The 87,920-nt window shown below is 47.7% G+C and carries 79 protein-coding genes and 6 tRNA genes (1 of these 85 cut by a window edge); 44 read left to right on the top strand and 41 right to left on the bottom strand.

Features of this window, described 5'->3' with window-relative positions; translation table 11 throughout:
- Positions 1–67, bottom strand: a tRNA-Tyr gene (locus tag CLC91_RS14990).
- A gap of 249 nt (positions 68–316) precedes the next feature.
- On the opposite strand from CLC91_RS14990, the gene rluF reads away from it, so the two are divergent.
- Together rluF and CLC91_RS10840 are read left to right on the top strand one after the other, a co-directional pair.
- Positions 317–1,222 (top strand): 23S rRNA pseudouridine(2604) synthase RluF, encoded by a 906-nt coding sequence (rluF, locus tag CLC91_RS10845; protein ID WP_095500434.1) that lies wholly within the window; start codon positions 317–319, stop codon positions 1,220–1,222.
- Between the two features lie 119 nt (positions 1,223–1,341).
- On the top strand, positions 1,342–1,617 hold the full coding sequence (locus CLC91_RS10840; protein ID WP_158220729.1) for a DUF406 family protein: 276 nt from the start codon (positions 1,342–1,344) through the stop codon (positions 1,615–1,617).
- Positions 1,618–1,630: 13 nt separating this feature from the next.
- On the opposite strand, the gene CLC91_RS10835 is transcribed toward CLC91_RS10840, so the two are convergent.
- Entirely contained in the window at positions 1,631–2,092 is a 462-nt protein-coding gene (locus CLC91_RS10835; RefSeq protein ID WP_095499247.1) for a YchJ family protein, read from the bottom strand.
- A 6-nt stretch (positions 2,093–2,098) separates the two neighbouring features.
- A complete protein-coding gene (locus tag CLC91_RS10830; RefSeq protein ID WP_143812009.1) occupies positions 2,099–2,671 on the bottom strand; it encodes a YybH family protein in 573 nt (190 codons plus the stop codon).
- 106 nt (positions 2,672–2,777) lie between these two features.
- On the opposite strand from CLC91_RS10830, the gene smrA reads away from it, so the two are divergent.
- A complete protein-coding gene (smrA, locus tag CLC91_RS10825; protein WP_095500431.1) occupies positions 2,778–3,356 on the top strand; it encodes a DNA endonuclease SmrA in 579 nt (192 codons plus the stop codon).
- Positions 3,357–3,410: 54 nt separating this feature from the next.
- On the opposite strand, the gene acs is transcribed toward smrA, so the two are convergent.
- Entirely contained in the window at positions 3,411–5,363 is a 1,953-nt protein-coding gene (acs, locus tag CLC91_RS10820) for an acetate--CoA ligase (RefSeq protein ID WP_095499250.1), read from the bottom strand.
- A gap of 222 nt (positions 5,364–5,585) precedes the next feature.
- Here acs and CLC91_RS10815 point away from each other — a divergent pair, with 222 nt between their 5' ends.
- Positions 5,586–9,011 carry a PAS domain-containing hybrid sensor histidine kinase/response regulator gene (locus tag CLC91_RS10815; RefSeq protein WP_095500430.1) on the top strand — a complete coding sequence of 1,142 codons (3,426 nt, stop codon included), beginning with the start codon at positions 5,586–5,588 and terminating at the stop codon, positions 9,009–9,011.
- Between the two features lie 11 nt (positions 9,012–9,022).
- Here the strand turns inward: CLC91_RS10815 and CLC91_RS10810 are convergent, their stop codons facing one another.
- From CLC91_RS10810 to ppsR, 3 genes are all read right to left on the bottom strand, one after another.
- Positions 9,023–9,685 carry a response regulator transcription factor gene (locus CLC91_RS10810; protein WP_095499252.1) on the bottom strand — a complete coding sequence of 221 codons (663 nt, stop codon included), beginning with the start codon at positions 9,683–9,685 and terminating at the stop codon, positions 9,023–9,025.
- A gap of 115 nt (positions 9,686–9,800) precedes the next feature.
- Complete coding sequence (locus CLC91_RS10805) at positions 9,801–10,871, bottom strand: 3-deoxy-7-phosphoheptulonate synthase (RefSeq protein WP_095500429.1); 1,071 nt, start codon at positions 10,869–10,871, stop codon at positions 9,801–9,803.
- An 87-nt stretch (positions 10,872–10,958) separates the two neighbouring features.
- Positions 10,959–11,771 (bottom strand): posphoenolpyruvate synthetase regulatory kinase/phosphorylase PpsR, encoded by an 813-nt coding sequence (gene ppsR, locus CLC91_RS10800; protein ID WP_095499254.1) that lies wholly within the window; start codon positions 11,769–11,771, stop codon positions 10,959–10,961.
- A 126-nt stretch (positions 11,772–11,897) separates the two neighbouring features.
- On the opposite strand from ppsR, the gene ppsA reads away from it, so the two are divergent.
- The gene (ppsA, locus tag CLC91_RS10795; RefSeq protein WP_095499343.1) at positions 11,898–14,264 is read left to right on the top strand and encodes a phosphoenolpyruvate synthase; all 2,367 of its coding nucleotides are present in this window, start codon (positions 11,898–11,900) and stop codon (positions 14,262–14,264) included.
- Positions 14,265–14,346: 82 nt separating this feature from the next.
- Here the strand turns inward: ppsA and CLC91_RS10790 are convergent, their stop codons facing one another.
- The gene (locus CLC91_RS10790) at positions 14,347–15,204 is read right to left on the bottom strand and encodes an SDR family oxidoreductase (RefSeq protein WP_095500428.1); all 858 of its coding nucleotides are present in this window, start codon (positions 15,202–15,204) and stop codon (positions 14,347–14,349) included.
- 135 nt (positions 15,205–15,339) lie between these two features.
- Between CLC91_RS10790 and CLC91_RS10785 the strand changes: the two genes are divergently transcribed.
- Positions 15,340–16,245, top strand: coding sequence for a LysR family transcriptional regulator (locus CLC91_RS10785; RefSeq protein ID WP_095500427.1), 906 nt, complete (start codon positions 15,340–15,342; stop codon positions 16,243–16,245).
- Between the two features lie 14 nt (positions 16,246–16,259).
- On the opposite strand, the gene CLC91_RS10780 is transcribed toward CLC91_RS10785, so the two are convergent.
- The 8 genes from CLC91_RS10780 to CLC91_RS10745 form a co-directional block, all read right to left on the bottom strand.
- Positions 16,260–16,478, bottom strand: a complete 219-nt coding sequence (locus CLC91_RS10780; protein ID WP_095500426.1) for a hypothetical protein — start codon at positions 16,476–16,478, stop codon at positions 16,260–16,262.
- 152 nt (positions 16,479–16,630) lie between these two features.
- On the bottom strand, positions 16,631–17,218 hold the full coding sequence (yfbR, locus tag CLC91_RS10775; RefSeq protein WP_095499258.1) for a 5'-deoxynucleotidase: 588 nt from the start codon (positions 17,216–17,218) through the stop codon (positions 16,631–16,633).
- 9 nt (positions 17,219–17,227) lie between these two features.
- Positions 17,228–18,514: a metal-dependent hydrolase family protein gene (locus CLC91_RS10770; protein WP_095500425.1), complete on the bottom strand. Its 1,287-nt coding sequence runs from the start codon at positions 18,512–18,514 to the stop codon at positions 17,228–17,230.
- A gap of 40 nt (positions 18,515–18,554) precedes the next feature.
- Positions 18,555–19,769, bottom strand: coding sequence for a pyridoxal phosphate-dependent aminotransferase (locus CLC91_RS10765; RefSeq protein WP_095500424.1), 1,215 nt, complete (start codon positions 19,767–19,769; stop codon positions 18,555–18,557).
- Between the two features lie 135 nt (positions 19,770–19,904).
- A complete protein-coding gene (fldA, locus tag CLC91_RS10760; RefSeq protein ID WP_095499261.1) occupies positions 19,905–20,432 on the bottom strand; it encodes a flavodoxin FldA in 528 nt (175 codons plus the stop codon).
- 8 nt (positions 20,433–20,440) lie between these two features.
- The gene (ybfE, locus tag CLC91_RS10755) at positions 20,441–20,758 is read right to left on the bottom strand and encodes a LexA regulated protein (RefSeq protein ID WP_095500423.1); all 318 of its coding nucleotides are present in this window, start codon (positions 20,756–20,758) and stop codon (positions 20,441–20,443) included.
- Positions 20,759–20,760: 2 nt separating this feature from the next.
- Positions 20,761–20,982 (bottom strand): DUF2788 domain-containing protein, encoded by a 222-nt coding sequence (locus tag CLC91_RS10750; RefSeq protein WP_095499263.1) that lies wholly within the window; start codon positions 20,980–20,982, stop codon positions 20,761–20,763.
- A gap of 65 nt (positions 20,983–21,047) precedes the next feature.
- Entirely contained in the window at positions 21,048–21,815 is a 768-nt protein-coding gene (locus CLC91_RS10745) for an alpha/beta fold hydrolase (protein WP_095499344.1), read from the bottom strand.
- A 148-nt stretch (positions 21,816–21,963) separates the two neighbouring features.
- Here CLC91_RS10745 and seqA point away from each other — a divergent pair, with 148 nt between their 5' ends.
- Positions 21,964–22,650: a replication initiation negative regulator SeqA gene (gene seqA, locus CLC91_RS10740; protein ID WP_095500422.1), complete on the top strand. Its 687-nt coding sequence runs from the start codon at positions 21,964–21,966 to the stop codon at positions 22,648–22,650.
- A gap of 25 nt (positions 22,651–22,675) precedes the next feature.
- Complete coding sequence (gene pgm / locus CLC91_RS10735) at positions 22,676–24,316, top strand: phosphoglucomutase (alpha-D-glucose-1,6-bisphosphate-dependent) (RefSeq protein ID WP_095500421.1); 1,641 nt, start codon at positions 22,676–22,678, stop codon at positions 24,314–24,316.
- Positions 24,317–24,410: 94 nt separating this feature from the next.
- Here the strand turns inward: pgm and msrA are convergent, their stop codons facing one another.
- Positions 24,411–24,911 carry a peptide-methionine (S)-S-oxide reductase MsrA gene (gene msrA, locus CLC91_RS10730; protein ID WP_095500420.1) on the bottom strand — a complete coding sequence of 167 codons (501 nt, stop codon included), beginning with the start codon at positions 24,909–24,911 and terminating at the stop codon, positions 24,411–24,413.
- 177 nt (positions 24,912–25,088) lie between these two features.
- Here msrA and astE point away from each other — a divergent pair, with 177 nt between their 5' ends.
- The 6 genes from astE to CLC91_RS10700 all read left to right on the top strand — a co-directional run bounded on the left by astE (position 25,089) and on the right by CLC91_RS10700 (position 31,762).
- On the top strand, positions 25,089–26,183 hold the full coding sequence (gene astE / locus CLC91_RS10725) for a succinylglutamate desuccinylase (RefSeq protein WP_095499267.1): 1,095 nt from the start codon (positions 25,089–25,091) through the stop codon (positions 26,181–26,183).
- A gap of 149 nt (positions 26,184–26,332) precedes the next feature.
- Positions 26,333–27,514 (top strand): thiamine pyrophosphate-dependent dehydrogenase E1 component subunit alpha, encoded by a 1,182-nt coding sequence (locus tag CLC91_RS10720; RefSeq protein ID WP_095499268.1) that lies wholly within the window; start codon positions 26,333–26,335, stop codon positions 27,512–27,514.
- Entirely contained in the window at positions 27,515–28,492 is a 978-nt protein-coding gene (locus tag CLC91_RS10715) for an alpha-ketoacid dehydrogenase subunit beta (protein ID WP_095500419.1), read from the top strand. It begins immediately after the preceding gene.
- A 10-nt stretch (positions 28,493–28,502) separates the two neighbouring features.
- The gene (locus CLC91_RS10710; RefSeq protein WP_095500418.1) at positions 28,503–30,107 is read left to right on the top strand and encodes a dihydrolipoyllysine-residue acetyltransferase; all 1,605 of its coding nucleotides are present in this window, start codon (positions 28,503–28,505) and stop codon (positions 30,105–30,107) included.
- Positions 30,108–30,224: 117 nt separating this feature from the next.
- Complete coding sequence (nadA, locus tag CLC91_RS10705) at positions 30,225–31,289, top strand: quinolinate synthase NadA (RefSeq protein ID WP_095499271.1); 1,065 nt, start codon at positions 30,225–30,227, stop codon at positions 31,287–31,289.
- A gap of 385 nt (positions 31,290–31,674) precedes the next feature.
- A tRNA-Ser gene (locus CLC91_RS10700) sits at positions 31,675–31,762 on the top strand.
- Between the two features lie 233 nt (positions 31,763–31,995).
- Here the strand turns inward: CLC91_RS10700 and CLC91_RS10695 are convergent.
- Together CLC91_RS10695 and CLC91_RS10690 are read right to left on the bottom strand one after the other, a co-directional pair.
- On the bottom strand, positions 31,996–33,732 hold the full coding sequence (locus CLC91_RS10695) for an amidohydrolase (RefSeq protein ID WP_158220728.1): 1,737 nt from the start codon (positions 33,730–33,732) through the stop codon (positions 31,996–31,998).
- A 156-nt stretch (positions 33,733–33,888) separates the two neighbouring features.
- Positions 33,889–34,323 (bottom strand): autonomous glycyl radical cofactor GrcA, encoded by a 435-nt coding sequence (locus CLC91_RS10690; RefSeq protein WP_095500416.1) that lies wholly within the window; start codon positions 34,321–34,323, stop codon positions 33,889–33,891.
- A gap of 188 nt (positions 34,324–34,511) precedes the next feature.
- Here CLC91_RS10690 and CLC91_RS10685 point away from each other — a divergent pair, with 188 nt between their 5' ends.
- The 4 genes from CLC91_RS10685 (at position 34,512) to CLC91_RS10670 (ending at position 36,558) form a co-directional block, all read left to right on the top strand.
- Complete coding sequence (locus CLC91_RS10685; protein WP_095499274.1) at positions 34,512–35,627, top strand: alkene reductase; 1,116 nt, start codon at positions 34,512–34,514, stop codon at positions 35,625–35,627.
- A 10-nt stretch (positions 35,628–35,637) separates the two neighbouring features.
- Positions 35,638–35,922: a DUF3861 domain-containing protein gene (locus tag CLC91_RS10680; RefSeq protein ID WP_095499275.1), complete on the top strand. Its 285-nt coding sequence runs from the start codon at positions 35,638–35,640 to the stop codon at positions 35,920–35,922.
- A 130-nt stretch (positions 35,923–36,052) separates the two neighbouring features.
- Positions 36,053–36,286: a hypothetical protein gene (locus CLC91_RS10675; protein ID WP_095499276.1), complete on the top strand. Its 234-nt coding sequence runs from the start codon at positions 36,053–36,055 to the stop codon at positions 36,284–36,286.
- A gap of 38 nt (positions 36,287–36,324) precedes the next feature.
- A complete protein-coding gene (locus tag CLC91_RS10670) occupies positions 36,325–36,558 on the top strand; it encodes a hypothetical protein (RefSeq protein ID WP_095499277.1) in 234 nt (77 codons plus the stop codon).
- Between the two features lie 59 nt (positions 36,559–36,617).
- Here CLC91_RS10670 and CLC91_RS10665 read toward each other — a convergent pair whose 3' ends face one another.
- A complete protein-coding gene (locus tag CLC91_RS10665) occupies positions 36,618–38,645 on the bottom strand; it encodes a S9 family peptidase (protein ID WP_095500415.1) in 2,028 nt (675 codons plus the stop codon).
- A gap of 266 nt (positions 38,646–38,911) precedes the next feature.
- Here CLC91_RS10665 and CLC91_RS10655 point away from each other — a divergent pair, with 266 nt between their 5' ends.
- From CLC91_RS10655 to CLC91_RS10635, 5 genes are read left to right on the top strand one after another with little or no spacing between them, the layout of a single operon-like run.
- A complete protein-coding gene (locus CLC91_RS10655) occupies positions 38,912–39,673 on the top strand; it encodes a TerC family protein (protein ID WP_095499280.1) in 762 nt (253 codons plus the stop codon).
- Positions 39,674–39,675: 2 nt separating this feature from the next.
- A complete protein-coding gene (locus tag CLC91_RS10650) occupies positions 39,676–40,290 on the top strand; it encodes a glutathione S-transferase family protein (RefSeq protein WP_179287579.1) in 615 nt (204 codons plus the stop codon).
- Positions 40,283–41,455 carry a YcbX family protein gene (locus CLC91_RS10645; protein ID WP_095499281.1) on the top strand — a complete coding sequence of 391 codons (1,173 nt, stop codon included), beginning with the start codon at positions 40,283–40,285 and terminating at the stop codon, positions 41,453–41,455. Before CLC91_RS10650 ends, CLC91_RS10645 begins: the two co-directional genes overlap by 8 nt.
- Positions 41,452–42,462: a Vgb family protein gene (locus tag CLC91_RS10640; protein WP_095499282.1), complete on the top strand. Its 1,011-nt coding sequence runs from the start codon at positions 41,452–41,454 to the stop codon at positions 42,460–42,462. The genes CLC91_RS10645 and CLC91_RS10640 overlap by 4 nt, the downstream gene beginning before the upstream one ends.
- 9 nt (positions 42,463–42,471) lie before the next feature.
- Complete coding sequence (locus CLC91_RS10635) at positions 42,472–43,227, top strand: SDR family oxidoreductase (protein WP_095499283.1); 756 nt, start codon at positions 42,472–42,474, stop codon at positions 43,225–43,227.
- Here CLC91_RS10635 and CLC91_RS10630 read toward each other — a convergent pair.
- Entirely contained in the window at positions 43,224–45,167 is a 1,944-nt protein-coding gene (locus tag CLC91_RS10630; protein ID WP_158220727.1) for an EAL domain-containing protein, read from the bottom strand. The genes CLC91_RS10635 and CLC91_RS10630 overlap by 4 nt on opposite strands.
- 209 nt (positions 45,168–45,376) lie before the next feature.
- Here CLC91_RS10630 and CLC91_RS10625 point away from each other — a divergent pair, with 209 nt between their 5' ends.
- On the top strand, positions 45,377–46,570 hold the full coding sequence (locus tag CLC91_RS10625) for a lytic murein transglycosylase (protein ID WP_095499285.1): 1,194 nt from the start codon (positions 45,377–45,379) through the stop codon (positions 46,568–46,570).
- Positions 46,571–46,626: 56 nt separating this feature from the next.
- On the opposite strand, the gene CLC91_RS10620 is transcribed toward CLC91_RS10625, so the two are convergent.
- The 3 genes from CLC91_RS10620 to CLC91_RS10610 all read right to left on the bottom strand — a co-directional run bounded on the left by CLC91_RS10620 (position 46,627) and on the right by CLC91_RS10610 (position 47,879).
- Positions 46,627–46,884, bottom strand: coding sequence for a helix-turn-helix domain-containing protein (locus CLC91_RS10620; RefSeq protein ID WP_095499286.1), 258 nt, complete (start codon positions 46,882–46,884; stop codon positions 46,627–46,629).
- A 370-nt stretch (positions 46,885–47,254) separates the two neighbouring features.
- Positions 47,255–47,533 carry a peptidylprolyl isomerase gene (locus CLC91_RS10615; protein WP_095499287.1) on the bottom strand — a complete coding sequence of 93 codons (279 nt, stop codon included), beginning with the start codon at positions 47,531–47,533 and terminating at the stop codon, positions 47,255–47,257.
- 16 nt (positions 47,534–47,549) lie between these two features.
- Complete coding sequence (locus tag CLC91_RS10610) at positions 47,550–47,879, bottom strand: hypothetical protein (protein ID WP_095499288.1); 330 nt, start codon at positions 47,877–47,879, stop codon at positions 47,550–47,552.
- A 150-nt stretch (positions 47,880–48,029) separates the two neighbouring features.
- Here CLC91_RS10610 and CLC91_RS10605 point away from each other — a divergent pair, with 150 nt between their 5' ends.
- Together CLC91_RS10605 and CLC91_RS10600 are read left to right on the top strand one after the other, a co-directional pair.
- Complete coding sequence (locus tag CLC91_RS10605) at positions 48,030–48,515, top strand: putative 4-hydroxy-4-methyl-2-oxoglutarate aldolase (protein ID WP_095499289.1); 486 nt, start codon at positions 48,030–48,032, stop codon at positions 48,513–48,515.
- 46 nt (positions 48,516–48,561) lie between these two features.
- Positions 48,562–50,388, top strand: coding sequence for an AsmA family protein (locus CLC91_RS10600; RefSeq protein WP_095499290.1), 1,827 nt, complete (start codon positions 48,562–48,564; stop codon positions 50,386–50,388).
- A gap of 75 nt (positions 50,389–50,463) precedes the next feature.
- On the opposite strand, the gene CLC91_RS10595 is transcribed toward CLC91_RS10600, so the two are convergent.
- Both CLC91_RS10595 and gloB read right to left on the bottom strand, forming a co-directional pair.
- A complete protein-coding gene (locus CLC91_RS10595) occupies positions 50,464–52,032 on the bottom strand; it encodes a lytic transglycosylase (RefSeq protein WP_095499291.1) in 1,569 nt (522 codons plus the stop codon).
- Positions 52,033–52,090: 58 nt separating this feature from the next.
- Positions 52,091–52,867 (bottom strand): hydroxyacylglutathione hydrolase, encoded by a 777-nt coding sequence (gene gloB / locus CLC91_RS10590; protein ID WP_095500414.1) that lies wholly within the window; start codon positions 52,865–52,867, stop codon positions 52,091–52,093.
- Positions 52,868–52,977: 110 nt separating this feature from the next.
- Between gloB and CLC91_RS10585 the strand changes: the two genes are divergently transcribed.
- Entirely contained in the window at positions 52,978–53,688 is a 711-nt protein-coding gene (locus CLC91_RS10585; RefSeq protein WP_095500413.1) for a class I SAM-dependent methyltransferase, read from the top strand.
- A gap of 38 nt (positions 53,689–53,726) precedes the next feature.
- On the opposite strand, the gene rnhA is transcribed toward CLC91_RS10585, so the two are convergent.
- Positions 53,727–54,203 carry a ribonuclease HI gene (gene rnhA, locus CLC91_RS10580; protein WP_095499294.1) on the bottom strand — a complete coding sequence of 159 codons (477 nt, stop codon included), beginning with the start codon at positions 54,201–54,203 and terminating at the stop codon, positions 53,727–53,729.
- Positions 54,204–54,266: 63 nt separating this feature from the next.
- Here rnhA and dnaQ point away from each other — a divergent pair, with 63 nt between their 5' ends.
- The 5 genes from dnaQ to CLC91_RS10555 all read left to right on the top strand — a co-directional run bounded on the left by dnaQ (position 54,267) and on the right by CLC91_RS10555 (position 55,521).
- Positions 54,267–54,995, top strand: a complete 729-nt coding sequence (dnaQ, locus tag CLC91_RS10575) for a DNA polymerase III subunit epsilon (RefSeq protein WP_095499295.1) — start codon at positions 54,267–54,269, stop codon at positions 54,993–54,995.
- A gap of 141 nt (positions 54,996–55,136) precedes the next feature.
- Positions 55,137–55,213 (top strand) — tRNA-Asp (locus CLC91_RS10570).
- A 26-nt stretch (positions 55,214–55,239) separates the two neighbouring features.
- Positions 55,240–55,316 (top strand) — tRNA-Asp (locus CLC91_RS10565).
- Between the two features lie 26 nt (positions 55,317–55,342).
- Positions 55,343–55,419, top strand: a tRNA-Asp gene (locus CLC91_RS10560).
- 25 nt (positions 55,420–55,444) lie between these two features.
- Positions 55,445–55,521, top strand: a tRNA-Asp gene (locus CLC91_RS10555).
- Between the two features lie 126 nt (positions 55,522–55,647).
- On the opposite strand, the gene fadE is transcribed toward CLC91_RS10555, so the two are convergent.
- Positions 55,648–58,095 carry an acyl-CoA dehydrogenase FadE gene (gene fadE / locus CLC91_RS10550; protein WP_095500412.1) on the bottom strand — a complete coding sequence of 816 codons (2,448 nt, stop codon included), beginning with the start codon at positions 58,093–58,095 and terminating at the stop codon, positions 55,648–55,650.
- Positions 58,096–58,333: 238 nt separating this feature from the next.
- On the opposite strand from fadE, the gene CLC91_RS10545 reads away from it, so the two are divergent.
- Positions 58,334–59,113, top strand: coding sequence for a class II glutamine amidotransferase (locus tag CLC91_RS10545; RefSeq protein WP_095500411.1), 780 nt, complete (start codon positions 58,334–58,336; stop codon positions 59,111–59,113).
- A 12-nt stretch (positions 59,114–59,125) separates the two neighbouring features.
- Here the strand turns inward: CLC91_RS10545 and CLC91_RS10540 are convergent, their stop codons facing one another.
- The 5 genes from CLC91_RS10540 to CLC91_RS10520 form a co-directional block, all read right to left on the bottom strand.
- The gene (locus CLC91_RS10540; protein ID WP_095500410.1) at positions 59,126–59,860 is read right to left on the bottom strand and encodes a response regulator transcription factor; all 735 of its coding nucleotides are present in this window, start codon (positions 59,858–59,860) and stop codon (positions 59,126–59,128) included.
- A gap of 69 nt (positions 59,861–59,929) precedes the next feature.
- Positions 59,930–60,655 carry a spondin domain-containing protein gene (locus CLC91_RS10535; protein WP_095500409.1) on the bottom strand — a complete coding sequence of 242 codons (726 nt, stop codon included), beginning with the start codon at positions 60,653–60,655 and terminating at the stop codon, positions 59,930–59,932.
- A gap of 10 nt (positions 60,656–60,665) precedes the next feature.
- Complete coding sequence (locus CLC91_RS10530; RefSeq protein ID WP_095499300.1) at positions 60,666–61,370, bottom strand: spondin domain-containing protein; 705 nt, start codon at positions 61,368–61,370, stop codon at positions 60,666–60,668.
- Positions 61,371–61,478: 108 nt separating this feature from the next.
- Complete coding sequence (locus tag CLC91_RS10525; RefSeq protein WP_095499301.1) at positions 61,479–62,237, bottom strand: DUF3108 domain-containing protein; 759 nt, start codon at positions 62,235–62,237, stop codon at positions 61,479–61,481.
- A 30-nt stretch (positions 62,238–62,267) separates the two neighbouring features.
- The gene (locus tag CLC91_RS10520; protein ID WP_095500408.1) at positions 62,268–62,603 is read right to left on the bottom strand and encodes an MGMT family protein; all 336 of its coding nucleotides are present in this window, start codon (positions 62,601–62,603) and stop codon (positions 62,268–62,270) included.
- A gap of 138 nt (positions 62,604–62,741) precedes the next feature.
- Between CLC91_RS10520 and imuA the strand changes: the two genes are divergently transcribed.
- Genes imuA through CLC91_RS10505 form a run of 3 tightly spaced genes read left to right on the top strand, consistent with a single transcriptional unit; the run spans position 62,742 to position 67,959 of the window.
- A complete protein-coding gene (gene imuA / locus CLC91_RS10515) occupies positions 62,742–63,416 on the top strand; it encodes a translesion DNA synthesis-associated protein ImuA (RefSeq protein WP_095500407.1) in 675 nt (224 codons plus the stop codon).
- Complete coding sequence (locus CLC91_RS10510) at positions 63,416–64,849, top strand: Y-family DNA polymerase (protein ID WP_095500406.1); 1,434 nt, start codon at positions 63,416–63,418, stop codon at positions 64,847–64,849. Before imuA ends, CLC91_RS10510 begins: the two co-directional genes overlap by 1 nt.
- A complete protein-coding gene (locus tag CLC91_RS10505; protein ID WP_095500405.1) occupies positions 64,849–67,959 on the top strand; it encodes an error-prone DNA polymerase in 3,111 nt (1,036 codons plus the stop codon). The genes CLC91_RS10510 and CLC91_RS10505 overlap by 1 nt, the downstream gene beginning before the upstream one ends.
- On the opposite strand, the gene CLC91_RS10500 is transcribed toward CLC91_RS10505, so the two are convergent.
- From CLC91_RS10500 to cmoA, 8 genes are all read right to left on the bottom strand, one after another.
- Entirely contained in the window at positions 67,953–68,885 is a 933-nt protein-coding gene (locus CLC91_RS10500; protein ID WP_095500404.1) for a LysR family transcriptional regulator, read from the bottom strand. The genes CLC91_RS10505 and CLC91_RS10500 overlap by 7 nt on opposite strands.
- 119 nt (positions 68,886–69,004) lie before the next feature.
- Positions 69,005–70,075: a DUF3541 domain-containing protein gene (locus tag CLC91_RS10495; RefSeq protein WP_095500403.1), complete on the bottom strand. Its 1,071-nt coding sequence runs from the start codon at positions 70,073–70,075 to the stop codon at positions 69,005–69,007.
- Positions 70,029–71,684, bottom strand: coding sequence for a hypothetical protein (locus tag CLC91_RS10490; protein ID WP_095500402.1), 1,656 nt, complete (start codon positions 71,682–71,684; stop codon positions 70,029–70,031). Before CLC91_RS10490 ends, CLC91_RS10495 begins: the two co-directional genes overlap by 47 nt.
- Positions 71,647–72,600: an alpha-L-glutamate ligase-like protein gene (locus CLC91_RS10485; protein ID WP_095500401.1), complete on the bottom strand. Its 954-nt coding sequence runs from the start codon at positions 72,598–72,600 to the stop codon at positions 71,647–71,649. Before CLC91_RS10485 ends, CLC91_RS10490 begins: the two co-directional genes overlap by 38 nt.
- Positions 72,600–74,105 (bottom strand): inactive transglutaminase family protein, encoded by a 1,506-nt coding sequence (locus tag CLC91_RS10480; protein WP_095500400.1) that lies wholly within the window; start codon positions 74,103–74,105, stop codon positions 72,600–72,602. Before CLC91_RS10480 ends, CLC91_RS10485 begins: the two co-directional genes overlap by 1 nt.
- Positions 74,106–74,114: 9 nt before the next feature.
- Positions 74,115–74,861 carry an ATP-dependent zinc protease family protein gene (locus tag CLC91_RS10475; RefSeq protein ID WP_408634225.1) on the bottom strand — a complete coding sequence of 249 codons (747 nt, stop codon included), beginning with the start codon at positions 74,859–74,861 and terminating at the stop codon, positions 74,115–74,117.
- Between the two features lie 9 nt (positions 74,862–74,870).
- The gene (cmoB, locus tag CLC91_RS10470; protein WP_095500398.1) at positions 74,871–75,857 is read right to left on the bottom strand and encodes a tRNA 5-methoxyuridine(34)/uridine 5-oxyacetic acid(34) synthase CmoB; all 987 of its coding nucleotides are present in this window, start codon (positions 75,855–75,857) and stop codon (positions 74,871–74,873) included.
- On the bottom strand, positions 75,854–76,585 hold the full coding sequence (gene cmoA, locus CLC91_RS10465; protein ID WP_095500397.1) for a carboxy-S-adenosyl-L-methionine synthase CmoA: 732 nt from the start codon (positions 76,583–76,585) through the stop codon (positions 75,854–75,856). Before cmoA ends, cmoB begins: the two co-directional genes overlap by 4 nt.
- A 152-nt stretch (positions 76,586–76,737) precedes the next feature.
- Here cmoA and CLC91_RS10460 point away from each other — a divergent pair, with 152 nt between their 5' ends.
- From CLC91_RS10460 to CLC91_RS10425, 8 genes are all read left to right on the top strand, one after another.
- Positions 76,738–79,548, top strand: coding sequence for a diguanylate cyclase domain-containing protein (locus CLC91_RS10460; RefSeq protein WP_095499314.1), 2,811 nt, complete (start codon positions 76,738–76,740; stop codon positions 79,546–79,548).
- Between the two features lie 126 nt (positions 79,549–79,674).
- Positions 79,675–81,459, top strand: a complete 1,785-nt coding sequence (aspS, locus tag CLC91_RS10455) for an aspartate--tRNA ligase (protein WP_095500396.1) — start codon at positions 79,675–79,677, stop codon at positions 81,457–81,459.
- Between the two features lie 3 nt (positions 81,460–81,462).
- Positions 81,463–82,212: a YebC/PmpR family DNA-binding transcriptional regulator gene (locus CLC91_RS10450; protein ID WP_095500395.1), complete on the top strand. Its 750-nt coding sequence runs from the start codon at positions 81,463–81,465 to the stop codon at positions 82,210–82,212.
- A gap of 3 nt (positions 82,213–82,215) precedes the next feature.
- A complete protein-coding gene (gene ruvC, locus CLC91_RS10445) occupies positions 82,216–82,737 on the top strand; it encodes a crossover junction endodeoxyribonuclease RuvC (protein WP_095500394.1) in 522 nt (173 codons plus the stop codon).
- A gap of 19 nt (positions 82,738–82,756) precedes the next feature.
- The gene (gene ruvA, locus CLC91_RS10440) at positions 82,757–83,365 is read left to right on the top strand and encodes a Holliday junction branch migration protein RuvA (protein ID WP_095499318.1); all 609 of its coding nucleotides are present in this window, start codon (positions 82,757–82,759) and stop codon (positions 83,363–83,365) included.
- 15 nt (positions 83,366–83,380) lie between these two features.
- A complete protein-coding gene (gene ruvB / locus CLC91_RS10435; RefSeq protein WP_095499319.1) occupies positions 83,381–84,385 on the top strand; it encodes a Holliday junction branch migration DNA helicase RuvB in 1,005 nt (334 codons plus the stop codon).
- A 468-nt stretch (positions 84,386–84,853) separates the two neighbouring features.
- The gene (locus tag CLC91_RS10430; protein WP_095500393.1) at positions 84,854–87,478 is read left to right on the top strand and encodes a TonB-dependent receptor; all 2,625 of its coding nucleotides are present in this window, start codon (positions 84,854–84,856) and stop codon (positions 87,476–87,478) included.
- Between the two features lie 352 nt (positions 87,479–87,830).
- On the top strand, positions 87,831–87,920 hold the 5' portion of the coding sequence (locus CLC91_RS10425) for a TonB-dependent receptor plug domain-containing protein (RefSeq protein ID WP_095500392.1). 2,511 nt of this gene lie beyond the right edge of the window; the window shows 90 of its 2,601 coding nt (coding positions 1–90); it begins with the start codon at positions 87,831–87,833; the stop codon falls past the right edge of the window.

Here is an 87,920-nt window from a genome sequence, read left to right as displayed (position 1 = left end):
GGAAGGATTCGAACCTTCGAAGGCTGAGCCGTCAGATTTACAGTCTGATCCCTTTGGCCACTCGGGAACCCCTCCACGAGTGCGGTGCATAATATTCAATGTTGGCATGCATGTAAAGTGCTAGCGTTCAATCAATGCAATAAACTTGATTAACTGCCCAGATTTTCGTCAAGATGGGGGCTAAGTGAGCACTGTTAGTGTGTTCAACGCAGTTTGAGTGATGTGAGCGAAACCTATGTTGTTACTCCAGCTTTGCTTTATAATCTAGCCAATTCTGTTTCTACGATGGTGTTGTGTCATTAAGGCAAGGAAATTAATGTTCGATTTATCTTCTACACGGTTAAATAAATACATCAGTGAAAGCGGTGTCTGCTCTCGTCGAGATGCGGATCGTTACATTGAACAAGGCAATGTGTTTATTAACGGCAAACGGGCGCAAGTAGGGGATCAAGTATTTCCTGGCGACCTGGTTAAAGTAAACGGCCAAGCCATTGAACCGCGTGACGCTGACGATTTGGTGATCATCGCGTTAAACAAGCCGGTAGGTATTGTCAGCACCACTGAAGCAACAGAGCGCAATAACATTACCGACTTTGTCAATCACAGTGATCGAATTTTCCCCATAGGCCGGCTAGATAAAGACTCGCAAGGGTTGATCTTCCTTACCAACAACGGCGACTTAGTGAACAAAATTTTACGAGCCGGCAATAATCACGAGAAAGAATATCTGGTCACCGTCAATAAGCCTGTAACCGATGATTTTGTTAACGGCATGGCGGCCGGTGTCCCTATCCTTGGGCTAAAGACCAAACGCTGTAAGGTATCCAAAGCCTCTAATTTTGTTTTTAGAATCACCTTAGTACAGGGCTTAAACCGACAAATTCGGCGAATGGCTGAGCACTTTGGTTATGAGGTGACCAAATTAGAACGCACCCGGATTATGAATGTGAGTCTTAAAGGTTTACCGGTGGGCGAATGGCGCGATTTAACCGAGTCGGAACTAAAAAAATTGCTGAGCATGATCAAAGACTCATCCTCAGAAGCTAAGCCTAAAGCCAATCAGGCTAAGCCGAAACGCAAACCGTTAATCCCAGGCCCTATCGATAACACCCCCAAGGGACGTCGCTCTAAGTCGAATAAACCGGGCGCTGGTAAAAAGCACAAACCACCAACGTCAAAAGGCAAAGCGGGTGGGGGACGTAAACCAAAACGTTCCCGTTAGAATGTGTGAAGAATGGCAAGAGTATTGGTTCGATCACAGACTCTCGAACAATTATCAGTACTATATCGCTGTTTGTTGTGTGGCTAACACTAGCCGTTTTAATGGATTGGAGAATTCTTTTGAGTAATGATAACCCGTTAACCCAAGTAGCTGATTGCTGTGGAAACTTCGTTGAAATCGGTACCGTAATTAGCGAGACGGATACCGAAATGACCCTCAATTTTGGCGACATCAACGAGGCTTCTCTTGCTCAATTGGAGCTACAACGTCAAGCCATCGTTGCACGTTTTGATAATGCTCAAGTTAAGCAGGTTGAAGCGAATGGCCAATTACAGCTGCAGGTGATTTTTGAGGTGGCGGCCGAGAAATTAATTTATCAGATGTCATTGCGATAAATGGCTGAGCAGGTCAGCGACCGCAGCATTTTTTAAACTTCTTACCACTGTTACAAACGCAGCTGTCATTGCGACCCGGCGGTTGCGGGGTTCTTTGTTGACCACTGGTGTAATACCAAAGTCCTTCGTGACGTACGAAATCGGAACGTTCTCTTAAACCATCCAGCTTGTTTGATGGTTTATCTTTAAACCACGCACAAAACTCGACTTGTGCGTGGTTTGCATCGATTGAATTAGCTTGATAAATGGTTAAACCAAGCCAATGGGTATTGTCAAAAATGGTTTGCAACTCTTCTCGAGTAGGTACTTTGTCGGCTTTGTGGGTACTAATGATAAAGGCATCATTAGCAATACAGTAAGCACTATATCGAGCGCGCATTAATTGCTCTGCGGTTTCAGCCTGTTGATGTTGCTGATGGACGGGTTGGCAACAGTCAATGTAGCGCTTACCGGAACCACAATAACAATCAGTCACACTGGATTACTCCCAAGTAGAATTAATTTTTCCCGCTGGTGTCATTCCGTAATACAGTCCGGGTTGCGAAAGTGCATCCAAATAATGATTGGCGTCGGTATGGCTGGCGGAATCAAGGGCGACCATCCATTGTTTACCATTGCGCTCAAATTGCCATACAAACTTACCAGCGAAATGGGTTATGGGTTGCTCGGTATTTTTTGCCGGTCGAAATTCAACAATATAATAACCCACATCCGTCACTTGATTATTGCCTACTAAGCGCTTTACGACTCTAAAGTCGATATCAACGGTTGCGTTCTTTTTTTGAACCTTCTTAAAAAAGGTGTCGTAAGATTTCTTAATGGCTTGAGTACCGGTGATGATGGTGGCTTTGGAGCTGCCGGGTACGTATACCGCATCGGCTTCATATAAGCTTTCAACAAAACTGGCATCGAGTTGTTTAAAGCCATCGCGCATAATTTGATAGCGCTCGTTAATGTACTGTTGATCCTGGGCATTAAACTTATTGTCATTGATACTTGCCATGGTATCGGTGACGAAAAACAAGGCTAAACTGCAAAGGAGTAGTCGTTTCATATTTTTATTATCGTTAGAATAGCGAGTATTATGGACTATAAACCAGAGCCTTAAGGGCCGATAGCATTAGATCTTTACAATTTGTGTATGAAAGAGAATTTTTGCCGTGCAAACCGATGATTTAGATGCCTTTAAGGCAGAAATGGGTGACGTAAAACCCCTTAAATCTGACAATCGAATGGTCAGTCAGGTACAAACGGGTCCAACGGAAGCGCAATTAGCCAGACGCGCAGCCGCTGTGGCTCGCAATGAAGTGCACGCCTTGAGTGCCGAGCCGACTTTTATTACCCCAGTCGATCCGGACGATTATTTAGAATACAAGAAATCCGGGGTTCAGGACGGGGTTTTTAAGAACCTGCGTTTGGGTAAATACCAAGTGGAAACCCGTCTCGACCTGTTTGCTATGAGCCCAGAGAAAGGTCGCGATGCCTTAGTTACCTTTATCAAAGATTGCCAAACGCGCAACATGCGCTGTGTGCTTATCAACCATGGCGAAGGTTTGCGCTCCAAACCCTTCAAGGGACTAATGAAAAGTTTTGTCGCCCATTGGTTGGTGCAAATTGATGACGTGTTAGCGTTTCACAGTGCTCAACGTCATCATGGCGGCGTTGGCGCTGTGTACGTTATGTTGCGAAAAAGCGCTGAGAAAAAAGCGGAAACTCGCGAACAAAACCGTAAAGGCTAACAGGCAATCAAAAAGGCCACCGCGAGGGTGGCCTTTTATCTGAGCATCGACGACTTAAACGGTTTTGTTGAGTCTCGATTCAATCAGTACATCAATCACGCTTGGATCGGCTAGGGTGGTTGCATCGCCAAGGTTAGTGACTTCGTTAGCGGCAATCTTACGCAAGAATCGTCGCATAATTTTACCGCTTCGGGTTTTAGGCAAGCCGCTGGCCCATTGAATTAAGTCTGGGGTTGCTAGGGCGCCGATTTCTTTACGCACCCATTGACGCAACTCCTGACGCAACTCTTCGGTTTCTTCTAGGTCATGATTTAGGGTGACGTAGGCATAAATACCTTGGCCCTTGATGTCGTGAGGGTAACCCACTACGGCCGCTTCGGCGACGTCATGATGCGCCACTAAGGCACTTTCAATTTCAGCGGTTCCCAGACGGTGACCAGAAACGTTAATCACGTCATCGACACGACCGGTAATCCAGTAATAACCGTCTTCGTCTCGTTTCGCGCCATCCCCGGTAAAGTACATGCCTCTGAAGGTTTTAAAGTAGGTCAGTACGAACCGGTCATGGTCGTTGTAGACTGAGCGCATTTGCCCTGGCCATGAATCCAGTAGCACCAAATTGCCTTCACCTGGGCCTTCAATAAGGTTGCCAAGGTTGTCCACCAAGGCCGGCTGTACGCCAAAGAACGGACGAGTTGCAGAGCCGGGCTTAGCGTCCGTCGCACCCGGCAGCGGTGAAATCAAAATACCGCCGGTTTCCGTTTGCCACCAGGTATCGACAATCGGGCAGTTATCTTTACCAATAACGTCGTTATACCAGCGCCACGCTTCTGGGTTAATGGGCTCACCCACCGAGCCCATTATTCGTAATGAGCTGCCGTCAAAGTTGTCAAACTGCTCTTCACCTTCTGCCATTAGCGCGCGAATCAAGGTTGGGGCGGTATACAAAATATTAACTTTATGACGGTCCACCATTTCGCCTAAGCGAGCCGGAGTCGGATAATTAGGCACACCTTCGTGCATTAAAATGGTGGCGCCATTGGCAAGCGGCCCATAAACCATATAGGAATGACCGGTAATCCAGCCTACATCGGCGGTACACCAATAAATTTCACCGGGTTTGTAGTCGAACACGTATTCGTGGGTCATGGATGCATACACCATGTATCCGCCGGTGGTATGCAGCACGCCTTTGGGGTTACCGGTAGAGCCTGAGGTGTACAACAAAAACAGTGGATCTTCGGCGTTCATCTCTTCCGCAACACAGTATTCAGAGGATACCGCCATTAAGTCGTGCCACCATACGTCGGTACCGTCGTTCCAGTTGATGTCGCCACCGGTGCGATTTAGCACAATCACTTTTTCAATGGTGTTTACATCTGGGTTCTTAAGAGCTTCATCGATGTTGGCTTTCAATGGGATTTTACGACCGGCGCGAATGCCTTCATCGGCGGTCACGATTACTTTAGAGCGTCCATCAATGCAACGAGCTGCAATGGAGTCTGGCGAGAAACCGCCAAAGATTACCGAGTGAATTGCACCGATTCGAGCGCAGGCAAGCATAGCAACCGCAGCCTCCGGCACCATAGGCATGTAGATGGTGACAACGTCACCGCGGCGCACGCCTTGACTGCGCAGCGCATTGGCAAAGCGACACACATCCGAATGCAGTTCGGCATAACTGATTTTACGCTGCTCATTGGCGTCATCGCCTTCCCAAATGATGGCGGTTTGATCGCCTTTGCCTTGTAGGTGGCGGTCCAGACAATTTTGCGAGGCGTTTAAGGTGCCGTCATAAAACCACTTAATAAACAGGTTGGAGTCGTCAAAAGATACTTTGCGCACTTTGTTAAAGGGCTTGATCCAATCGATACGCTGGCCATGCTCGCGCCAAAAGCCTTCTGGGTTAACAATCGACTCTTGATACATTTTGCGATATTGCTCTTCATTCACTAGAGCGTTTTGCGCGATGCTCTCTGGCACCGGATATAGAGACGGCGTGGTCATGATAGGTTCCTTGCTACTTATTAGGATATGGTGAGTATCTTGTTTTTTAGGTGGATAACTCCATTAGACCATAGTCTAGTTCGCTTGCAACGCTAGAAAAAATAAGGATGTTAACCTTTGGTTTTAGTAGCCAAAGCAGCGTTTTTTTTGGTTCAATGGGGGCTACTTATGTATGAGTTCGCTCATTACGCAACTAATTGTTAGCAAAGGCCAATAATAATAATGAATCTATCGGTAGTGGCGGCGGGCATTGCACTGGTTTACGTTAGCGTGCTGTTCATTTTAGCCTGGGGTGCTGAACGGTATTTAAAAGGCGTTAGAAAGAAAACACGCTCTGCCATTTATGTGTTGTCGCTGGCGGTGTATTGTTCGTCTTGGAGTTTTCTTGGCACCGTAGGCTCAGCGGCTGACAACATGTGGTCGTTCGTTCCCATCTATTTAGGCCCGATTGTTATCTTCCTGCTAGCGTTTCCGATTTTACGCAAGATGGCGCAGGTTTCTAAGGCCCAAAACACCACATCAGTGGCGGACTTTATTGCCGCTCGCTACGGTAAGTCGCAAACCTTAGCGGCGGTCATTACCTTAATTGCATTGCTCGGCATCATGCCCTATATCGCTTTGCAAATTAAAGCCATGGTTTTTAGTTTTGGGTTATTTCAAACATCAGGTCAGACGTTTGAAGGAAACCGCTTAGCGTTTATCGTGAGCGTGATATTGGCCATTTTCGCCATTTTATTTGGTACTCGAAAACTCGACGCTACTGAGCACAATCCGGGTATGATATTGGCTATTGGCGTGGAGTCCATTGTTAAGTTGGTGGCTTTTGTCGCCGTGGGGCTGATCATTTGCTTTACGGTGTTTAGCGATGGCCAACAACTGATTGATGCCGCCCTTGCAGAGCCTCATTGGTCACAGATTCAATTGAACCGCTTTCTGCCAGAACTGCTCATGGCCAGTGCTGCCTTTTTATGCATGCCCCGAATGTTTCACGTAATGATGGTGGAATGCGAATCCGAGCAAGACATTCAACGGGCTCGTTGGCTATTTCCCTTATACCTAATCGTTTTTGCAGCTCTGATTGCGCCGTTAGCATTGGCGGGAAAACAAGTGTTTGGGGTGTCGGTTGATGCCGATACTTATGTGATTAATCTGCCGCTGCACTTTGGTTATGACTGGTTGGCGCTAATTGCATTGCTTGGTACTATTTCAGCGGCGACGGGTATGGTGATTGTGGCGGTGGTTACCATTAGCGTAATGGTGTCCAATGAATGGGTGCTGCCATTATTGCTGCGAAGCGGTTCGCTTAGAACACGCAATTACAATCAATTTGCGCAGCTTTTGTTGAACAGTCGTCGCATTGCAATCGCGGTGATCTTGTTAATGGGCTATGCCGCCTATATTAATTTGAACGACACCGGCTCCTTGGCGAAATTGGGAATGCTGTCGTTTGGTGCCTTTGCTCAGTTAGCACCGGCCTTAATTGGCGGTATGATTTGGAAGCAGGGCAACCATATTGGCGTGTTTTCAGGACTAATCGTCGGCTTTGGCCTGTGGCTCATGATTCTGCTGCAACCGCTGACTCAGCAGCCGTTAACCGCCGATTACGATTTGCCACTGCTGGCCCAAATAACACCGGACGTACGAGATGTGGTATTAGCCTTGTTTGCCAATATCGTTTGTTATGTGCTGGGCTCCATATGGTTTCGCTCCAGCGTGCTTGAGCGCATTCAAGCATCCAGTTTTGTTAACCCTGAGCGTTTTAACAAAAGCGCCCCTAGAAAAATCATTGTCAGCCAACAAGATTTGTTGATTTTAGCCAGTCGCTTTATTGGTGCAGAGCGAGCTTATCAGAAATTCGCCGACTTTGACGCAGACGCGGTAAGTAACGAAAATTGGAACAAATCCGCCAGTCCTGAGCTCATTAGCTACACTGAGCATTTGTTATCCGCCGTATTGGGTGCATCTAGCACCTCTTTGGTGATGCAGTCGGTATTAGATGGTCGCGACTTGGGCCTAGATGAAGTGTTCTCTTTAGTGGATGAAGCGTCCACTAAAATCATTTTAAGTCAAGACATGCTCAGAGGCGCTATTGAACATGCCTACGAGGGCATGAGCGTGGTCGACAAAGACTTAAGGCTGGTGGCTTGGAATTATCGCTATCAAAGCCTATTTCACTACCCAGATGGCTTTTTACAAGCGGGCATGCCGGTGGAAGACATCATTCGCTTTAATGCCGAGCGGGGCTATTGCGGGCCGGGTGAAGTTGAGGAGCATGTTCGCCGTCGAGTGCAGCACATGCGAAATGGCACCGCCCACAGCTCTGAGCGGCAACGCTTAGACGGTATGGTAATCAAAATCCAAGGCAACCCCATGCCTGATGGCGGATTTGTTATGACCTTCACCGACATTACCCAATATCGACAGCAAGCTCAGGCATTGCAAGAAGCTAACGATAATCTAGAGGCGCGGGTTAACGAACGTACCCATGAATTGGCCATGCTTAATGCGCAATTGCTGGAAACCAAGCACAAAGAAGAGCGAGCCAACGCCTCTAAGTCTAAATTCTTAGCGGCGGTTGGGCACGATCTCATGCAACCGCTGAACGCCGCTCGTTTGTTCACCGCTTCACTGTCACAGCAGCATAATCTGGACAATGACGTGGCGGCCACCGTTGGTCATATCGACAGTTCGCTCAGAGCGGCGGGGGAGCTATTAACGGATCTATTGGACATCAGCCGCTTTGACTCAGGCAAAGTAGAAATCAACCGTAACCAGTTTGCCATTGACGATTTGCTGCAAGAATTAGCGGTGGAGTTTGCTGCAATGGGGGCAGACCAAGGTACCGGCTTTAGCTGGCATAAATCCGGCGTAACCATTGACTCTGATCTCAACTTATTAAGACGGATTTTACAGAACTTCTTAACCAATGCCTTTCGTTATGCGAAAGGGCGGCGGGTGGTACTTGGCTGTCGTCGTCGCAACAACATGCTTGAAATTCAAGTATGGGATACCGGCTGTGGCATTGAGCCGGATAAATGCGATCAGATATTTGAAGAATTTTACCGTTCCGATGTGGGCAAGAAAACCAGCGAAAATGGCTTGGGGCTCGGATTAGCCATTGCGCAGCGTATCGCTAACACCATGGAGCATAAGTTAACGGTGCGCTCTTGGTATGGCCAAGGCTCTATGTTTGGTGTCAGCGTACCTATGGTGGCAGGGGATCATCGACCCGTACCGCAAAGCATTCCGTCTATGTTGCAACCCTTGGCGGGGGTTGTGGTGCTGTGCATCGATAACGAAGAAGCCATTTTAGCGGGTTACGAAAGTCTGTTAACTCGTTGGAAATGCGAGGTCATTTGCGCCACCGACTTAGCGGATGCCCGCATTAAGCTGGGTCTTAAGGGAGTAGCGCCACAAATCATACTGGCGGATTATCAGCTGGACGATGGGCTTAATGGTTTAGACGCAATGGTGGATATTCGCGCGCGTTATGGGGCAGAGATCCCGGGGGTTCTAATTACCGCCAACACCAACAAGCGCTTAGTAGAGAAGGTGGAATCGCTTGGGTTTAGGTACATGGCGAAAATGGTAAGGCCAGCGGCATTGCGGGCCTTGATGTCGAGCTTATTAAGCCACAAGCATTCGTAAAGACGACGATATTAGAGTGCGGTTTTTTCCATTTCAAGCCGTTGCAGCTCGATGACGGCTTGGGTGCGATTACGCACCCCAAGCTTGCGAAAAATAGCGGTGGCGTGGGCTTTAATAGTGGCTTCGGATACGCCAAGATCATAAGCAATTTGCTTGTTTAACAGCCCCTCTGCGAACATATGCAGTACTTTATGTTGCTGCGGGGTGAGCTCAGACAAGCGATCCGCAACCATATCCACATCATCTGCTTGCAGGGGTTCAAGGTTCATGCCGCTTGGCAGCCAAATTTCGCCATCAAGTACGGTTTGCAGGGCTTGGGCTAATGTGTCCATATCCGCCGATTTAGGAATAAAGCCCATGCTGCCGTATTGCAACGCACGCCGAACGGTGGTGGCATCTTCGTGCGCCGACACCACGACTACCGGAATATCAGCATGGTGGCTGCGCAGATGAACTAAGCTGGAATAGCCATGACTGCCGGGCATTTGTAAATCTAACAACACCAAATCAAAGACGGTATCGCCTTGTTCAAGTTTCGCTCTCAGGGCGTCACCACTGTCTGCTTCAAACCACTGAGCTTTTGGAAATTGCGACGCTAGCGCTTGTCGCAAGGCGTTGCGAAACAAGGGGTGATCGTCGGCGATCAAAATGCTCAGTGATGATTGTTCAAACATGTCGGCTCTTTTCCTTTAAGCTCTTGTTAGTTAATGGTGCGTGGCAACCTCTAATGTAGCAAAGTTTGCTTATAAATGAATCGCTTTCCACCCAATTAAGTTGCAGCGCTCTCGGTTAATTGGACCCATTTAATAGCGCTAACCGCTGTCTTGAAGCACTGGCTAGTTCGCGAATTAAGGTTTCGGAGTCTTGCCAATGCAAACAAGCATCGGTGATGGATTTTCCGTACTCAAGCGGCGCATCCGGCGACAAGCTTTGGTTGCCTTCTTTCAAGAAGCTTTCCGCCATGATGCCGGCAATGTGGGTCGAGCCATCGCGCATTTGCTGCATAATGTCGTTAGCCACGTCTAACTGCCGCTTGTGTTGTTTGAGGCTGTTGCCGTGACTGAAATCCACCACCAAGCGTTGTGGCAATCCGGCTTTCTCTAAAGCAAGGCAACAGCTGTCGATGTCTTGCTTTTGATAATTCGGTGCTTTGCCGCCGCGCAAAATAATGTGTCCCCAGGGATTACCGTGGGTCCGGTAGACTGCCATTTGGCCATCTTTATCGGGGGAATAAAAAATGTGGGGTGCGCGGGAAGCTCGCACCGCATCTACGGCAATTTTTACGTTGCCATCGGTGCCGTTTTTAAAGCCAACAGGGCAGGACAGAGCCGACGCCATTTCACGGTGGATCTGACTTTCAGTGGTGCGGGCACCAATGGCGCCCCAAGTAATCAAATCGGCGATGTACTGACCGTTCACCATGTCTAAAAACTCAGTAGCAATGGGCAGTTTTAGCTCGGTGATTTGTTGCAACAATTGGCGAGCCATGCGCAGGCCTTTGTTGGGGCTAAAGCTGCCGTCTAAATCGGGATCAGATATCAAGCCTTTCCAACCTACTATGGTGCGTGGCTTTTCAAAGTAGACGCGCATCAAAATGCAAATGTCGTCTTTAAGCTCATGATGCAAGGCCGCCAGTTTTTCAGCGTATTCTATTGCGGCTTTGGTATCGTGAATGGAGCAAGGACCGATGATCACCAGTAAGCGGTTATCATCGCCATTGATGATGTTTTGCACTTGCTTGCGGGCATCTACCAAATAGTTCGCAGCGTCTTCAGATAATGGAAACTCGCTTTCAAGCTGTGCAGGAGAAATCACATTGCACAATAAACTGGTGCGAAGTTCGTCTGTTTTAATGGTCATTTAACAACCTAAATCGTTCGTAAGAGCGTGTAATTGCGCCAAAGTATACCCAATGGCGCGCGGTTACACACCAAGATTTAGTATCTTTTAGAACATATGACGCTCTAAACCGGTTTCCGCTAAAATTTTAGTGGCAATCTCTTCGACCGATTTATTGGTGGTGTCGACGTAAGGAATGCGTAACTTTTTATACATCATCTCCACTTCTTGAACTTCGGTACGGCATTGACGCATGGAGCTGTAGCGCGAGTTGTTCATGCGATTTTGGCGAATTTCATGCAACCGAGCTGGGTTAATCGTTAGCCCAAACAGCTTGTGCTTTTGCGCTTGTAAAGCCGGTGGCAGTTTTAAATTGTCCATGTCGTCTTCAACGAACGGATAATTCGCCACTTTAATGCCAAACTGCATGGATAAATAAAGCGATGACGGAGTTTTGCCACAGCGAGAAACCCCCAGCAGAATCAAGTCGGCTTTATCAAAGTTCTTCAGGGTTTGGCCATCGTCATTATCTAAGGCGTAATGAATGGCTTCGATGCGGCCGTCGTAGGTTTCATTGGCAATACTGTGTGTGCGGTGCATCACAGGTTTGGCAGAAACTCCCAGTTGTTGCTCCAAGGGCGCCACAAAAGTGTTCAAAAAATCGTGATCTAACCCCTCGGATCCATAAATAACATCCCTAATTTCCGGCGAAACGATGGAATGAAACACTAATGGACGTTCGCCTGTTGTAATAAAACTTTCATTGATGTCGGCGACCACCTCGTGAGCTTTTTCCACAGTCTCTACAAACGGTATGGTTAGCGCGTTGAATTCTAAAGGGAATTGCGAAAGTACGGCGTGACCAAATACCTCAGCTGTAATTGCTGTGCCGTCAGAAATGTAAAAAACTTGTCTTGCCATTTTGGCCTCGTGTAGTAATAAAATTACATTATAAAATAGGGTTTTACGTCACTCTGTAGCCAGTGTAAAATGCCGCTGCCCGTAAAAAAAGGGGCTAATCAATTTAATTTTTCGGAGAAAAATAAAGTGCAGCAATACGTACTCTGGTATGAAGAACTCGGTATGCACGATGTGAATTCCGTTGGCGGAAAAAACGCATCACTTGGAGAGATGATCAGCAACCTGGCAAACGCCGGTGTTCAAGTTCCTGGTGGCTTCGCGACCACTTCTTACGCATTTAACGAGTTTCTAGAACAAAGCGGTTTGAACCAGAAGATTTACGATGTGTTGGACAAGCTTGACGTTGATGACGTTAATGCCTTGGCCGAAGCTGGTGCAAACATTCGTCAATGGATTATCGACACTCCTTTCCAACCGGAATTAGAACAAGCCGTATCCGACGCTTACGCGAAATTGGAAGACGGTATGGATGGTGTTTCATTCGCGGTTCGCTCCTCGGCCACCGCTGAAGACATGCCAGACGCTTCGTTTGCCGGTCAGCAAGAAACCTTCTTGAACGTTCGCGGTTACGATGCGGTTATCGTAGCGGTTAAACACGTATTTGCTTCTTTATTTAACGACCGTGCCATTTCTTACCGTGTGCACCAAGGCTATGACCACCGTGGTGTGGCCTTGTCTGCAGGCATTCAGCGCATGGTACGTTCAGACATTGCCTCATCCGGCGTAATGTTTACCATTGATACCGAATCCGGTCATGACGATGTGGTGTTTATTACCTCATCATACGGTCTGGGTGAAATGGTGGTACAGGGTGCAGTAAACCCTGATGAATTTTACGTTCACAAGCCAATTTTAAGCCAAGGCAACAAAGCCGTTGTGCGTCGCAATATTGGCAGCAAGCTGGTGGAAATGGTTTACTCCGAAGACCAAGGCCACGGCAAACAAGTTAAGATCCAAGACGTTGCTGCAGAAAAGAGCAACAGCTTCTCTATCTCTGACGCTGAAGTGGAAGAGTTGGCTAAGCAAGCGGTTATCATTGAAAAGCACTACGGTCGTCCAATGGACATCGAGTGGGCTAAAGATGGCCTAGATGGCAAGCTGTACATTGTACAAGCGCGCCCAGAAACGGTTCGCTCTCGTGAAGATGTGCAACTGATTGAGCGCTACCACTTAAAGCAAAGCGGTAACGCCATTGTTGAAGGCCGTGCCATTGGCCACAAAATTGGCAGCGGTACTGCCAAGGTTCTAAGCTCCATTGCCGAAATGGACAAAATCCAGCCAGGTGACGTATTGGTTACCGACATGACTGACCCAGATTGGGAACCTATCATGAAGCGCGCCAGTGCTATTGTCACCAACCGTGGTGGCCGTACTTGTCATGCTGCCATTATTGCGCGTGAGCTAGGCGTGCCTGCGGTTGTGGGTTGTGCCGATGCGACCGACAACATTACCAACGGCGAGAAAGTCACGGTTTCTTGTGCCGAAGGCGATACCGGCTACATCTACCAAGGTGAGTTAGAGTTTGAAGTAACGTCATCTCGTGTTGATTCCATGCCTGAGCTACCGCTGAAAATTATGCAAAACGTGGGTAACCCAGATCGTGCCTTTGATTTTGCTCGTCTTCCAAGTGCCGGTGTTGGTCTTGCTCGTCTTGAGTTCATCATCAACCGCATGATTGGTGTGCACCCGAAAGCTTTGCTTGAGTTTGATCAGCAAGACGAAGCCACCAAAGTAGAAATTCGTGAAATGATGGCGGGTTACGACAATCCTGTTGAATTCTACATTGCTCGTTTGGCGGAAGGCATCTCCACCATTGGCTCTGCGTTCTACCCGCAAAAAGTGATTGTTCGTATGTCGGACTTTAAGTCGAACGAATACGCCAACTTAGTGGGCGGTAATCGCTATGAGCCGGAAGAAGAAAACCCAATGTTGGGCTTCCGTGGCGCTAGCCGTTACATCTCTGAGTCGTTCCGCGACTGTTTTGCACTTGAGTGTGAAGCCATTAAGCGAGTTCGTAACGACATGGGCTTAACCAACGTGACCATCATGATCCCGTTTGTGCGCACCTTAGAAGAAGGCCGTAAAGTGATTCAGTTACTTGAAGAGCAAGGCTTGAAGCGCGGTGAAGACGGTCTCGAAGTCATCATGATGTGCGAACTACCGTCAAACTGCCTAATGGCGGATGAGTTCTTGGAAATCTTTGATGGTTTCTCCATTGGCTCAAACGACTTAACTCAGCTTACTCTTGGTTTGGATCGCGACTCAGGCATTATTAGCCACCTATTCGATGAGCGTGACCCAGCGGTTAAGAAAATGCTGGCAATGGCAATTAAAGCTGCTAAAGCCAAAGGCAAGTACGTGGGTATCTGTGGACAAGGTCCATCGGATCACGCCGACTTCGCTGCATGGTTGGTAGAGCAGGGCATTGATAGTGTATCGCTTAACCCTGATACCGTGGTTGATACCTGGTTATACCTTGGTAAAAACGCCTAACTTGTAAGTAAGCCATTAAACCGAAAAGACCTAAGCATTGCTTAGGTCTTTTTTTTGGCTAAGTGCTTACGCGGGCTCAGGCTTATTGAACCGCGTGGGCAAACTCTTCAGCAAACGCGCTAAAGGTTCGGGCCGGTTTACTGGTTACTCGCTCAACCGTGTCGGTTACGGTTGCGTAATGGCCTTCGCCAAACCAGGCTAAAATTTCCGCCAGCTTTTCGGCGGTCCAATCATCCATGCCCGCTTGTTTCATGGCTTGCTCAGCATCGTCTTGGGATACCGCTACATACTCAATGGGTTTACCAGCGGCTTGGCTTAGCATTTGAGCTTGCTCTGAAAAGGTAAGCGCCTGTGGGCCCGACAGCAAATAGGTTTCACCGGTATGGCCGTCTTGGGTAAGGGCGGTTAGGGCCACCGCTGCAACGTCGCGAATATCAACAACACTTTGCTTGGCATTGGCTAGGGGTAAAAAGAATTTGCCCATGGCATTAATGGTACCCAAACTTCCGTACAAGTTTTGAAAGAAGGAGTTAGGCTGCACTATGGTGTAACCAAGGCCACTGTTTTTTAGAAGATCATCTGTGACAACGTGGGTGCGAATGATCTCTGAATTGGCGTCTTTTGCGGCGCCCATACCCGACAGTTTTACCACCTGTTCAACGCTAGCGGTTTTCGCCGCATTAATGATGTTGACCATCCAGTCTTCGTTACTAGGGTGCGCTGGCATGGCCACATAGATTTTGCGGATGCCTTGCATGGCCTGAGTCAGCTTGTCGCTGTCATCGAAGGTGGCGATACGAACTTGATCGACGTTTAGGTTCAGTTTGTCAGCGGCCGTGTCACTGCGCGCCATTACGTAAAACTCGTGATTGTTGGCTTGCAGTTGACGCACCAATTCAGCGCCTGTATTACCCGTTGCTCCAAGAATTAAAATGCTCATATCGTGCCTCTAAAGAATGGTTGTTGATTCATTGATAAACACTATAGCTCACACCAAAATGATTGACTAGGCAGTAAAAGTGACGTTTACTATCCCATATTTGGGATAATTGATGCGCGTATGGCAGGAACCTCTATGAACGATCTCAATGGCTTGGTGATTTTTGCTAAGGTCGCCACGTTCAAAAGCTTTGCAAAAGCGGCCCGGGCCATGAATGTACCCACCACCACAGTCAGCCGCAAAGTGCAGGCGTTGGAGCAGCAGCTTGGGGCTAAGCTGTTAAATCGTTCCACCAGAACCTTATCGCTCACGGAAGTTGGCGAGCAAATTCTTCCTAAAGCTCAGCTGATTACCGATACCCTAACCGAAGTCGAGTTAGACGCCGAGCAAGCAGGTACTAAACCCATCGGCACCTTGGTTGTGAGCGCGCCGCCGGCATTAAGTCGAGATCTGTTGGGCGGATTACTCGCGCAGTTTCACCGTCGTTACCCCAGCATTGATGTCAATCTAATATCCTCCAATCGTTTTCAAGATCTCACCAAGCAAAACATTGACTTTGCATTACGACTAGGGCCATTAACGGACTCCAACTTAATCGCACTGCCGTTATCGAAAGTGCACTACTGTCTAGTGGCCAGTGCCGACTACTTGGCCGAACATCCGACACCGCAACACCCAAACGAGCTAGAGCAGCACAGCCTTATTCGAAACCATGTGGATGGTTTTTATTTGCCGTGGAAGTTTCAAGACGAACAAAGCACCTTTGAAGTCAACCACACCGGCAAGCTGATTTGCGATGACTTGCAGGTGGCTAAAGAAATGGCAGTTAATGGCGCAGGCATTGCCTATTTACCCTATTCCATAGTCGGTGGCAGTATTGACAATGGCGAGCTTAGTCCGTTACTGGCGGAGTATATTAATCAAGATAAGCGCATGCTGCTTGTGTATAAAGAGCGCCAATATCTGCCGCTAAAAAGCCAGTTGTTTTTGCAGTTTATAAGGGAAAGAAAAGGAGAGTTTGAGGTGTTGTTGGCGCCTTAGCCGAGTAAACTAGATTACCAATTCCCGTCGCACATATCGTCGAAATTGGTGTCGAGTGTTGATTCTATTTTGGCAAATTCGTCCATGGCGAGCTTAAACATTTTTTCATTTCCGTAAATAAGATAAAAGTATTCATCAGTGTTTCTTATTAAGCAGTAATCGCCTGCGTATACCATTGACAGTACGGATAGGTGTTTTGCAGGTAGCCCGCCATCGTAAATCAACTCAAACATAGTCGCTTTGCTATAAGCGAGCTCTATGTAACCTCGAGCAAAAAGATTATATTATTGCAGCTTTAATAGACCGGCGCTAATTAATAGAACAGCGACAATTATTATGTTTTTCAGCATCATTCTTCCTTGAATTAGTCATCTTATTGCCAGTCTTACAAGTCTTGATTGATTTCATCCAGTGACAAGCTAAAGCTTTCAATAAAATGCGCTCGAAAATACTTAACCGCTGGATCTGGGTTGTCGTTTAATACCGCTTCTAAGCGTTGTTTGGCCAAGGTAAATTCTTGGTTACCAAACTTAAGCTCATCAAGGCACTTAATGTAGGCACACAGGGTATCGGCGGATTTCACCAATTGCTTGTAGCGCTCATCCATTTTGCTGCTGTCAATCAGTGCTTGATAATCGCTTCTAAAGTCAGCGGGGATCATCTCTAACAGCTTTTGCTCGGCAATGGCTTCAATCTTTTTATATTCGGTTTCAATGTCTTTATTAAAGTATTTCACCGGGGTGGGTAGATCGCCGGTTAATATTTCTGAGGCGTCGTGAAATATTGCCATAGTCGCCAATTGATTAGCGTCAAAACTGCCTTGGTAAAACTTATTGTGAATCAGCCCTAATGCATGAGCCACCATGGCCACCTGTAAGCTGTGTTCCTGCACATTTTCCGGTTTGTGATTGTGCATCAGCGGCCAACGCATGATCAATTTCATGCGGGCAAGGTGGGCGAAAAAGTGGCTCATATTGCGTCCTTATTGGTTTTTATAAACGGTGCCGCCTTTCATAACAAAAGGCACATCCAGTAGCGTGGAAAGATCGTCAAGGGGCGAGCGCTCTAGGGCAATAACGTCGGCGTATTTGCCGGACTCTAAGGTGCCCAGTTGCTCACTCATATCAATTAAATCTGCGCCATTAATGGTGGCGGAGACCAAAATGTCCATGGGCTTCATGCCGGCTTTTTGCATTAGCAGTGCCTCTTGAGCATTTAAGCCGTGTTGGCTTACGCCCGAGTCGGTACCAAAGGCGATTTTAACCCCGCCTTTGTGCGCTTTTTCGAAGTTTGCCAGCATATCGCCACCTACACGAATGGCTTTTGATTTAATGGCCGGACTCATAAATTCTGAGTGAGTCGCCATGTGCTTTACGGTGTCGCCAGCGAGCAAGGTGGGCACTAAATAGGCGCCGGTTTGCTTGAACAGCTTTATGGCTTTGTCGTTGGTGTAGCTGCCGTGCTCAATGGAGTGTACACCAGCCTCAAGGGCGGCAATAATGCCATCTTGGTGGTGGGCGTGGCTGGCCACTTTACGGCCCATGCGCTTGGCGGCGCGAACCACTTCTTTTAGCTCATCCATTTCCATTTGTTGGCCGGTGCCGGTGGCGCGATCGGTAAGCACGCCACCTGTGGATGTGATTTTTATGAGATCGGCACCGTACTTGATGGTGTTACGGGTGGCGCGGCGACAATCAAATGGGCCATCGCAGACATTAGGAGAGGTCATCATCTCCATCAGTTTAGGCTTAACACCGCTGACGTCAGCGTGGCCTCCGGTGATGCCAACACCGCCGGCGGCGATAATGCGCGGACCGTCAATCCAGCCTTCGTTAATGGCGTCACGCTGAGCGTACATGGCTTGTGGCGACGAGCCCACATCGCGCACTGTGGTAAAACCGGCCATAAGCGTGGTTTTGCCGTTTTTAACGCTTTGCATTTGCATCAGTTCATCGGACATTTTAAGCGCGTCGGAGTCATTACTTGGCCCAAGCTCGAATTGCAAATGAACGTGCATATCCATCAACCCAGGCATAACAAACTTGTCTTTTAGGTCCACTACCTCAACCTGGCCTTGAAACTGGTTGGCCGCTATATAACCGCTGCGTACCTCAACAATTTTGCCGTCTTCAATGACTAAGGTTTGTTGCTTGGTTGGGGCTTTACCGGGAATGGCAAGCAGCTCTCCGGCGTGAATTAGGGTGGTGGCATGTACAGGGCTTGCAGCAAGCAAACCCGTTAAGGTCATGGCAATGGTTAAGGCTTTCATGGCGACTCCTGTCGGTTAATTGGCTTCCTGCGCGCACTCCTTACTGCCGGTAATTGCTCAGGAATTGTTCCAGCTTCTCTATCCCTTGAATCAAATCTTCGCGGTGGGGTAAAAACACCAAACGAACGTGATCCGGCTCTGGCCAATTAAATCCGGTGCCGTGGACGAGAAGAATTTTTTGTTGTTGTAGTAAATCTAACACCAAACGCTCGTCATCGATCAAGTTGAATTTGCTTTTATCTAATTTAGGAAAGCAATACATAGCGCCTTTAGGCTTAACGCAGCTCACGCCGTCGATGGCATTAAGCGCCTCGTAGGCGGCGTCTCGTTGGCGGGTTAAACGGCCACTTGGCAACACCAAATCGTTAATGGACTGATAGCCCCCGAGCGCGGTTTGAATGGCGTGCTGGCAAGGCACATTACCGCAAAGTCGCATACTGGCGAGCATGTCTAGGCCTTCAACGTAGCCGTTGGCAATGCCTAAATTACCGCTGAGCATCATCCAGCCTACCCGAAAACCGGCGGCGCGATAGGCCTTAGACAAGCCATTAAAGGTGACGGTGAGAATGTCATCGGACAAACTGGCGGCGGGTATGTGCTTGGCCTCGTCGTAAATGACTTTGTCGTAAATCTCATCGCTGAACAAAACTAAATTGTGCTGGCGACACAGTTCAATAACTTCAAGAATCAGCTCTTTTGAATAGACAGCGCCGGTGGGGTTGTTGGGGTTAATCAGCAAAATGCCCCGAGTGCGGGGGGTAATCTTGGCGCGCATGTCGTCTAAATCTGGAAACCAACCGGCTTGCTCATCGCATCGATAATGCACCGCAGTGCCGCCGGCTAAGTGGGTTGCCGCGGTCCACAAGGGGTAATCCGGGGCAGGTATCAGCATTTCATCGCAGTTGTTTAGCAGTCCCTGCATGGCCATCACAATAAGCTCTGATACGCCGTTGCCAATGTAAACGTCTTCCACATCCACCCCAACAATGCCTTGGGTTTGATAATGCTGCACTACCGCTTTACGGGCGCTAAATAAGCCTTTCGCTTCGCAATAGCCTTGGGATTGAGCGGTGTTGGCAATAACGTCGCGAATCACTTCTTCTGGTGCTTCAAAACCAAACGGGGCAGGGTTACCAATATTGAGCTTTAACACCCGGTGGCCTTCGTCTTCAAGGCGCTTGGCTTCTTTAGCCACCGGTCCGCGAATTTCATAACAAACGGAATCGAGTTTGGTGGACTTAAATATTGGATGCATGCTTGGTCTCAGGTGGTTGGGTCGGCAGTTGTTATACTGGCACAATAGCGAAAATAGTGAATGATAGATAGCACTTAGGACACAAAAAAAGCGGCGTATGAGCCGCTTTCATGTGTTGTTGCTGCGAGCTTAAGCTTATTCAGCCAGCTCCGCTAAACACATTTCGTCGTAAATTTGCTTAACCCAAGCATCTACACGCTCATCGGTCAGCTCAGGTTGGCGATCTTCGTCGATGCCTAATCCTACGAAGTGGTTGTCGTCAACCAAGGCTTTCGAAGCTTCAAATTCGTAGCCTTCAGTTGGCCAGTGGCCAATGACGATGCCGCCTTTATCGGTAACAATGTCGCCCACCATGCCCATGGCGTCGAGGAAGTATTCCGCGTAGTCTTCTTGGTCGCCACAGCCGAAAATGGCCACTAGCTTGTCGGTAAAGTCGATTTGCTCGAGCTCAGGGAAAAAGTCATCCCAATCGCACTGAGCTTCGCCGTAATACCAGGTTGGAATACCGAACAATAATAAATCAAATTCTGCGATCTCTTCTTTGCTGCTCTTGGCGATGTCTTTTACATCCACCATTTGCTTGCCAAGACGCTTTTGAATCATTTTAGCTACGGCTTCGGTGTTGCCTGTGTCGCTTCCGAAAAAAAGACCTACTGTTGCCATGATTTACCTTACTCTTGAGTATCTTGTAGCGACGACGCCAATAATTCGGCATCATCAGGTAACAATTCGTTAGTGAGAATTGTTTCGATTAATTGACTGCGGCTGATATTACTCGCCAAGGCTGCATTGTTCAAGGCATCTATCAGTCGTTGTGAGACTTTCACCTCAATACGCTTAAGACCGTTAGCGCGATCACGTAATATTTGGTTGCGCTTATTGATCTTAACTTGTTCTGCCCGGTTAAGCGGGTTCGTTCTGGGGCGACCTCGGCGTTTCTCGTTTTCGAACAAGTCGATGGTGGTTCTGTCGTTATATTCTTTTGCCATGATTAGCCGATACCAGAGCCTTCCCAAGAAATTTGGATCAAGCCTTTAGCAATGAATCCTGCGCAGCCTAAAAACAACACCAACCACACAATGTATCGCCCAAACTTCGGCACATTGCCTTGTTTTAATACGTCGTGTATTGCCATGCCGATAAAGAAGAAAATGCCGGCAAATAGCAAGTTCATGCCAATGGCCTCAAAGTTTTTCAGATTCTCTGCAAGCATGTTAACTAACCCGTTATGGTTGGCGATAATTTGGTGACGCGGGATAATAGCATAAGCAGGTTCGCTCAGTCATGGTTTGTGGCGTTTAAAAAATCCGCAACCAGTTTGTTAAATGCTGCTGGTTTTTCGGCGTGCAGCCAATGGCCGGTACCGTTAATGATTTTGGCTTTAGCGTTGGGGAATTGGCGAACAATGTCGGCCTGATGCTCGGCGGTGATGTAGTCGGAGTTAGCCCCTTTTATAAAGAGTGTAGGGCCGGTGTAGCTCAGTTGGTGTTTGGGCCAGCCAATGATTTCATGGTAATGACTTTTCAGCGCTTGTAAGTTCAGTCCCCACTGGAATTGCCCTTGTTCTCGCTTTAGATTTTTTAACAAGAAGGCAGCGGTGCCGGCATCGATTCCGGCGGAGGTTAAGTGGCTCATGGCTTGTTGGCGATTGTCGATTGCCTGCAAGTCGAGGCTTAACATGGCGTCAAATATCACACCGTGGTGATGGTTATAGGCCACCGGCGCTATGTCGGCAGCCACCACAGAGCGAATGCGCTTGGGTGCCAGCAAAGCGGTATAAAGTGCAATTTTTCCACCCATGGAGTGGCCCACTAGCTGACAGGTTTCTATTTTAAGCCAATCCAAAAGGGCAATAATGTCTTTGGCAAGGCTTGGGTAGTTCATGTCATCTACCCAAGGGCTTTGGCCGTGATTTCTTACGTCAACGCTTATCACTTGGTAATCTTTTTCCAGCTCAAGTGCTAGATTTCTGAGGTTTTGGTGATTGCCAAAAAGACCGTGAATCAATACGACACATGATCCTTCTCCGCTGCGTTGGTAATGCATTTTTTGGCGCCCTTGTAAAAATGAGATGGAGATTTTGCCTAGCTGAAGATTATTTGACAAGCCTAGTAGTCGCAAAAGGTTTGCCTATGTATAATTCTGTTCCAATAAAACTTAAAAATCGCTGTCTAGGTACAAGGGAAATTGGTTGATGAAATACATAGAAGTAGATGAACAACTTTATCGTTACATTGCAAGCCGCACTATTACTATTGGCGAAAGTGCCTCGGATATCTTACGCCGAGAACTTAATTTACCGCTGAAAAAAGAAATCGAACAAGAAACGCCAGCAACCATCAGTCAACCGGGTTTGGAAGTGGCTGATAGCGCTGTGGCCGAAACGGCGGCGGATAGCGTTGAGGCCGTGACGAGTGTAGCTGATTCTTCGGATTCGGTTGCTCCTGTAACTCCTGCGGATTCGGTAGCTTCGGTAGAGAGTGAGCACAGCGATGAAACTGCGACCGGTGAGTTACAAAGTTCGGGCGCGGCACCGCGCTCTGTGGCGGATTATAACCACCTGACTTCAGATTCTAACGTTGAACAAATGAAAGGGGCGGTGGGCCGCTTTTTGTATTTGCTTGAACAAGTTCACAACAGCGATAGCGAGTTATTTAGCAAGGTGTTGGACGTTCAAGGTAAAGGACGTTTGTATTTTGCCACCAGCAAAGAGGCGTTGTTGGCGTCCAGTAAAACCGCCAATCCAAAGCAAATCGGCAGCAGCGGCTATTGGGTTACCACCAATAATAATACCGCCCGCAAACAAGCAATTTTGCGCGATGTTTTGCAGCACCTAAATTGTGAAGAGACGTTAGCGAAAAGCATAGCTCAGCGTATTTAGTACAACTGTTACAAAGGATTTGTTGATGGCCATTCATCCACGCGCCGGAACGTTAGCGCAGGCTCAAGATTTGATCGATGTGCCTGCATTGTTGTGCGATTACTACAATCTGATTCCGCATCCTGATAAACCGGGACAAGCGGTAAGCTTTGGAACATCGGGCCATCGAGGTTGCGCTCAGCTTATAAGCTTCAACGAGACGCATATTTTGGCGGTTGTGCAGGCGGTAGTGGATTATCGCCTTGCTAATGGTATTAACGGCCCCATGTTTGTGGGAATCGATACCCACGCTTTGTCTCGACCAGCCTTGTTCAGTGCGTTACAAGTGCTGAGTGCCAATCAAATTCAAGTTATTTGTCAGTCCGATAATGGCTTTACGCCAACGCCTGTGGTGTCTGAGGCGGTTGTGCGCTATAACCGCGAGCACTCGCACCAAGCCGATGGTCTTATATTAACGCCGTCCCACAATCCGCCCACCGATGGTGGCATTAAATACAATCCTCCCCATGGCGGTCCTGCGGATGGCGCGGTGACTAAGGCGATTGAGGATGCGGCAAATCGCTACATTCGTGCCGGGCTTGAGGGCGTTAAACGCTGTAATTTGCAACTGGCTAAGGCCAGCGGCTTGATTTCGTATCGTGATCTCATGGGAGAGTACGTTGCGCAATTAGGCAAAGTGATTGATCTCGATGCGATAAAGGCGGCTGATATAAAGCTTGCGGCGGATCCGTTAGGAGGGTCGGGCGTTGCCTTTTGGGACGCGATTGCTGCTCAGTACGAGCTTGATATCACCACCTTAAACTACCGTGTTGATCCGAGTTTTGGTTTCATGAGCTTAGATAAAGACGGCAAAATTCGCATGGATTGCTCATCGAAATACGCCATGGCCAGCTTGTTAGAGCGACCGCTCGACTATGACATTGCCATTGCTAATGATCCCGACTTTGATCGACATGGTATCGTTTGTCGCGACGGCGGTTTGATGAATCCGAACCACTTCTTGGCTGTGTGTATCGATTACCTAGCGGATCATCGTCCGCAGTGGGGTAAACAAATCCACATAGGTAAAACCTTAGTGTCGAGCGCTATGATTGACCGCGTATGCGCTTATCACGGGCTCACCATGGTGGAAACGCCGGTGGGCTTTAAGTGGTTTGTGGATGGCCTAAGCACCGGTGAGGTTGGATTTTGCGGCGAAGAAAGCGCCGGCGCCTGCATGTTAACCCTAGCGGGCGATACTTGGTGTACCGATAAAGATGGCATTGTCTTAGGGTTACTGGCTGCTGAAATACTAGCCGTAACCGGACAAACGCCGGCACAACGCTACCGAGAGCTTGAGCGCAAGCACGGGCGCGCTTTTTATCAGCGCAACGACGCTCCCATAAAAGCCAAAGCCAAGCAAGCCTTGCTCGCGGTGACACCAGAGCAGATCCAAGCTGATGAGCTGGCGGGTGAAGCCATTGTCGCCAAGCTCACCAAAGCCCCAGGCAACCAAGCGGCCATTGGTGGCATTAAGGTCTGCACCCAAAACGCCTGGTTTGCGATTCGTCCATCCGGCACCGAGCCCCTATACAAAATCTACGCAGAAAGCTTCGTTTCAGCCGAGCACTTAGCGCAAGTCATTGCAGAAGCCGAGCAAATCATGACCCAAGCCATCAAAGCTTAACAGCAGGGGGGACGTACCCCTCTCAAAAACTGTGTCAAAATGTCACAATTTGCGGGGAGGGTACGTCCCCCCCAGTTGAAAGGGTACGTCCCCTTTAGAAGTCGCCGAAGGCGACGTGGCAGCTGGGTAGCTGATTTTTGGCGAAATAGCTTTGGTGGTACTCTTCTGCTTTATAGAACTCAACGGCGTCACTGATCTCGGTTACAATGGGGCGCTCTCCCCATTTTTTGGATTGCGCAAGTTGCGCTTTTATCTCTGAGGCAACCTGGCGTTGCTGTTCGTCGTGAACAAAGATTACGCTGCGATACTGGCTACCTTCATCTTCGCCTTGACGATTTACGGTAGTAGGGTTGTGATTGGCGAAAAACGCTCGCACCAAGTTCTCGTAATCAATGATGCTGGGATCAAAGCTGACTTCTACCACTTCTGCATGATCTGTGGTGCCGGTTTTTACTTGTTTATAACTAGGGTTTACCAGTGAGCCGCCCATATAGCCGCAAACTGCATCGTTGACACCCTCTATGGCTCTAAAGACATGCTCTACGCCCCAAAAACATCCGGCGCCGAAGGTTGCTTTGATTAAGTGATTACTCATGAAGACTCCTAATTATCAATCTGGACGTTTGGACGGCTAAACGTCTAGAGGGATTATTTGGCAGCTGCAAGAAAAATGCAAGCCAATAATCGCCTTTATGAATAAAATGCGTAAAATGTTGGGCAATTATTAGTAGTCGATCGCCAACAATAGGCGGCATAAGCGAAGGAAAGCAGCATGAGCCTTGCACTCAGCAATCAAGATTTTTTGCAATGGTCATTAACCCAAGCCAAAAACCGAGATTTCTCCCCAACTCACTACGAAATCAGCAAAGGCTGGCAAACCGCCACCGAAACGCTGCAGGTTCGAGTTCTAGACAAGGGGGTGTTGGAATTTCAAAACCTAAGAACGAATGCCACTCACGCTAAAGCCATTGTTTTATCGTGCGGTATCCACGGCAATGAAACAGCGCCCATTGAAATTTGCAACGATATCGTCAATCAGCTTTTAAAGGGCGAATTGCACTGTGCCCATCGACTAATGGTTCAATTTGGCAATTTAGAAGCCATGTTAATTGGCCAGCGTTTTGTTGAGGAGAACCTTAATCGATTATTCTCCGGCGCTCATGGCATTAGGCCTGATGACAAGTCCAATCTATCAGAACCGCTCAACCCAGAACGTCGCCGAGCGTTCGCGCTTGAACAACACACACGGCAATTTTTCCAACAAGAAACCGATACTAAAGCGCACAGAATCCACTACGATTTGCATACCGCAATACGGGACTCAGCGCATGAGAGGTTCGCGATTTACCCATTTCGTCATGGTAAGCCCTACCGTAAAAGCCAGTTAGCGTTTCTAGACAAATGCGGCGTAGATACGGTGCTTATTAGTGAACAACCGACCACGACCTACAGTTATTTTTCGTCTAACGAGTTTGGCGCAGACGCCTTTACAGTAGAGCTTGGCAAGGTTAAACCGTTCGGTGAAAACCACCATGATGACTTTGCTAAAGCCAGAAATGCATTAATTGAGTTGGTTTCAAAACCACAGCCTACAATTAATATGGATGCTTGGCAGCACATGAATTTGTATCAAATCAATCAAGTCATTGAAAAGCAAAGTCAATCGTTTCGTTTAGCGTTCGATGACCAAACCGCTAATTTCACGCCATTTGCGAAAGGGCAAGCCATCGCATACGAGGATGAGCAAGCGCTAACAGCTACGCAAGACGACGAGCGCATTGTGTTTCCTAATGCTAACGTACCCGTTGGGCAAAGGGCGCTGCTTACTGTGATCCCGGCGGATTTATCGCAGCAGTTAATGGATTAAACTAGTGGATCACAGGTGACGACTGTAAAGATTAGGTTACACTGACTGCCGCCAACAAGTGCCATGGCGAATCGTCGCAAGTTGCGGCACTGAAACCCGATAGGTAACCTTAGGTTTTGGTGCAATACACATAACAAAAGAAGATAAGTATGGGCCAGACAAAAGCCAAAAATAACATTACTCATCGTGTCAGTTTTATAGAGAAAGACGCGCTCGATATCCCTTTGCTCAAAATTCTACAGGCCGACGGAACCGTCTATGACGACGCCGTTCTGCCAAACATTGACCAAGAATTGGCCATGCGCATGTACGACACTTGCGTATACATTCGCGTACTGGACGAGCGTATGATCGCCGCCCAACGTCAAGGCCGAGTAAGCTTTTACATGACCTGCATTGGCGAAGAAGCTTCGATTGTTGGCAGTGTTGCGGCGTTGAATGACAAAGACGTTATTCTGGCGCAATATCGTGAGCACGCTGCAATTCGCTACCGTGGCTTTAGCACCGAACAGTTTATGAACCAACTGTTCAGCAACGCCAAGGATTTAGGCAAAGGCCGACAAATGCCGATTCACTACGGCAGTGCCGAATTGCATTATCAAACCATTTCCAGCCCGCTGGGAACGCAGATTCCTCAAGCAACTGGTGTTGCTTACAGCCAAAAACTCGCTGGCGAAGGCTTATCCACCATTTGCTACTTTGGTGAAGGTGCCGCCTCCGAAGGCGATTTCCACGCTGGTTTGAACATGGCAGCGGTACTCAAGGCTCCGGCGCTGTTCTTGTGCCGTAACAACGGTTACGCCATCTCTACGCCAACCGAGGAACAATACGCCGGTGATGGCATCGCTTCTCGCGGTGTGGGCTATGGCATTCGCACCATTCGCGTTGACGGCAACGATATGCTGGCGGTGTTAGCCGCCACTCAACAAGCGCGCTCATATGCGGTTGAACAAAACCAACCAGTGTTAATTGAAGCCATGAGTTACCGCTTAGGGCCGCACTCAACTTCCGACGACCCATCCGGTTATCGCTCCAAAGAAGAAGAAGCCAAATGGCGCGAGCACGATCCCGTGCTGCGCTTTAAGTTGTGGATGATCAACAAAGGCTGGCTTACTGAAGCCCAATCGGAAGCGCTTTACGAGCAGTATCGCGAAGAGGTACTTGCGCAACTTAAAGTATCGGAAAAAGTGGAAGCACCGGCACTTCGAGAAATCATTGAAGACGTTTATGACAAGCCAACACCGGATTTGGAAAAGCAATACGACGAGCTAAAAGCGCACATTGCCAACTATCCGCAGCATTATCCAAAGACGGCGAAGGGAGTAAAATAAGTGGCTAAGATCAATATGCTACAGGCGATCAATCAAGCACTTGAGATCGCCATGAAAGAGGATTCTAAAGCGCTCATCTTTGGTGAAGATGTGGGCCATTTCGGCGGAGTATTCAGAGCCACTTCAGGCTTACAAGAGAAGTTTGGTAAAGACCGCTGCTTTAATACGCCGCTTACGGAACAGGGTATTCTAGGATTTGCCAACGGTTTGGCATCTAATGGTTTTAAAGCCATTGCTGAGATTCAGTTTGCTGACTACATTTTCCCAGCCTTTGACCAAATCGTAAATGAGTCGGCCAAGTTTCGTTATCGCAGTGGCAACGAATTTAACGTTGGCGGACTCACGGTGCGCACGCCTTATGGTGGCGGCATTGCCGGTGGTCATTACCACAGCCAATCGCCGGAGGCGTACTTTACCCAAACTCCCGGCCTAAAAGTCGTAGTACCGCGCAACCCGTATCAGGCCAAAGGCTTGTTGCTGGCCAGTATTCGTGACGACAACCCGGTGATTTTCTTTGAGCCTAAGCGTCTGTATCGCGCCAGTGTTGGTGAAGTGCCTGAGGGCGATTATCACATCGATTTGGGTAAGGCCGAAGTCATGAGCCACGGTGATGACATCACCTTGTTAGGCTGGGGCGCACAACTGGAAATTATTGAAAAAGCCGCTGCTATGGCCGAGGAGAAAGGCATTAGCTGCGAAATCATTGATCTGCGCAGTTTAACGCCTTGGGATGTTGACACCGTTGCCGAATCGGTTCGAAAAACAGGCCGTTTGCTCATTTCCCATGAAGCGCCGCTTACCGGTGGCTTTGCGGGTGAAATCGCCGCGCGCATTCAGCAGGAATGCTTTTTAAGCCTAGAGTCGCCTATTTCAAGGGTTTGCGGCCTAGATACTCCCTATCCGCTGATTCATGAAAAAGAATACATGGCGGATCAATATAAAATTTATGAGGCCATTGTAGCCTCCGTGAATTATTAAGGAGTCTGGCGTGGCTAAAGATTTTATATTACCCGATATTGGCGAAGGCATCGTTGAATGCGAGCTGATGGAGTGGATGGTCGCAGAAGGCGACAGAGTTGAAGAAGACCAAGCAATTGCCGACGTTATGACAGACAAGGCGTTAGTGAGTATTCCAAGCCCTCATGCGGGCGTTATTACCAAACTTTATTACGATAAAGGCGACATTGCCGCGGTGCATAAACCGCTTTTTCAAATCGAAGTGGATGGAGAGCAAACAGGCGATGATGGTCACAGTGTTGCAGAAAGCTCTGATAAAAGCTCTGATAAAAGCTCTGACCAAGCGGCTTCTGTAACTGCACCGAGCGCAGCAAGTGGCGCTACCCAGATCCACGACTTCTTGCTACCCGACATTGGTGAAGGCATTGTTGAATGTGAGCTAATGGAATGGTTGGCGGAAGAAGGCGAGGCGGTTAAAGAAGATCAGCCGGTAGCCGAGGTTATGACCGATAAAGCTTTGGTGCAAATTCCAGCCATCGCTGATGGTGTTATTGTTAAGCATTACTGCGCTAAGGGGCAGGTGGCTCAAGTGCATAAACCGCTGTTTGCCATCGAAATAGCAACAGAGGCGAGCACCGAGCAAGCGCCGGTGAGTGATACGGGCTCAACGGCGACCAGCAGCGACCAGACACAGACAATAGCGCCAAAAACGGTACAGCCGAAAACGGTTCGACCAGGCAAAGCGCTGGCCAGTCCCGCGGTTCGTCGATTGGCACGGATCAAAGGCGTGGATATTGCGCAAGTGCCGGGTAGTGGCGACAAAGGGCGGGTGTATAAGCAAGACATCGAAGCTTTTGTGAAGGGGGATCAACCTGTTCAAGCAACTGCGCAAGCCGCAGAGCCTTTAGCGAGCACAACGGTATCGTCTCAACAAGATAAAGTTGAGCCAATTCGCGGTGTTAAAGCGGCCATGGCCAAAGCGATGACGCAATCGGTGTCCACCATTCCGCACTTCACCTATTGCGAAGAGTTCGATATCACCGAGTTAGTAGCCCTTAGAAACGACATGAAGGCCCGTTATCAAACGGACACCTTAAAGCTCAGCATGATGCCGTTTTTCATTAAAGCGTTAAGCGAGTCGATTAAGCAATTTCCGGTGATGAACGCTCGAGTTAATGACGATTGCACCGAGCTTACTTACGTGGCGGATCACAACATTGGTCTTGCGGTGGATTCGCCCATAGGCTTGTTGGTACCAAACATTAAGCAATGCCAAAACAAGAGCATTTTGGAAATTGCCCAAGAACTGACTGACATTATTAATCAAGCGCGAGCAGGGCGTTTAGCCCCTACGCAAATGAGCGGTGGCAGCATTTCTATCAGCAATATTGGTGCCATTGGTGGCACGGTTGCTACACCTATCATCAATAAGCCAGAAGTGGCGATTGTGGCGCTCGGGCGCACCCAAACCCTGCCAAGGTTCGACGACGCCGGTCAGGTTCAGGCTCGTCAAATTATGCAGGTGAGTTGGTCGGGCGATCATCGCGTCATCGATGGTGGCACTATTGCTCGTTTTAATAATTTGTGGAAGTCGTTTTTAGAGAAACCGCAAACCTTATTGGTTAATCTTCGCTAGCGCTTTGGCGACACGATTTTTACTTAAGATAATGAGCGCAGCCCTTACCGGCTGCGCTTTTTTATTGGAGAGCAAGGGAGTATAATGGCCCAATCTTAATAACAAAGCAGTAGCACTATGAGTCAATTTCTGGACGTTGCGGCGATGGACTATCCGTTCCCGCCCAAACCACAACCCCTAAGCCAACAACAAAAATCGGCCTATATCGAGCAAATTAAAGCCTTGCTAAAGCAGCATAATGCCGTTTTGGTTGCTCATTACTATACCGATCCTGAAATTCAAGCATTGGCGGAAGAAACCGGCGGGTGCGTTGCGGATTCGTTGGAAATGGCTCGTTTTGGAGCAGAGCACCCAGCCGACACTCTGGTTATCTGCGGTGTGCGCTTTATGGGGGAAACCGCCAAAATATTAAGCCCCGAGAAAACCGTGCTCATGCCAACACTCGAGGCGACATGCTCTTTGGATCTGGGTTGCCCAGAAAAAGCCTTTAGCGAGTTTTGCGATGCCCACCCCGATCATACTGTTGTGGTTTATGCCAATACCTCGGCAGCGGTAAAAGCCCGCGCAGATTGGGTAGTCACCTCGAGCATTGCTCTTGAGATTGTTGAGCATTTGGACTCAGAAGATAAAAAAATCATTTGGGGACCCGATAGACACCTTGGTAGCTATATTGCCGAGCAAACCGGCGCTGAAATGCTGATGTGGCAGGGTGCTTGTATTGTTCATGACGAATTTAAAGCCAATGCTATGCGCGAGCTTAAAGCTCAAAACCCTGGTGCGGCGGTTTTGGTTCATCCGGAATCGCCTGCTAACGTGGTAGCACTAGCCGATGCGGTCGGCTCCACCAGTCAGCTGATTCAAGCCTCCCAGGACATGCAAAACGACACCTTTATCGTGGCAACGGACAAAGGCATTTTCTATAAGATGCAGCAACTGGCGCCCAACAAAACCTTCATTGAAGCGCCAACCGGTGGTAATGGCGCAACGTGCAAGAGCTGTGCGCATTGCCCGTGGATGGCGATGAATGGCTTAAAAGCGATAGAATCGGCTTTATCGGACTCAGATAAAAGCACTCACGAAGTGTTTGTTGATAACGAGTTGGCTAAAAAGGCGATGATTCCGCTTGAGCGCATGTTGAATTTTGCCAAGGCGTTAAAAATGAAGGTTAAGGGCAACGCCTAGTCGTCAGTGCTTGGCTTGAATAGCAAAGCCAAGAAAAAAGCGGCCAAATAGGCCGCTATGATAGAGACGTTGCTCCGCCCTGCAGAACACTTAGGAGCGTCGTCTTTACTTTCTTAGGATTTGTGCAGTAATCCATAAGAAAGGCCCGATTTAGAAAAGTAGTTCATCGTTTTGCTTTCATCGAGCAGTTGCAGAATACCCATTTATGAGTAGTTAAACGAGTTTTTTATTTCCAAAGTAAAGCTCAGCCTCATATTTCGGTATTATTGTGATCGGCACAACTGTTTGCTCAGCAATTGCGCGATTGCAAAGCTTGCACGGGTTTTTGCTTGACCCTCTGCTGTGATTTGCGTAAAGTAGCGCTCCGTTGCCTATAGCAACGATTGGTGAGTTGTCCGAGTGGCTGAAGGAGCACGCCTGGAAAGTGTGTATACAGCAATGTATCGAGAGTTCGAATCTCTCACTCACCGCCACATATAAAACCGAGCGCAAGCTCGGTTTTTTTCGTTTGAGGGAGAGGTTAGAACTCTCGAGAGTTCGACAAAAAGGTAGGACACCTTTTTGAATCGCCGAAGGTGCCCGCAGGGGCAACAACAGGACGTTGTTGAATAATCTCTCACTCACCGCCACATAAAAAAAACCGAGCGCAAGCTCGGTTTTTTGCTATAGGGGAGAGGTTGACCCTTCGTTGTTAGTTTATCCGCTGCTATTGCGCTTCATGCGTTACCCGCCCATTCATAACCGTCATTAACAGTGGAATTTGATGAGCGGTCCCTGGCTTGGCGTCATAGGGGTCTGATTCTAAGATAACCAAATCGGCATACTTGTTCACCTCTAGGCTACCCACTTTATCTTCCATGGCTAACATCCAAGCCGCATCAATGGTAATGGCACGCATAGCCTGATGTATGGTCATAGGTTGCCAATTGGGAGGAAATACCTCGGTATTGTTAGGATTTGAGATATCGATACCAGTCGTCGCGCCATCGACCACAAACAAAGGTGCTTGCATGGTAGGTGAGGTGCTGGGTACGTCAGCAGAAATACTGACTTTCACGCCATTACGGGCAAAGTGGGCATAGCGCCCTAAAGAAGTGTCGATGCGCGGATAACCAATCATTCTTTCATTGTCTAATTTGCCGCCACCAAAAGTGTTGGTAAAACTGGGTGTTGAGTTAACCGGAATTTGATTCTCTATGATGCGTTTTTGGTCGTCTGGGTGAACCCAAATCGCGTGATGCAGGGCACTGCGACTATCTGGATTGATTTTTCGGGCTTCTAATATAGCATCCACCGCCGCTCGCGATGAGCGATCACCGTCGGTATGAATGAAAACATCTAACCCGGCTTTCGCCGCCTTAGTAACGATGGCCATTGTTGTTTCGGGCTGTACGTTAAACTTTCCGCGATGGGTTGGCTGGTTTTTATAAGGGTCGACAAAGGGGGCTGTGCCGGCAACCGTATTACCTTCGGGGTGGATTTTTAAGCTTCGAGTTCGCAATATGTCACTGTTATATTTCTGTTTCATCCGCGCGCCAAAATCGACAAAGCGATGAGGATCGCCCACCGGCGTTTTAAAAAACGGTTGGGCTTGAACCCTCAGCGGTAACTTATCAGCGTCAGCCCATTCTTGCAGGATATCCATTGCCGTTACGAAGTCCTTTTCCATCCCGCCGTGGACGTCTTTTATGTTCGGCGTAACAATGCCAGGAACTAAAACCATGGTTGTGCCGTTTCGAGCCGCTAAGTTAAGCAGGTAGTCAGCGCTTTCCGGAATCATAGCATCCGGATCCCACGCACCGATATCAATGTAGGATTGAAACCATTGAATTTCGATGGCGGCACCGGTTGGGTTGCCATCGTCATCGCGCACCCAGTAAGTAACACCGGGCACAGCGTCAGGCGTATCTTTGGTGACATTGCCGGCTTCTAGCGCGGCGCTGTTAAGCCACGCATCGTGAATAGTGTTATCAAGAATTATGGCTGGACGGTTGGGTACCGCTTTGTCGAGATCGGTAGCAATTGGCATGCCTTCCAGCATATTTTTGTCCCAACCAACGCCTTTTATCACCTTGTGATCGGGGTTTGCTTCAGCGTAAGCTTTAATTTTAGCTAACGCTTCTGCTTTTGAGGTGGCATCGTATATTTGTACGCCGGAAGTCGTCCACCGCGATGCAATCAAATGATCATGAGTGCTTATGAAGCCGGGTAAGACGGTTTTACCTTTCAAATCGATGACTTGAGTATCGGTTCCTATTAGGCTTTTAGCGTTAACTGCCGAGCCTACCATCACAATTTTATTGCCTTTGATGGCCACAGCCTCAGCCCGTGGTTGCGTCTCGTTCATTGTCCGCACATTTGCATTGGTGTAGATGATGTCTGCTGCTTCGTTAGCCAACGCAGTAAAGCTTGTGAGTGTGAGTAAAATTATGATTCGATTCAAATTGCACATTCGTTTCACCAAACTGGTTAATACAATCTTAATTTTAGTAAAGACTAATAAAGACTGACGCGCCAACGCTATCGATGAATGTTGGTTGAATGAAGGTTAAAAAAAACCGAGCGCAAGCTCGGTTTTGGGTAAAAAGGATAGGGGGCCTTACATTGAAGTCGTGAAGGTGCGGGCGACTACGTCGCGCTGTTGAGCTAAGGTGAGCGAATTAAAGCGAACCGCGTAACCCGACACTCGAATGGTTAGCTGTGCGGCTTCGTTCACAATGGCGTGGTCATCGTTGCTTGCATTGCCGGTTTCGATCCGCTCTTGAGCATCCATCACTTTTACTAAAGTTTCACGATCCAATACGTTTACATTAAGATGCTGGCCGCCTTCTCGAAATGCCGGTGCTTCTACTGCTACTTCTCTGTAGTCAAATTCGCCCAACTCACTTTTGTTGACGAGCTGATCGGCGTTGAACAACTCACCTTTGGAGGCTAAATGACGCATCTCGTCAGAGGTTGTGTCTAACATCCAGATAGAGCCTACTAAAGCATCGTTTGCCGCGGATGTAATTTGAATTCCAATAACCTGACTCATAATGTACTACCTCTTGAATGTACTCTTGTTGATAAGGAAAACTAAGACGCTCTCCTAGCCATTGCCGGCGCGACTTTACCTTAAACGGTCAATTTAGACAATGGCTTAATGGTTTCAATAAGTGAGCAACAGAGCGTCTGTGCTGTGGTATGGTTAGTTATGCTCATTCTCATACCAAGGGTCGTTCGATGAAGGCCAATCTTTTAAGTCCTGCTTGCCTCGGTTCCATGACGCTATCCAATCGCGTGGTGATGGCGCCGATGACCCGAGCCCGCACCACTCAACCTGGGAATGTCCCGAATGCACTCATGGCCCGCTATTATCAGCAGCGAGCCAGCGCAGGCTTAATTATCACCGAAGGTGCGCCGGTATCGGCTGCGGCTCGTGGCTATTCGCTCACGCCGGGTATCTATCAGCAAGCTCACATCGATGGCTGGCGCTTAATAACTGAGGCCATCCATCAACAAGGAGGCAAAGTGTTTGTGCAGCTTTGGCACGTTGGTCGCCGAGGTCACTCTCGCATTTCCGGGGCACAACCCTTGGCTCCGTCCGCACTAAAAGTCGCCGACAAAGTGTACGGACCTTTGGGTGATGGTGGTTTTGGCATGATTGAAACGCAAGTGCCTAAAGCGATGGACCGGCATGATATTGAGCGAACTCAGCAAGAGTTCGTACAGGCTACGCGTAATGCGATGGAGGCCAACTTTGACGGCGTTGAAATTCATGGTGCGCATGGTTATTTGTTTGACAGCTTTATGCGCATGAGCAGCAACAAACGTGATGATGATTACGGGGGCTCTCAACAAAACCGTATTCGAATGCTAGTGGAAACGACTCAGCGAGTTGTTAACGCGGTGGGTGCTGACAAGGTAGGGGTTCGGATTTCACCTCACTTGTTGGAAAAAGGAGGCCATCGAGATCCTGAAATGGCGGACTTGACCATTAAGCTATTACAAGCGCTCGAGCCGTTAGGGTTGGCCTACGTTCATTTTTCCGAGAACCCGTCCAACGATGAATCAGCACCTAATGAGTTTCGTTGCAAGGTGAGGCAAGTATTCAGTGGGCAGGTAATGTTAGCCGGTGGACATACCGACCATTCTGCACAATCTATAATCGAGCAGGGTTTGGTGGACTTTGTGGCGTTTGGAACCGCCTTTATTAGTAATCCAGATCTGGTTGAGCGTTTTTCGCATAATTGGCCGTTAGCGACCTTAACAGAGCAAGCTAGTCAGCAATTTTACGGTGGCGATGATAAAGGTTATTGCGATTATCCCAGCTATCAGGCATCAATAGTGACTTACTGAGGTGAAAAAAATGAAAGGACATAAATACCAATTTACGATTGAGCACCTTGAGGACAATAAAGGCAATGCGATTGCAGCAAGTCCGTTAAGCTTTGAATTGCGCAATAACGAAGACTTGTTTCATATAGTCTCCCAAATGAAGGGTAAATTGGAATTAAGCGATGATGAAGCGACTGAGTTTGCAATTGGGCTTAAGTTGTTTGGGCAGGTGCTCATTAATCATCGCAACCATCCAACCTTTAAAGCACTTAAGCCCCATTTTACCGAGTTTATGAAAGCGGTTAAGAATAACTAAAATGCTGTAAATTACCCAATGTAAACATCACCTAGGCACACAATGAGTGTGGTTTGTAACACCACACTAAGCTTATGCATTTGTTAGAGTGTGGCATTCATTCTTTAAGATATTTAACTGGTTGAATGTTATGACTAAGACACTGGTATTTGGATTGCTAAGCTTGAGCTTGTTTGGATGCTCTCAAGCGCCACAGTCAACCGAGCAATCCGCTGTCCATGAAGATTATCACTACAATGTGCTTGATCAAAAAACTCATCAACTGCGAACCATCGAAATAGCCGACGCCACCGATTGTGAAAAAAATGCGACCGACTGGGATCAATGTGACGTGAATCATGATAAGACGGTTAAAAAATCGTAAAGTAATACCAACATATCGATGGTTCATGAAGGAAGAATATGGTGTTTCGCAGTATGTTGGTTGTTGGGATGAGTTTTGCGGTATTGGCTTTGAGCGGCTGTGTCAGCTACGAACAACCGAATGACGATCCAACAGGTTTAGCGCCCAATCAAATTATCTATAGCCAAGGAGCCGCGTGCACAGAGATAAAGCGGCAGTGCGGACCTAGCTTTTATCGGGAAAAACTCGACACTAACGGTCAGCGAGTTTGCCATTGCGACAAAACTCGCTAAAAAAAGGGGCCAGGCCCCTTTTTCTTTTTTAGGAAAGGGGGGCCTGGCCCCCTTTTTGGTTACTGGGCGCCGGGCTCGGCAAAGCGCGTCATCCAATCTTCCACTTGGTTGTACCAATAAATGGAGTTATTTGGCTTCATGATCCAGTGATTCTCGTCTGGATAATAAATCATCCGCGACTCAACACCACGGGTTTGCAAGGTTCTAAACAGCTCAAAACCTTGACCAACAGGCACGCGGTAATCCAATTGACCATGGATAACCAAGGTTGGTGTATCAAATCCATCGGCAAAATAATGCGGTGAGATGCTCTTATAGATTTCTGGTTTTTCCCAGTAGTTGCCAAAGCGAGTACTGTGAACCGAGAAGTCCGCCGCCATTTGCGAATACATGTTATAAACCGCAGCGTGAATCAGCAGCGCTTTAAACGGGTGATCTTCGCCAAGAATAATCGAGGTTAGGTAGCCACCATAACTGGCACCACCGGCCACCATCCGGTCGCTGTCGATGTAATCTTGCTTTTCAAACCACTCGGTGGCTTTCATCACATCTTCAAGTGACTTGTTCTTCCAATCCGGGTTAATGCTATCGGCAAAGTCTTGTCCGAATGAGCTAGAGCCGTGGAAGTTTGGCCACGCGGTTACATAGCCCCAAGAGGCAAAGGTTTGGGCGTTCCAACGAAAATGGAAACCATCGGAAATGGCATTGTGAGGACCACCATGAACCAACATAAATAGTGGGTATTTCTTGGTTTTGTCGAAGCCCGGAGGATAGTGAACCCACATTTGAATGTCTTCGTCGTTGTAGCCTTTATAAGTCACCGACTCGTAGGTACCAAGATCCACATCTTTTAATATGTCGTCATTAAAGCTATCTAAACGGGTTGTTTTGCCGTTACGTGTATCAACTTTTACGACTCTCGGAGGGTATAAAAAGCTATCGTTTGCCGCGACCATGATTCCGTTTTTAGAAATGGACGGCGCGCCAAAGTTGGTGTTTTTAGTAATGGCGTTAACCTTGCCGTTACTGGCGTTGATAGAATAAATGCGACGCGTGGCAGCATCATCGATGGCGGCGTAGAAACCTTTGCCGTTTGGCATCCATACAAAACGAGCAACGGAACGATCCCATTCTGTGGTAATGACTTTCTCAGAGCGTTTTTTTACATCAAACAGAACTAAGTTAGCGGTATCGGCATAAAAGCCTGGGATCAACTGACGAGTAAAGGCCAAGGTTTTACCGTTTGGACTGAATAACGGATTGGCATCCGGCGCCTGATTGTCAGGGGTTATGTTGTCCGCTTTGTCACCGCCTATTTTACCTAAGAACAAGTCAACCTTAGGATCCACTTGGTTGTCGGAGCCGTTGCTGTTAAAGGCAATGTAGGTTTCGCTTGGATCGACGTCGTAGCTGTAAGAGCCTTGATTGCCTCGAGGTAACTCAAGACTGAAGTTTTGGGTCACAGGCTCAATGTCGCCGCCTTTAACCGGAATTCGGAATACGTGCGCACTGCGCTCTTCGTCTATCCAGTGATCAAAGTAAGAGTAAGGCAGGGCGTTCCATTGGTGCGCCGAGACTTTGTTGTCTTTGTTCTCTTTTAGTTGAGACTTCATGGCTTCCCAGTCTTTACCCGGGAAAATGCGACTTATAAAGTAGATGTGCTCGCCGACCCACTTAATGCCATAAACGCCACCCGGAACTTGGGTTAAACGCTGAGCTTCACCCGCTTGATTCATGGGCAGTAAATACACCTGACCGGCGTCGTCGTTTTCGCGCTTACTGATAAAGGCTAGGGTATTGCCATCTGGACTGAAGGTGGCTTCGCTCGCACGCAAGCCTTCACTGGTAAGCGGGCGTTGGCTGTTGCCTTTGCTGTCAAACAGCCACAACTGAGTCGCGCCCTTATCGCTTTCTACGTTAAATTTGGTTACCGGAGCGACAACGTGTTCGCCGTTAGCGGAAATGATGGGGTTACCAATGCGGTTTAACTTCCAAAGTACTTCTACGGAAAGCGTTTGAGATTGTTCGGCCGTTGCGTGGGCTAAAGGCACGAGCAAGCTCAGAAGCGCTATCATTAGCTTCTTCACAAAGTATCTCCTTGTTGTAGGGTGTTGTTATTGTAGGCGCAGTAAATTTTGCGCTCGCCAAGATTGCGACTCAAGTATAACCAGCTCAAACGAGAATGGTTAATCTTAACTGGTCTTATGATTGTTAGAGCGGATTCTCCACGAGAATCACAGCGCTCGCGCGGATCGATATTATGAAAAAGTAACAATTCGTTATCCATCTGTTAATTAATGCAGCTTCGCTTTATAGTTTATGGCAAAGGTTTTGAAATTAAGGCAAGCATGTCATGTTCGAATGGATATCGAGTCCAGAAGCTTGGGCCGCATTAGCGACCTTAGTAGCGCTGGAAATTGTGTTGGGCATCGACAATATTATTTTCATTTCAATATTGGTTGGGCGATTACCAGAAGCTCAGCGAAATAAAGCTCGACAACTGGGCATTGGGCTGGCGATGTTAAGTCGACTATTACTCTTGTTTAGCTTGGTATGGGTAATGGGGCTGGTGGAGCCCTTATTCAGTGTTTTTGACCACGAACTGTCGGGACGCGATCTGATATTAATAGGCGGCGGCTTGTTTTTAATCGCAAAGTCCACACACGAAATTCACGCCAGTTTTGATGTGCCAAGCGAAAGCAGCAGCACCTCAACCTACGCAAGTTTTAGCGCCATATTGATACAGATAGCCATTCTAGACATTGTATTTTCGCTGGATTCAGTGATTACCGCTGTAGGCCTTGTGGATCATCTTTCTATTATGGTGATAGCCGTAGTGTCCAGTGTGCTGGTGATGTTGTTTGCTGCCAAACCAATCGGAGAGTTTGTGGACGCCAATCCAACGATAAAAATGCTGGCGCTGGCGTTTTTACTATTGATTGGCTTTACTTTGGTGGCTGAGGGATTTGAGGTTCATGTACCGAAAGGGTATATATACTTTGCTATGGCTTTTTCTTTTGTCGTGGAATTGTTGAATATAGCCAATCGAAAGCGTCGTAATATCAAGCAATTAAAATTAAATAGAAAGCTGACCAACAGCAAGGATGTTGTTTAATTATGATGACCATTTATGGTGATACCCGCAGTGGTAACTGCTTAAAAGTTAAAATGATCTGTGATTTATTGGATCTTGGCTACCGCTGGCAAGATGTAGACGTACTCAGCGGAGAGACCCGCAGTGCCGAGTTTTTAGCCATCAACCCCTCCGGCAAAATACCCGTTATTCAATTAATCGATGGTCGGGTGGTTAGCGAGTCTAATGCCATATTGTATTTCCTAGGGGTCCATTCCCGTTTATGGCCAGAGGATCCCTTTGAACAAGCCCAAGTTATGCAGTGGCTTAATTTTGAACAATACAGCCATGAGCCCAACGTCGCGGTGGCCCGCTTTATTAAGTTGTATCAAGGTTTACCCGCTAACCGCGCGGCGGAGCATTTGCGCAAGTTACAAGGAGGCTACCAAGCACTGGCGGTCATGGAACAACATCTAGCAAGGCGCCGTTTCTTGGTGTCGGAACACCTTACCATTGCCGACATCAGTTTATACGCCTACACCAGTTGTGCTCACGAAGGTGGCTTTGAGTTAGGGCGTTTTCCAGCGGTAGCGCGCTGGCTAATGCAAGTGGCCAGTGAGCTATTAGGCAACAAACAAAGTGAGTCTATTCATGACTAGTCGCCTAAGCCAAATCTGTTGCTACCCAGTAAAGTCCGCAAAAGGGCATAGCCTTGACCAAGGCTACATTAGCGCTGAAGGTCTGCACTTTGATCGCCGCTTCATGGTAGCCAAGGCAAATGGCGACATGGTGACCGCTCGCACCCATCCCCAATTGGTGCTCATCAATGTCGCTTTTGATGGCTATTTGCTTAAGCTTGGTTATCCTAACCATGGCGACATCAAATACACTTTGCAATCAAAACCAATGACGCCTCATCCAGCGACGGTTTGGGGCGACAACTTTAGTGCTTACCACGTGAGTGAGTCCATCGATCAATGGTTGTCAGTTATCGCCAACGAGCCGGTCAAACTCTTATACTGTGGTGAACAATCCAATCGCCATGGCGCTGAGATTAACCAAAGCCTGTCGATGGCGGATGGCTATCCGCTGTTGCTGATTAGCCAAGGCTCGCTTGACGAGCTTAATCGACGCAGCCCCGATACGCATAGCATGGATCAATTTCGACCTAATTTGGTTGTTGACTGCAGTGAGCCGTTCATTGAAGACAGCTGGGATATTATAGAGATTGGTAGCGTACGTTTTAAAGTGGCTAAGCCTTGCAGTCGATGCAATTTCACAACGGTAAATCCGAATACCGGACGTTATCATCCACAGCAACAACCGCTCATTACGTTGTCGGAGTTTCGAGCCGATGAGCGAGGCGAGGTGATGTTTGGTCAAAACCTTATCGCCTTAAATGAGGGAGAGATTAAGCGTGGTGACGCCCTAAAGGTCATCAGTCACAAAACCGCACCCGTTTATCATGATGACGCCACAAGCACCAACCGCACTCCCAGCCAACAGATTACCGCTCAGAAAAAGCAGGCGCAACGTACTGAGCTGGATATCACCATTAACGGTCAGCGATTTCGCGGTAATAACCACAGCTCTATCCTAGAGCAAGCCATTGCCGCCGGTATTAAGGTTCCATTTAAGTGTCGAGCAGGTAAATGTGGCACCTGCGCTATGACGCTCATCAGTGGCGAGGTTGACTCCAGTGCTATGGCCACAGCAACCACAACCGATGATCAAATTTTATCGTGCAGCTGCACGGCTCTATCTAACGTCGAGCTCGCTTTAGAGCCTCCAGTCATGAACAAAAACAACAGGAAAACGTCATGAAAACTCGGATAGTCGCGATGTTAATCGCCGCGAGCAGTTATTTAATTGTGAGCGATGCTCAATCGCAAGCACCCGCAACGGCAACCATGGCTGATAAGCTGACCATAGAACAGTGGCCAGTAGAGTGGGGCGGTCGACCGCGGGATCCGTTCGTAGCACCTAATGGTCAGGTTTGGTTTTGCGGACAAGATGGTAATTACCTCGCGCGCTTAGATCCGCAAAACGGAGAAATGAAACGTTTCCCGTTGCCTAAAGGCACTCACCCACACAATTTAATCGTTAGCCAAGACGGTCAGGTTTGGTTTGCCGGCAATCGAGATGGCTACATTGGCAAAATGGATCCGAATACCGGAGCCATACAACGCTTTGCAATGCCCGCTGGTTTGCAAGATCCGCATACGCTGGTGTTTGACAAGAATGAAGACATTTGGTTTACCAGCCAGCACAGCAACGGCGTGGGGAAATTGTCAGTCAAAACACAGCAGGTAACCAGCATTCCGATGCATACGCCAAAGTCGCGACCTTATGGTATAAAGCTTGATAATCAAGGTCAGGTTTGGGTGGTGTTACTGGGCAGTAATAAGCTGGTTCACATCAACCCGAACAACTTTGAACTTACCGAGTATACGCTCCCTCGAGAGCAGGCTAGGATGCGTCGATTAGAAGTGGATGACCATAATGGCATTTGGTATTTAGACTACAGCCAAGGCTATGTAGGACGATTCGACGCTAAAGCCCATACCTTCGAAGAGTGGCCCATGCCTAGGGGCGTAAACAGCGGCCCCTATGGCAGTGCACTCGACAACAACGGGATTTTATGGACGGCTGCAACTCGGGTTATGCCGAACGTGATGGTTGGGTTTGACACCAACAGCAGAGCCTTTGTCAGCGAAACGACCATTAGCGCCGGTGGCAGTGTCCGTCACATGTATTTAAACCCAAAAACCAATCGTTTTTGGTTCGGCATTGATAGTGGCTACATTGCCGTCGCCACCCCTAAGGGATAGGAACAATCATTGAACAATACAACGAAAACCATCTTAATCACCGGTGCCAGTTCCGGCCTTGGTGAGGAAATGGCCCGCCAGTTCGCTCAAAAAGGATACCAGCTGGCCTTGTGTGCTCGGCGCGTGGAAAGATTACAAGCGCTGAAACAAGAGCTGGAGCAAGCCTATCCGAGCGTTAAGGTGTCTATAAAAGCGCTTGATGTTAATGAGGATGATCAGGTCAGCGAGGTGTTTGAGGCGTTTGCTGATGAGTTTGGCACCCTTAACAAAATCATTGTAAATGCCGGTATGGGTAAAGGGGCTCGATTAGGCACGGGTAAATACTACGCCAATAAGCAAACGGCCATGACCAATTTCGTGGCGGCACTGTGTCAGTGTGAAGCCGCTTTGGCCATATTTAGGCGTCAACAACACGGGCAACTGGTGTGTGTATCGTCGGTCAGTGCGGTGAGAGGTTTTGGTGGCACCATGAGCGTCTATGCAGCCACTAAAGCCGGCTTTAGCGCGTTAGCCGAAGGCATTCGCATGGATTTAGCAAAAACACCGATTCGAGTAACCTTGTTGCACCCAGGCTACATTGACAGCGAAATCAGCGAAATGTCTAACAGGCGCCCGTTTAGTGTGTCGACTCAACAAGGCGTAAAACACATGGTGGCAGCCATAGAAGCCAACAAAAAGCGGGCGTTTGTGCCCGCTTGGCCATGGTTGCCCGTGGCGTGGATTTTGCGTTGGTTGCCGGCAAGCTTGATCGCTAAAATGACCTAACTTTGCAATTGCACTTGGGCGGGCTCGCCTTGGCTGAGTGCATCTTCGTTATTAATGTAACCTTGGAAACCATCGATACCCGTGTCGTATAGCTTGAGCAATTGATCTTGGTTCTCAATGGCGGTAGCGTATACCGGTATTTCAAGGTTATGAACGGTATTACACACAATGGTCACCATTTGTAAACTGTCTTGATCGCTGGCTAAACACAAGGCCGGTGACAGCTTGACGTAGGCGGGTCTGAGTTTAGCGATGTAATCAAGGTTGATGCCAGCGTTACCGATGTTGTCTATACCAAATGGAATATTAAGGGAGCGGATGATCTTGATAAACGACATGACCGTTTGCGGTTCCCGTTGGTAATAAGTCTCTGGAAACTCAAACTGAATCTTAGCAATTTGAGCGGCAGTCAAACTGGCGAGTCGACTTAAAAACAGCGTATCTTGGATGGTACTTAAGGATACATTGAGCGACATTCTGGCATCGAGCTCTTTGGTTAAAGCATCCTCAAGCACCGCTAGGTCTAACTCGGTACCGAGATTGAATTGTTCAATAACGGGCAAGAAGCTGCCGGCATTCATGGTTTTATCTACTTCGTCGTTCAAACGGGCATAGAGTTCGTAATGCAGGGCATGACCTCCAATGCTGGTGACCAGCGGTTGATGCTCTACTAAGACCGCCTTCTTACGAATGCGATCTTTTAAAAGGGCAACCCATTCTTGACCGGTACGCATGATCTCAAGCTGTTCGTTTTGAGCGCGCCAACTGTAGCCATTAACCGATTCGGTTTCGACCTTACGCAGCATATTATCAACGCGAGTCAATAAGCTCGAAGCGTTGTCTTGCGGTTGGATAACGCATCCGGCAATCGCAAATATCTCTTGGTTAGGGGATATGCCTTGCTCATGGAGCTTTTTAAGCTGCTCTACGCAAAGTTTGATTTGAGCGTTGATATCGCCGGGCAGAACCGCAGGAATGAGCACACAGAATTCGTTCTCCGACAGCCTTCCTAACAAGGGTTGGAACTTTCTAAAATTGGCGTCTAGGCTTTTGATGGAGGCTTTGACTAAATCGTTATAAACCGGAAAGCCATAATTCTTTCTAATGCGGTCCGGTTGAGCTAAGCGCAACATAATGATTGCGTATTGCTGTTTACGTTCAGCGATACGGCCTTCAATTTGCTGAATGGTGTGACGTCGGTTACTGATTCCGGTTTCTGGATCCAGTTGCACTTGGTTCTTCAAACTCTGTACTTGACTGGCATTGTCTTTAAAACGCTTATAGATGATGTCGCTCAGGTGATTAATGGCTTCAATGGCATTACGCAATTCTCGCGCCTTGGGTAATTCGCTGCGAAAGGTGAAATCGCGATTCTCAATGGCTTTTGCTTGGCGCTCAATAGCGGCTAATGGTTTCACCAACTTACGTAAAATGAGCGTCGCCACCATGCCAATGAAAATAATAGCCAATGCATAAATTAACACTAATCGCTTAAACAGAACCCACACTTGATCGGTAATATGAAAGGGGTTGCTGACGATGGTTAAATTCGCTTGAGAGCCATCTTGAAGCGCTAATTGTATGCGGTTTTCGAAGGACTCGCTGGTGAACAGGCCTGCAAACCAATTGGGTGCTCGAGAGCCGCTGATCACTGAATTTTCTTGAAAGGTTGAGGTTGGCGAAAAAAGCTCTAATTCGATGGATTTAATGTTGGGGTTGCTGTGCGCTTGTTTGAGCAAAGTGGGCACAAAACTAATGAACGAACTTTCAGGTTGGCTTTGCAAGCTTAATTGAGCAATTTGCTCGACCTGATCGACGATGGAAAACTGCTCTTCTAGCAGTTTGCTTTGCATCGTGTTTAGGTTTACAAACAACATCAAACCAAAACCAATACAACTGACTAACCAAACAAGGGCAAGTAACTGACGTTGCAGGCTCATAAAAAGCATACTCCTTTATGCGTAATCGCGATGCTGCTGCGATAATAGTAAGAATTATTATCCTGCTATAGTATCGTTTGATGCATTAAATTGAAATATTAATACCAATAAAGCGACAGAAACTAAGATTATCGGTTGCAAGCCTAGTGAAGGCTTTGGTATTACTAAGCGATGAACGCGTTGTCTCCAGCCTTGCAGTAGGAATTTTCATGATATCTAACGCCCGTCTTTCGTTACTGAGCCTCTCCCTTATTGGTCTGTTATCGCCCCTAGCTCATGGTGCCGATGAATCTTTTGAACAATGTAAAGTACGATTGAGTAATGCCGCAATTCAAGCCGGTGTTAGCCAATCATTTGTTGATAACACCATGGTGGATGTGGCACCGATTAAGCGCACCTTAGCGTTGGACTCCAGTCAGCCCGAGTTTCGAGAGACCTTTGCTGAGTACATGCTAAAGCGGATCACAGACTGGCGTGTGCAAGAAGGACGAAGGCTGTATCAAAAGCATCATGAGTTACTCAAAACCCTCACTCATGAATATGGCGTTCCCGGGCAATACCTGATTGCCTTTTGGGGGCTTGAAACCAACTTCGGCAGCTATAAAGGCAAAATGCCAACGGTTAATGCCATCGCCACGTTGGCGTGCGATCAACGACGAAGAGATTATTTCACCCAGGAGTTTGTGGAAGTCATGAAGCTGGCTGAAAATAATGGTTTCAAGCCACACAGCTTGCAGGGCAGTTGGGCGGGTGCGGTGGGACACACCCAGTTTATGCCTACCGCGTACAACGCTTATGCAGTAGATGGTGATGGCGATGGTGTGATAGACCTTTGGAACAGCGAAATTGACGCCTTAACGTCTGCGGCCAACTTTTTGCAGCAATTGGGTTGGAAATCCGGTGAACGATGGGGTCGGGAAGTGGTTATTCCCAACAATTACAACATTGATAATCTGGGCCGTGCTCATCGTCAACCCTTGTCGTATTGGCGTGAACAAGGGCTCGTACAAGCCAATGGTGTAGCGATCCCTAAGCTGGAGATGGAAGCGGGTTTATTGCTGCCATTGGGCTATAAAGGACCCGCATTTTTAACCTATCATAATTTTGATGTGATCATGCGTTGGAATCGTTCCGAATCCTATGCACTGAGTGTAGGGCATCTTGCCAATCGAATAGCCGGAGGCGGTGGCTTGCAGGTCAATTTAGCCAAATTTCCTAAGCTAAGAGTGGAACAACTTGAACAGGTTCAGCAACAACTGAATTTGAAAGGCTATGATGTGGGTAAGCCGGATGGTCGTCTAGGGCCTAAAACTCGTGCGGGTATTCAAGCATATCAAAGAGACCACAAACTCATGGCTGACGGTTACCCGAATCAACAGTTTATCGGTTATCTGCTGAAGTGAGGCGGTGCAGCGACTATAAAAAGCCAGAGCGAATGCTCTGGCTTTTTTTTTGAAGGCTATGCTTCGTCGTGCAATTCAGTTTTAGGCGCCATTTGAATGATCGAGAAAATATCTCTTTTAGTGGCTTTCGTAGCAAAAAACCAACGACGCACAATGTCAAAAGATGGCATGCTTTTGCCGCTTTCAATATTCCTGACGTACCTATCAGAAATACCAATTTGTTGGGCTAGCTTCTCCTGACTGAGTTTACTCTTGATACGCAGCTCGTTTAGTGCTTGCGCTATACTCGTTTTATCTACTGCTGTTTTCGGCATAGTCTTTTGAACTCATAAAAACACCCGAAGGTGATGAATTTTGACAACCACAAATGCCCCTAGGCTTGGTCATCCGACGAACCGCTCGTTAGTCATAGAAAACACTTTAACAACTTGAGCTTGCGATTGAGTCTAATGAACTCATCCGCCGATTAGCAAGTCCATTCAATGCTTAAGGATAAAAATGATAACTGGGCTAAATTTTTCCGTGGAAATGCGGAATTTTATTGCAATATTTTTACAATAGCGCAACAGCTTTATATATTCCAATTGAACGGAATTTTAAATCCGTGTTTAGAGAAGTTTGAACCAGTTCAAACGGCGGTTAAAAATTGATCGCTGCCAGCAGTGTGCGACAGCGATCATTGCTTTAGCTACGACTGGTCACTTCCAGTAGGTGATAGCCAAATTGCGTTTGCACGGGACCTTGAACGGTATTCAGTGGCGCAGAGAATACCACTTTATCAAATTCCGCAACCATCATGCCGGGGCCAAATGTACCTAATTCGCCGCCTTGCTGTCCTGATGGGCAATTTGAATGTTGTTTGGCTACTTCTGCAAACTCGGCGCCTTGCTCAATTTGGCTTTTAAGTTCTAAACATTTGGCTTCGCTGTCGACCAATATGTGACGTGCACTCGCTTGAGACATTGTATTTCCTTAACGGTTACTTTTTGGATGGGGTTGATGGCTTCATGTCGGCCATGATTTGCACCACTTCGTGATAGCTCATATTAAGCTCTTTAGCGGTGTTAATGATTTTACTTTTATAGGTCTGAATCTGTTCTTTTTTAAGAGCCAACCGTTGCATCTCTTCCAGCACTTGATTACTCGCTTGAATAAGCAATAACATGCGCTTTTCACTGTACTCCAGTTCGCGAATGCACGCTGCCATTTGCTCTTTGGTTCTGGCACTACTGAGATCCGAGTTTACACTTTTATGTTGAAACTCTTCTAAAGAAGCTACGGCTTCCTCGAGTGAAAGGGGTGTGCTCATAATGCTCGCTTGTAAACTTGATTGGTTAAAAACGGTCTTAACTTGGATGTTATCTTATATTAGTTTAGCGCTTCTATAAAAAGATCAACAAATTCAATTAAATTAGTGCTATTTTTGAATAGGTGAACAGGATGTTAAGGAAGGGTTGCCGTGAACGATCTATTACCGGACTTGTTTGATCAATTTGCCGATAAAATTCATTGGGTTAGTAGTAGTTACCGCAGCTTTGGTGGCCACCAATGTTTTTACGGGCCTATTGAAACAGTGAAGTGTTTCGAAGATAACTCGAAAGTAAAGTCGTTATTGAATCAACCAGGACAAGGACGGGTGTTGGTGGTTGATGGTGGCGGCTCCATGCGCAGGGCATTGCTTGGTGATCTGATTGCTGCGTCAGCCATCGCTAACGGTTGGGCTGGGGTGATTATTAATGGCTGTATAAGGGATGCCGGTGAAATAGCTGACATGGCAATAGGCGTGCAAGCTTTAGGTACCGCCCCCATTAAAACCGAAAAGTTGGGTGTGGGCATCGTGGGAGAAACCATCGAGTTAAATAACATTAAGATTCGTTCGGGACAGTGGATATACGCCGATTTAAACGGTATTGCGGTATCTGAGAGCCAATTAGAGATAGAGTAAGTTTATTAGCTAGACTGAGCTGTAAGGGCTAGAAAAAGGAAGAATAATGAAAGCAATTAAAACCATAGGTCTGATTTTCATCTTAGTTGTGTTGTTGGGGGTGGGTTATATCATCGCCTTTGTAGATGTTAATGATTTTAAGCCACAAATTACCGATGCTGCGGCTGAGCAGACCGGACGACAGTTATTAATTAAGGACGACATCGAACTGCGATTTTTTCCAAGCCTGGGCATCACCATGGGTGGCATTGAGTTAGCGAACGCAGAAGGGGTGAGCGATGATCCTTTGTTTTACGCTGAAAGGCTGCAAGCGGACGTAGAGTTGCTGCCGCTATTAAAAGGGCAACTTCGCGTTGGTGAACTTATTTTCAGCGGTATTGCGGTGAATATGATAACCCTAACCGATGGCCGCTCCAGTTTAGATGGCATGGTTTCAAAATCCACTGAAGCGCAAGAGCCCGACGAAAAAGCACCTCAACAAACAGCCTCGACCGACGCTTCTATGTCATTAGCAGAACTGTCCATTGAGGGGATATTGTTTGAGAACGCCCGCATCGTTGTTGATAATCAACAGCAGGGCAGTCGCTCGCAAATTGATCTTAACGAATTCCGATTGCAACGCTTTAGTCCAGGTGTCGATAGCGACTTTAGCATTAACCTAGCGGTGGATACGGGCGACAACCAAATTGCGCTGCTGTTTAATGGCATCTTAAACATAGATAAAGGATTAACACTCATCGCCATGAGCGACACCAAAATGAACACCACCGTATCCGGTAAAGGGTTTGAACAAGCGCCTTTGGTGGTGGAAAACAGCCAAGACATGCAGTTGGACTTAGCCAACAGCATGGCACGCTTAAGCAATTTTAAAGGCACATTACTTGATATCAACATGAGCGGTGCTTTAGATGTTGATTACGGTGCTAAGGTACCCAATATTGCGCTGCAATTGGACATTGGTGATGTGGATTTAGATGCGTTGGCCGGCTCTCAACCGAAAAAGGAAACCGCTGCAGAAGGCTCCGATACGACGGCATCAACGGAGCCTGAGGTTGAGCCAGACTTGTCAGCATTAAGTTTAGTTAACTTCGAAGGTAAGGTTACGGTTACCCAAGTGAAAGCGGCGGGCCTGACTACCAATAATTGGAAGGTAAATACAGAGCTTAAAGACGGTGTATTAACCCTATCGCAACTGTCAGCTGATTTGTACGAGGGTACATTGTTGACTACCGCGACCCTAGATGCTACCGGCACAATAGCCAAGTATCGGTTTGATGAGAAGCTGACCGGAGTACAAATACAGCCATTGATGAAAGACTTTATGGACATGGATTTTGTCACGGGCAGCGCCAATATTGCGGTTAAGGGCAGCGGCTCGTCGTTAAAGCCAACTGCACTTAAGAAGAACTTGCTGGCCAATGGCAACTTCAAAGTGACCGATGGATCGCTTTATGGCATTAACATTCCTCAAAAAATTCGAGAAGGACAAGCAGCACTTAAAGGGGATTTCTCTAAAACCCAAGCGGAACAAAAAACCGACTTCACCGCATTAACCGGTAGCTTTAGCAGCAAGAATGGCGTAATCACTAATCCCGATTTATTAATGGTGAGTCCATTATTGCGAGTGAGTGGTGATGGCGATGCGGACATCGTAAATGAGCAGGTAGATTACACGGTTGCAGCGAAAGTTGTAGGCAGTCTCGATGGCCAAGGTGGCAACACCGACATGAAGGGTCTTACGGTGCCAATCAATATTAAAGGCTCTTTTAACAACCCTAAAATTGGTTTAGACAGCGACAGCCTAATGAAGCAACGAGTAGACGAAGAAAAGAATAAACTTAAAGACAAATTATTCAAACGCTTCGGCGGTTAATCGTCAGAGTCATAAATAATAAAGCCCCTAACGCCATTGGCCTTAGGGGCTTTTTATTGGGATGATTCCGCTTGTCTAAACGTTTACTTTGGTAATGTCGACGTGCACTTTCAATCGTTGCCCAGGTTGAAGATATTTACTGTCAAATTGATTCCATTGCTTGAGTTGCTTAACGGTTACGTTAAAGCGAGAAGCAATGAGTGACAGAGAATCCCCTTTGCGAACACGATAGGTAATGGTTCTGATGACGCCGTTGCTGGTTACTTTTGCACTGTTGCTATAAACCACTAGGGTACGACCCGGGCGTAGAGGTGCGTTTTCTGCCATGTTGTTCCAGCGGGCAATCTTTTTATACGACACATTGTATTGCTGGCCAATTTTCCACAACGAGTCACCCGCTTGAATTACGTGGTTAATCTTATTAGGCGCGCTGGCGGCCTGAGCGGCTTGTTGACGCTGGGCTAAGCTTAGCGGGTATTGGCTCAAATCTTTGGCCGCAACCGGTATCAGTAGGTGTTTACCGGCAACGATCCGATTGTTATTCATGCCGTTAATTTGCTTAATGATGTCAACGGACGTCTTATGGCGCTGAGCTATCACACTCAAACTGTCGCCATTTTTAATTTGATACCGCTGCCACTTGATTCGCGCGTTAGCATCGGTATTAGCAAGAGCGTTATTAAAGGTTTCGACGCGGTCGATGGGTAACAATATATTGTGAGGCCCATTGGGTGAAGTGGCCCATTGCATATAGCCACTGTTGAGTTTTTGTAACTCTTGAACCGACATGTTGGCCATGTCGGCGGCAAACGCTAAGTCAATTTGCGATCCGGCATCCACCGCTTCAACCACAGGCTTGTTGGCGATTGGAAATAAAGTAATGCCGTATTGGTCTGGGTTTTTAATGACATCGGCCAACGCCAATAATTGCGGAACGTATTTTTCGGTCTCACTGGGCAGATTAAGCGACCAAAAATCGGTGGCTAATCCTTGCTGTTTATTGCGTCGAATAGAGCGCATTACTCGCCCTTCGCCACTGTTGTAGGCCGCAACGGCGTAGAGCCAGTTGTTGTCGAGACGGCGGTATAGGTATTCCAGCATGTCCAATGCTGCATCTGTGGCGGCGATAACGTCATGGCGACCGTCGTACCACCAATCCATGTGCAACCCAAAGTGCTTGGCCGTGGGCTTAGTGAATTGCCAAAAGCCAGACGCGCCTACGTGTGATATGGCGTAGGGTGCGAAGGCACTTTCAATAATGGGTAATAACGCCAACTCCATAGGCAAGCCACGAGCCTCTACTTGTTCCATAATGTAGTACATGTATGGCTCGGCGCGTTTGCTGACTCTGGCTAAGTGTTTCGGGTTACGTTTGTACCAGTTCTCGAAGGTTTGAACCCGTTTATTTTGCGGGATGGGCATGTGCATTTGCATGCGCATACGTTGCCATACGTCCTCAATGACCACGGCTTGCTCTGTTTTAACAGGCTCTTTGGGCGGCGTTTCGACCACTGCCGCATTCGCTGGTGCGGTGTTTGTAGGCTCGGTAGGGAGAGGCTCAGGTTGCTTTGTAATTGTGCTTGAACTTTGACAGCCGGCCAGTAGCAGAGCGGCAACGAGTGCAGTAGGAACAAATTGTCGCATGAAAAAACTGATTCCCGAAATAATGTGATTGCAAAAAAGGGCTATAATAACGTTTTTGTTAAGCGCTGTCTTTCCACTGTCGCAGTAATTTGAAGGCGGTAACGCTATCATTCACCGGCTGTTGGCTATGACGGGCAATACTTTCTTGCACCGACGGCAAATGGCATCGTAGAAATGGGTTGATTTTCAATTCGTTGGCTATACTGGAGGGTAAAGAAGGGCGTTCAAGTTTACGCCAGTCTTGAACTTGTTGTTGATAATGTATCAACGCCTGGTTGCTAGGCTCAACCGCTTTGGCAAAGGACAAATTGGCACTGGTGTATTCGTGTGTACAAAACACTTGGGTTGAAGCAGGAAGCTTGGCCAACCGTTGTAACGATGCATGCATTTGCTCCGCAGTGCCTTCAAATAAGCGCCCACAGCCGCCACTGAACAGAGTATCGCCACAAAAGAGTTTGTCGTCACCAAGATAACAAATGTGGTCGAGGGTATGGCCTGGTGTGGCGATCACCGTCAACTCAAGATCTAAGCCACTCAAATAGATGGCGCTGCCATGGTGTAAGGCTTTGTAATCGACGTCGAGTTGGCAATGCTCGCTGGCATAAATGGTTAAGTCGCCATTACAAAAATCAATCAGGTCGGTTAGGCCATTGGTGTGATCCCAGTGGTGGTGGGTTATCAGTACCGCCTCCAGCACTAACTTGTTCTCTTTAAGGTAGGTGATGACTTCTTGGGCACTGCCTGGGTCAACCACGACGCAACGGTCATTGTTATCTTGATGCAAACACCAAATGTAATTATCGGAAAATGCGGCGATGGCGTCGACTTGTATCATAACGTCCTCAAAATGAGCTGAAATCTAACTCAGTTTACTGAGTGTTGGGCTTGCTTGTATAGTCTATTTCGGCCTAATCTAACTCTGGTTAGCGACAAAAGGAACTGCTTGTGTTTGAAAAGCCTTTACAGTGGCAGCAATTAGCAAACGGCTTGATCATTCAACAGCAAGTGCAGCAGGCCGTTGAGCCTTGGCTTCGCTCATTTGTTGGCGAACACTTGTTGAAGTTTGGAGCATTATCAGCTGCGATTGATTCGCAATCCTGCCCGGTTAAACGCCATTTCAGTGGTTATAACGATGGCGACGTCGATATTCGCTTTACACCGGAGTGCTTGCCCATTCAAAGCCACAGCATTGATGTTGGCTTGATGAGCTTTGTTCTCGATTTTGAAGCGGACCCCCACGCATTGCTGAGAGAATTAGACCGCACAATAATTGCGGGCGGGCATTTAATCATTGTTGGTTTTAATCCGCTTAGTGGCCTACTTCTTGGTCAGGCGCTGCCCAATAAGCGCAAGCAGTTTCCTTGGTGCGGCCGCTTTTTCTTAAGCGCTCGTATCTGCGATTGGTTGAGTTTATTGGGTTATCAGGTAATTGATAACCAACGCATGTTGCCTCACCACTTGCTCACACCGATGAATCCTCAGGGCAAATTACAGCAGTTTGCTGATCGACACTTTGGTTACGCGGGCAGTGTTTACATGATTGTGGCTAAGAAAGTGAGCTTACCCTTGACGCCAATTCGCAAGCGTCAACGGCTTAAATCGCGCAAATGGCAATCGATTCCATCTGCAGGAAGGTACAACAAAACAAAGAGTTAGGTTTAATCGTTCTCAATATTGCGTATGGGTGATACGCTTTATTGAGAACCTTCGTAACCCTGATCAATTTCAGTTGCTTGGTCTTCAGCGGCGGCTCTTGCCAAATCGTCGACCCGCTCATTTAACGGATGGCCAGAGTGACCTTTAACCCATTTCCACTCAATCTGATGCTGCTGTTGCACCGCATCTAAGCGTTTCCATAAATCAACGTTTTTTACCGGTTGTTTGGACGCGGTTTTCCAATCTTTCTTCTTCCAACCGTGAATCCATTGAGTAATACCTTGGCGCAGATACTGGCTATCGGTAGTGAGAACTACGTTACAAGGCTCTTTTAATGATTCCAGTGCCACCACCGCTGCCAGCATTTCCATGCGGTTATTGGTGGTCAAGCGATAGCCTTTGGCTAATTCTTTTTGGTGTTGTTTGTAAATTAACACGATGCCATAACCGCCCGGGCCGGGATTTCCAAGGCAGGAACCATCGGTGTAGACAGTTATCGTTTTGCGTGGGCGCATTTGCTTGTTACCATGTTAGCCAGTCTTTATTCCATTGGACACTGAGCAACATACTAAAGGCCTATGTCACAAGCAACTAATACTCGACAAATCATTCTTGATACCGAAACCACAGGTATGAACCAAGGCAGCGGTCCTCATTATTTAGGGCATCGCATCATTGAAATTGGCGCCGTAGAGGTCATTAATCGCCGTTTAACAGGGCGTACCTATCATCAATACATTAATCCACAAATGCCCATTGATGAAGAAGCCATTGGCGTTCACGGCATTACCGACGAACGAGTAATGAACGAGCCTTTGTTTGAACAGATTGCCGATGAGTTTATCGCCTTCATTGATGGTGCTGAGCTGGTGGCTCATAACGCCCCCTTTGATGTGGGCTTTATGGATCTGGAATTCTCCATGCTGAATCGCGGCGAGATTAAAACCGCCAATCTTTGTAAGGTGACCGATTCACTGGATCTGGCCAAACGTTTATTTCCAGGCCAGAAAAACAACCTCGATGCCTTGTGTAAACGCTACGGCATCGATAACAGCCACCGTACCTTGCACGGGGCGTTGTTGGATGCGGAAATTCTAGCGGACGTTTACCTGCTTATGACCGGCGGCCAAACTAAGCTGAATTGGTCGGAGCAGGGGGGCGGTGACCAAGAACTTTCCATTCGTCGCATCGACAGTAACCGCTCGCCTCTTAAGGTGGTGAGTGCAACTGAGCAAGAGTTAGTCGAACATCAACAACGGTTAAAGGTGTTTGCCGACAAGCATGGCTGTTTATGGGAGCAAGGTTAGCCATTTATCACTCTAATTTTGTTCAATACTTGGCTAAGTTTGCGTCGTTTGTCGATTTTTTGAGTAAACGAACAAATTGTTTCTTAAAAAGGGTTGACGCTTTGAGCGTGCAACCGTATTATTCAGCCCGCACTTGAGAGTGGAGCGGTAGTTCAGTTGGTTAGAATACCGGCCTGTCACGCCGGGGGTCGCGGGTTCGAGTCCCGTCCGCTCCGCCACTTCAAGTTGCACGTTAAGCCCATGTGGAGCGGTAGTTCAGTTGGTTAGAATACCGGCCTGTCACGCCGGGGGTCGCGGGTTCGAGTCCCGTCCGCTCCGCCACAGCTTAACAAGATTTAAGCCCATGTGGAGCGGTAGTTCAGTTGGTTAGAATACCGGCCTGTCACGCCGGGGGTCGCGGGTTCGAGTCCCGTCCGCTCCGCCACGACTTAGTTACGTTGAGACCATGTGGAGCGGTAGTTCAGTTGGTTAGAATACCGGCCTGTCACGCCGGGGGTCGCGGGTTCGAGTCCCGTCCGCTCCGCCACTCTCATAAGAGACAAAGCCTGCCTTGAGCAGGTTTTTTTGTGCCTGAAATTCAGTAGACGGGTAGCAGCCATAAAAAAACGCTTACCCGTTGGTAAGCGTTTCTTGGTTTGCTGATGGCAGTGGTTTATGCCGCTTTATGTTGCTGCTTAGGCAATTGCTTAGCTTGTAACTCGATGGGGTCGAAATCGTCGACGTTGATGACCTTCAATCGTCCCACTTCGGCTTCACAAAGTTGCTTAGCTTCCTCTTCATTGATAGCGCCAATTTCTAAGCCTTGTGCCGCTAATTTATCTAAGAAGATAAACGGAACCTTTTTGCCAAGTTTTTTGCAGATTTTATCGTATACAGGCTCTACCGCCAGTATTTGATGTAAGGTCTGCTCAACAATACCAATTGGATTCGATTCAATGGCTTTGAAGTATTGGCCATTGATTAAGCGGTCGCGAGTTTCGCTTGGGGTTTGGAGTATGCGAGCCACTTTGTGATCCAGTTTATCGGATGGTGCTCTCACAGGTTTGCCCCACGGCATGATTAACCAACTTAAGGTGCGACCTAAACCTTTAACTGGGAAGTTTTCTAATAAGCTTTCTAACGCAGTTTGCAGCTTATAGAGCGAGTCTTCTACCGCCCATTGCAATAACGGTAAGTCTTGCTCTGGTCGACCGTCGTCTTCAAAGCGCTTTAAGGTCGCCGATGCCAAATAAAGCTGAGAGAGCATATCACCAAGACGAGCCGAGATGCGCTCTTTGCGCTTAAGATCGCCGCCTAAGGTTGCCATGGCTAAGTCTGACAACAAGGCCAGATTGGCGCTAAAGCGGTTTAAGTGCTGATAGTAGCGCTTGGTGACGTCGCTCGTTGGGGCGCTGGTAAAGCGCGCCGAGCTTAATCCCATCCACACACTCTTGCTGAAGTTGCTTAAGCTAAAGCCAATGTGGCCAAACAGGGCATTATCAAAATCAGCGATGGCTTGTTGTTCGTTGTCAAGGAACGCCGCTTCCATTTCAGCAAGCACGTAAGGATGACAGCGAATCGCGCCTTGACCGTAAATGATCATATTACGGGTCAGAATGTTAGCGCCTTCCACGGTAATGCTAATCGGCACGCCTTGATAGCCACGGCCGACATAGTTATTCGGCCCTAAACAAACCCCTTTACCGCCATGAATGTCCATAGAGTCAATCAAGACCTTCTGCAGACGCTCGGTAAGATGACACTTAACAATGGCGGAAATTACCGATGGTTTTTCGCCTAAATCAATACCGGTTGTGGTTAGGGCACTGGCTGAGTCCATTAAGTAGGTGTTGCCACCAATGCGCGCTAACGGCTCTTCAATACCCTCTAACTTACCAATCGGCAATTTAAACTGACGACGGATGCGAGCGTAAGCGCCTGTCGCTGCGGCAATGCTCTTGGCGCCACCGGCAGAATTCGATGGTAGCGTGATACCGCGACCAACGGACAAACATTCCACAAGCATACGCCAGCCTTGGCCTGCCATTTTAGGGCCACCAATAATGTAGTCTAATGGAACAAAGACCTCATTACCTTGGGTTGGCCCGTTTTGGAACATGGTGTTAAGTGGGAAGTGACGACGGCCAATCACCACCCCGGGGGTTGTGGTTGGAATCAAGGCGCAGGTAATGCCGATTTCTTTTTGATCCCCCAGCAAACCATCGGGATCACGCAGTTTGAAGGCAAGCCCAAGCACAGTGGCTACCGGCGCCAGAGTAATGTAGCGCTTGTTCCAAGTCAGCTTCATGCCTAACACTTGCTCGCCTTGCCATTCACCGTGGCAAACTACGCCAAAGTCTGGAATGGCACCGGCATCAGAGCCCGCTTCAGGAGAGGTGAGTGCAAAGCAAGGGACTTCTTCGCCCTTAGCTAAGCGAGGCAAATAGTAATTTTGCTGCTCGGCGGTACCGTAGTGTTGCAGTAATTCTCCGGGCCCCAGGGAGTTAGGCACACCAACAGTCGATGACAACACAGCGCTGACGCCAGAAAGCTTTTGTAACACACGGCTTTGGGCGTAGGCGGAGAACTCAAGACCACCGTATTTCTTTTTGATGATCATAGAGAAAAAGCCTTTCTCTTTGATGAACTTCCACACATCTTCTGGTAAGTCGGCGAGTTCGTGGTTCACTTCAAAGTCGCTGACCATGGCGCATACTTCTTCACAAGGACCATCAAGGAAAGCTTGTTCTTCAGCGGTTAAACGAGGCTGTGGGTAGTTGTGCAGTGTTTGCCAGTCAGGTTCACCGCCAAACAGTTGGCTTTCCCACCAAGTGGTGCCCGCGTCTAAGGCTTCTTTTTCAGTGGAAGACATTTCCGGCATGATGCTGCGATAAACCTTTAAAATGGGTTTAGACAGCAGCGAGCGTCGCACGGCGCTGAGGTTCAATGGTACTGCAACCACAGCAAAAACAACCCAAAGGCCGATTGGAACTGGGGTAACGAAGTGGGTAGCAAACAAAAATGCAAACACAGTCAAGGTTGACATCATGAGTGACACCCTGAGATAGCTCAGGCTACCAATTATAACCAAGACGCCTAGCGTCAGAATGAGTGTATGCACTGGGTACTCCTTGTAAGGTGATCTATTTTTTATTGCGCTAACTCACAGTATAGTCCGTGGTCAGACCTGTATCACACAAAATTAACCGTTCAGCCGAAGAGATGCAACTCATTTTCAAACAAATGTTTTAATTCGGTGTTTACTCTTGATACGTTGCTAAAGTAAATTTCGGATTACTTTGACGTTTTGCGCGATATAATGCCGTTAAAGGCAAACTTGTAGATGAGGATGTACATCCATGTGCGAACTTTTGGCGATGTCGGCCAACGTCCCCACGGATATTGTATTTAGTTTTACCGGCTTAGTTGAACGAGGGGGCGTGACCGGTCCTCACGTAGACGGTTGGGGAATTACTTTTTACGAAGGAAAAGGCTGTCGAACCTTTAAAGATGCCAAGCCATCGAGCGAAAGCGAAATTGCGTCGTTAATCAAAGCCTACCCCATAAAAAGTTGCACAGTGATCAGTCACATTCGACAAGCAAATCGCGGTCGAGTTTGCTTAGAAAACACCCACCCATTTACCCGAGTGTTGTGGGGGCGCTATTGGACCTATGTTCATAATGGCCAACTGTCTGGATATAAACAGGCGCTGCAATGCGAACAGTTTGTGCCGGTAGGTAATACAGATAGCGAATTGGCGTTTTGTTGGATAATGGAGCAGTTGCAAAAAAAATATCCCAAACGGCCCGCTAACATTAAGAGTGCGTTTCGCTATGTGGCTAAGCTTGCCGATAAGCTGCGCCAATTTGGAGTCTTTAACATGATGCTCAGTGATGGTAATTACATCATGAGTTATTGTTCAAATAACCTGAGTTGGATAACGCGACGCGCGCCTTTTGGTAAAGCGCAATTGATTGACGCGGATATGGTGGTGGATTTTGATAAAGAAACAACACCCAATGACGTGGTTACAGTGATAGCAACTCGCCCGTTAACCGACAACGAACAGTGGCAGGTGATGAAGCCTGGTCAATGGTGCGTGTTTCGCCAAGGTGAGCTGTTCGCTCAATCCAAGTGAGACATTACGGCGCTAAGCAGAGGCTTGGCGTTGACTCTGGGGCTTAGGTGCAAATTTATAGCCAACGCCCCACACCGTTTGCACCAGCTCGTTAAAGCCTGGGTAGTTGGCCAACTTATTTCGAAGCCGATTCACGTGACTATTAACTGTGTGTTCGTACCCATGATGGTGATATCCCCACACCGATTGCAATAATTGCTCACGGCTAAATACTTGCTGGGGAGAGCAGGCAAGGTGCCACAGTAAATCAAACTCACGAGCGGTAAGCTTAATGGCTTTGTCTTGCAGATACAGTTGTCGTTCCAAGGCACTGATGCGTACCCCTTCGAAACACAATTCTCGAGTATAATCCTGTTGCGCTTGGCTTTGGCGCAGCCGTGCTTTGATGCGCGCCCGCAACTCTAATACGCTCACCGGTTTCACAAGGTAATCGTCTGCCCCAGATTCCAATCCCAGCACGATGTCGGCTTCGCTGCCTTGATCGCTCATCACCATAATTGGGGTGAACTGATTGTTTTGGCGCAATTGTTGCGCTAAAAGGATGCCGTCGCCGTCGGGCAGTCGTCGGTCTAAGAGAATTAAGGAATACTGACTGTGAGAGAGGGCTTTATTTGCGTGCTTAATGCTGGCGCAATGGCAGATGTCATAGCCTAAGCTGGTTAAGTTTACATTGAGTACTTGGGTGAGCTCGGGCTCATTAGAAATGAGTAACAATTTTTGTTGTGACGATATGGATGTTAAGTTCATATCAATATCCCTTTTCTGGTCGCTGAAATAACAGACCTGAAAAGGGATATTTTTGTTACAAGAATTTATTTATTTTGTTCGAGTAATATGAACGGCAAGTACTGGGTTATCGAAACGGTGTGAGGGCATGAGCACTGAATCCATGAGTCCATCGGCTTGAGAAATTACTCCAGAGTGAAGGAAAACTCTATCCACATCATCGCGCTCGGCGTTAAACCCTTCACCGCCGTCAGCTGGGCCTGGAATGCTGCCTTTAACCTCGCTATTAGCTTCGGTACCGGCATCGTAGGCATTGAGCATAAAGGCCTGTTGCTCATCCACCGCTAACGCCGAAAAGTCGAAGCCGTTTAGGCCGGTAAAGGCGTCATTGGTGTTGACCAGCATTGTTGTGAAGCTTAACTGATCCACCTGCTCGGCAGTGAGTTCAAATTCAATGTTTTGGCTATCTCCGGGCATAAGCATGCCGTCTGCCGAGGTTGACGCTAATACTTGCTCCAATTCAGCAAAGCCGCTGCCATCACCGCCTTCAGCCATCATTTCTAGGGTTTCACTGGCCATTTCTCCGGTGGTCCACAGCGCAATACTGTCAGGGTGACTGACTACTGTGGCTGGAGACATGGGTTGATTAGCCGTTAAGTTAACCAAAGTGATTTGATAAGTTTGAGTCATGGCCGGTGGTGGCATTACCACGGGATCGTCACCGTTATCATCATCGTCGTCGCCACAAGCCGTTAACGCCGCGGTCATCAAAGCAATGGCCAGTAACCGCTTATTAGTCGAGGTAAGTATAGTCATAGCAGCCTCCTTACTTAACGGTAATTACAAGCTTAGCTACAGGGTTTAACCAACGATGAATGCGGCTATCTAGGTCGCTCATGCCACCTTGTGGGTCGGTGTCGCCCAGTACTCCAGGGTGAATATGAACCATGTCATTCATTGAACCGTCCATAACACCGGTACCGTTCATGCCGCCATCACCGCCAGGAGCCACTGGAATTCCAGGTGCGCCATTAGCGCCGCCGCCATTGATGATTTCATCGTTGGCTTCAGTGCCGGCATCCCAGGCTTTTAGATATAGGGTATAGGTACCGGCTTCCTCTGGGATCATCCAACTGTCGTAGCCCACAAAACCGTCATTACTGGGCAGGATCATGGCGGCGAGGGACAATACCGGGTTATCGCCGCTGTCGAGCATGAAGCTAACGCTGCTGCCCGGAGCCATGAGACCTCCGGCTGGGTTAGCGACTAGTGGTGCCCCCAATCCTTCAAGTGCAGTTTGCAGGCCAGAGATGTCACCACCCTCAGCAATGCTTTGCATCTGAACGGAAGCCATTTCGCCTGCTTGAAAGAAATGCTGGTCAGCGGGATGGGCCGCCACCAATACTGGGGTGAAGTGACTACCATGGGTTAAGTTGGTCAAGGTCATCTCTAATTCAGCGGCGTAACTGCTCGTGGCTGAAAAAGCGGTGACGGTTGAAGCTAATGTGGCGGCTATTAGTGTTGTTCTCATTTTGTGACTCTCCTTTTACACGATTGAAGTTTAGTGTGGCGAAGGAAAGTCACTAGAGGGTGGCGAATTTATCACATAAGTATCACGATTTAATTCGCCGTGCAGAGGTTAAGGAATTGGATTGTCTAAAGTGGCGACGTCGGTCTGGTTTGCCACAACGCTAGGTTGATAACTGGCTAACCGTATATTGAGTTGCTTACTGTCTTTTTCAAAGTGAGCCAATTGCACCGGCAGGTAATCCAGCTCGGGTGCAAACCACACCACGGTTTTACGTTTCTTGCTGTTGCGAATGACTTCGAGCTTGATGGTGTCGTAGCTAATGTCATTGACTGTGATGGTCTCGGTGCCGGCGTCTTTAAAACCGTACTCTTCGATTTCGTTATCTTTTACCATCTCGTAATGGTACTCACCGTCTTCGTGGCCTTTCGCTTCGCTATTGTATAAATCCAGGCGCAATTGCAGCTGTACCATGAGTGGATCGAAGATCGGACGGTCATAGTCAAATTTGGCTTTTTCGCCTTTGTAGCGACTATGGATTAACTGCGCGCCTTTTAAAAACGCCGTTTGTTCATTGAAGTCGCTGCCGGTGCCTTTGCGATCATGCATAAATCGAATGGGCTGAAGTTGTTGTTGATCGCGGCTAAATTCGCTGCTCATTTTACGTTTATCGCTCAATACGAGGAATGACAAACTGGAGTCGAACTTATATTGAAATTGCTCAGAACTGGTTTTTTCCAGCTGATAGCGAGCGCCTCCCAGCTCAATGTTTCCGTAGTAAACCTTATATTCGGCGGTAAACGGATCTAAGGGATTTGCGTTTGTAGCCATGCTAGCGACGGCGGCTAGCGAAACAAGCCAGTGTTTCATTAAACATCCTCTTATGGACCAACAAGGCCGTTAGAACGGTATGGATAGAATAAGGGTGGCGCTATCTGGATGCCAGCAATATTCGCTCATTTTTATTTTTCCATTGGTAATTATGACTCCCTCACTGCGTAATCGTTCCATTTGTTCTCGGTAAGCGTTTGAATCTTTTGGCAAACTAATCTTACCTTGGCTATTAATGATGCGATGCCAAGGAATCTGGCTACCCTCAGGTGCGGCAGCAAGGGCTCGACCGACCATTCTGGCACCGTTTGGAAATCCTGCTAAATCAGCTACTTGCCCATAGGTGGCAACCTTGCCTGATGGGATTAAGCGGGCGATGTATTGAATTTTCTCGTTTTTATTCACGTTATCAAAACCTTAGCTTTTTGGTTAGGCGATTAAGCTTGCTGATTCATTTTATTGTTGGTCATTTGAGTAAAAAAACCTATACTGTATAAATATACAGTTATCAGTGTTAGCTACATTGTAAGGGTTTAAGGTGCTATGAAATCCGACTTATCTGAGCTGCTAGAGCGACACGACGTTTGGCGTGCAAACCAATGGCAAACTCAGCAAGACAGCTATCCCACCGGCTTCAGTGAATTGGATAAGCAACTGGCAGGGGGAGGTTGGCCACAGGTTGGTGTGTGTCAAATGATTTGCGAACAACCAGGGCAAGGTGAGCTGCAATTATTCATGCCGTTACTGAGGCATATGGCAAGCTTGAGTCAGTGGGTGGTGTGGTTATCGCCACCGGCCATTCCTTATGCGCCAAGTCTTGCAGGCAGTGGCGTCGACTTAGCGCAGCAATTGCTGTTAGAGCCCGAAGATCATAAGCAAGCCTTATGGGCCTTAGAGCAAAGTGTGAGCAGCGGTGCTTGCCGTTTGGTGTTTGCTTGGTTAACGCAGTTGAGTGTGGCACAAGCTCGACGGTTGCAGTTGGCTGCGGAAAAAGGGCAATGTTTGTTGGTGTTGTTTAGCAGCGGCACTTCTGAACACGACAACCACCCAGTACAGTTAAAGATAGCCATTAAGCGGTTATTACAGGGCAGCGAGATCCGCATTGTAAAGCGTCGTGGAGGCTGGCCCAGTGCCGCTTTTCGATTAGAGCTTGGAGATAGTCAGTGGGGCATGGTAAAGCCGGAGCAACAAGGGCAAGTGATTCAAGGGCCTTGGTAATGTGGTGGTTAGCGGTACACGATCCTTGCCTGTCATTAAATTACTTAATGGTCAGCCATCAAGAGCAAGACGTTAGTCCTGCGGCGGTGCTACTCGAGGGTAAGCCTGCTCGGGTGATTGAATGCAATGCAGCGGCCACTCAAGCAGGGGTATCCATTGGCCAAAGTATGGCCACAGCCACCGCTTTAGAAAGTAACTTGCAGTTGTTTGCCAATCAAGCTGAGTTGGCTTGTGAAAGTCTTAACTGGCTGGCTCGCTGGAGCTATCGGTTCAGTGCTCGAGTGGCCTTGCGAGCGCCTGCTTGTGTGTTATTAGAAATCGGCTCCATGGTGAAACTTTTTGGAGGCATCGATAAGCTACTGAACGATTATCGCTATTGTGCGAGCTTGCACGGTTTAACGCCTTCGCTGGCCATTGCCGATAACCCTTTGGCCGCCGAACTCTTAGCCCGTAGTGGTCAGGCGCAATTGCAGCTGAGTCGACCTAAAGTTAAACAGGCTTTGCAACGACTGAGCGTGGCAGAGCTTGGGTTGTTAGAGGAGCAGGTGAAAGCATTGCAAGGCATGGGGTTGCGCCAGTTCGCTGACTTGCAAACGTTGCCGCTGGTGGAGCTTGGGCATCGATTTGGTCCAGAGTTGAGTGAGCAATTAGCGAGGCTGAGTGGAACTTTGCCACAACCGCTGGCGTTTTATCAGCCGCCACCGGGTTATCAGCGACGCTTACCTTTAAATCATGAGATCGAGCAATTGAGTGCGCTCCAGTTTCCACTGCAACGCTTACTCGGCGAGTTGCAAGTCTACTTACAACAACGTCAGCTGGCGGTGAGTTGTTGGAAGTTATGGTTAAAATATCGCGACAAGCAACAGCAATGGCTGACATTTGAACTTGCGTTTGCTCAATGCCAAGCGAATAAATTACTGGAGTTGGCTCAATTACAGTTAACTCGTCATCAACTGAGCGCACCGGTTATTGAAATGGGCATTAAAGTGACTCGCTTTGGTGCTTATGAAAATAAAGCCGACTCTTGGTTACCGCAAACTCAAGGGCGAGAGCAAAAGCAGCAGTTAGTCGCGCGCTTGCAGGCTCGAATGGGGCAGGAGCGAGTATCTGGGTTGGGTTGGCAGGATCAGCATCGTCCTGAAAAAGCCTGGTGTCGTTTGCCCGTTAATCAGCCCCAGCAAGCGCCGGCTCAAACCACAAAGTCTATTAGACCGAGTTGGTTACTAGAGGAGCCTCAAGCCATTAACCGTCAACAGTTGATGTTAGTGCGCGGCCCCGAACGGATTGAATCGGGCTGGTGGGACAGTGATTGGGTGCAAAGAGACTATTACTTGGCCCGCCACGAACAGGGCGCATTATGTTGGGTCTTTAGAACCACCGCTGGCCAAGATGGTCTGCAAAAACAGTGGTTTATTCACGGTTGGTTTGGCTAATGTACGCCGAGTTACATTGCATCAGCCACTTCACGTTTTTACGGGGAGCATCTGCACCGCAACAGCTGGTTGAGCGTGCCAAAGCCTTAGGTTATCAAGCACTAGCCATCACAGATGAGTGCTCGTTAGCGGGTGTTGTTCGAGCCTGGGAAGCGGCCAAAGAATGCCAGCTGCCTTTGATCATTGGCAGTGAGTTTCAATTGCAACAAGGCTGCTTTGTGTTATTGGCTAAGAATCGAAAGGGTTATGGGCAGTTATCCAGTCTTATAAGCCAAGCGCGTCGACGCAGTGAAAAAGGAGCTTACCAGCTGTCATTTGACGATTTCTCTGGCGATTTAGGCGATTGTTTTATGCTGTGGCGACCGAATGATGATGTGGCTATGGACAGCCCTTTAGCCGCTCAGTTAAGTCGTTGGTTTGGTGAACGGCTATATGTATTAATGGAACGCCCACTAGATGCCACAGACGGTCAGCGTTTGCACTACCTTAGTCGTTTTGCCAGGCGTTGGAACTTAGCCTGTGTTGCCGCTGGTAATGTGCATATGGCCAGCGCAGAGAAGCAAGCCTTACAAGATGTGTTAAGCTGCATTCGCCACGGCACCTCTATTGATCAGGCGGGCAGTTTACTGGCGCCCAATCGAGAACGTTACTTAAAGAGCCTAACGGCGATAGAGCGACGTTTTGAAGCTCAATGGTTGCAAAATACCCTAGTTATTAGCCAGCAATGTCAGTTCGATTTGGCTGAGTTGCGCTACGAGTATCCGTCAGAGTTGGTTCCTGCGGGAATGAATGCTAGTCAATATTTAACCCAAGAAACTTGGAAAGGGTTTGCAAAACGATTCCCTAATGGCACTCAAGCCAGCGTTAAACAGCTGATTTGCAAAGAGCTTAAGCTGATAATCGAAATGGGGTATGAGTATTTTTTTCTCACCATCTACGATTTAGTTTTGTTTGCGAAACAACAACATATTTTGCATCAAGGGCGAGGCTCTGCGGCTAATTCGGTGGTGTGTTATTGCTTGGGGATCACCGAAGTCGATCCAACCCAAGTGAATTTACTGTTTGAACGCTTTATTTCCAAAGAGCGCAACGAGCCCCCAGACATTGATGTGGATTTTGAGCATCAACGTCGCGAAGAAGTCATTCAATATTTGTATCGCAAGTATGGTCGGGATCGCGCTGCACTGGCGGCAACGGTTATCAGCTACCGTTTTAAAAGTGCCATGCGAGATGTCGGCAAAGCGTTAGGGTTAGATGAGCAGTGGGTAGAGCGCTTATTAAAAGGCGTCGATAGGCGAGATAATGAAACGTCTTGGCAGGCACAGTTACAGCAATTAGGGGTTAATGAGCAAAGCCCGAGAGCTCGACACCTGATTCCGCTGGTGGAGCAGATTTTAGGTTTCCCGCGGCATTTATCGCAGCACGTAGGCGGTTTTGTTATCTCAAGAGGCCCCTTAGATCACTTAGTTCCAATTGAGAATGCCGCAATGGCACAAAGAACGGTGATCCAGTGGGATAAAGACGATCTGGAAGCGTTAGGCTTGTTAAAAGTGGATGTATTGGCATTAGGGATGCTCAGCGCCATTCGTCGCAGCTTTGACTTGCTCAGTGATTTTTATGGCAAGCCTTATAACATGAACTCTATTGAGAGAGAGCAAAGCCAGGTTTATCAAATGCTGCAGCGAGGTGACAGCGTGGGGGTGTTCCAGATTGAATCGCGAGCCCAAACCAATATGCTGCCGAGACTAAAACCGGCTTGTTATTACGACTTAGTGATTCAAATTGCGATTGTTCGCCCTGGGCCTATTCAAGGAGACATGGTCCATCCATATTTGCGCCGCCGAAAAGGGGTTGAGCCAGTGAGCTATCCAAGTGTGGAAGTGCAACAAGTTCTGGAGCGTACCCTTGGGGTTCCTATTTTTCAAGAGCAAGTGATAAAGCTGGCGATGGTGGCCGCTGGATTCAGTGCCGGAGAGGCGGATCAGCTTAGGCGGGCAATGGCCAGTTGGAAGCGCAATGGTAAGTTACAACAATTTGAGCAAAAGCTGCTAAAGGGCATGGCAAGAAAAGGATACAGCGAACAGTTTGCGCAAGCTGTGTATCGGCAAATTCGCGGCTTTGGTGAATACGGTTTTCCCGAGTCCCATTCCGCCAGCTTTGCCTTACTGGCCTATGTATCGGCTTATTTAAAGTTCCACCACCCAGCGGCTTTTTGTTGTGGTTTGCTAAACAGTCAGCCGATGGGCTTTTATACGCCATCGCAATTGATTCAGGATGTGATTCGCCATGGAGTGCAGGTTCGGTCAGTGGACATTAATGCGTCCAATTGGGATCACAGCTTAGAGGCCGACGAGCATGGAAATCCTTGCATTCGACTGGGGTTTCGCTTAGTTAAAGGGTTGTCGTTTAACACGGTTGAGCAGTTGTTGGAAGTAAGGCCAAAACAGGGCTTTAGTAAGCTAGATACGATTCTCGCGATGAACCTAAAGCGTAACGAGCTGGCGGCGTTAACCGCCGCTGATGCGCTCAAAAGTTTAGCGGGTCATCGCCATCAGGCCCGATGGCAAATGGCGGCTTATCAGCCCTCGTTGCCCTTATTTGAAAGTCATGACATTAGTGAAGTCAACGAGGTTAAAGAGGATAATAGCCGCTACAACAAACCTGAACAAACGGTTAAGTTAGCTCCTGAGACTTCAGCGCAAGCGGTCATTAGCGATTACGCGCAATTAGGCTTAACGCTTGGGGAACATCCATTAAGCTTGCTCAGACAACTGAAGCGATTATCAGGGTGTTGTCCTAGCAATGAGCTATCGAGTGCACGCTCTGGGCAAATTGTCACCGTAGCAGGGTTAGTGGTGGGAAGGCAGCGACCAGGAACTGCGTCTGGGGTCACCTTTGTTACCTTGGAAGATGAATTTGGCAATATTAATGTGGTGGTGTGGGCGGCAACGGCTAAAGCACAACGTAAGCCGTTTTTAACCGCTAAATTGCTAAAAGTTCACGGTCATGTGGAAATGTCAGAGGGTGTGATTCATGTGATAGCCGGACGCTTACAAGACATTTCTCATGAATGCGATGCCTTAACCGTAAGTTCAAGAGATTTTCATTGATCCGAATGTTGGCGCAATATAATGGATTCTAATATTCGCGAGGCTGGGCCTTGCAGATCGCGATGGTTCACAATGAGATATATAGGCAGCAATAGGTGCGAACAGCCGCTCAGTTGCAACTGAAACAAATGTTTTCGTTCTATAAGCGATTGAGCCAGTGGTTTTGGCAGCCAAGCGTAGCCTAAACCGCGCATAAGAATGCGCACCATTTCATGGTAATTATCCACCACCCAAATTTGTTTAGAGCTGATGGAATCCAAATATTCTGGCTCTGATTGGCTGTGTATTTGGCCATGATAACTCACTCGTTTAACACCGGTTAGTTGGTTTAATTTCTCCACCTGAATGCGCAAGTGACTGGCCAATTCGTTTTCTAATAATGGCTGAGGTTGTTGCGCTAATTCATGACTGCGATGACACACCAACAACAGCTCGCTGTTACACAAAGGCTCAGCAATGGCTTCGTTACTGATTTGCGAAGTAATCTCTAAGCTTGAACTGAGCTCCTTCGCGTAACTTTGACTGTACTTATGATGGGAGATCACCAATTGCGTTCCCTGACTCTGTGAATGAAACGCTTCTAATACGTCGAGCAGATGGTGATTGGGGTATACTTGCTCGCAAAACAGGTGCAAGCTTTGCTCCCACTCGCTTTGTAATTGCTGCGCCAATAGCTCTATTGCTTCAGCGTTATAGCTGAGCTCACGAGAGCGTCGTAACAAGGTTTCACCGTGTTCCGTTAATTGCGCCTTGCGTCCCACCACCTCTAACAGAGGTATCCCCAGTTGGCTTTGCATTTTTGCGACCGCATGATTTAGCGAAGATTGGCTTTTGTTCAGCGCTTTTGCCGCATGAGCATAGCCGCCGTAATCCACCACGGCTTGTAATATTCGCCATTGCTCGAGAGTGACTCGTGCTCGGTACATAGGGTGCGCTCATACTCAAATGGGTTATTCGGTTAGTTTAGTATAAGCGTAAAAAAACCATCTGCAGAATTTCTGAGATGGCTTTAGAGGTAATTTACATAATAACTTCAGCGAGTTGCTTATTCTTGTTTAGGGCGAACTTGTTTCGGTAAGTGAAACTTCGAAGCCGGCTCTATGGCAAGCATTGGCCCTGGGTGCAGTTGTTCGGTCCACTCAAGCAGCATCATTGCCAATACGTTTCTATGCTCGCCGCTGGCGTATTCAATACGCCCTGAAATGGATGGAATAAACTGAGCGTTTTGATCAAAGCTCTTGATGATGTGCTCTCGCGCTCGCTGAACCACTGGATTGTCGCCTTTGCCTGCGAGTAAGAATGCCACTCCAACTTCGGCAATAATATCATCCGTTGCATCGGTTAAGATGCGATCCATGTTGTCGCTGAAGTAGTTCAGGATCCAGCCAAATTGGTCGGCATCGATCGGTCGTTGGTAGTAACCAGAAGCGGCAAACACAAAGTGGGTAAGCCCATACAATTTATTGCGATATTGGCGTTTATCGAGCTGGCCATCAAGCTGGTTAGGGTAGACCTGATTAAAGGCGTTGGTATACGCCTCTAAATAATCGCCGGTGCCTAATTGTTTGCTCCAATAGACGTAGTTAATTAATTGCGCAGCCCAGCTTTTAATCATGGCTGGGTCGGTTAACGCAGGGGTCATGTCATAGTTTTTAATGGCCTGGGTGAGCTTTTGATGACAGGGGCCAATCAAACCAAACTCGTCAATGCGACTGGCGTAACGAAGCAGTCCATCACTGTAGAACAAAAACTGTGGGTGAGCGGTTAACGCCGCTTTGCGAGCGGTGGCGCGAGGGCCATTACCGAGTTGGGCTGTCATTGCTTCGGCTTGGGCGTTAATAAAGTTAGGATCGTCAGCGGAACACGCATAAAAACTTTGGGCTTCGGTAATGGCGTAAAGATCTACCAGTGCAGAATTGACGTATTTATCGTCGCCAGTCATTCGAAATAAACGGATACCATAGTGTCCTTGAACCCGCGGAGGTAGCTGATAGAGACGCTGTTCTAGGGTGTTTTGAATGGCTATTTTTACTTCACCGGCACTGAGGACGGTTGAGGTAGCGGTATGGCTACAGCTGGCAGTGGTCAGTAACAGCGCGAGTATGATAAATCTCATTAATCATCCTTTTAGTTAACTCAAACGGCGATTGATGCCCGAACAGTTGATGCAGTTGTCGTTTGGCTGTGAATCCGGCTTCGTTTACGAATAATACGTCAAACAACTGGTCTTGGGTCAAGCAGTTTTGTTGGCGAAGCCGCTCTAGCCAGTGCCCCATGTCTTGTTGCCATAGCCCTTGATAGAGGTTAGCCGCCTGCACCACCAAACCACTGAAACGCATGTCAGTGCCGCTATTTGCAAGTGGCTTGGAGAACCGTTGGTTAAAGGCGCTTACGGGGTTAATTCGTTGCTCGGGTTTCTGATAAGCGGCTAGAGCAACACGGGCGCGATAGTTTTGCCATTGCTTTTGAGCGTTGACAATTTGTGGCGGCAACCCTTGTTGGGACGCAAATTGCGCTTTAAGCCAATGACCGGCTAACCGTTGTCCGTCTCGCTCAACGACATAGCGGTTGTTGAGATAAAAGCGGCTGCCCGCTGCTAAATTTCGAATGGCTAAGGCGAGGCTTTCAACAAAACGTTGTTGTTGACGGGCGTTTAATAGCCGTTCTGGTGCTATCAATTCACTGACTCCAAACTGGGATCCCAACACACTTTGGCGAACGGTTAAATGATCGATTTGCTTTGGGCTGGCTTGCCAATTTATTTGGCCCAGCAAGCGTTTTCCTTGCCATAAACGCCAATAGTTTTCATCAATCTTATCCGTGCGTAAGCCCAGTTGAGTAAATATCGAAAGGGCAAGCGCCTTAGGGTCGACGTCTATGGCCGGCGCGCCCATTTGCCTAAGCGTCCAGCCTAAATCCCACGGCGGCAGTGTTTGAGCGTGATAACTGGCGGAAATGTCTAAATAATCGGCCACTTGTTTTGGTGTATTAAGCAGATTGTCTCGCAATAGATAGCTGGCAACGTCAGGGTAGAAATTCTTCTCAGCAAGTTGCTCTAACTCTGTTTGGTAGCGGTGTAGGGCAGTTTGAGCAGCATACCCTCCGCGACTTTGATAGGCATGCCATATTCGTTGTCGACAGTGGGCGTCTGCTTGATTAAGCAAATAGCGTGACACTTCGGCTAGGCCAATGTGGGTGCGGTCATCCACCATACACTGTGCGCGTTCAAGAGATATTGACTGGCTAGGTAAATTAAGTCGATGTTGAAATTCGGTTTGACTGGCAATTAAGCTTAATTGTGTTGTTTTAGGAAGTTGTTGGCGAGCAAGCCATTGCCAGCGCAGCGCTAATTGCTGCAATTGTGGATCTTGGCTATGTTGCAACGCGCTTTGCCATGGCGCTTGATTTAATTGCATTAAGCGCTGTTGCCGATAGTCCGTTAACTGCATCTGGCAGGCTAACACCTGACTCGCTTGATCTTGATTAAAGAATTGAGAAAACTTCTTTTGGGCGTAATTTAGGCCGTCGCTTAGATTACGCAGGCCAAGATCCGCTCGCTCAACAGCAATGGCATTCGCTAAAGGCGACAGTTCACTTTTGTACTCAACAGGCGAAAGCGTCAAAGACTGACACTGTTGCAATAGATTGGAAAGTGGAGAGGCGTAGGCCGCCTCTCCAATGGTTAGGCTAAATGCCAGAGCCAGGATGAAAATGTTTTTTAACATATTCAATGCGCTGTGCTACGGGCATAGGAATGTCGCCAAGCTTCTGAATGTTTTGTAGACGCGGCAAGATCCCACGAGCATTGGCGGTTTGTATTGCCAATCCAGGTCGAGCATTAAGCTCTAGCAGCTGTGGCCCCGCTTCAACATCCAACACCATGTCGGTCCCTAAATAACCAAGCCCGGACATTTCATAGCAACCGGCAGCGGTTTCCATGAGTTTGTCCCAGTGCGGTACTTGTATGTCGATGAGTTTTTTACCGGTATCGGGGTGCAACTCGATAGGGCGGTCATATTGAACCGCATGTAAGCCTTTGCCCGTGACCAGATCGAGGCCGACACCAACCGCACCTTGGTGCAAGTTGGCTTTACCATCAGAGGCCCGAGTTGACAAACGCAGCATGCCCATAATAGGGAAGCCTTTAAAGACAATGAGCCTAATATCGGGAACGCCTTCAAAGCTGTAGCCATCGAACACCGGATCGAATTTAATCAAATCTTCCACGACGGCCACGTCGTTTTTACCGCCAAGGGTAAACAGACCACTGAGTACGTTGGAACAGTGGCGATCCATTTCAGCGGGCGTTACCTCATCGCCACTGGGTTTGAAAAACTTGCCGTCTTCAACATGGGTAATAACCAAAATTCCTTTACCACCACTACCTTGAGCAGGTTTTACTACAAACCCTTTTTTGCCTTCAATCATTTTAGGCAGTTGCTCAATTTCGTGTTGAACGCGGATTACGCCAATCAGCCCTGGGGTATTAATACCTTCTTTGAGGGCTAATTGCTTGGTCATCAGCTTGTCGTCAACAAGCTTATAGAGGCTGCGGGGGTTATATCGACCAATAAAGTCGATATTGCGCTTGTTCATACCAAGCACACCTTTTTGAGCCAATGTTTTAGGATTGGCAAACATTAGCGGTCCTCCGCAAACGGTTTAAAGCGACGCAACTCCAGTAAACGGTACCCCGTGTATTGACCCATCACCAATACAGCGGCCAAAATCACCAGGTGAATACCGAGGAAATTAAAGGCAAGGTGTTGGCCAATGTGTGAGCTCATGGCTAAATAGGTAAGGGTTGCCACAAACAAGCTACCACCGCCTTGAACAAACACTTCTTTTGGACCTTCTTCTTCCCATAAAATTGACATCCGCTCAATGGTCCAAGCAAGAATGATCATCGGGAAGAAGGTGATGGTTAAGCCTTCGGATAACCCAAGCTTAAAGGCAAGAATAGTAAAGGCGCCAATAATGCCTATCACCACAACGACCACCGCCGATATTCGCGAAATAAGCAGCAGGTTCAGATGAGACAAGTAGGAGCGAATCAACAGACCAGCCGATACAATCAGCAAGAAGCCGATTAAGCCGGTGAGCAGGGTGGTTTGAATAAAGGCAAGTGCGATGAGAATCGGCATAAAGGTACCGGAGGTTTTAATGCCCACAATCACCCTTAAGAACACCACCACTAATACCCCAAGTGGAATCAGCAGAATGCCTTTGAATAAGCTCTGCTCTTCAATAGGCAGTTGGTATAAAGAGAAGCCCAATTCGTTTTGGGTATCCATCATTTCAACTGAAGTGCGAAGGGCTGAACGGCTGTCTAAAATCATGCTAAAGGAAACGTTGGAATTGACACCACCGCTGACTTCCAATACTGCAGCATCAGTGCCTTCCCAAATTAAGAAGTGATCGGGACGGCCCTCGGTGCCATTGCTGGGATTAAACAAATACCATTGTTGGTTATCGTAAACCGCCACCATATCTACCAGCGATTGACGTCGGCGTTGATCTTCTAATTGAATGCCGCTAACACGCGTGGCTGGAATACCGGCATCTGCCATTAACTTAACGAAAAGGTCGGCGTTATTTTCTACCGATTTGAGCAACTCAAAGTTTTGCGATTTATCAGAGCTGATCATCTTGGCAATTTCTCGCGCAAACGATAAATTAGACGCGCTTGCTTTCCATGCCTTATCAACCACTTGCTTGGCGGCTGCGGCTAAGGAACCACTCCAATTAGTAGGCTCTGCCGGTTCTGGCTCATCGAGCTGACTTAGGGTGTTATTGCCGGTAGGAACGAAAGTGGCTTTATAAAACAGCTCTTGGTTACCGCGCGCTTCACGGATACTCCAAACTGCTCGATTTTGTTCATTATTCTTAATAATGGATAGGCCGTAACCGGGAGAGGCGGCGTTTTCGACTAAGACGTCATAGGCCGGATCTCTAGGCAGAGCAAAATTAACTTCTACTGGGTCGCCGGTCGCTTGGAAGGTGATTTTTGCGTCAACCGCCCATGTTTCGATGCGCTCCCCAGGCCAGTATGGTACTTGGTGCTCAGAATGGGTATAAACAATGCTGGTAATACCGGCGATGAACAGCAGTATAACGAGCAGGTAAAAAGGCTTACGTGATTGCATTAGCTATCCTTATTTTTTGCTGGCTGCTTTTTTAGGGGCAGGTGCGGTTTGTCCGTGCACAAACTTTTTACTGACATCAACAACGGCAATGTCTTTCATAAACTTACGACCTAACAATAGTGGGTATTCTAAATGGCTGCGATCGGTTAAGTTTAATTCCGTTTCAGCTTTGTAATCGCCGATTTGAATATGGGCGAGAATTACTGGGCGACGCTCGGCTTCTTGGCCAGCTTGTTGCTTGATGCGAGTGTTACGAACCACACGAGCCTCAACGGTTTTAGTCGTGGCCTTATCACCTGTGCCAATTAGCACATCAAAGCGGACCCAATCTTTGCCATCTCGCTCAAATGGACGAATGTTTCGGGCATCCACAGAAGATGACTCTGCACCGGTATCGATTCGAGTGGCGAAACCGGCTCCGATTTCATCGACGTAGGTCATCTCTACTTCACCTAATACCAATTTATCGCCAATGGCTGACTTAGGGCATTCTTTAGCCACCGGGACAGGTGTTACCACAGCACTGGTTTCATCCATTTGTTCGAGCTTACCGTTTAAGTTGGCTAATTCCTGTTGAACCTGAGTTAGTTGATCAGGAGAAACACAAATGGCACTCACTTGTTCGACATAGGCTTGTTGTTGTTGTTCTAATGTCGCGTTGAGCTGGTCTTGGGTTAAACCCGGTCCTGTTGAGTTTTTGGCCACGCAGCCTGAAAGAAGTGCGCATGTCAAAACTGAAACCGTAAGAGCTTTCATAGCCATTCCTTAGTTCATTGGGTTAATTGGTTTTGTCGCAATAAAAGTGGCTCGCATAGGAGCAGGGTAGCCTTCTATTGTTTTACTAATATCATTTGGATCTAAATAGTCGATTAATGATTCGTTGGGCATCCATTGTGTGGTTCGCTGCTCGGCTAATGAGGTCACATCATTGTCTACTAGACGTACATTTTCGAAGCCGCATTTTTGTAACCACAATATCAGGGCCTTGGCTGAAGGTAAAAACCACACGTTATTCATTTTAGCGTATCGGTCTTCAGGCACGAGCACTTGCTGCTCATCGCCCTCAATGACCAAGGTTTCTAGTACCAACTCTCCACCACTTCGTAACTGGCTTTTAAGTTGATACAAGTGGTCGATAGGGCTGCGCCTGTGATACAGCACTCCCATAGAAAATACTGTATCAAAGCCATCGAGAGCAGGTAAGTCTTCAATGCCAAGCGGCAGTAAATGTACCGGGTGTTGATTACCGGCAATACGTTTTATAGCTTCGAATTGGCATAAAAAAAGCGTTGAGGGATCGACACCGATAACTCGACGGGCACCGGCGCCAAGCATACGCCACATGTGGTAACCGTTACCACAGCCAACGTCTAGCACAAGTCGGTTTTCTAATGAACTGATATGGGGCGCTACTCGATCCCACTTCCAGTCTGAGCGCCATTCGGTATCAATATCTATGCCATGGATACGATAGGGCCCTTTTCGCCATGGTTTGTAAATCGCCAGCAAACTTTCAAATTTCTCGCGTTGGGAGTCAGAAGTCGTGCTGGCATCGCCTATTTCTACGCTGTCGCTAAAATTGACCGAGTCTGGTTGCATGCCATCGAGCTTTTTTAGCACCTTTTCCCATTTCGGTAATTGACCGTGTTTGTGCTCTCGTTGCCAGTGACCAAGCAACGCAGGTAACTCTTCTAGCCAAGGTTGAAGAGTGTCCTCGGCAATGGCTTGATAAAAGGAGGTAAAAGTAATCATTTTATCGCCACCATTGAACAAAAATTATAGCGCTGATACCAACTATGGTATTGCTTAAAACCGGCGTCGCTAAAGCGTGCAAAATGTTGCTCAATGGAATCGGGTTTCATGACGTTTTCTAGGGCCGAACGTTTTTGACTTATTTCTAACTCACTGTAACCATTCGCTCGTTTAAAGTCCAAGTGTAATGAGTCAATGAGCGCTTGAATTTGTCCTTGCTTAAAATACAATTTTTCAGACACTACGATACAGCCGCCTGTATTTAACCCTTCGTATATGGTGCTCAATAACTGTAAGCGATCGGCGGGAGGAAGAAATTGTAAGGTGAAATTTAGCACTACTAATGAAGCATTGCTTATTTTAATCTCTCGAATATCAGCACATTGCAGCTCAACTGGGGTTGACGATACAAACGCGTCTATATGAGTTTGACAGCGCTCAACCATGGAGGGGCTGTTATCAATCGCAATGATTTTCGCCTGTTTTCCTTCAATTTGTCGTCGTATTGCTAATGTGGCAGCACCTAAGGAACAACCTAAGTCATATACCTGGCTACCAGAAGTCACAACTTGCTTCGCGATGTTGCCAATGCCTTGAACAATGTCGCCGTATCCAGGCACCGAACGGCTTATCATATCAGGGAAAACTTCCACCACTTTTTTATCGAAACTAAAGTCGGCGATGTTTTTTTGCGGGTTAGCGTAGATTTGGTCAGAGCCTTTGGACATGAGTTTTAATTTATGGCTTTAGATTTTACCCATTTTAGCTGTTACCATGAAAAACTGACAAGCCTAATAACTGGAATTAAAAGGCTTTTTTTATTACAAACAATGAAGCACACACTGGATTAAGCACAGCAACTCGAAGGATTGGTGGATAAATGCTCAAAGGAATAGCAAACTTCATAGTAATCACTCTGTTGACAGCAGGGGCATTATTACCCAGTTTTGCCGCGCAAAAAGCCGTTGAAGACACGACCTTAGTGGTCTCATATGGGAAGGACAGCTATCCCTATCAATACACCGACGATAATGGTCAAGCCGCTGGGCTTATCATAGATTTATGGCGACAATATGGGCTAGAAAACCAGGTCGACATCCGGTTTAAAGGAGATGTGTGGGCCGACTCCATTGAGGCAGTGATAGCAGGACAAGCTGATTTTCATGCAGGTATTTCACCCACTAAGCACCGCTCTGAACAATTAGCTTTTTCTAGGGCAATTACCCGACTTAATACCTTTTTATTTGTTGATGCCAGTTTGCCGGTTCATACCTCAATCGAAGAATTAACGCCCTATCAAATTGGTGTTGTAGCAGCATCTGCTCATTTGTCTAAATTATCTCAATTAAACCCTGAATTGCGTTTTCGTGAATACGATACCCGAGCTGAGTTGTTGCAAGGGGCGCTAGCGGGGGACGTTAAAATTTTCGCAGCTATGGATGGTTTTAACCGCATCGCTGCTTTAGAAGAACGAATCGCTTTGAAGTTTCCCCATAATCGTCGCATTCGTATTGCCAGTTATCCCATGACCATTGCGACTAAAAAAACAAACGCTGCGAAGTTGGAAGCCTTAAATATAGGCTTTGCCAACATACCTTCCGTTACTCGCAAGAACCTTCGTAAAAAATGGCTAGGGGTTAGCGATCAAACCTTAACCATAGTTGCCGACGGCAACTTAGCGCCGTTCATGCATCAAGATGAACAGGGTGAATTTAAAGGGTTATTTATTGATTTGTGGAAATTGTGGACCGAGAAAACCGGTATACCCATTCAGTTTACTCTCGGTAATACCGACCAGCAACTTAGCTGGGTGCGCAGCGGTCGCGTTGACGCCGTCGCCGGTTATCCACAAGGCGATGAAATTGTAACCGGCCTTGATAAGGTCGCCCCTTTGTATCCGCAAAAGGTACGCTTGTTTTATCGGCAAGCGATGCCAACCCCAGATCTGCAGCTTAATGAACTGCGCATTGGTATTTTAGCGAATGCCAGTTACGTGAAATCGGTGCGGGAAATGTACCCGGTGCAACACTTCATACAGTACCCAACCCTTGATGAAATGCTAGCTGATCTCGATGAGGACAAATTAGACGGTATTTTTGGCTCATCCGCACGCCTTACAGAACATTTTATTCGCCACGACAATTGGTCCGAGTACGCCAGTATCGATGCGCCCACATTTGAAGAGCCTTATTATGTGCTAGCAAGGCCGAGCGATACCACGCTCAATCGACGAATTCGGGCAGGATTCGATCTCATCAGCGCCGCCGAGCGGCATCAACTGGAGCGTCGATGGTTAGTTAATAGCCGTGATTACGCGTTTGCTAAAGCTGCCAAAGCCCTAGAAATTACATCGTCAGAGCAAGAATACTTGCGTCAATATCCAGTATTGGTACTGGGGTATATTAGTAATTGGCCGCCGATGGAGTTTACAGATGGCATAGGGCAGTTTGCTGGCATCAATATGGAGGTGGCGCAGCATTTATCGGAACAATTAGGAATCCGCTTCAACCCTGTTGCGTTTCATAATTTTGACAGCTTACTTGAGGCACTAGAAAATGGCCAAATAGACATGGTGGCCAGTATTGCGCCGAGCGCAGAACGCACCAGTAAACTGATTTTTAGTGACGCTTATTGGCCTTCGCCATGGGGCTTGGCGAGTACCGCTCAACAGGTAGATTTATTCAATATTAGTGAATTGGCCAATCAACGAATTGCCGTGGTGGAAGGTTATTCCATTGCTAACAAATTAAGAGTGTCCGATAAAAATATTGAAGTGGTGTTGGTAACCAATACCAAAGAGGGCATTGAGTTGTTGGATAATGGCTCGGTGGATTCGTATTTGGATAAAATGATAAGTTTGGCGGCTCAGTTGCGTTCGCATCCAAACCCAAACATCAAAGTATCGCTGTTAGCAGACTACTCGGCAGACCAGTCGCATATTGCGTTTAACCCAAAACATAAAGCGCTCATTCCTTATATAAATCGCTCTTTAGCCGCCATTTCCGCTAACGAAAAACATCAAATGTACAGTCGTTGGCAGCTGCCGCGCATCGCGACCACGAACAAAGAAGACATTTGGTTGAAATGGACGTTGTTGTTTGCATTGCTATTAGTAACCGCCGCAGGAGCGATGTATTTCGCTAATCGTCGCTTGCAAAGAGAAGTAGTACGCCGCAACCTCATTGAGCAAGAAATGCATCACATTGCCAGTCATGATGGATTAACTCAGTTGCCTAATCGCACCTTATTTGAAGACCGCTTAAAACAAGCGGTGTTAAGCCACGAACGGGATCAGCAAAAATTTGCGGTGTTGTTCCTTGATATCGATGGGTTTAAAACCATTAATGACAGTTGGGGCCATTCGGCCGGTGATGCGGCATTACAAGAAGTCAGTCGGCGATTAATGAGTACCATACGAGAATCGGATACGGTGGCTCGTTTTGGTGGCGATGAATTTGTTATTTTGCTTAATCGCGTAAAAGACTCTGACGGCGTTATTCAAGTTGCTGATGGGCTAATTAAAGCCATTCGAGAGCCGTTTCAAGTTGAAAATCATCGTCTTAATTTAGGCTTGAGCGTTGGTGTGGCGATATACCCTCATCACAGTAAAGACGTTGAAGCCTTGCTTAACATAGCCGATGCCAACATGTATTCAGCCAAACGAAACGGCGGTAACCAATACCGATTATAAAATCATCGATTGAACCGTTATTTTTAGGGCTTTTCTTTGGCAAAACTCAGAAATTACTTATAATGGCGGATTATTTTTATCGATTGCCCAACTCTTGGGCGTAAATTGCAATCTAAGGAAACATTCATGCGCAGTCATTATTGTGGCGATATCAACACATCACATGTTGGTGAGGAAGTAACATTGGTGGGTTGGGTGAATCGCCGTCGTGATTTAGGTGGAGTGATTTTCTTAGATTTAAGAGATCGTGAAGGCTTATTGCAAGTTGTCTACGACCCAGATTTAGAAGATGTGTTTGCCACAGCTTCCAAGTTGCGCAATGAATTTTGCGTACAAGTTAAGGGCTTGGTTCGCAACCGCCCACAAAGTCAAGTTAACGCGGGTATGCGCACCGGTGAAGTAGAGGTGTTAGGTAAAGATTTGACCATAGTCAATGCCGCAGCGCCATTACCACTGAATATGGACGATCACCAGACCAATTCCGAAGAAGCCCGTCTGAAGTATCGTTATCTTGATTTGCGTCGTCCGGAAATGAACCAGCGTTTGATTTTCCGTTCAAAAGTAACTGCTGCGGTTCGTCGATTTATGGATACCCAAGGCTTCCTCGATATTGAAACGCCCATGCTGACTCGAGCTACGCCAGAAGGGGCTCGCGATTATTTAGTACCCAGCCGTACCCACAGCGACAAGTTTTTCGCTCTACCACAATCACCACAACTGTTTAAACAGTTATTGATGATGTCTGGCTTTGACCGCTATTACCAAATCGTTAAGTGTTTTAGAGACGAAGATTTACGTGCGGATCGCCAACCAGAATTTACCCAAATCGATATCGAAACCTCGTTTATGTCAGCAGATCAGGTTATGGCAAAAACCGAAGAGTTGGTGGTGTCGCTGTTTGATGAATTGCTGGATGTGCAGTTAGGGAAATTCCCTAAAATGAGCTACGCCGATGCCATGCGTCGTTTTGGTTCCGATAAGCCTGATCTGCGAAACCCGCTTGAATTGGTCGATGTTGCTGATTTAGTTAAAGACGTTGAGTTTAAAGTATTTGCAGGTCCAGCCAATGATGCGAAAGGGCGTGTTGCGGTAATTTGTGTACCTGGCGGTGCCAGCCTATCTCGCAAGCAAATCGACGGCTACGGCAAATACGTTGAAGTATACGGTGCCCGCGGTTTAGCTTGGATGAAAATTAACGATGCCAGTGCCGGTTTTGACGGCGTTCAATCGCCCATCGCTAAATTCTTAAGTCCTGAAGTAGTCGTTGAGCTATTAGCTCGCGTAAACGCCAAAGACGGTGACATTATCTTCTTCGGGGCCGACAAGGCAAACGTAGTGACCGATGCGCTAGGCGCTTTGCGGTTAAAATTGGGCGAAGACTTAGGCTTAACTGAAGACAGTTGGAAACCACTTTGGGTAGTGGACTTCCCAATGTTTGAAGAAGTTGACGGTCAATTCCACGCGCTGCACCATCCATTCACCGCTCCACGAGACATGACTCCCGAAGAACTTGCGGCTGATCCAGCAAACGCCATTTCCAATGCTTATGATATGGTGCTTAATGGCTGTGAATTAGGCGGAGGCTCGGTTCGTATCCATGATCAAGCCATGCAAGCGCAAGTGTTTAAACTGCTTGGCATTAGTGATGAAGAAGCGCAAGAGAAATTTGGCTTCCTACTTGAAGCCTTACGCTACGGTACGCCGCCACACGCAGGACTGGCGTTTGGCTTGGATCGCATGATCATGCTCATGACAGGTGCAAGTTCCATTCGCGATGTTATGGCATTCCCTAAGACCACCACAGCGGCTTGCCCTCTTACCGATGCCCCTGGTTTCGCTAACCCTGAGCAACTGCAGGAGTTAGGTATTGAGTTGCTAAAGAAAGCGTCTCAAGATTCAGAGGAAGTATAAGCGATGGCCGGTCACAGTAAATGGTCTAACATCAAACACCGTAAAGCGGCGCAAGACGCTAAACGGGGTAAAATTTTTACCAAATTGATTCGAGAATTAACTGTGGCCGCCAGAGAAGGTGGCTCCGATGCGGACAGCAATCCGCGTCTACGAGCTGCCATTGATAAGGCGCTTTCTAACAACATGACCCGAGATACCATCGAGCGTTCGGTGAAACGCGGGGCAGGGGAGTTAGACGGACAAGCCTTAGAAACCATTATTTACGAAGGATACGGTCCAGGCGGGACCGCGGTTATGGTAGAGACCATGACGGATAATCGTAATCGTACTGTATCCAGTGTGCGTCATGCCTTCAGTAAAGCGGGCGGTAATTTAGGTACCGACGGCTCCGTGGCCTACCTATTCGAAAAGAGGGGTGTTATTGCTTATGACGCCGGTGTTGACCAAGAAGCGCTGCTTGATGCGGCACTTGAGGTGGGCGCTGATGATGTAGTGATGCACGACGATGGCAGCGCTGAGGTACACACTTCACCAGAAGCGTTTGGCGAGGTAAAAGACGGATTGGATAATGCTGGTTTCACCTCAATCAATGCCGAAGTCAGCCAAATAGCCTCCACCAGCGCTCAACTTGACGCCGAGACTGCCCCCAAGCTATTGCGATTGATTGACGCGCTTGAAGATAACGACGACGTTCAAGAGGTTTATCACAATGGTGAACTGTCTGATGATGTCGCTGCAACCCTAGAGATGTAATCGATGGCCGTCATTCTTGGTATTGATCCTGGTTCGCGAATTACAGGTTATGGTGTTATTCGCGTTCAAGGTAAACTCCAAGAATACATCGGCAGTGGTTGTATACGCACTCAATCTAAAGAGCTTCCTCCACGGCTTAATACCATTTTCAATGGCGTTAGTGAGCTTATTCAACAATATCAGCCTGATGAATTCGCAATTGAACAAGTGTTTATGGCGCGCAATCCCGACTCGGCGTTAAAGCTTGGGCAAGCCCGCGGCGCAGCGATTGTTGCCGCAACTCAATGCGATATACCGGTTTATGAATACGCGGCGCGCTTAATTAAGCAAGCGGTGACTGGCACCGGCGGTGCCGATAAATCTCAGGTGCAACATATGGTGCAACACATGCTTAAATTGCCGGGTAAGCCACAAGCCGATGCAGCGGATGCGTTGGCGGTCGCGATATGTCATAGTCATACCCAAAAGCTTGCGGTGGCGATGGCCGGCAAAGACGCCAGTTACGCGCGACGACGGTTTAAATAAAAATATTAGAGGATGAAACGTGATAGGACGTTTACAAGGACTACTGGTCGATAAGCAGGCACCTGAGGTACTCATCGACATCAACGGCGTTGGCTATGAAGTGCAGCTACCCATGACCAGTTTTTATGAATTGCCCGACGTTGGCAATAAAGCCACTATTTATACCCACTTTGTGGTTCGCGAAGACGCTCAACTGCTATACGGATTTGCTAATACCAGTGAACGTGCCCTTTTTCGAGAATTAATAAAGGTTAACGGCGTTGGGCCTAAGCTGGCGTTGGCAATCCTTTCAGGCATGACTGCTAGCGAGTTTGCACAAACCGTCAGTCGAGATGACGCCAGTGCATTAACCAAGCTTCCCGGCGTGGGTAAGAAAACCGCGGAGCGTTTGGTCATTGAAATGCGGGATCGGTTGAAAAACCTCACCATTGATGGCGCCAATGAGCCATTGGCATTGGAAGCAACAGCAGCGGCTAGCGCGAATAAGGACGTTGAAGGGGATGCGATTGCAGCGCTGTTAGCGTTAGGCTATAAGCCTCAACAAGCCAGCAAAGCGGTGGCTAAAGTGCTCTCTCCAGAGTTAAATTCCGAAGATGTGATTAAGCTTGCGCTTAAGTCCATGCTATAACACTAGGGCCAAAAGATGATTGAAGCCGACCGCCTTATCGAAGCGCAAACCCAAGCAAATGACGAAGGTATTGACCGTGCCATGCGTCCGAAGAAACTGGACGAGTATACCGGTCAAGCAGAAGTGCGTGGCCAGCTAGGTATTTTTATTGAAGCGGCGAAAGGCCGAGAAGAGGCCATTGATCACATACTGATATACGGTCCTCCAGGGTTGGGTAAAACCACATTGGCTCACATTGTTGCCAATGAAATGGGTGTTAATATTAAGTCGACATCGGGACCTGTGCTTGAAAAAGCTGGGGATTTGGCGGCGTTGCTTACCAATCTAGAGCCCGGAGACGTACTTTTTATCGATGAAATCCATCGTTTAAGTCCGTCCATCGAGGAAGTGCTGTACCCCGCGATGGAAGACTATCAAATCGATATTATGATAGGTGAGGGACCTGCGGCACGTTCGATTAAGCTGGATTTGCCTCCCTTTACCTTGATTGGTGCAACTACTCGAGCCGGATCATTAACATCACCTTTAAGAGCACGATTTGGTATTCCATTGAGGCTTGAGTTTTATAACAGTGCTGACCTAACCACCATTGTTAATCGCAGCGCAAAGGTAATGGAGCTTGATATAGAAGACGCTGGAGCACGAGAGATTGCGGTTCGCTCTCGTGGAACGCCTCGTATCGCGAATCGACTGTTACGGCGAGTACGAGATTTTGCTGAAGTGAAACACCAAGGGACAATCAATGCCACCGTAGCCGGCCAAGCGCTGGACATGCTCGATGTAGACAGTGGTGGTTTCGACTATATGGATCGAAAACTGCTGCTAACCATCATTGATAAATTTGCTGGCGGCCCGGTTGGCTTGGATAATTTAGCCGCTGCAATTGGCGAAGAGCGAGACACCATTGAGGATGTACTGGAACCCTATTTAATTCAGCAGGGTTTTATACAGCGTACCCCAAGAGGTCGAATAGCAACTGAGCGAGCTTGGCAACATTTCGATTTGCTAAAACCTGAATAAGGCCTGACTGCATTGATTGAAAACCGCTCAAGTTAGCGGTTTTTTTGATTTCGCTCAATACCAGCAGAGCCCTAATGGCGTCATTTGTTATTTGTTGGTTATGAGGTTGGTGTGATTATGTTGCTCTTGCTGTAATTGGTTAGTTGCTCGTTTGTTAACGATTTAACTGTTGCTAAAAAAAGCAAATGTTTTTTTTGTGAGGCAGTTGTTGGCTATTTGTTGCTGCGTTCCGGTTTTAAACTTCCTATTTTGAGCGTTCTTTGTGCTTTTCAATCCGAAATTCTAATTTTCAATTCGATCTTGTTGTTTTTCTTCACAAAATAGCAACAACAAGGTCTGACCAGATAGTCGCTGTGGTGGCTTGACCAAAGTTTCGAGTTTTTCACATTATCAACCGGCGCTAACAAGAATAACAATCGGCGCTAATACCACTAAGAATAAATACAAATCGATTGGGAGAACTATCCAATGAAAAAGCAAAACCCTATTGCTTTTGGGATTCAATACGCCTTATATGCAGGTCTTGCAACAAGTCCATTCATTGCAACCAACGCATTAGCAGAAGAAACTCAAGTCAGCGAAAATGTCGAGCGTATCGCTGTAACGGGTTCCCGTATCAAGCGCCAAGATATGGAAACGGCATCTCCTGTAACTACGATTAACGCGGACCAAATTGCCGCCGGTAGCTATACATCAGTTGAGCAAATCCTCCAAGAAACTACAGCGTCAGCGGGTGCCGCTACCGGCGCAGCTACCAATAACGGTGGTCGTGGTGTTGCCAACGTTGATCTACGAGGCATGGGTGCACAACGTACTTTAGTGTTGGTAAACGGTCGCCGCATGGTGAACTCAGGAACCGGCGCAGACTCAAGCGTTGACCTTAATACCATCCCTGTTGCCATGATTGAGCGTATCGAAGTCCTTAAGGACGGTGCTTCTGCGGTATACGGTTCGGATGCCATCGCAGGCGTAATTAACATTATCACTCGTTCTGACTTCGACGGATTCCAACTGGATGCGCAAGTTGGTATGTCTGATAAAGGTGACGGTGAGACCGGTGAACTTAACCTATTGTGGGGCAATAACTTCGACCGTGGTAACATTGTGATTGGCGCTACCTACGTAAACCGTGGTGAAGTGATGCAAGACGACCGTTTCTGGTCGAACTGTGGTCCCTATGGCGATTGTGGTGGCTGGAGTTCTACCATTCCTGGCGGAACCATCAACTGGGGTGACGGTTGGCATCAACCTGATGGCAACGGTGGCTATAAACCACAAGACGAGTATTTCAACTACGTTCCTTATAGCTATTTATCAACGCCACAAGAGCGCTTTAGCTTAACCGCTAACGGTAAATATGAGATTACCAACGATACAGCGGCATTCGTTGAAGCCTTGTACACCAAACGTCAATCGGATCAACAAATGGCACCCGCTCCTGTTACCGGTGTCGTTATTCCAAACGCGAGTCTTCCAAGTGGCCCATGGGGCGACAAAGATGTTGAGTATCGCCGTCGTATGGAAGAAGCTGGACCACGTACGTTTGAGCAAGATACCGATACCTACCGTATTGTTGCAGGTCTTGAAGGGTATTTAGACATTGGTCGCGGTATCGATTGGGATGTCAGCTACAACTATGGCCGCAACGAAGCGGTGAGTTACGCTAACAACTTGGTGCGTACCTCTCGTTTGTTGGATTCGGTTTCGCAAAACCCTGGTGAATGGGTTTCGGGCGATCCTCTTAGCCAAGATACCTTAGATTACATCATGTATAACGACCGCTCAGAAGGCGGTAACGAAATGCATGTAGCGAGTTTGAACTTCTCTGGTGAGCTGTTTGATTTGCCAGCCGGTGCCATTGCCTTCGCTGCGGGCGCTGAATATCGTAAGGAAAAAGGTTGGTTTACCCCGGATGAAATCACTCAAGCCGGTGACTCCTCTCAATCGCAACAAGACGCCACAGCGGGTGAATATGACACCACAGCCGTTTACGCGGAATTCTCGATTCCATTGTTAGCGGATAAGCCTTTTGTTGAAGAGTTGACAGCAGAAGCTGCGGTTCGTTATTTCGACTACAGCTCATTTGGTAGCGATGCCACGTGGAAATTGGGCTTAACCTGGAAAGTGAACGAGCAGGTAATGTTCCGCTCGGTAGCGTCTACCGCATTCCGTGCACCAAGTATTTCAGAGCTTTACGGCGGTAACGTGGGCTCATTCGATTACTTGTCTGACCCATGTTGGGGCTATGGAGCTGATCCAGATTCACCGTTTGCCGCGAGCTGTGCCGCTTCTGGCCTAGATCCAAACTATGGATTAGCCGGCGATGGCAGTGTGATGGATCCTGACAGCCAAATCGAAGTAACTTGGACATCTGGTGGTGATCTTAAGCCTGAAGAAGCGAAAACGCTTACCGTGGGTACGGTACTTTCGCCAAACTTCATTGATGGTTTATCGCTCACCATTGACTACTGGCAATTTGAAGTAGAGAACGCCTTGGTTCGTATTGACCGTCAGGCCTACTTAAACGATTGCTATACCGGTAATCAAAACGCCTGTGACACCTTAAACATTCAACGAAGCGATGTTTCGGGTCAAATCAGTTACATGGAAGCGCCACTCATTAACGCCGGTTACCAAAACACCTCTGGTGTGGATATGAACCTTAACTACAAGTGGGTTTATGGTGCACACGACTGGGCGTTTAACTGGGATGTAACCCGTTTACTTGAGTTTGAACAGGATGGCATCGACTATACCGGCACCTTAAGTGGCATGAATGGTGGTTATGCAGAATGGCGCCAAAACGCTAACTTGATGGTCAAAGCGGACGATTGGACGCTAAGCTACAGCATTCGCATGATTGGCGAGATGACCGACTTGCAAAGTCCCGACTTTGAAGTGCCGGCAGCTTGGTATCACAACGTGTCGTACATGTACCACATTAATCGCAACTTTGACTTAACCGTTGGTGTGAACAACTTGTTCGATGAAACACCAAAATACACGCCTTCATACTCTGACGTGTACACGGTTCCAGAAGTGTATGATGTGATGGGTCGATACGTTTACACCAAAGTAAGCTATCGTTTCTAATCGTTATCAACCTAATAAAAAGGCTGCTGTTTGAGCAGCCTTTTTTGATCAAACTCACAAATCCAAAAGGGAACTATATAGCCTTTTGTTAGCGAGTAATTGTTCTATTTTCACGTTGTTGTCATCCCTAACCCTATTAAACGAGTAATAAGCCCGCAATGTCAGCGAAAAGCTAACCAGAAAATGTCATTCTATTAACCAGACATTCGTGTTTTGTTTCCAAAAAAGTGACCTTTGTTATCAGCTATTATAGTTGTCTCTGCAGGAACTTTTGTTCAGTATTGCGATCGAGCTTTTAGCCTCTAGTAGGATGAAGCTTTGGGGTAAATCATGAACAAGTGTGGAAATTCTTATGAGCAATGACAACAATCAACAACGAGTAACACTGCCGTTATTAGCAACGCTAATTGCAACCAGTTATTCCGTGCAAGCCAATGAAACC

Source organism: Paraferrimonas haliotis, from assembly GCF_002282895.1.
Taxonomy (GTDB): Bacteria; Pseudomonadota; Gammaproteobacteria; order Enterobacterales; family Shewanellaceae; genus Paraferrimonas; species Paraferrimonas haliotis.
This window is presented reverse-complemented; position numbering and strand designations above follow the sequence as displayed.

Coding starts and splice junctions, on each gene's coding strand:
- CLC91_RS10525 (WP_095499301.1), bottom strand. CDS start 62,237: ATGAAACACTGGCTTGTTTCGCTAGCCGCCGTCGCTAGCATGGCTACA.
- CLC91_RS10750 (WP_095499263.1), bottom strand. CDS start 20,982: ATGCTTGCAGAGAATCTGAAAAACTTTGAGGCCATTGGCATGAACTTG.
- CLC91_RS10790 (WP_095500428.1), bottom strand. CDS start 15,204: ATGAGCATTTTAATTCTTGGAGCAACGGGTAATACAGGCGCTGAATTG.
- ybfE (WP_095500423.1), bottom strand. CDS start 20,758: ATGGCAAAAGAATATAACGACAGAACCACCATCGACTTGTTCGAAAAC.
- cmoA (WP_095500397.1), bottom strand. CDS start 76,585: ATGTCCAAAGGCTCTGACCAAATCTACGCTAACCCGCAAAAAAACATC.
- rnhA (WP_095499294.1), bottom strand. CDS start 54,203: ATGCGCCCACGCAAAACGATAACTGTCTACACCGATGGTTCCTGCCTT.
- fldA (WP_095499261.1), bottom strand. CDS start 20,432: ATGGCAACAGTAGGTCTTTTTTTCGGAAGCGACACAGGCAACACCGAA.
- CLC91_RS10620 (WP_095499286.1), bottom strand. CDS start 46,884: ATGCCGAAAACAGCAGTAGATAAAACGAGTATAGCGCAAGCACTAAAC.
- CLC91_RS10615 (WP_095499287.1), bottom strand. CDS start 47,533: ATGTCTCAAGCGAGTGCACGTCACATATTGGTCGACAGCGAAGCCAAA.
- CLC91_RS10505 (WP_095500405.1), top strand. CDS start 64,849: ATGTACGCCGAGTTACATTGCATCAGCCACTTCACGTTTTTACGGGGA.
- CLC91_RS10685 (WP_095499274.1), top strand. CDS start 34,512: ATGAAGGCCAATCTTTTAAGTCCTGCTTGCCTCGGTTCCATGACGCTA.
- CLC91_RS10645 (WP_095499281.1), top strand. CDS start 40,283: ATGACTAGTCGCCTAAGCCAAATCTGTTGCTACCCAGTAAAGTCCGCA.
- CLC91_RS10770 (WP_095500425.1), bottom strand. CDS start 18,514: ATGAAAGCCTTAACCATTGCCATGACCTTAACGGGTTTGCTTGCTGCA.
- gloB (WP_095500414.1), bottom strand. CDS start 52,867: ATGATACAAGTCGACGCCATCGCCGCATTTTCCGATAATTACATTTGG.
- CLC91_RS10475 (WP_408634225.1), bottom strand. CDS start 74,861: ATGAAAGCTCTTACGGTTTCAGTTTTGACATGCGCACTTCTTTCAGGC.
- dnaQ (WP_095499295.1), top strand. CDS start 54,267: ATGTCACAAGCAACTAATACTCGACAAATCATTCTTGATACCGAAACC.
- CLC91_RS10460 (WP_095499314.1), top strand. CDS start 76,738: ATGCTCAAAGGAATAGCAAACTTCATAGTAATCACTCTGTTGACAGCA.
- ruvC (WP_095500394.1), top strand. CDS start 82,216: ATGGCCGTCATTCTTGGTATTGATCCTGGTTCGCGAATTACAGGTTAT.
- CLC91_RS10450 (WP_095500395.1), top strand. CDS start 81,463: ATGGCCGGTCACAGTAAATGGTCTAACATCAAACACCGTAAAGCGGCG.
- CLC91_RS10640 (WP_095499282.1), top strand. CDS start 41,452: ATGAAAACTCGGATAGTCGCGATGTTAATCGCCGCGAGCAGTTATTTA.
- acs (WP_095499250.1), bottom strand. CDS start 5,363: ATGACCACGCCGTCTCTATATCCGGTGCCAGAGAGCATCGCGCAAAAC.
- CLC91_RS10815 (WP_095500430.1), top strand. CDS start 5,586: ATGAATCTATCGGTAGTGGCGGCGGGCATTGCACTGGTTTACGTTAGC.
- CLC91_RS10650 (WP_179287579.1), top strand. CDS start 39,676: ATGATGACCATTTATGGTGATACCCGCAGTGGTAACTGCTTAAAAGTT.
- cmoB (WP_095500398.1), bottom strand. CDS start 75,857: ATGATTACTTTTACCTCCTTTTATCAAGCCATTGCCGAGGACACTCTT.
- CLC91_RS10510 (WP_095500406.1), top strand. CDS start 63,416: ATGTGGTGGTTAGCGGTACACGATCCTTGCCTGTCATTAAATTACTTA.
- ppsR (WP_095499254.1), bottom strand. CDS start 11,771: ATGGCAAGACAAGTTTTTTACATTTCTGACGGCACAGCAATTACAGCT.
- CLC91_RS10830 (WP_143812009.1), bottom strand. CDS start 2,671: ATGAAACGACTACTCCTTTGCAGTTTAGCCTTGTTTTTCGTCACCGAT.
- imuA (WP_095500407.1), top strand. CDS start 62,742: ATGAAATCCGACTTATCTGAGCTGCTAGAGCGACACGACGTTTGGCGT.
- CLC91_RS10595 (WP_095499291.1), bottom strand. CDS start 52,032: ATGCGACAATTTGTTCCTACTGCACTCGTTGCCGCTCTGCTACTGGCC.
- CLC91_RS10780 (WP_095500426.1), bottom strand. CDS start 16,478: ATGTTTGAGTTGATTTACGATGGCGGGCTACCTGCAAAACACCTATCC.
- CLC91_RS10680 (WP_095499275.1), top strand. CDS start 35,638: ATGAAAGGACATAAATACCAATTTACGATTGAGCACCTTGAGGACAAT.
- CLC91_RS10670 (WP_095499277.1), top strand. CDS start 36,325: ATGGTGTTTCGCAGTATGTTGGTTGTTGGGATGAGTTTTGCGGTATTG.
- ruvB (WP_095499319.1), top strand. CDS start 83,381: ATGATTGAAGCCGACCGCCTTATCGAAGCGCAAACCCAAGCAAATGAC.
- CLC91_RS10535 (WP_095500409.1), bottom strand. CDS start 60,655: ATGACTATACTTACCTCGACTAATAAGCGGTTACTGGCCATTGCTTTG.
- CLC91_RS10805 (WP_095500429.1), bottom strand. CDS start 10,871: ATGACCATTAAAACAGACGAACTTCGCACCAGTTTATTGTGCAATGTG.
- CLC91_RS10490 (WP_095500402.1), bottom strand. CDS start 71,684: ATGTTAAAAAACATTTTCATCCTGGCTCTGGCATTTAGCCTAACCATT.
- yfbR (WP_095499258.1), bottom strand. CDS start 17,218: ATGAGCCACTTTTTCGCCCACCTTGCCCGCATGAAATTGATCATGCGT.
- CLC91_RS10655 (WP_095499280.1), top strand. CDS start 38,912: ATGTTCGAATGGATATCGAGTCCAGAAGCTTGGGCCGCATTAGCGACC.
- pgm (WP_095500421.1), top strand. CDS start 22,676: ATGGCCATTCATCCACGCGCCGGAACGTTAGCGCAGGCTCAAGATTTG.
- CLC91_RS10530 (WP_095499300.1), bottom strand. CDS start 61,370: ATGAGAACAACACTAATAGCCGCCACATTAGCTTCAACCGTCACCGCT.
- CLC91_RS10480 (WP_095500400.1), bottom strand. CDS start 74,105: ATGCAATCACGTAAGCCTTTTTACCTGCTCGTTATACTGCTGTTCATC.
- aspS (WP_095500396.1), top strand. CDS start 79,675: ATGCGCAGTCATTATTGTGGCGATATCAACACATCACATGTTGGTGAG.
- CLC91_RS10600 (WP_095499290.1), top strand. CDS start 48,562: ATGAAAGCAATTAAAACCATAGGTCTGATTTTCATCTTAGTTGTGTTG.
- CLC91_RS10690 (WP_095500416.1), bottom strand. CDS start 34,323: ATGAGTCAGGTTATTGGAATTCAAATTACATCCGCGGCAAACGATGCT.
- CLC91_RS10675 (WP_095499276.1), top strand. CDS start 36,053: ATGACTAAGACACTGGTATTTGGATTGCTAAGCTTGAGCTTGTTTGGA.
- CLC91_RS10720 (WP_095499268.1), top strand. CDS start 26,333: ATGGGCCAGACAAAAGCCAAAAATAACATTACTCATCGTGTCAGTTTT.
- CLC91_RS10745 (WP_095499344.1), bottom strand. CDS start 21,815: ATGCATTACCAACGCAGCGGAGAAGGATCATGTGTCGTATTGATTCAC.
- CLC91_RS10430 (WP_095500393.1), top strand. CDS start 84,854: ATGAAAAAGCAAAACCCTATTGCTTTTGGGATTCAATACGCCTTATAT.
- msrA (WP_095500420.1), bottom strand. CDS start 24,911: ATGAGTAATCACTTAATCAAAGCAACCTTCGGCGCCGGATGTTTTTGG.
- CLC91_RS10500 (WP_095500404.1), bottom strand. CDS start 68,885: ATGTACCGAGCACGAGTCACTCTCGAGCAATGGCGAATATTACAAGCC.
- CLC91_RS10485 (WP_095500401.1), bottom strand. CDS start 72,600: ATGTTTGCCAATCCTAAAACATTGGCTCAAAAAGGTGTGCTTGGTATG.
- CLC91_RS10810 (WP_095499252.1), bottom strand. CDS start 9,685: ATGTTTGAACAATCATCACTGAGCATTTTGATCGCCGACGATCACCCC.
- CLC91_RS10765 (WP_095500424.1), bottom strand. CDS start 19,769: ATGCATCCAATATTTAAGTCCACCAAACTCGATTCCGTTTGTTATGAA.
- CLC91_RS10545 (WP_095500411.1), top strand. CDS start 58,334: ATGTGCGAACTTTTGGCGATGTCGGCCAACGTCCCCACGGATATTGTA.
- CLC91_RS10610 (WP_095499288.1), bottom strand. CDS start 47,879: ATGAGCACACCCCTTTCACTCGAGGAAGCCGTAGCTTCTTTAGAAGAG.
- CLC91_RS10625 (WP_095499285.1), top strand. CDS start 45,377: ATGATATCTAACGCCCGTCTTTCGTTACTGAGCCTCTCCCTTATTGGT.
- nadA (WP_095499271.1), top strand. CDS start 30,225: ATGAGTCAATTTCTGGACGTTGCGGCGATGGACTATCCGTTCCCGCCC.
- rluF (WP_095500434.1), top strand. CDS start 317: ATGTTCGATTTATCTTCTACACGGTTAAATAAATACATCAGTGAAAGC.
- CLC91_RS10630 (WP_158220727.1), bottom strand. CDS start 45,167: ATGAGCCTGCAACGTCAGTTACTTGCCCTTGTTTGGTTAGTCAGTTGT.
- seqA (WP_095500422.1), top strand. CDS start 21,964: ATGAAATACATAGAAGTAGATGAACAACTTTATCGTTACATTGCAAGC.
- CLC91_RS10495 (WP_095500403.1), bottom strand. CDS start 70,075: ATGAGATTTATCATACTCGCGCTGTTACTGACCACTGCCAGCTGTAGC.
- CLC91_RS10540 (WP_095500410.1), bottom strand. CDS start 59,860: ATGAACTTAACATCCATATCGTCACAACAAAAATTGTTACTCATTTCT.
- CLC91_RS10785 (WP_095500427.1), top strand. CDS start 15,340: ATGAACGATCTCAATGGCTTGGTGATTTTTGCTAAGGTCGCCACGTTC.
- astE (WP_095499267.1), top strand. CDS start 25,089: ATGAGCCTTGCACTCAGCAATCAAGATTTTTTGCAATGGTCATTAACC.